General features: G+C 47.2%; 88 protein-coding genes and 1 pseudogene (2 of these 89 running past the window's edge). 64 read left to right on the forward strand and 25 right to left on the reverse strand.

Annotated elements, in window-relative coordinates; translation table 11 throughout:
- Nucleotides 1–195, reverse strand: the beginning of a protein-coding gene (locus tag ACFTRD_RS01000) for an AraC family transcriptional regulator (RefSeq protein WP_379377157.1). Its footprint begins 780 nt before the window's first position; the window shows 195 of its 975 coding nt (coding positions 1–195); it begins with the start codon at nucleotides 193–195; its stop codon lies beyond the left edge, outside the window.
- Nucleotides 196–313: 118 nt separating this feature from the next.
- Between ACFTRD_RS01000 and ACFTRD_RS01005 the strand changes: the two genes are divergently transcribed.
- The 7 genes from ACFTRD_RS01005 to ACFTRD_RS01035 all read left to right on the forward strand — a co-directional run bounded on the left by ACFTRD_RS01005 (nucleotide 314) and on the right by ACFTRD_RS01035 (nucleotide 9,375).
- A complete protein-coding gene (locus tag ACFTRD_RS01005) occupies nucleotides 314–955 on the forward strand; it encodes a carbohydrate-binding family 9-like protein (RefSeq protein ID WP_379377159.1) in 642 nt (213 codons plus the stop codon).
- A 52-nt stretch (nucleotides 956–1,007) separates the two neighbouring features.
- On the forward strand, nucleotides 1,008–1,856 hold the full coding sequence (locus ACFTRD_RS01010; RefSeq protein ID WP_379377161.1) for a sugar phosphate isomerase/epimerase family protein: 849 nt from the start codon (nucleotides 1,008–1,010) through the stop codon (nucleotides 1,854–1,856).
- Between the two features lie 61 nt (nucleotides 1,857–1,917).
- Nucleotides 1,918–2,961 (forward strand): Gfo/Idh/MocA family protein, encoded by a 1,044-nt coding sequence (locus ACFTRD_RS01015; RefSeq protein ID WP_379377163.1) that lies wholly within the window; start codon nucleotides 1,918–1,920, stop codon nucleotides 2,959–2,961.
- A 632-nt stretch (nucleotides 2,962–3,593) separates the two neighbouring features.
- Nucleotides 3,594–4,973: a PapB family radical SAM/SPASM ranthipeptide maturase gene (papB, locus tag ACFTRD_RS01020; protein WP_379377165.1), complete on the forward strand. Its 1,380-nt coding sequence runs from the start codon at nucleotides 3,594–3,596 to the stop codon at nucleotides 4,971–4,973.
- Nucleotides 4,974–5,006: 33 nt separating this feature from the next.
- Entirely contained in the window at nucleotides 5,007–6,653 is a 1,647-nt protein-coding gene (locus ACFTRD_RS01025; protein ID WP_379377167.1) for an ABC transporter transmembrane domain-containing protein, read from the forward strand.
- Nucleotides 6,654–6,697: 44 nt separating this feature from the next.
- A complete protein-coding gene (locus ACFTRD_RS01030) occupies nucleotides 6,698–7,558 on the forward strand; it encodes an ATP-binding cassette domain-containing protein (protein ID WP_379377169.1) in 861 nt (286 codons plus the stop codon).
- A 686-nt stretch (nucleotides 7,559–8,244) separates the two neighbouring features.
- Complete coding sequence (locus ACFTRD_RS01035) at nucleotides 8,245–9,375, forward strand: hypothetical protein (RefSeq protein ID WP_379377171.1); 1,131 nt, start codon at nucleotides 8,245–8,247, stop codon at nucleotides 9,373–9,375.
- Nucleotides 9,376–9,543: 168 nt separating this feature from the next.
- On the opposite strand, the gene ACFTRD_RS01040 is transcribed toward ACFTRD_RS01035, so the two are convergent.
- Nucleotides 9,544–11,292 (reverse strand): bifunctional metallophosphatase/5'-nucleotidase, encoded by a 1,749-nt coding sequence (locus tag ACFTRD_RS01040; protein WP_379377173.1) that lies wholly within the window; start codon nucleotides 11,290–11,292, stop codon nucleotides 9,544–9,546.
- A 238-nt stretch (nucleotides 11,293–11,530) separates the two neighbouring features.
- On the opposite strand from ACFTRD_RS01040, the gene ACFTRD_RS01045 reads away from it, so the two are divergent.
- From ACFTRD_RS01045 to phnE (ACFTRD_RS01060), 4 genes are all read left to right on the forward strand, one after another.
- Entirely contained in the window at nucleotides 11,531–12,529 is a 999-nt protein-coding gene (locus tag ACFTRD_RS01045; RefSeq protein WP_379381088.1) for a phosphate/phosphite/phosphonate ABC transporter substrate-binding protein, read from the forward strand.
- Nucleotides 12,530–12,702: 173 nt separating this feature from the next.
- Nucleotides 12,703–13,503, forward strand: coding sequence for a phosphonate ABC transporter ATP-binding protein (gene phnC / locus ACFTRD_RS01050; protein ID WP_379377175.1), 801 nt, complete (start codon nucleotides 12,703–12,705; stop codon nucleotides 13,501–13,503).
- Nucleotides 13,500–14,363 carry a phosphonate ABC transporter, permease protein PhnE gene (gene phnE, locus ACFTRD_RS01055; RefSeq protein WP_379377177.1) on the forward strand — a complete coding sequence of 288 codons (864 nt, stop codon included), beginning with the start codon at nucleotides 13,500–13,502 and terminating at the stop codon, nucleotides 14,361–14,363. Before phnC ends, phnE (ACFTRD_RS01055) begins: the two co-directional genes overlap by 4 nt.
- Nucleotides 14,360–15,166 (forward strand): phosphonate ABC transporter, permease protein PhnE, encoded by an 807-nt coding sequence (gene phnE, locus ACFTRD_RS01060; RefSeq protein WP_379377179.1) that lies wholly within the window; start codon nucleotides 14,360–14,362, stop codon nucleotides 15,164–15,166. Before phnE (ACFTRD_RS01055) ends, phnE (ACFTRD_RS01060) begins: the two co-directional genes overlap by 4 nt.
- A 209-nt stretch (nucleotides 15,167–15,375) precedes the next feature.
- Here the strand turns inward: phnE (ACFTRD_RS01060) and ACFTRD_RS01065 are convergent, their stop codons facing one another.
- Nucleotides 15,376–18,153 carry a chitinase N-terminal domain-containing protein gene (locus tag ACFTRD_RS01065; RefSeq protein ID WP_379381090.1) on the reverse strand — a complete coding sequence of 926 codons (2,778 nt, stop codon included), beginning with the start codon at nucleotides 18,151–18,153 and terminating at the stop codon, nucleotides 15,376–15,378.
- Nucleotides 18,154–18,364: 211 nt separating this feature from the next.
- The gene (locus tag ACFTRD_RS01070; protein ID WP_379377181.1) at nucleotides 18,365–18,841 is read right to left on the reverse strand and encodes an RNA polymerase sigma factor; all 477 of its coding nucleotides are present in this window, start codon (nucleotides 18,839–18,841) and stop codon (nucleotides 18,365–18,367) included.
- A gap of 205 nt (nucleotides 18,842–19,046) precedes the next feature.
- On the opposite strand from ACFTRD_RS01070, the gene ACFTRD_RS01075 reads away from it, so the two are divergent.
- The 8 genes from ACFTRD_RS01075 to ACFTRD_RS01110 all read left to right on the forward strand — a co-directional run bounded on the left by ACFTRD_RS01075 (nucleotide 19,047) and on the right by ACFTRD_RS01110 (nucleotide 32,116).
- On the forward strand, nucleotides 19,047–19,760 hold the full coding sequence (locus ACFTRD_RS01075) for a response regulator transcription factor (protein WP_379377184.1): 714 nt from the start codon (nucleotides 19,047–19,049) through the stop codon (nucleotides 19,758–19,760).
- Complete coding sequence (locus ACFTRD_RS01080) at nucleotides 19,757–21,226, forward strand: sensor histidine kinase (RefSeq protein ID WP_379377186.1); 1,470 nt, start codon at nucleotides 19,757–19,759, stop codon at nucleotides 21,224–21,226. The genes ACFTRD_RS01075 and ACFTRD_RS01080 overlap by 4 nt, the downstream gene beginning before the upstream one ends.
- Nucleotides 21,223–22,380, forward strand: a complete 1,158-nt coding sequence (locus ACFTRD_RS01085) for a hypothetical protein (RefSeq protein WP_379377188.1) — start codon at nucleotides 21,223–21,225, stop codon at nucleotides 22,378–22,380. Before ACFTRD_RS01080 ends, ACFTRD_RS01085 begins: the two co-directional genes overlap by 4 nt.
- 225 nt (nucleotides 22,381–22,605) lie before the next feature.
- Nucleotides 22,606–23,289, forward strand: a complete 684-nt coding sequence (locus ACFTRD_RS01090; RefSeq protein WP_192264030.1) for an ABC transporter ATP-binding protein — start codon at nucleotides 22,606–22,608, stop codon at nucleotides 23,287–23,289.
- Between the two features lie 18 nt (nucleotides 23,290–23,307).
- Nucleotides 23,308–24,681 carry an ABC transporter permease gene (locus ACFTRD_RS01095; protein WP_379377190.1) on the forward strand — a complete coding sequence of 458 codons (1,374 nt, stop codon included), beginning with the start codon at nucleotides 23,308–23,310 and terminating at the stop codon, nucleotides 24,679–24,681.
- Nucleotides 24,682–24,709: 28 nt separating this feature from the next.
- Entirely contained in the window at nucleotides 24,710–25,789 is a 1,080-nt protein-coding gene (locus ACFTRD_RS01100) for an efflux RND transporter periplasmic adaptor subunit (RefSeq protein ID WP_379377192.1), read from the forward strand.
- A gap of 643 nt (nucleotides 25,790–26,432) precedes the next feature.
- Nucleotides 26,433–28,874, forward strand: a complete 2,442-nt coding sequence (locus tag ACFTRD_RS01105; protein WP_379377194.1) for a glycoside hydrolase family 6 protein — start codon at nucleotides 26,433–26,435, stop codon at nucleotides 28,872–28,874.
- 899 nt (nucleotides 28,875–29,773) lie between these two features.
- Entirely contained in the window at nucleotides 29,774–32,116 is a 2,343-nt protein-coding gene (locus ACFTRD_RS01110; RefSeq protein ID WP_379381092.1) for a rhamnogalacturonan lyase, read from the forward strand.
- 307 nt (nucleotides 32,117–32,423) lie between these two features.
- Here ACFTRD_RS01110 and ACFTRD_RS01115 read toward each other — a convergent pair whose 3' ends face one another.
- Nucleotides 32,424–33,026 (reverse strand): histidine phosphatase family protein, encoded by a 603-nt coding sequence (locus tag ACFTRD_RS01115; RefSeq protein WP_379377196.1) that lies wholly within the window; start codon nucleotides 33,024–33,026, stop codon nucleotides 32,424–32,426.
- A 228-nt stretch (nucleotides 33,027–33,254) separates the two neighbouring features.
- Here ACFTRD_RS01115 and ACFTRD_RS01120 point away from each other — a divergent pair, with 228 nt between their 5' ends.
- Entirely contained in the window at nucleotides 33,255–34,217 is a 963-nt protein-coding gene (locus tag ACFTRD_RS01120; protein WP_379381094.1) for a helix-turn-helix domain-containing protein, read from the forward strand.
- Nucleotides 34,218–34,447: 230 nt separating this feature from the next.
- The gene (gene melA, locus ACFTRD_RS01125) at nucleotides 34,448–35,953 is read left to right on the forward strand and encodes an alpha-glucosidase/alpha-galactosidase (RefSeq protein WP_379377198.1); all 1,506 of its coding nucleotides are present in this window, start codon (nucleotides 34,448–34,450) and stop codon (nucleotides 35,951–35,953) included.
- Nucleotides 35,954–36,087: 134 nt separating this feature from the next.
- Here melA and ACFTRD_RS01130 read toward each other — a convergent pair whose 3' ends face one another.
- Entirely contained in the window at nucleotides 36,088–36,867 is a 780-nt protein-coding gene (locus ACFTRD_RS01130; protein WP_379377200.1) for a hypothetical protein, read from the reverse strand.
- Nucleotides 36,868–36,971: 104 nt separating this feature from the next.
- Here ACFTRD_RS01130 and ACFTRD_RS01135 point away from each other — a divergent pair, with 104 nt between their 5' ends.
- The 3 genes from ACFTRD_RS01135 to ACFTRD_RS01145 all read left to right on the forward strand — a co-directional run bounded on the left by ACFTRD_RS01135 (nucleotide 36,972) and on the right by ACFTRD_RS01145 (nucleotide 39,326).
- Complete coding sequence (locus ACFTRD_RS01135; RefSeq protein ID WP_379377202.1) at nucleotides 36,972–37,742, forward strand: amino acid ABC transporter substrate-binding protein; 771 nt, start codon at nucleotides 36,972–36,974, stop codon at nucleotides 37,740–37,742.
- 106 nt (nucleotides 37,743–37,848) lie between these two features.
- Nucleotides 37,849–38,508 (forward strand): amino acid ABC transporter permease, encoded by a 660-nt coding sequence (locus ACFTRD_RS01140; RefSeq protein ID WP_379377204.1) that lies wholly within the window; start codon nucleotides 37,849–37,851, stop codon nucleotides 38,506–38,508.
- Nucleotides 38,509–38,570: 62 nt separating this feature from the next.
- On the forward strand, nucleotides 38,571–39,326 hold the full coding sequence (locus ACFTRD_RS01145; RefSeq protein WP_379377206.1) for an amino acid ABC transporter ATP-binding protein: 756 nt from the start codon (nucleotides 38,571–38,573) through the stop codon (nucleotides 39,324–39,326).
- A gap of 72 nt (nucleotides 39,327–39,398) precedes the next feature.
- On the opposite strand, the gene ACFTRD_RS01150 is transcribed toward ACFTRD_RS01145, so the two are convergent.
- Nucleotides 39,399–39,950 (reverse strand): mediator of RNA polymerase II transcription subunit 4, encoded by a 552-nt coding sequence (locus ACFTRD_RS01150; RefSeq protein ID WP_379377208.1) that lies wholly within the window; start codon nucleotides 39,948–39,950, stop codon nucleotides 39,399–39,401.
- Between the two features lie 179 nt (nucleotides 39,951–40,129).
- On the opposite strand from ACFTRD_RS01150, the gene ACFTRD_RS01155 reads away from it, so the two are divergent.
- The gene (locus ACFTRD_RS01155) at nucleotides 40,130–40,468 is read left to right on the forward strand and encodes a DUF4190 domain-containing protein (protein ID WP_024628854.1); all 339 of its coding nucleotides are present in this window, start codon (nucleotides 40,130–40,132) and stop codon (nucleotides 40,466–40,468) included.
- A gap of 134 nt (nucleotides 40,469–40,602) precedes the next feature.
- On the opposite strand, the gene ACFTRD_RS01160 is transcribed toward ACFTRD_RS01155, so the two are convergent.
- Both ACFTRD_RS01160 and ACFTRD_RS01165 read right to left on the reverse strand, forming a co-directional pair.
- On the reverse strand, nucleotides 40,603–42,789 hold the full coding sequence (locus tag ACFTRD_RS01160; RefSeq protein WP_379381096.1) for a YhgE/Pip family protein: 2,187 nt from the start codon (nucleotides 42,787–42,789) through the stop codon (nucleotides 40,603–40,605).
- Nucleotides 42,790–42,867: 78 nt separating this feature from the next.
- Entirely contained in the window at nucleotides 42,868–43,446 is a 579-nt protein-coding gene (locus ACFTRD_RS01165) for a TetR/AcrR family transcriptional regulator (RefSeq protein WP_090893784.1), read from the reverse strand.
- A 659-nt stretch (nucleotides 43,447–44,105) separates the two neighbouring features.
- On the opposite strand from ACFTRD_RS01165, the gene ACFTRD_RS01170 reads away from it, so the two are divergent.
- Nucleotides 44,106–44,462: a winged helix-turn-helix transcriptional regulator gene (locus ACFTRD_RS01170; protein ID WP_379377211.1), complete on the forward strand. Its 357-nt coding sequence runs from the start codon at nucleotides 44,106–44,108 to the stop codon at nucleotides 44,460–44,462.
- Nucleotides 44,463–44,549: 87 nt separating this feature from the next.
- On the opposite strand, the pseudogene ACFTRD_RS01175 reads toward ACFTRD_RS01170, so the two are convergent.
- From ACFTRD_RS01175 to ACFTRD_RS01185, 3 genes and pseudogenes are all read right to left on the reverse strand, one after another.
- Nucleotides 44,550–44,957 (reverse strand): annotated as a pseudogene (locus ACFTRD_RS01175) (NAD(P)H-dependent oxidoreductase); the annotation flags it as partial.
- The gene (locus tag ACFTRD_RS01180) at nucleotides 44,861–45,202 is read right to left on the reverse strand and encodes a hypothetical protein (RefSeq protein ID WP_379381368.1); all 342 of its coding nucleotides are present in this window, start codon (nucleotides 45,200–45,202) and stop codon (nucleotides 44,861–44,863) included. The gene ACFTRD_RS01180 and the pseudogene ACFTRD_RS01175, both read right to left, overlap by 97 nt.
- 259 nt (nucleotides 45,203–45,461) lie before the next feature.
- On the reverse strand, nucleotides 45,462–46,655 hold the full coding sequence (locus tag ACFTRD_RS01185) for an MFS transporter (RefSeq protein WP_090893789.1): 1,194 nt from the start codon (nucleotides 46,653–46,655) through the stop codon (nucleotides 45,462–45,464).
- A gap of 657 nt (nucleotides 46,656–47,312) precedes the next feature.
- Between ACFTRD_RS01185 and ACFTRD_RS01190 the strand changes: the two genes are divergently transcribed.
- The 12 genes from ACFTRD_RS01190 to ACFTRD_RS01245 all read left to right on the forward strand — a co-directional run bounded on the left by ACFTRD_RS01190 (nucleotide 47,313) and on the right by ACFTRD_RS01245 (nucleotide 65,960).
- On the forward strand, nucleotides 47,313–47,942 hold the full coding sequence (locus ACFTRD_RS01190; protein ID WP_379377214.1) for a TetR/AcrR family transcriptional regulator: 630 nt from the start codon (nucleotides 47,313–47,315) through the stop codon (nucleotides 47,940–47,942).
- Nucleotides 47,939–48,904, forward strand: coding sequence for an alpha/beta hydrolase (locus ACFTRD_RS01195; protein ID WP_379377216.1), 966 nt, complete (start codon nucleotides 47,939–47,941; stop codon nucleotides 48,902–48,904). Before ACFTRD_RS01190 ends, ACFTRD_RS01195 begins: the two co-directional genes overlap by 4 nt.
- Nucleotides 48,905–49,183: 279 nt before the next feature.
- A complete protein-coding gene (locus ACFTRD_RS01200; RefSeq protein ID WP_379377218.1) occupies nucleotides 49,184–49,393 on the forward strand; it encodes a tautomerase family protein in 210 nt (69 codons plus the stop codon).
- 41 nt (nucleotides 49,394–49,434) lie between these two features.
- On the forward strand, nucleotides 49,435–50,370 hold the full coding sequence (locus tag ACFTRD_RS01205) for an ABC transporter permease (RefSeq protein ID WP_379381098.1): 936 nt from the start codon (nucleotides 49,435–49,437) through the stop codon (nucleotides 50,368–50,370).
- A 12-nt stretch (nucleotides 50,371–50,382) separates the two neighbouring features.
- Nucleotides 50,383–51,261, forward strand: a complete 879-nt coding sequence (locus ACFTRD_RS01210) for a carbohydrate ABC transporter permease (RefSeq protein ID WP_379377221.1) — start codon at nucleotides 50,383–50,385, stop codon at nucleotides 51,259–51,261.
- Between the two features lie 42 nt (nucleotides 51,262–51,303).
- Complete coding sequence (locus ACFTRD_RS01215) at nucleotides 51,304–52,341, forward strand: response regulator transcription factor (RefSeq protein ID WP_379377223.1); 1,038 nt, start codon at nucleotides 51,304–51,306, stop codon at nucleotides 52,339–52,341.
- Nucleotides 52,338–54,176, forward strand: a complete 1,839-nt coding sequence (locus ACFTRD_RS01220; protein ID WP_379377225.1) for a cache domain-containing sensor histidine kinase — start codon at nucleotides 52,338–52,340, stop codon at nucleotides 54,174–54,176. The genes ACFTRD_RS01215 and ACFTRD_RS01220 overlap by 4 nt, the downstream gene beginning before the upstream one ends.
- 31 nt (nucleotides 54,177–54,207) lie before the next feature.
- The gene (locus tag ACFTRD_RS01225) at nucleotides 54,208–54,975 is read left to right on the forward strand and encodes an SDR family NAD(P)-dependent oxidoreductase (RefSeq protein WP_379377227.1); all 768 of its coding nucleotides are present in this window, start codon (nucleotides 54,208–54,210) and stop codon (nucleotides 54,973–54,975) included.
- 34 nt (nucleotides 54,976–55,009) lie between these two features.
- Entirely contained in the window at nucleotides 55,010–57,379 is a 2,370-nt protein-coding gene (locus ACFTRD_RS01230; protein ID WP_379377229.1) for a DUF4962 domain-containing protein, read from the forward strand.
- Between the two features lie 359 nt (nucleotides 57,380–57,738).
- Nucleotides 57,739–59,289, forward strand: a complete 1,551-nt coding sequence (locus tag ACFTRD_RS01235; RefSeq protein ID WP_379377231.1) for an extracellular solute-binding protein — start codon at nucleotides 57,739–57,741, stop codon at nucleotides 59,287–59,289.
- 204 nt (nucleotides 59,290–59,493) lie between these two features.
- Complete coding sequence (locus tag ACFTRD_RS01240; protein ID WP_379377233.1) at nucleotides 59,494–63,855, forward strand: alpha/beta hydrolase fold domain-containing protein; 4,362 nt, start codon at nucleotides 59,494–59,496, stop codon at nucleotides 63,853–63,855.
- A 134-nt stretch (nucleotides 63,856–63,989) separates the two neighbouring features.
- Nucleotides 63,990–65,960 (forward strand): CotH kinase family protein, encoded by a 1,971-nt coding sequence (locus tag ACFTRD_RS01245; protein ID WP_379377235.1) that lies wholly within the window; start codon nucleotides 63,990–63,992, stop codon nucleotides 65,958–65,960.
- Nucleotides 65,961–66,071: 111 nt separating this feature from the next.
- On the opposite strand, the gene ACFTRD_RS01250 is transcribed toward ACFTRD_RS01245, so the two are convergent.
- The 4 genes from ACFTRD_RS01250 to ACFTRD_RS01265 form a co-directional block, all read right to left on the reverse strand.
- Nucleotides 66,072–67,028, reverse strand: a complete 957-nt coding sequence (locus ACFTRD_RS01250; RefSeq protein ID WP_379377237.1) for an ABC transporter permease subunit — start codon at nucleotides 67,026–67,028, stop codon at nucleotides 66,072–66,074.
- On the reverse strand, nucleotides 67,000–67,674 hold the full coding sequence (locus ACFTRD_RS01255) for an ATP-binding cassette domain-containing protein (protein WP_379377239.1): 675 nt from the start codon (nucleotides 67,672–67,674) through the stop codon (nucleotides 67,000–67,002). Before ACFTRD_RS01255 ends, ACFTRD_RS01250 begins: the two co-directional genes overlap by 29 nt.
- Nucleotides 67,675–67,745: 71 nt before the next feature.
- On the reverse strand, nucleotides 67,746–68,282 hold the full coding sequence (locus ACFTRD_RS01260) for a hypothetical protein (RefSeq protein ID WP_379377241.1): 537 nt from the start codon (nucleotides 68,280–68,282) through the stop codon (nucleotides 67,746–67,748).
- 269 nt (nucleotides 68,283–68,551) lie between these two features.
- Nucleotides 68,552–69,466, reverse strand: coding sequence for a helix-turn-helix domain-containing protein (locus ACFTRD_RS01265; RefSeq protein ID WP_192264166.1), 915 nt, complete (start codon nucleotides 69,464–69,466; stop codon nucleotides 68,552–68,554).
- Nucleotides 69,467–69,651: 185 nt separating this feature from the next.
- On the opposite strand from ACFTRD_RS01265, the gene ACFTRD_RS01270 reads away from it, so the two are divergent.
- From ACFTRD_RS01270 to ACFTRD_RS01335, 14 genes are all read left to right on the forward strand, one after another.
- Entirely contained in the window at nucleotides 69,652–70,527 is an 876-nt protein-coding gene (locus ACFTRD_RS01270; RefSeq protein WP_379377243.1) for a fumarylacetoacetate hydrolase family protein, read from the forward strand.
- A 21-nt stretch (nucleotides 70,528–70,548) separates the two neighbouring features.
- A complete protein-coding gene (gene gucD / locus ACFTRD_RS01275; protein ID WP_379377245.1) occupies nucleotides 70,549–72,015 on the forward strand; it encodes an alpha-ketoglutaric semialdehyde dehydrogenase GucD in 1,467 nt (488 codons plus the stop codon).
- A gap of 16 nt (nucleotides 72,016–72,031) precedes the next feature.
- Nucleotides 72,032–74,008 carry a YjhG/YagF family D-xylonate dehydratase gene (locus ACFTRD_RS01280; RefSeq protein WP_379377248.1) on the forward strand — a complete coding sequence of 659 codons (1,977 nt, stop codon included), beginning with the start codon at nucleotides 72,032–72,034 and terminating at the stop codon, nucleotides 74,006–74,008.
- A 62-nt stretch (nucleotides 74,009–74,070) separates the two neighbouring features.
- Nucleotides 74,071–75,675: a glycoside hydrolase family 43 protein gene (locus ACFTRD_RS01285; protein ID WP_379377250.1), complete on the forward strand. Its 1,605-nt coding sequence runs from the start codon at nucleotides 74,071–74,073 to the stop codon at nucleotides 75,673–75,675.
- 87 nt (nucleotides 75,676–75,762) lie between these two features.
- The gene (locus tag ACFTRD_RS01290; RefSeq protein WP_379377252.1) at nucleotides 75,763–76,407 is read left to right on the forward strand and encodes a Vat family streptogramin A O-acetyltransferase; all 645 of its coding nucleotides are present in this window, start codon (nucleotides 75,763–75,765) and stop codon (nucleotides 76,405–76,407) included.
- Nucleotides 76,408–76,687: 280 nt separating this feature from the next.
- Nucleotides 76,688–77,656: a LacI family DNA-binding transcriptional regulator gene (locus tag ACFTRD_RS01295; RefSeq protein WP_379377254.1), complete on the forward strand. Its 969-nt coding sequence runs from the start codon at nucleotides 76,688–76,690 to the stop codon at nucleotides 77,654–77,656.
- Nucleotides 77,657–77,854: 198 nt separating this feature from the next.
- A complete protein-coding gene (locus ACFTRD_RS01300; protein WP_192264214.1) occupies nucleotides 77,855–78,811 on the forward strand; it encodes an ABC transporter permease in 957 nt (318 codons plus the stop codon).
- Between the two features lie 12 nt (nucleotides 78,812–78,823).
- A complete protein-coding gene (locus tag ACFTRD_RS01305; RefSeq protein WP_090898601.1) occupies nucleotides 78,824–79,720 on the forward strand; it encodes a carbohydrate ABC transporter permease in 897 nt (298 codons plus the stop codon).
- A 125-nt stretch (nucleotides 79,721–79,845) separates the two neighbouring features.
- Nucleotides 79,846–81,456, forward strand: coding sequence for an ABC transporter substrate-binding protein (locus tag ACFTRD_RS01310; protein WP_379377257.1), 1,611 nt, complete (start codon nucleotides 79,846–79,848; stop codon nucleotides 81,454–81,456).
- A 105-nt stretch (nucleotides 81,457–81,561) separates the two neighbouring features.
- Nucleotides 81,562–83,064, forward strand: a complete 1,503-nt coding sequence (locus ACFTRD_RS01315) for a glycoside hydrolase family 32 protein (protein WP_379381100.1) — start codon at nucleotides 81,562–81,564, stop codon at nucleotides 83,062–83,064.
- A gap of 26 nt (nucleotides 83,065–83,090) precedes the next feature.
- Nucleotides 83,091–85,340 carry a GH32 C-terminal domain-containing protein gene (locus tag ACFTRD_RS01320; protein ID WP_379381102.1) on the forward strand — a complete coding sequence of 750 codons (2,250 nt, stop codon included), beginning with the start codon at nucleotides 83,091–83,093 and terminating at the stop codon, nucleotides 85,338–85,340.
- A gap of 203 nt (nucleotides 85,341–85,543) precedes the next feature.
- Nucleotides 85,544–90,025, forward strand: a complete 4,482-nt coding sequence (locus ACFTRD_RS01325; RefSeq protein WP_379377259.1) for a GH32 C-terminal domain-containing protein — start codon at nucleotides 85,544–85,546, stop codon at nucleotides 90,023–90,025.
- A gap of 37 nt (nucleotides 90,026–90,062) precedes the next feature.
- Nucleotides 90,063–91,727: a glycoside hydrolase family 172 protein gene (locus tag ACFTRD_RS01330; RefSeq protein ID WP_379377261.1), complete on the forward strand. Its 1,665-nt coding sequence runs from the start codon at nucleotides 90,063–90,065 to the stop codon at nucleotides 91,725–91,727.
- Complete coding sequence (locus ACFTRD_RS01335) at nucleotides 91,724–93,148, forward strand: GH32 C-terminal domain-containing protein (protein WP_379377263.1); 1,425 nt, start codon at nucleotides 91,724–91,726, stop codon at nucleotides 93,146–93,148. The genes ACFTRD_RS01330 and ACFTRD_RS01335 overlap by 4 nt, the downstream gene beginning before the upstream one ends.
- A 153-nt stretch (nucleotides 93,149–93,301) precedes the next feature.
- Here ACFTRD_RS01335 and ACFTRD_RS01340 read toward each other — a convergent pair whose 3' ends face one another.
- The 6 genes from ACFTRD_RS01340 to ACFTRD_RS01365 all read right to left on the reverse strand — a co-directional run bounded on the left by ACFTRD_RS01340 (nucleotide 93,302) and on the right by ACFTRD_RS01365 (nucleotide 100,102).
- On the reverse strand, nucleotides 93,302–94,294 hold the full coding sequence (locus ACFTRD_RS01340; protein ID WP_379377265.1) for a LacI family DNA-binding transcriptional regulator: 993 nt from the start codon (nucleotides 94,292–94,294) through the stop codon (nucleotides 93,302–93,304).
- Nucleotides 94,295–94,335: 41 nt separating this feature from the next.
- Nucleotides 94,336–95,424, reverse strand: coding sequence for a glycoside hydrolase family 172 protein (locus ACFTRD_RS01345; RefSeq protein ID WP_379377267.1), 1,089 nt, complete (start codon nucleotides 95,422–95,424; stop codon nucleotides 94,336–94,338).
- A 21-nt stretch (nucleotides 95,425–95,445) separates the two neighbouring features.
- Nucleotides 95,446–96,279, reverse strand: a complete 834-nt coding sequence (locus ACFTRD_RS01350; protein WP_247901047.1) for a carbohydrate ABC transporter permease — start codon at nucleotides 96,277–96,279, stop codon at nucleotides 95,446–95,448.
- Nucleotide 96,280: 1 nt separating this feature from the next.
- Complete coding sequence (locus tag ACFTRD_RS01355) at nucleotides 96,281–97,156, reverse strand: carbohydrate ABC transporter permease (RefSeq protein WP_379377270.1); 876 nt, start codon at nucleotides 97,154–97,156, stop codon at nucleotides 96,281–96,283.
- A 90-nt stretch (nucleotides 97,157–97,246) separates the two neighbouring features.
- Nucleotides 97,247–98,569, reverse strand: a complete 1,323-nt coding sequence (locus ACFTRD_RS01360) for an ABC transporter substrate-binding protein (protein WP_379377272.1) — start codon at nucleotides 98,567–98,569, stop codon at nucleotides 97,247–97,249.
- A 69-nt stretch (nucleotides 98,570–98,638) separates the two neighbouring features.
- Nucleotides 98,639–100,102 carry a GH32 C-terminal domain-containing protein gene (locus ACFTRD_RS01365; RefSeq protein ID WP_379377274.1) on the reverse strand — a complete coding sequence of 488 codons (1,464 nt, stop codon included), beginning with the start codon at nucleotides 100,100–100,102 and terminating at the stop codon, nucleotides 98,639–98,641.
- A 329-nt stretch (nucleotides 100,103–100,431) separates the two neighbouring features.
- Here ACFTRD_RS01365 and ACFTRD_RS01370 point away from each other — a divergent pair, with 329 nt between their 5' ends.
- The 8 genes from ACFTRD_RS01370 (at nucleotide 100,432) to ACFTRD_RS01405 (ending at nucleotide 108,790) form a co-directional block, all read left to right on the forward strand.
- A complete protein-coding gene (locus ACFTRD_RS01370; protein WP_379377276.1) occupies nucleotides 100,432–100,878 on the forward strand; it encodes a hypothetical protein in 447 nt (148 codons plus the stop codon).
- A gap of 32 nt (nucleotides 100,879–100,910) precedes the next feature.
- On the forward strand, nucleotides 100,911–102,149 hold the full coding sequence (locus ACFTRD_RS01375; protein WP_379377278.1) for a sensor histidine kinase: 1,239 nt from the start codon (nucleotides 100,911–100,913) through the stop codon (nucleotides 102,147–102,149).
- Nucleotides 102,146–102,826 carry a response regulator gene (locus ACFTRD_RS01380; RefSeq protein ID WP_379381104.1) on the forward strand — a complete coding sequence of 227 codons (681 nt, stop codon included), beginning with the start codon at nucleotides 102,146–102,148 and terminating at the stop codon, nucleotides 102,824–102,826. Before ACFTRD_RS01375 ends, ACFTRD_RS01380 begins: the two co-directional genes overlap by 4 nt.
- Before the next feature lie 205 nt (nucleotides 102,827–103,031).
- Nucleotides 103,032–104,843, forward strand: a complete 1,812-nt coding sequence (locus ACFTRD_RS01385; RefSeq protein ID WP_379377280.1) for an ABC transporter substrate-binding protein — start codon at nucleotides 103,032–103,034, stop codon at nucleotides 104,841–104,843.
- A gap of 90 nt (nucleotides 104,844–104,933) precedes the next feature.
- Entirely contained in the window at nucleotides 104,934–105,944 is a 1,011-nt protein-coding gene (locus ACFTRD_RS01390; RefSeq protein WP_079349874.1) for an ABC transporter permease, read from the forward strand.
- A gap of 1 nt (nucleotide 105,945) precedes the next feature.
- Nucleotides 105,946–106,782 (forward strand): ABC transporter permease, encoded by an 837-nt coding sequence (locus ACFTRD_RS01395; RefSeq protein WP_379377283.1) that lies wholly within the window; start codon nucleotides 105,946–105,948, stop codon nucleotides 106,780–106,782.
- Nucleotides 106,783–106,786: 4 nt separating this feature from the next.
- Nucleotides 106,787–107,929, forward strand: coding sequence for an ABC transporter ATP-binding protein (locus ACFTRD_RS01400; RefSeq protein ID WP_379377285.1), 1,143 nt, complete (start codon nucleotides 106,787–106,789; stop codon nucleotides 107,927–107,929).
- Nucleotides 107,930–107,989: 60 nt separating this feature from the next.
- Entirely contained in the window at nucleotides 107,990–108,790 is an 801-nt protein-coding gene (locus tag ACFTRD_RS01405) for an ABC transporter ATP-binding protein (RefSeq protein ID WP_379377287.1), read from the forward strand.
- A gap of 280 nt (nucleotides 108,791–109,070) precedes the next feature.
- Here the strand turns inward: ACFTRD_RS01405 and ACFTRD_RS01410 are convergent, their stop codons facing one another.
- Complete coding sequence (locus tag ACFTRD_RS01410; RefSeq protein WP_053783990.1) at nucleotides 109,071–109,343, reverse strand: HU family DNA-binding protein; 273 nt, start codon at nucleotides 109,341–109,343, stop codon at nucleotides 109,071–109,073.
- 74 nt (nucleotides 109,344–109,417) lie between these two features.
- A complete protein-coding gene (locus ACFTRD_RS01415; protein WP_062320808.1) occupies nucleotides 109,418–109,618 on the reverse strand; it encodes a cold-shock protein in 201 nt (66 codons plus the stop codon).
- A gap of 169 nt (nucleotides 109,619–109,787) precedes the next feature.
- On the opposite strand from ACFTRD_RS01415, the gene ACFTRD_RS01420 reads away from it, so the two are divergent.
- Nucleotides 109,788–110,711 carry a tyrosine-type recombinase/integrase gene (locus tag ACFTRD_RS01420; RefSeq protein WP_379377291.1) on the forward strand — a complete coding sequence of 308 codons (924 nt, stop codon included), beginning with the start codon at nucleotides 109,788–109,790 and terminating at the stop codon, nucleotides 110,709–110,711.
- A gap of 74 nt (nucleotides 110,712–110,785) precedes the next feature.
- Here the strand turns inward: ACFTRD_RS01420 and ACFTRD_RS01425 are convergent, their stop codons facing one another.
- On the reverse strand, nucleotides 110,786–111,307 hold the full coding sequence (locus ACFTRD_RS01425) for a hypothetical protein (protein ID WP_379377293.1): 522 nt from the start codon (nucleotides 111,305–111,307) through the stop codon (nucleotides 110,786–110,788).
- Between the two features lie 219 nt (nucleotides 111,308–111,526).
- On the opposite strand from ACFTRD_RS01425, the gene ACFTRD_RS01430 reads away from it, so the two are divergent.
- The 3 genes in view from ACFTRD_RS01430 to ACFTRD_RS01440 are tightly spaced (each overlapping or abutting the next) and all read left to right on the forward strand, a layout consistent with a single transcriptional unit that may run on beyond the window.
- Entirely contained in the window at nucleotides 111,527–113,293 is a 1,767-nt protein-coding gene (locus ACFTRD_RS01430; protein ID WP_379377295.1) for a response regulator transcription factor, read from the forward strand.
- Complete coding sequence (locus ACFTRD_RS01435) at nucleotides 113,290–115,107, forward strand: cache domain-containing sensor histidine kinase (protein ID WP_379377297.1); 1,818 nt, start codon at nucleotides 113,290–113,292, stop codon at nucleotides 115,105–115,107. Before ACFTRD_RS01430 ends, ACFTRD_RS01435 begins: the two co-directional genes overlap by 4 nt.
- On the forward strand, nucleotides 115,094–115,343 hold the beginning of the coding sequence (locus ACFTRD_RS01440; protein WP_379377299.1) for a substrate-binding domain-containing protein. 977 nt of this gene lie beyond the right edge of the window; the window shows 250 of its 1,227 coding nt (coding positions 1–250); its start codon is at nucleotides 115,094–115,096; the stop codon falls past the right edge of the window. The genes ACFTRD_RS01435 and ACFTRD_RS01440 overlap by 14 nt, the downstream gene beginning before the upstream one ends.

The raw sequence follows: 115,343 nt of genomic DNA on the forward strand, positions 1-115,343 counted from the left end.
ATACAGACGCCGCTTTGCGAGCTTCCCGGGAGAAAGGCTCTGGAACTGTGCATAGTGCACGCTGGGAGACCATTCAGTGTAATTGGCGGTTCGTTGCAGAGGATATACCGTTTGCTGGAGGGACATGGAAATCATCGCCTTTTCCAATGAGATTGGTTGAAATAGATCAGGTGTAAACTGAACGGATTTGTGCAAATAATCTCTTTATCTCCTAAATAAATGATCGGATGAATTATTTATAATATATGTATTATCACATGTTCTTACGAGAGAGACAACATCACGGATTATGCTAAAAAGGAGATGGATTAAAATGCGCTCTCTCCCTGTGGAACGGAGCACAAGTTATTGCTGCGAACCACTCCGTTCAGTTGCACGGAATGGATTTCCTTCTGCTGTGGATTGGGAAAGGTGTGTTCCAGTGGAATTGGTGGATACGGTGACAGGCAGACCACCTCATCAATCCACTGAAGTCCGTTTTGGCTGGAGTCCCGAATTCCTGCATATTCGATTTGTATGCCAGGATGATCACGTCGTATCTGATTTCACAGAAAGGGATCAGCCATTATATGAGCAAGATGTGGTTGAACTGTTCATTGATGAACAAGGCGATGGCAGGAACTACATGGAACTGGAGGTCAGCCCGCACAACGTGGTATTTGATGCACTCATTCACAATAACGGCGAAGGTTCCGAATTGAAAGCAGATGTAACTTGGCAGGTGGAGGGGTTACAAACGGCTGTTGAAGTGGATCGGCAGGGCAATAGGGTGTATTTGATCCATATTCCCGCCAGTAACTTTAGGTCTCCCCTGGCTAAAGGGGTATGTTGGAGGGTTAATGTTTACCGTATTGATGAGAATGTGCACGGAGATCGGGAATATCAGGCATGGCAGCCTACGGGGGCTGTAAACTTTCATTTGCCTGCCCGTTTTGGTCATTTTCGTTTGGGATAGCCAAATGCACCGCAGAGGAACAGAGTTCCATATTTTGAAGGAGGGGTTTGACATGAAAAAAGGGATTAACATATGGTCGTTTCCAGGAGATGCCTCCATTTCGGATTGTATTCAGACGGCGAAGCAGGCTGGTTTTGAGGGGATTGAACTATCGCTTAATGGAGAAGGCGAGCTGAGTCTGTCTGCCACGGATCAGGAGGTCCGTGATATTCAGGGACGTCTCGAAGAGGCCGGGATTGAGATCGCGGGACTTGCAACCGGATTGTACTGGGATTACCCGATGACGAGTGCCCGTCCAGAGATCCGCACGAAAGCACTGGATGTATGTAAGAAGCAGCTCGAGCTTGCCGCGGCATTTGGTGTGGATACCATTCTGGTCATTCCAGGTGCTGTTGGTGTGGATTTTATTCCTGACAGCGAAGTGACGGATTATGAAGTCGCCTACGAGCGGGCGCAGGAAGCGATTGCGCACCTGCTGCCTTATGCGGAAAGTACCGGCGTATCCATTGGTATTGAGAACGTATGGAACAAATTCCTGGTGTCACCGCTAGAACTGCGTTCCTTCATTGACTCGTTTAATTCAGAATATATAGGTTCGTATTTCGATGTGGGCAATGTCGTACAGAACGGTTATCCGGAGCAGTGGGTGCGCATTCTTGGTCATCGGATCAAAAAAGTGCATTTCAAGGATTACCGCCGTCAAGCGGGAGGACTTCACGGGTTTGTGGATCTGCTGGCTGGAGATGTGAATTATCCAGCGGTGATGGAGGCATTACAGGCCATTGATTACGACAACTACGTGACTGCCGAGATGATTCCGCCGTACACTCATCATTCGAAGCAGATCATATTTAATACATCGAAAGCGATGGATGCCATTCTTGGACGTTCTTTGGAATAGAAGATACATCTAACAACGGGAATTAGAATGAAAAATTTTATTTTATTCGGGAGGTAGAAGCATGTTAAAAGTAGGATTGATCGGTTTTGGGTTTATGGGACGTATGCATTTTGATAACTATGTACGCCTTGCTTCAGAAGGGGAACCTGTGGAATTGGTTGCCATCTGCGACCTGAGAATAGAGGAACTGAAGCATGGTAAAGCAGCCGGCAATATGGCGACAGAACAAGAAGTATATGATCTATCGCCTTATCGTTTGTACGACAACATCGACACGATGCTGGAGCAAGAAGAACTGGATATCATCGATATTACGCTGCCTACACCACTGCACGCTGAACTAACTTGTTCCCTGCTGGAGAAAGGCATGCATGTGCTGTGTGAGAAGCCGGTTGCGCGCCATTCAGCGGAAGGTTGGAAGATGGCAGAGACGTCCAAAGCGACCGGGAAAACACTGATGATTGGGCAGTGTCTACGCTTCTGGCCAGCCTATGCCTATCTGAAATCTGTTGTGGAAGACGGTCGTTATGGAGCGGTAAATGCAGGTTATTTCTTCCGTGGTTCAGGTTTGCCTCAAGAGTGGTTCCTGGATGGCGAGAAAAGCGGCGGCTGCATACTGGATATGCACATTCATGATGCAGATATCATTCACTGGCTATTTGGTAAACCGGATCAAGTCTCCACACTTGCCCGTAACGTAATTCCGGGAAGCGGTTATGATACCGTGTCCACAAACTATGTGTATCCTGATGGGAAAGTGCTGAATGCCCAAGCAGACTGGACGCTGGGGGGAGACTATGGTTTCTCCATGACGTATAGAGTTAATTTCGAACAGGGGAATCTGGTCTTTGAGAATGGTGAGCTGAAAGTAAATCCGAACAACGCTCCCGGTTTTGTTGCGGAGCTGTCACCCGACTCGGGATACTATCACCAGCTCAAATATTTTATCCAGTCTGTTCAAGCAGGTACGCCTGTATCTGTATGTACGCCGGAGAGCGCAACAGGCACCCTTGAATTGATCGAAGCCGAGATTCGTTCGGCGGACGAACGGGGCGCATTGATTTCGGTGGGGGAAAAGGCAGATCAAATGACAGCAGAGGCATAATTAATGCGATCAATTTAATTACACTGGTAGCTTATAGCTTATCCTTATATGCTGCTCGTCAGCTTTTATATGTTTGCCAGCAGCAATACGAATGATTATGTACTGGAGTATATTGCCGCACTTGCCTCTACTCTGGTTTAGATCGAAACGAAATGGAAAGAGCAGAATCTTCGTACATGAAGGTTCTGCTCTTTTTACAATAATACTCCTTTTAATATTCGAACATGAAGAAATGTAAATGATATTTATTACTGTTTAATTAATGAATTTGCAGGATAATTTCTCTTGCAAATACAATTTAATTTATATTTGTTTGTTAATCTAATTGAAGGGAGGTAGAGATATGCTTAAACAAATCAATAAGGGATTTGCTAAGGGTTCTTCTGACTCAAAGTTATGTTGGACATGTGATACAAAGGACTACTGTGTAAAATGTGATGCACTTGACTGGGGATGTTCAGGTGGATGGGAAACCTGCATTACCAAAGATTCTGATGGTTAGATTGTGAGAAGTGACTTTTTACTAGACACACTCCTCAGCAAAGAACCCAGATTTTCTAAGAAATAATCTGGGTTTTTTGAGCGTTATTTTATCAAGAATAACTTACAACGTATAGAATGGAGCAGAGGAAATGAACGAATTAACAAATGTTTGGGAAGAACGCATCACACCAGGAGATGTTATGCTTCTAAAGCATAATTCTACTAAATATGCATACGTTCCAGAGAGTAATGCATTATATGAAATTGATAACAATTTAGAGATGATTCTCAAGTCAGAAAATGAAACAGTATCGGTGTTATACAATAAATTACCATCGCCATTAGAGAAAGGAGAGTTTCTCGAAGTCATTGATTCTCTGATCGAGAATGAAATGATCAATCAAGAAAGAAAAACTAAAGAAATAGAGACAGCCCATTTTCAAACAATCAGCGCTCTAACACTTATGATGGTACAAGAATGCAATCTAAAGTGTACCTATTGTTATGCTGGAGATGGCGAGTACAATGAAAAAGGAAAAATGAATTTCGAAACTGCGAAAAGATCTGTGGATTTTTTAATTCAGAATTCAGGAAATATTGAAGAATTGACTCTTGTTTTCTTTGGCGGGGAACCTTTATTAAATTTTGAAACGATCGAGCAAGTTGTACAATATGCTAATAAACTAGCTGAGACACATCATAAAAAAATTAAATATAGTATGACTTGTAATGGAACCCTCATTACTCCGAAAATCATTAACTTTATTCGGGCTCATGATATCTATGTTCAAATTAGTGTTGATGGCCAGAAGTCTGCTCATGATCAGAACAGGTTTTATGGTAACCAAAAAGGCAGTTACGAAATAATCATGAATCGTACGGAAGAGCTCAGAAACAAAAATCAGTTGGGGGTGCGTTCTACACTTACTCCCGCAAATACGAACTATACAGAAATATACCAACACTTATTTTCTTTGAAATTTCGAAGTGCTTTTTTAGCACCTGCTATGCAAATGTTTAACAGAGAGAGTTTTGAAGATTTGGGTGTAGAATTTGAGGTTCTAACACAGTATTTTCTAAAACTTATAGAAGCGAAGGAATATAGTAAGGCTAAAAAGATAAATAATGTAATGAAATTTTTACAGAGATTACATAGTGGTTTCGAGTCGACCTATTCATGTGGAGCCGAGGTTAACTTTTATGCTGTTGATATTCATGGTGATCTCTATCCGTGTCATCGCTTCGTTAACAATAAAAATTACAAACAGGGCAACGTATACTCTGATATTGATCATTATAAGAAAAATGAATTTCTTCTAGAAGCACATACATCCAATCGGCAAAATTGTAATTATTGTTGGGCTAGAAATTTGTGTGGCGGTGGCTGTCATCATGAGAACTATGAGCTATCTGGAGCTGTAACATCACCACCGGTGGATTATTGTAGGCTTACAAAAACACAATTACAGTCCATTTTTCATCTTTACTTAACTTTGACAGAAGAAGAAAAAGAGATATTGCTAGGTTAACTTTTAAAAGGGTACTACTAAGGAGATTCAATTATGAAAGGTCTTGCTTTTATATATAAAAGATTGCTCCCTTATAATCGTGAGATTGTGACCATTTTGTTATTCATGGGGCTACCTCTGTGTTTTGGAATAATACAGCCTATCCTGTTTGGAAAATTCGTTGATTTGATTAGTTCTAACCAGATTAAGGATGCTTTTTTTATCGTTTTTTTGATTTTTATTGTTTGTTTGATGAGTCTTCTTTTTAACTTGGTGTGCAAATATAAAGTAGCGAGTATCTCTTATAAAATTCAATTCAGTTTAAAGACGGATCTAATTAAACGTATCTTCTTTCTTCCTATGAACATCTTCGAATCGCTCCCCAAGGGAGAGATAATTAACAAAGTTGAAAATGATACAAAAGCATTCTCAATTGCCGTAACGGACTTAGCTAAGTTTCTCGTAGATAGTATCAGTTTCATCTTTATTATTATTATACTCATTAAAATCAATCTGAAACTTTCATTAATTTTAGTTCTTCTTGGGCCGATATTACTTATATCATTCTTGATATTTGGAAAAAAAATAAAATTTTGGGACGCGATTGTTAAACGGAAATTAGATAGTTATCTTAATTTATTGAATGAGATCTTGGAGAAATTCACGCTATTTAGAGTTTTTCATGCAGAAGGTGTGATCTTTCGAAAGTTTGAAGGGGAATTGAGTAGTTATCAATCGTCATCATTAAAAAAGAACAGGATAACCATTCTTTCTAGTGGTACAGTAGAAGGCCTAAACTTTATTTCATATATAGCAATTCTCTTGGGTGGACTTTATTATATTGGAAACCACAACCTTACTCTGGGGGAACTTGTAGCATTCACAACGTATTCCAGCAATTTCAATTACTCTCTATTAAGGTTTTCTCAATTTAACGTCCTGGTACAGGAAACCGTGGTCTCTATAAATCGAATGGACAATATTCCGGTTGCAGCATTAAAAAATAGCAATGAGAAAGGTAAATATGATCCGAAAATTTTGACTAATTTTACTGGAACTATCATGGAAATATCAAATATCTCCTATAGCTATGCTGAAGTCGGTATTAGGTGTATTAATGAATTAACCGTGTCTGTTTCTCGATCAAAAATTCTTCAAATTACTGGGGCAAACGGAAGCGGGAAATCAACCTTGTTAAAAATTCTAGCAGGTTTTTACCGGAACTATACAGGTGAGATTCGTTATAAGGGATCAGATATTAATGATATCCCGCGTTCTGTATATTGTAATGAGGTATGTTTCGTTACTCAAGAACCTCAAGTCATTTCTGGCTCAATCCGGGAGAATCTTTTACTGGGGAACGCTCAAGCAACTTCGGGAGAAGTACGCAAGGTGTGTGAAATGGTTGGTATTGCTTCGTTTATTGATTCACTAGATCATCATTATAATACTTTAATCGGTATTAATGGAATTGAACTATCTGTTGGTCAAAAACAGAAGTTATCCATGGCTAGAGGACTACTAGCAAATGCAGAATTATACTTGTTTGACGAAGTCACTTCTGCACTTGATGCGATGCATAAACAAACTTTTTTTGAATTGATGCACTCTTTGAAAGAGAACAATAAGGCGATTATTCTCATCTCTCATGATCCACTTCCACCTGGCTTGGTTGATGAAAAAATTGAATTATGTATCTAAGGGCTGAGATGTCAAAATAAAAATAAGGTAGCAGGTGAGTATTTATGAAATTGAGCGTTAAAAATCTTTCGAAACATTACGATAAGCCTATTCTCCAGAATGTATCTTTTGAAATGAATACTGGAATACTTGGTTTGCTAGGCGAAAATGGAGCAGGAAAAACGACATTGCTCGAAATCATCTCCACGCTCATTGCCCCCCATACAGGTCAAGTAGACTATGAAGGCATGGATGTCGTTCAGCATTTACATACGATTCGAAAACAGATTGGCTACTTGCCACAGAAGTTTGATTTTTTTCCCCACTTGACCGTGCAGGAGATTCTTGAATATGTTTGTCGTTTGAAAAATATTCACGGGAAGCAGCGGATAGCAGAAATTGAAGAAAAACTCGAGCAGGTTGGATTGCTGGAGCATAGGAACAAAAAATTCATTGCTTTGTCTGGAGGTATGAAGCAGCGCTTAGGTATTGCCCAGGCTATTGTTGGAAGCCCCAGGTTACTTTTGATTGATGAACCTACCGTGGGACTTGATCCTCATGAGCGTGTATCGTTTAGACAACTGCTAACAACTCTTGCAACAGACCGGTCTATTATTATTTCCACTCATATTGTCGAAGATGTTGCACTTACAACAGATTTTGTTCTGGTGCTGCACCAAGGGATTGTTAACTACTTTGGAGATATCCCTGCTTTCATCAAATCGGTGGAGGGGAAGGTATGGCTTCATAGCGGAGAGAATGTGACTGAGAAGCTTCAAAAGCAAGGTGCACTAATCATCTCAACACAGGTCACTGCAAGTGGTGTACATGTTCGCTATCTATCGGATACCCCGTTGGAAGGCAGCCTTTTATTAGAGCCTACTTTGGAGCACGCCTATATTTATACGAATAGAAAGAAGGTATAACCATTGAATGAATTTATGGTACAACTTCATTTTTCGTTTAAATCTTTGCTAAAACATCGCATGCTGCTTATCATTGTTTTTTTTCTCACAACGATAATCCCACTTGTTTTGGCACAAATGAGTGGAGAGACCCGATTTGAAAATCGTTGGCTTTCTATGCTTCAACTCCAAATGATTATTGTGACGCCTCTAGTCCCAGTTCTCGTAAATGCTGTTTGGGGCGGAAAACTAAGAGACTTCGAACTGAAAACGATCATGTTTTATCTAATTATCCCATCAAATTATTTAATCTCTAAGCTTGTAGCGGTTGGGGCCGGAATAAGCATGAGTTTGATACTGATCGATTCTATTTATTGGTTTGCATTATCAAACCAAGGTCCTAATCTCTTATGGTTAGTTACACTCTTGCAAATCATCTTAACCGTATCTTTTGTTGTCTCGTTAACTGGACTATGCTCTCTTATTTTTAAGAGGACGATATACAGTACTATTTTAGTTTTTATTTACTTGATTATCAGTATTCAATATGTCCGACAACCAATGTTTGCGATCTGGTTTAATCCAGATTATGTATCGGAAATGATACTACAGCCTAATTTTATGCTTCAACGGTATGTCTTAGTCTTGTGGGTAATCCTCATGCTTTTGATCAGCTCAATGTTGTTCAGAAAGCAGGTTGTACGCACATGATACGGTTATGGTTTTTAAAACTAAAGGTCCTATGGCGCAGTGAACATATCTGGGCTTTCTACATGGGACTGTTCATTTTGTATTTGAGCAAATTTGTGTTTTTCATAGATGAATTGCCTGTCACCATACCTTTATATGGACTTTTCATGTCCACCATGACGCTTGTTATATTGAATTCACCTAAGCGTTACCATATGGTTCATATGATAAGACTTACCAACTGGAATCCTATACGGAGAACTTTGCAGTCATGGTTATTTAGTTTTTTTTGTACGCTTCCAGCCTCAACTCTCTTATTTTTCACTATTCGTGAAATCTTTAAAGATACTCCTGTTTATCTGCTTGTGTTTGTTATTTTCGGACTATCTTACTTCGCAATCAGCTTTGCGTTTGTAGTTTCTTTATTACCTTTTAAAATGGCTATTCTATGCAGTGTATCTGTGTACATGCTCCTCACTTTAATGCATGGTTATAAACTGGAGAGTATTCGGTACGTTGCACCAACTCTGAATTTTATGTATCCAGATTACCCTGATATGATTAATATGCTGTCGATATTTTTTCTTGGTATACTGATGCTGGCCATCTATTGTTGGAGAGGAATCGATTGGCCTCGCCGACAAAAAAAAATATTGCTTTTCATTCTCATGATTATCGCTGCGACATACATCGCAGTTCCCCTTGGACAAATATGGAATGGAAGGCATTTAGCAAATGAACCTTATCAAAAGGTTCAAGTGAACAACATCGTTGTGCAATATAAAGGCATCCCTCATACTATTGCAACAAGATATGGTCAGGTAGTCTCTGATATTATTGATGAGTTGAACGAACATAAGATTAATCCTGATATTACCCAAATTATAATTACTCGATTAGATCATGTCCCCAAAGGTACTCAACTGGAGCATATTTTGAAGTTAGAAGAGAAGACGCTATACATTGAACCCTATTCGAATAAGTTTTATGAGTTTAATTATGGGTATAATATCATTCGGGATATGCTTGAACTTTCCGAAACTGATCATCAGATTGGACTACAAATAACCCAAAGTTTGATTAGTAAGAACAAACATCACTTTTTCGATTCACTTCAACGTAGGGGACTTAGTGAAACCTATGAATAAAAGATATGGTTTCATAAGAGTAACTATCCGTAAGTTAATAGAGTTGGAGTGAATTAAAATGATTAATAGTATACTAAACCGCTACTTGTAGTTAGGGCGTGTCTTCAAACTGTTTGAAGACACGCCCCGGAACATTATCATTTGCGAGTAAATTTATCTAAATGAAACTTAAATTACCTTCCAATTATTCGCCTGCTCCACTGTAAGTGGTTGATGTCTGCGAATATAATCCTCCACCAGTGCCGCCATATCCGTTGCACCTTCGTGAAGTACCTTTTTGCCTGGATACATCGCATAATCACCGCCACCTGCTGCGCGATAACTGTTCATCACTACAGAGTACGTTGCGTCCATTGCAACAGGTATACCCTCACGTTCCAGCTTCACCACACGACTTCCCACAGGTTTGGAGACATCCAGCTCATATTCAATGCCCGCCCACATGTCATAATTATAATGCTGTGGTTTCGGCTGCATATAAGCAGGATTGACGACAACTTCGCCTGATGCGACTTCAAAGTAACGCGCCGTTTGCTCTAATGCATCCCGAATGTCCTGACCACGAAGCTCCAGCACCGTCAGTGTATTGGGATAGATAAAGTTGGACAACACATCCCGAACGGTAATGAGGGAACCGAACCCTCGGGCTTCTTCACTGAGCAATGCCGTATTGGAAAGCTGTGCACCCGTTGCTTCCATCTGTACCTGATGTACAAAAGCAATGAAGGGATGCGCAGCAAGCCGCAGTGCGGCAGGATCTGCGATGGACAGGTCTCCGGCGACTTCGCCAATCGGCTGGTCCAGCCATGCCTGTGCTTTTGCTTCCAGCTCGTCTGTCAGTTTCATAACAGCCGCATCGGGCTGTCCGTCCGTATGTTTATCCAAAAGCAACAAGCGAGCCTGTTTTCCGGCAATCTTCCACTTTCCATCCGATAAACGCTCCAACTGGACGGATACCTGACCTGCACCGTTTCCACTAAACCCGGGCTGGATGACGGTCACCCCATGTATTTCAGCCGTAAGCTGACGATGTTGATGCCCGGTAAGAAGAACGTCAATCCCTTCAATGTCCCGACAGATAGCGTACGCCTGATTTTCCCCGGTTAAACGCTCGGCAGGCTCGCCTGTCTCCAGATCACTCTCGAATCCACCATGATAACTAACCACGAGCACATCCGGTTGTTCATGCTCACGAATATGGTTAACCCATGCACGAATGGTATCCATGGCATCAAGGAATTGTAAACCTTCAATATTTTTCGGATGTTCCCAGTTCGGGATATAATGGGTCGTTGCACCCAGCAAAGCAATTTTGACGCCCGAAGACAAGGTTTTAATCAGATAAGGAGGCCCAAAGGCGGGTATACCTGCTCCAGAGGGTGCAATGGGCCGTGTTTCTTTCTCGGGATTCCCTCCATATGAATGGATCACAATCGTGTCGTCCTGATACGTTTTGTACGACGGCTGTTCACCGGTACTGTGTTGTGACGCTAACCTTTCATCCTCTCGTTCCTGGTCTTCCTTATGACGATCCATAACAATATTGGCGGATAACCAAGGAAAATGAGAGTCTTCAACGGCTTTACGCAGCAATTTCTGTCCGTAGTTAAATTCATGATTGCCCATCACGGCAGCATCATAGCCTAGTTCATTCAGAACGTGAATGAAGGGATGCACTTCATGATCTGATACAAAGGAAGCAGCATATGATGCCAAAGGAGAGCCCTGCAGCAGATCACCGTTATCCACGAGCAGTAATTCAGGTGAGCGTTCCCGTTCCTGCCGAATTAGCGAAGCCAGCATAGCAAGTCCGGCTGGGCGATAAGCATTGGTGTTGTAATGTATGGGGCGAATGGCTCCATGAAGGTCACTGGTTACCATGATGTCGAAGCTTGCCGTAGATGTTATGGATGTCATTTTACAATCTCCTCTAGCTATATAAGTTTAAACATATGAAATCATAGGTCATTCTGTCGGCGGAGTACAGAGTGAATTCACCGTTTCTACTTGTATCATCAACCGTAATGAGCCTATTCTACCAGATGAAAGTCGCTCTGACAGCCTGACAGGAAACTTTACAAAACTCCAAATTTCGTTTCACATCGCGCAAATATTCGACGACTATAGTAGACAAGTATTGAAAAATAGAAACTCTTTGGAGGGTGTTCGCTTGAAGAAGTCTGCTTTATTTTTACCATTGTTGATTTTGGTTCTGTTTCTAAGTGCTTGTGGGTCTAACAGTAGTACAACAGGTTCAGCTAACGGAGCTGATACGAGCTCGAATGCATCCGGTACGGAAACGGCAGAGACAGACAAAGCCGCTGAAGGTTATGTGCCAACTGAACTGACTGTACAATTCGTTCCATCACAAAATGCAGATACACTCGAAGCCAAAGCGAAACCGCTTGAGAAGCTGCTGGGTGACAAATTGGGCATCCCGGTGAAGGTTAGCGTATCCACAGACTACAACACAATTATTGAAGCAATGGCTTCCAATAAAGTGGACGTAGGTTTCTTGCCTCCGACGGCTTATGTACTTGCCAAAGAAAAAGGCGCAGCTGAAGTTATTCTTCAGGCACAACGTTTTGGCGTAAATGATGAGACTGGCGCTCCAACCGAGCAACTGGCAGATTCGTATAAATCCATGATTATCGTGAAAAAAGATTCGCCGATCCAATCCATTGAGGATCTGAAAGGCAAAAAAATCGCCTATCAGAACGTAACTTCTTCCGCAGGTTATGTATGGCCGGCAGCCCTGTTGCTGGACAGAGGCATTGATCCGTTGAAAGATGTAACACCTGTAACGGTAAAAGGTCATGACCAAGGCGTTATCGCTGTACTGAACGGTGATGTTGATGCAGCAGCGATTTTCCAGGATGCTCGTAACACAGTATCCAAAGACTACCCAACTGTATTCGAAGACACCCGTGTACTGGCGTTCACAGAGCCAATCCCTAATGACACCATTGCTGTTCGCACAGACATGAATGCAGAGTGGTCTGCGAAGATCAAACAAGCGTTCATCGACATCGGTAAAGATCCTGCAGGTCACGAGATCGTTAAGGAAATCTACACACACGAAGGTTACGTAGAGTCGGATGACAGCAAATTTGATATCGTTCGTGAGTACGGCGAAAAAGTGAAAACAGAGTAGTTTTCTGTTAAAAGAAAGATAGTTAATGATCGCATTGCATTGCTTATCTTTTCATTGGAGAACTTCATCGGTTCAGCGGGCAGGCCAGTTCAGCGTGACATACGCTGCGCTGGCTTGTCCCATTACAGCGTGACTCTACGAAATACCATATTAATGAAAGAAGGATTAACGCCATGATTGAGCTTCACAATGTAACGAAAACTTATGCTAACGGCACGAAAGGCCTGAATAATATTAATTTGAAATTTAAGCAGGGGGAGTTCATTGCCGTAGTAGGTTTGTCTGGTGCAGGGAAATCAACGCTCCTGCGTTCCATTAACCGACTGCATGATATCAGCGAAGGCGAGATTTTGATTAGTGGCAAGTCGATTACGAAAGCCCATGGCAAGTCACTTCGCATGATTCGCCGGGATATCGGCATGATTTTCCAGAGCTTCAATCTCGTAAAACGTTCCAGTGTTCTTCGCAACGTGCTTGCTGGGCGTGTTGGATATCATTCCACCATGCGTACCATTCTGGGCCGTTTTCCCAAAGAAGATACAGAACTCGCATTTGGAGCACTGGAGCGGGTGAATATTGCGGAGAAAGCCTATTCCCGCGCGGATCAATTGTCCGGTGGTCAACAGCAACGGGTAGCCATAGCTCGCGTACTTGCACAGGAAGCAAAAATCATTCTGGCAGACGAGCCTGTCGCTTCACTCGATCCGCTGACAACGAAGCAGGTTATGGATGACCTGAAACGCATCAATCAGGATCTCGGCATTACAACCATTGTTAACCTTCACTTTATTGACTTGGCGAGAGAGTATGCGACCCGTATTGTGGGATTGCGTGCAGGTGAAGTGGTGTTTGATGGTCCGGTATCCGAGGCAACGGACGAGCGCTTTGCAGAAATTTATGGCAGACCTATTCTGGCAGACGAGCTGCTGGATAAACAGGCTGTACAGGAACAGCGGGGAGAAGTTCTGGTATGAAGCAGCCCGTGAATGTATCGATAGATGGATCATTGCAGAACGATTCGAGGAAGGGCAAGCTTCCTGGCACAGGATCAGGTTCGACGATCCACCGTCCCAAACCACCGGGGCGCACCAAACATCTGCTCACGTTGGTCATCATTCTTCTGCTTTTGTGGGCAAGTGCCAAACAGACTGATGCCAGCTTCAGCGAACTGATCGAAGGTTTTCCGAACATGCTGGACCTACTGCGGGAGATGTTCCCACCGCGATGGACCTATTTTGACAATATCGTTCAGGGCATGCTGGAGACGATTCGTATGGCTCTCATCGGTACAACGATTGGTGCAATCATCGCGATTCCCGTCTCCATTATCTGTGCAGGCAATTTGATGCCCAGCCGCTGGATCTACTATCCGGCCCGCTTTGTACTGAACCTGATTCGTACCGTGCCAGATTTGTTGCTGGCGGCACTATTTGTTGCTGTGTTTGGACTGGGACCGATTCCTGGTATCTTGGCACTTGCTGTCTTCTCGGTGGGATTGATTGCCAAGCTGACTTACGAAACGCTGGAGACGATTGATCAGGGCCCGCTTGAAGCGATGACCGCTGTCGGCATGAACCGGATTCAGCTCATTATCTATGGCGTGGTGCCGCAACTGGCTGCCCAGTTTACTTCCTATGTCCTGTATGCCTTTGAGATTAATGTGCGCGCCGCCGCGATTCTCGGATTGGTGGGTGCAGGGGGCATTGGGCTGTATTATGAAGCGACACTTGGTTTCCTGGAATATGACAAAACGAGTGTAATCATTCTGTTTACTCTTGTCATTGTCCTCATCATTGATTATGTAAGTACTAAGCTGCGGGAGAAATTGTTATGATGAAAAATGAAACGAGCGTAATCCGGCGCAAACCACGGAAGAACCCGCTTCGCTGGGTAATTATACTCTTGCTTATCTTGATGTACGCCTGGGCACTTGCCGGTGTACCGTTCACCGGTTTCAAGGAAACCGCCGGGCAGATCATGAAGGCGATTGTCGCCGGAATTTTCTCTCCGGATTGGGACTTTGTCTATCTGCCTGAGGGTGAGGATCTGCTGCGAGGGCTGCTGGATACACTGGCGATCTCGGTGCTGGGTACGGTCATTTCTGCAGTGTTGTGCATTCCGTTTGCATTCTGGTCTGCCCGGAATATGAGCCGATTCCGCGCTGTCTCGGGTGCGGGCAAAATGGTCCTCAGCTTCATTCGTACGTTTCCCGAGATTATAATGGCCCTTTTGTTCATCAAGGCGGTAGGACCGGGTTCTTTTGCGGGTGTACTCGCCCTTGGCCTGCATTCCATCGGGATGCTAGGTAAACTGTTCGCTGATGAAGTGGAAAATATTGATTATGGTCCTTCTGAAGCTTTGCTCGCTTCCGGAGCGACTCGCATGCAGCAGCTGTGGTTTGCTGTACTGCCACAGGTTTTGCCAGGATTCCTGAATTACACGTTGTATCGGTTTGAGATTAATGTGCGCTCCGCAACCATACTGGGTGTGATCGGGGCAGGGGGGATCGGTACACCGCTGATCTTTGCACTCAGCACACGGAACTGGCCGCGAGTGGGAATCATTTTGCTAGGTATTATTGTGATGATTACCATCATTGATTTGATTTCGGGATACATTCGCAAGAAGCTGGTATAGGGTTGAAGATATATTGAATTATGGATATCAAAGGGCTATTCAGTGCCAAGATACATGGCATGGATAGTTTTTTTTTATGTATCTGTAACTGCCCTGTAACGCTTGAATAAATGTATCCTGTTACATCTGAACTTGTGATTTAATCAAAAAAACCGAAACTACGCAGCCCCGTATATCAGGCTATGTGAGTCTCGGTTTTCTTCATCTTCTTAGCTTGCTGCTGGCAGAGATACGGACTTTGTCACCTGAACCGTAATCGTTTCAGTGCTTGTCACACCCGCTGCATTGATCAGCTCGGCGCGATACGTGTACGTTCCATTCGCGTGACCGGATACATCTGTCACAGCGCTTTGTGCATTAGGTGTTACTGCGTTCAGTGCTTTGGTATCGATTAGTTGACCATTCTCATAGAGACGGTATTCTGTTGCATTCGTTCCCCACCAGAGATTCATCGTTACTTTGTAGTTACCATCCCCATCCCAGTTGTCTTGGGAGAGAACGGCTTTGCCAGGGGCAGCATTCGCCACTTGTACCGTGAGTACCTCACTGCGAGTAGTGCCCTTGGAGTTCGTCAGCTCGGCTACATAGGTATACGTACCGTTAGCTTTGCCACTAATCGTTGTTTGGGCCGATTGCGCTGCTGGTGTAGCGTCTGTCAGCTTTTGTGTGTCAATCAGCACGCCATCTTCATACAGCTTATAGCTGGTACCATTGTTACCCCACCAGAGGTTCATGCTGACGGTGTAAGATCCTTCGGACAGACCGTTGCTATAACCATTGTTGGAGGTAAGCGCCGGTTTACCCGGTGCGCCAACAGCTGGTGTAGAAGGTACTTCCTCAACTGCTGCAAAATCGTTCAAGCTTCTTGGTTTCAGTTGAAATACATCTTTGAAAATAGCGGCAACACCTGTCACGTTGATTTTATCGCCTGCCGCATAAGGGAAGGACGTTTGTGTTACACCTGTACGTGTATCCACACGGACATGGGTGCTTGTTCCATCTGCTGCAATCGCATCGAATTCGAATGAGCCTACGGGTGTTGCGCTAATGATATTTTGAACAGTTACTTCTTTCAATTGAACAAGTTGACCCTGATTTTCAGCCGTTACAGCTTGAACTTCAACGGCAGCAGGGATGGAGGCTGTACCTGTTTTCTCGATTGCTACGATATCCGTAAGTTCGAATTCGCTATTGTACAGCGCCGTTGCTGCGGTTACTTTAACTACATCACCCGCGTGGAAGCCGCCAGTGCTTTGAAAAACATAAAGGCCGCCAGTGGTATCCTGAAGATAGAAGGATTGTCCGCCAAATGCACCCGGTTCTGTTGTAACTACACCTTCAACTGTTACGGTTGACCCAGCTGCTTTGGTGCGTGCATCAGCAATGCTGATCATTGCCGGGATGGGTCCTTCTTCCTCTGGAAGCTGCTCAGCTGGAACATTACCGACCGTAACTGCATTGGTAATCAGGTTGCTGCCATTCAGGCGCAGACGCAAGCTGGCAGCTCCAGTTGTACCCGGTTTGATGCGTACATTCAAGTCTTTAATTGCACGACCTTTACTATCTGAGGTTACGCTAAACGTAGAGCTGTAACCGTACGAAGTCGGCCATGTGCCACCTTCATTCTGAATCATGGCTACCTGTGTTCCGCCAGTCAGATAGATCCCTGCACTGTAGCCGGAAACGGTTGTGTTCGCAGGCATGTTCTCTACAACAACGCGGATCTGGAAATCCTCCGCATTAGGCAGGGTTTCCTGCTTCACAAAGCTGTAGGAAGCGTTCGCGCTTGAAGCTGGCCCACCATAAGAACCTGCTTTGAACGTGGAACGATCATACCACTTATATCCCGCAGCGGGTGCCGCCCAAGGTTCAGCCTGTGGTTCTGTGGAAGCAGCAGGTTGTTCGAACGGGAGCAATGCTGTCGGATTATCCAGTTGAAGCCCGTTCACTTGGCTCAGGCTTGTGTAATTTTCCTGAGTAGCGAGCCAGTTAACCGTATTGACCAGCAATTTGCCGTCATCGACTTCTTTGAAGCCGTCATAGGTTGTTTTGCGAGCGCCATTCTCTTCGCGCAGATACTTCGGTGAAGCATCCTCAACCGGAGAGGAGTCCCCGATAAAAGCAGCCTTACCTGCACCCAGCTTGGAAACAGCTACGTAAGGGCCTTCTTCGACTCCGCCGCCATTGTACACGCCTTGGTCAACTGCATTGGGCCAGGCTGCATTCGTTTTTGGCAGGTATACAATACCTTTGGCTTTGGTTGGGTCAGTAATTGCGAGGGTGGAGCCTGCATGCATTGCTACAGCAGATACGCCTTCTGTAATGCCAAATGCCTGTCCAGCAGGCACGATGTTAGTGGCGTTAATATCACCTAGTGCGTTGTACCGGAAGCGTATACCAAAATTGTCGGACAACCAGTCGCTGCTGGTTACATTCTGCATGGCTTCGGAGTTACGCTCCTCTGTGCTCATGCCTTTGGCTGGATCTTCATAAGCACCGCGACGGTAGCCATTGATTGCTTCGGAACCGTCCCAGCGGTTTTTGTTACGGTCCGCATTGTAGTGATCTCCAATGAAGAAAATGCTGCCGCCTTTTTCCACATATTCTTTCATGGCTGCCTGCTCTGTCGTTTTGAATGGAACGTTGGGCTCAGCAATTACAAAAACACTATAATCTTTCAGATCCTCATACGTAAAAGGGGTGGTTTTGCGAAGTTCTTTGACGTCATATCCGTCATTTGCGAGTGCATTTCCGAAGTCCGAGAAACCTCCGTCAATGACCCAGTCAGCCGCTCCGGCTGTCTGTGCATGAGTATTGTCGAACAGTACTTTCTTGCCTGCATTGCCATTAACCACTTTGGCCTGGATGAACGGTGCCGGGTCTGTCGGCCCTTCCGCATGAACCGAAGCATTTCCATTCCATAATCCGATCTGAAGCGGTAACGCCATGGACAATGCCAGGAGTGATTTTAACCATACTCCTCGCATATGTGTCAATTTACCCAACCAAATCCCTCCCAAATATTAGTTGATTCATGAGTTCGTCCATATTTTATCACACCAAAATCTCACATAGTCATAACAATTTGTAAAAATATCCTCGATATTTGTAAAATTGAGTCATTAGTCGTAGTTTAAAGCGGATTTTTTCGATGTTATCTTACATTAGATGTCTCTTCCCATAACAAAAAGCCATCTCCTATGAGATGACTTTGGCCCGAATTCGATTGACGGCATGAAATACCGAGGATTTGATCATGCCTTCACTGCGATTGACGAGCTGTGCGGTTTCTTTGATGCTGTAGCCGTGAATCACGCGTAATTCAAGAATTTTGCGATGTTCCGTATTGGGGATGTGGCTAACCAGGTCGTTGACCCCTTCATCGATCTCCAGTTTGGATGTATCACAGTGATATGTTGGCATCTCCAGCTTGCTGTCTCGCTTCACTGTACGGGTTTGCCTGCGGAAGGTATCCATGGCAAGGTTACGGGCAATTGTTTTGAGATAGTAGAGAAGACGTTCTTCCGATATGTCTGCCGATACATTCATCAGCCGAATGAAGCAATCCTGTGCAAGATCCTCTGCATCCTGTGGATGTTTGACAATTTGAGATAGATACCGTGTCACTTCTGATTTATAGTTTACATAAGCCTCATGAATGGTTGTTTTGTTCACGTGATGTTGTCCCCTTTGGATACCGATCTGGCCTTGTCCGGTCTGGTTTGTTCTCTATGGTCCAAGTATATCGGGATGATGTTTCCAAAGACGCCAGACTTGTATCGGAGTTGTAACATTTCCCGTGAACCTCTGTTCATTCATGGATCAGGGATACAAAATATAGGCAGATGAAATTCATAGAGCAGGGAGATTAAGATTCATCATGAGACCGAAACAGATTTTGATAATAGAAGATGAAGAGTCCATTCGCGACATCCTTTCCTATTCGTTGCGCAAGGAAGGATTTGAGATGACAGAAGCGGCAACAGGCAGAGAGGGATTGGAACTGCTGAGGGATTCCAGACCGGATTTGATCCTGCTTGATCTGATGCTGCCTGACATGAGCGGGTTCGATGTGTGCAGACAGCTATCTGTGAATTCGAAGATTCCCGTGATTATGATTACGGCGAAATCCGATATGTTAGATAAAGTGCTTGGCATGGAGCTGGGGGCTGATGACTATATAACGAAGCCCTTTGACATTCGTGAGGTGATTGCCCGCATTCGTGCCATTTTTCGTCGTATTGATCTGATCAGTGAGACATTGGAGAATCAGTCCTATGAAGTGGTGCGGCTTGGCAGACACATTGAGATCCGGAAGGATGAGCGTGAAGTCTGGAAGGATGGGGAACGGGCCGGACTCACCAACAAGGAGTATGAACTGTTACTGTATCTGGTGGAACACCACCGCAAAGTACATACTCGCTCCGAGCTGCTCGACAAGGTATGGGGTTTTGATTTCCCGGGGGATACCCGTACAGTTGATATTCATGTGCAGCGCATTCGCAAAAAACTGGATAGCAGTGTGCATGGAATTTCACTCATTGAAACCGTGTTCGGCGTGGGTTACAAGCTGAATATACAGGTTCAGACATGAAGTGGACCATTCAGTTCAAAATGGTGGTGCTATTCTCGGTGATCATCTTCATTGGTTTCTCTGCCCTGCTGATCATCTCCAACAAGGTAGGCGAGGAGAACATGTACCGGGAAGTCCATGAGGACATGGTTCAATCGAAAAAAAATCTGGATATTGCGCTCAATCAGTATTTCCTGATTCATAACAAACGTATGACAACCGTCTCGCTTGAGGCCGGGAATCGTGAACTCGCCGATCAGATCGGTTCCGCAGTGGGAGGGGTCGTCACCATCTACCGTCCAGATGCTACGACATACAACTCAACTGGCAGAGGCGGGGATGGCGTTGATCTATATTCGGATTACCCTGATGTGAAGGCTGCCATGGACTCCAGAATCGCTTACTCCACACAGACGAAGCAGGGACGGGTCAGGGCAAGTCTTTCCTTCCCTCTTCAGGCCCATCAGCAATTGCTCGGCATTGTTCAACTGGAGAAGGATTATACGGAGCTGTTCAAACGCAATCTTCGTTTTCAGAATACGATCAAGTTATTTGCAGCGATCATCTTTGTGTTTGTGTTTATAGCTTCCATCTTGATCTCCCGGAAAATTACGAAACCGATTCGTGTGCTCACAAAACGTTCAGCGGAAGTGGCTCAGGGCAGTCTGAGTGCGGATATCCAGATTGCGACAAAGGATGAGATTGGAGAACTGGCCTCAAGCTTCACCATCATGATTGATCGGGTACGGGAGCAGATTGACGTGATTGAGCAGGAGCGGGACGAAGTGAAGCAGGTACAGGCAAGAAGCAAAGTTTTCTTTGACAATGTGACCCACGAATTGAAGACACCGCTGACGACCATTCTGGGATACGCCCAGATTTTACGTGACAATGGATTTACGGATCAGGCTTTCTTTGATAAAGGGTTGAATTATATTATTAATGAGAGCCGCCGCCTGAACACGATGGTCGCTGATATTCTGGAGGTGTCCGTATCTTCTACGGTTATTCAGTCCTATCGGTTTGAATGGATTGATGCTGCGGAGATCATTCGTGAAGCTTGTGAGGATATGTCCATCAAGGCAAGTAAATACAATATAGGCATTCATTATGAGCTTGAGGAGCAGTTATATTTGCAGGGGGATCGAGTAAAGCTCAAGGAAGTCTTTCTCAATTTATTGGACAACTCGGTTAAATACGCCTATGTCAACTCGATAATTGAGGTTCAGTCGTTCCGATTGGGAGATCAGATCGCTATCCTTGTTCGCGATCAGGGAGAAGGTATTGGTCCAGAAGCGTTGGAGCATGTTTTTGAACCCTTTTATCGGGATAAAGACCTCAACAGAACCGAGAAAGGAAGTGCCGGCCTGGGCTTGTCTATTGTGAAGAATATCATTGAACAACATGGGGGGACTGTAGAAATCAAGAGTATTATGCATCAAGGGACACAAGTAAATATCAGTCTGCCGGGGGAAAGCAAAGCATGAAACATCCTGGATTTTGGCGTAAAAACCGCGATATCTTTATGCTGTCAGGCCTGTTGATCGTATTTGTCGGAGGCATCTTCGGTATTGGCAGCCTGTTCAGTATCAGCAGTCTCAAGCCTCGAACTGTGATTTTACCGAGTGAACAGTTCAATAGCCGCTTGGCTCCGCCACAGAGCAATGTCATCCAGATCGAGTCAGCAACCAAACTGACAACTGATTTTGCCATCTATGACTTTGATATGGTTGACCGGAATACCATGATATTGAATCGCCCGGAACGTTCCTATTCAGGGCTCCGCTTGTCTCTGCTGCATCTGGATGACAACCAGGTCAAGGATATCGCCGGCAACACCGATTATGGCATTTCGCTGAGTCCGAATCTGGATAAGCTGATCTACTCCCAGTATCGTTCGGGGCTGAATCAGAAGACCACATATGAATACGATATTCAGAGCGAAAAACGCAGCAAGTTGCCCAATGACAATTCATACTACAGAACTTTTATGGGGAACGACACCTATATAGGCCAGGATGATCTCGCCCTTAATTTGGTCGATGTGAAGTCGGGCCACAAACGGGATATATACAGTTATGACGAGTTGAAGGCCCTGATTACGGAGATGAGACATATCAACAATCAGGATAAAACCTTCTTTATTTTGGATTATTTTGAGGCCAGTCAGCAACTGAAGCAGGTCTATATCCTGGTGATGCTGAACGATAAATACGCCATTTACTCCATTTCACTTGCGCCTGAGGCTGACGTCAAGCTATATGCGGAAATGAAAGAAATCCAGCAATACAAGCTGCTGAAAAATGGCGATATGCTCATTCAGGGGAACTTGAACAATGTGGTGGGCTTGTACCGGTATCGGGCGGAACAGAAGCAGTTTGATCTGCTGGTTAAGGGATCAATCTGGAATTTTGATCTGGATGCGGACGAATCCCGTATTGCCTATTTCCGTTCTCTGGAGGGTCAGAAGTATGAGGTGCATACTGCATTCCTGAATGGAAGCAAGCTGTCATCCGACACCGTGATCTATCGAAATATCGATAATTTTGTCAAACTGAAATGGAACAAGGATGAACTTTTTGTCGTAGGCAGTTCCGTGGATAAAAGCGAGCTGTACCGTTTTAGCTTCAAAGCATGGTAGATAACTCTTTACTGCCTAATCTATACTCCCCTCACCCTTCAAAAAGGTAATTGCCCCTGTTGGCCGAAGCAGAGCTTCGTGACTGACAGGGGTTTTTTGTGAGCAAATTTACAACTTGGATACATCCTTGGGCGGTTAGGATACAACTTCACCCTATACTGAAAAGGTGATGAAGCTCTATGAGTCTTATACATATTCAGCAAATAGAAAGGAAGACATACAGGAATGCTTCAAGTTGAACAGTTATCCCACTCGTTCCGAAATGCACAGGGACCTGTACCGGTGCTGCAAGATATCAATTTGACTATTGGTAAAGGCCAGATGGTCGCCCTGCTTGGCAGCTCAGGTTCGGGCAAATCAACGCTGCTGAATCTGATGGCTGGGCTCATGAAGCCGGATCAGGGCAGGATTTTAATAGCCGGACAGGATATCGTACGTTTCAGCGAAAATCGTCTGGCAGAGTTCAGGCGCAGCCATATCGGCTTTATTTTTCAATCCTATGAACTGCTGTCGAATCTTACGATTCGGGAAAATGTAGAGCTGCCGCTGGTGTTTATGGGGGTAAGCCCCTCGAAGCGAAAGTCCAAAGCGTTGCAATTGCTGGAACAGGTCGGTCTGGGTGATAAAGTGAACTTGTTCCCTTCCCAGCTGTCCGGCGGTCAACAACAGCGGGTGAGTATTGCGCGTTCGCTCATTACAGAGCCTTCGGTTATTTTCGCAGACGAGCCTACAGGGAACCTGGATACAGAGACCGAGGAGGAAATTATTGCGATTCTGCAGCAGCTTAATCGAGATATGAATACTACGTTTGTTATTGTGACACATGAAGCAGAGGTTGCGGAGCAAATGCAGGCGGTGCTTACACTGCAACATGGAATGCTGGTTGAAGAGGGCGTAAGGGAAGTTTGAGGCAAAAGGAGAGGAATTGTGAGAATACGGGATGTAATACGTATGGCCTGGGGACAGATCATTCGCAGGAAAATGGTGACGTTGCTGTGTATGATAGGTCTGTCCATCGGCTCTGCCGCCATGATCATTGCACTTAGTATAGGGCAGTCCGTACAGACATATAGCGAGAAAACATTGAATGACAATTACAAGATGGATGAAATTACGATTACGCCCAATGAAGGCATTCGTACTGGCAACGGAAACAGCGGCAGCGGTCAGACCTCGAAGTTTGAACGCGGTGCGCTGACCTTGGAAAAGATTCGGATTATCCAGAGACTTCCTCATGTTGTTGCTGTGGCGCCCATGTTGAAGCTGGATGCACTCGATATGGTGCTTCCCGACGGACGCAGTTCCTATGTGGAAGTTGTCGGTACTGAGCTGGATACGCTAAGCGGATTCGGATACCGTTATGCACAAGGAAGTGGTGCCGGAGACGGGCGGATTGCGGTGGCGAATTACGGGGCAACGTTCGGATTTATGGACCCCAAAGTCACCCAGAAGTTATTCGAGCAGCTGAATGCTGATCCCTATAACAATGAGCTTTTGCAGCAGTATACAGACATGTCGTCTATACAGGAGCAGCTTATGCAGCAGCGTGTTCAATTTCGCTATGAAGACTACTCGGATGGAAGGAAAACCAAAATGAGTGGATCGGTTCGGGTGTCTGGTGAACTGATGAAGCCTTCCAACATGGATGATATGAGTGCCCAGGGCGAAAAGAGGGTATACGTACCGCTTGATACGGCGCGTGCCTTGCAGAATGAACTGGGGTTACAACAGACGGACGGTACTGCGACCAAGCATCTCAACTCGGCACTGGTCAAGGTAAAGGATAAACGCTATGTGTCCCGTGTTGAAGAACAGATTAAAAAGCTCACGTTAAACACACAGAGCAATCTGTTCCAGGAGGAAGCGATGGCAGGCCAGCTGGCTATGTACCAAAAGGCAGCATTGGGCATAGGTGGCTTTATCATGCTGCTGGCCTCGCTGTCCATTATTGTGGCTATGATCATGTCTACACATCAGCGGCGCAAGCAGATTGGTGTCATGAAGGTGCTGGGAGCGAATCTGTGGCAGATTCGCCAGATGTTTATTACAGAAGCAGCAATGCTTGGATTCATGGGCGGCGTGGCTGGTGTGGGGATTGCGTTTGCAGCCCTTGGAGGGGTAAACCAATTGCTGGCGGGCCAGATGGCAGATCAGCAAAATGGGCCGCTCACTGTAGTCATTCAGCAATCGGCTTTGCCGCTCGGCATCATGTTTGCTGTTCTGGTAGGCATTGTATCGGGTATCTATCCGGCGATCAGCGCATCCAGAACCAATGCTCTGAGTGTCATCAAGTCGATGTGAATTTTATCAGTGAAAGGAAAATGGCTGCATGAAGAAATGGATCAAAATAATCATTACCGTTGTGCTCATATTAGGTGCGAGTTACTGGCTATATGAGAAGTATAAACCTAAGCCTGCCGAACCTGTGGAGGCTCCACCGCAGATTACCTTTGATGTAACACAGGAAACCATGACACAAACGATTCAGGTTAAGGGCAAATCAGTATACACCGATCAGACAGATATCATCGCGCCATATGCCTCCAACATTCAGAAATGGAACGTGAAAAATGGAGAGCAGGTAAAGAAGGGAGATGTCCTGTTCACACTCGATACTTCAGCCCTGCAATCCGAAATAGATCAATTGGAGAGCGATCTGGCAAAGGCTCGAATTGAATTGGAGGTCAATGAGGTCAACCTGGATCAGGCAGATATGAGCGCTCCGCTTGGCGTAACGGAGGAGGAACGTAAAAAGGCTTTTGCAGATCGGGAGAGCAGGATTTTGACTAACGAGCTGAGTAAAAAGACGTTGGCAATCAAGGAAAAGGAGTTACAGAAGAAGCAGGACATCATGAGCAAGGGCGTGGTCTATGCTCCCGCTTCCGGTATTTTTCAAATGAATGATCCAGACAGCAAAACACGGATGGTGACCGAAGGACAGTTAGTCGGGAACATTATCAATATGGGCAAACTGAAATTTATGACCATCGTCGGAGAAGATGAAATGTTCAAGCTTAAGGTAGGTATGCCTGTCCAAGTGCGAATGACAGCACAGAAGGAGACCCCTTTTACTGGAAAGGTGAGTATTGTATCCAAATTTGCACGTAAAGGTGCGTCGGAAACGAACCTCAAGGAGGCTTCTCAGTTTGATGTTGTTATTGATCTGAAGCCTGACCTCAGAATGTATGGGGGCGTTAGTCTGGAAGGGGACATTGAAACGGCACGCAAGGACAAGGCTATTGTCGTATCCAGCTTGGCCATTATGCGAGATCAAGGAGAACCTTATGTTTTATTGAGCAAAGGGAACGGAGAGACGGAGCAAAAGACAATCCAAACAGGCATGGAGTCAGGAGACAAGACGGAAGTGCTTAAAGGATTAAAGCCGGGGGACATTGTGGTTCTTCCCTAAACGTTCGGGCGCCTTCATTTCAAGGGCATTCATTCACTTCAAAGTAGAATTGGACTCAGCGACGTTCTTCATTAGATGAGGTTCATTGTGGCAAATAGCCATAATGAGCCTTTTTGCCCGCATGGGAAGGGGACTCTCTACATTCCTGCTTGGATTATGGAATTTTATATAAATTATTTTAAATAATTCAATTTACAGTAATATATTCATAACGTATAATCAAGTGAAAAGGAGGTGGACATGCGATGTACATGTAATATCGAGGGTAAGCTTTTTTTTAAAACGCAAAAAGAAAGCGCTTCCCTTGAAAAGCCCAGCATAACTGCTTGAAGCTTATGCACCCATGATCACCCTCACATCCCTACACACGCAGTACCCCTCACAAGGAAATGATCCGCATATTCAGTCATCCATCTTTAGGTTTAAACTCTTGATGTTCTGCTCTCAACGCAAGTTAGCATACAAGTCTTTAACGCAAGTTATTCGTGCTGCCGTTCCTTATATTGCAAACCAAATCCATTCCAGCTGGAGGTGAGGCGTTCACCACTCATCCATATGTTCTCTACTGTGCATAGCATCTTGCCGACACAGAGGATCAGACATGAGTATATACCAATCCAACCACAGGAAAGGTGGAACCCTAATGACAAAATCGAAAACCTTATCGAGAAGTGGAAAGGTCCTTCGCAGAAGTGTAAAACAAATGCTGGCAGCCACGCTACTTGCGGCAGGCATTTTCCCAGGCATGGCTCCAGGCGTGACTCAGGCGGCAGAAGCACATGTGGATAATCCATTTGTCGGAGCTACAGCGTATTTAAATCAGGATTATTCAGCCCTCGTGGATACGTCCATTGCGCTCACCAGTGATGCTTCGTTAAAGGCCAAGATGCAAACGGTCAAATCTTACCCTACAGCAGTCTGGATTGACCGTATTGATGCTATAAATGGCGGGACGAGCAATGCTGGACGCAAGAGTATTGAGGAGCATCTGGATGCTGCGCTTGCTCAAAAGAAAGCCGGCACACCGATTACTGCTTCATTTGTTATTTACAATTTGCCCGGGCGGGACTGTCACGCACTCGCGTCCAACGGTGAATTGCCGCTGACACAAGCTGCTCTTCAGACGTATAAAACGGATTATATTGATGTGATCGCAGACATCTTTGCAGATCCGAAGTATCAGGATATTCGCATTGTGGCGATTATTGAGCCGGACAGTCTGCCTAACCTTGTGACCAACCTGAGTACGCCAGCTTGTGGTCAAGCCAGTTCAACAGGCATCTATGAAGCGGGTGTGAAGTATGCATTGGACAAGCTGCATGCCATTCCGAATGTGTACAATTATCTGGATATCGGTCACTCGGGCTGGCTCGGATGGGATAACAACCGTGCAGGTGCAGTCGCGCTGTACACAAGCGTTGTGCAAGGAACAGCCGCGGGTCTGAACAGTGCGGATGGTTTCATTACGAATACAGCGAACACCACACCGCTGGGAGAACCGAATTTGCCTAACCCGGATCTGAATATCGGTGGACAACCGATTAAGTCCGCCAAGTTTTATGAGTGGAATCCTTACTTTGACGAAACCGATTTCACAGCTGCGCTGTATGCCGACTTTGTGCAGGCAGGCTGGCCAATCAGCACTGGCTTCCTGATCGATACGAGCCGAAATGGCTGGGGAGGCGTCAATCGACCAACGACTGCAACGGGCAGTGATATCAATGCCTACGTGAATTCCGGGCGCGTCGATCGCCGGGAGCATCGGGGGAACTGGTGTAACGCCAGTGGAGCTGGCATAGGTGAAGCCCCTAAGGCAGCACCGGGACCTGCCCATCTGGACGCATATGTATGGGTCAAGCCCCCAGGTGAGTCTGATGGATCAAGCTCCGAAATTCCGAACAACGAAGGCAAAGGCTTTGACCGGATGTGTGATCCAACGTTCACGACTCGTGATGGGGTATTGACGGGGGCACTGCCTAACGCACCCGTGTCAGGTCACTGGTTCCATGATCAATTCGTCATGCTGGTGCAAAACGCATTCCCTGTTCTTCCTGCCAGCAATGGCGGAGGGGATCCAGGCGAGGGAACAACGGCTCCAGCTGCTCCGTCAACACTGACTGCGACAGCGGGCAATGCACAGGTTTCCCTGAGTTGGACAGCCTCCACAGGAGCGACCAGTTATAACGTGAAGCGTGCGTTGAGTGCGTCGGGTCCATTTACTACGATTGCTGCGGGCGTGAGCGGCACATCGTATGCCAACACAGGATTGACCAACGGAACAACCTACTATTATGTGGTTAGTGCCGTGAATGCCGCAGGTGAAAGTACTAACTCGACTGTAAAAAGTGCTGTACCGGTTGCAGGTGCGACTGCTCCTGCCGCACCAACCGCGCTGACAGCTACAGCTGGAAACGCACAGGTTTCCTTGAGCTGGACAGCCTCCACAGGAGCGACTAGTTATAATGTGAAGCGGGCAACGACGGTCGCCGGACCATTCACAACCGTTGCTGCGGGCGTGAATGGTACCTCTTATACGAACACAGGTCTGACCAACGGAACGACCTATCATTATGTCGTTAGTGCCGTGAACGCTGCCGGGGAAAGTGCCAATTCTGCCGCAGCCTCCGCTACACCGCAAAGCGTCGTTGTTCCGACCAGTGATCTGGTCCTACAGTATCGGGCGGGTGATACCAATGCGACAGATAGCCAGATCAAGCCGTATTTCAATATCAAAAATGTGGGCAATACAGCGGTAAACTTGAGTGATCTGAAGATTCGTTATTACTTCTCCAAAGAAGGCACGGCAGCGATGGACTCTGCAATTGACTGGGCTCAGGTGGGCGGTGCCAACATTCAGCGGACGTTCACCGATACGTATGTGGAGCTGAGCTTCACTTCTGGAGCAGGTGCGATTCAGGCGGGTGGACAATCCGGGGATATCCAGCTTCGTATGTACAAAACGGACTGGAGCAACTTTGATGAATCCAATGATTATTCCTACGATCCAACCAAAACATCCTATCAGGACTGGAGCAAGGTGACCCTCTATCAAGGAGGTAATCTGGTCTGGGGAATTGAGCCTTAAAAATTACTTCATGTAATTTAAGGTAGATAAGTTTACTTGATGTAATGGAGACCATAAGGGCGTTTGCATGCGATGATCATGAAGTAGGGGCGTGTCGAGGTCATGATAATGAAGTAAGGCCGTTTCCAGCCCATCACATGAAGCAGGGGCGTTTCCAAGTCATGTCTATGACCTGGGAACGTCCCTGTTCTCATTTTAACGAATTGAGCGCATCTTATTTAGTGGAATTGAGCAGGTGCGGCGGTTTAACGAATCGTAGACAAGTTGTTACCATGTTTTCACTCTATGTTCGCTGAGTTTTACCGAGATAACGTTACTGGAGTTCGTTAGATTTTCCATTGCCCACTTATCTTCAGAATAAGGTGTAACCGCTTCGTTAGAGCGTCTAACTTAAACATATTATGCGTGAACAATCAGTGCATGAGCAATCATACATCCGGAGATCAGGGAGGGAAATAACGAATCAGTTGTAACCGGAACGGCTGCTCCGCAGAACCGCAAGCACAAATTTTCCCATCGAGCCTTCCAGAACAACACTGAATATTGATCGTTTTGGACGGATATTTGCCTATGTCGCAGCAGGCAGGATGACTATAATAATACCCGATGGGCAGGATGAAGCTGCTCAGATGGAGAGGGAATGGAAGGGGGACGGAGTCGAAGAAGTCTGATAGGTCTGTTCACATGGATTATTCTTTTGAAATTTTGTAAGCGCATTCAGTTAAATTTGAAGAATATGAACGTCGGTATGGATTGACAGAGGTCGCAGCGATTCAAACGCATCTATAAGCATCACCATTCTGTCTCAAGGAGTGTGAAGGTGGATGAAATTCCAAACAACAGCGCCGATACATAAGAGATCGGTTTCAGGTATGCGCTCCAATCGGAGGAAGGTTCGTATGCCACTTGCAGCCAAGGTGCTGTCGTCGGCACTAAGCGTGGCCCTGCTCGTTGCGGGAACCGCAGGTACGAGCGGAGCAGCGGCTTCCAATGGAAATAATGGGGCGGAGGCCAGCCTGCAGTCACATAAGGGAGGCGGACCTTTGAAGGACATTCAGTTGGAGTATCTCGATCGAGGTCTGGTCGCGGCCTCTACTTCCGAGGGTGTTTTTCTCAGTTGGAGATTGCTTGCTGATGAGGCTACAGGGTATAGCGATAAAGGTCTGACCGGTACGGATTTTAACGTGTATCGGGATGGCAAGAAGATTGCTACGGTCACCGATAGCACTAACTATGTTGATGCGGCAGGCCAGTCGTCATCGCGTTATGAAGTGGCAGCGGTAAGCAAGAAGGGCAAGGAGAGTAAGCGCAGTGCATCTGTCCAACCTTGGGCGAACGGCTATGTTGATATTCCTTTGCAAAAACCGGCCGATGGTGTGACGCCAGTGGGAGAAGCCTACTCGTATTCTGCGAATGACATGAGTGTGGGAGATGTGGACGGGGACGGTCAGTATGAGTTTTTTGTAAAATGGGACCCTTCTAACTCCAAGGATGTCTCGCAAAAAGGCTACACTGGTAAAACGTACGTGGATTGTTACACCCTGAACGGTCAATTGTTGTACCGGATCGACCTCGGGGTCAACATCCGTTCGGGTGCTCATTATACACAGATGCTCGTTTATGATTTTGATGGGGATGGCAAGGCTGAGATGATGTTCAAGACCGCTCCGGGAACCAAGATAATCAAATATAACAAAAAAGGGAAAGTGACGTCCGAGAAATACATCACCCTTCCGAAGCAGGATCGCAAGGCAGGATACTCCAACGAAGATGATTACCGTCTAAGTGCAGATGGCTACTATGATCATGTCGTGGATATGTTCAAGAACTGGCATAAACATGAAGAGGTCGTGAAGGGCAACTGGCCTGCTACGCTGGAAGAAGCTTTTGGAATTGAGAAAAAGTATACCTATCCATTATCTCAGCAGGACGCCGAAAGTCTGGCCGATTACTTCATCGATGTGTATGCACCGAGCCGCAGTGACAAGAATGAGCTGCGCAAGTTCGAAGGCTTTATCGTGGATGGGCCTGAGTATGTAACGGTGTTCGAAGGAGAGTCAGGCAAAGAGCTGGAGACGATTCCTTATGAGCCGGGACGGCAGGATGATGGGCTGATGTGGGGCGATTACGCGATGGCTCGCATCGAACCGGGCAACCGGGTAGACCGTTTCCTGGCAGGCGTGGCCTATCTGGACGGGAGGCAACCGTCTGCGATCTTTGCACGCGGCTACTACACACGTTCCACCATGGTCGCCTACAACTGGAATGGCAAAAAGCTCAAGCGTGAATGGAAAGTGGACAGTGGCTGGACACCGATGAAGAACCCGTTCAATGACGGTCCGCATGGAGTGGATGGTACAGATCCGGAGTATGGTTCCATCACAACGCAAGGCGCGCACTATTTCAGTGTCGCTGATGTGGATGGAGACGGCAAACAGGAGATTGTATACGGCTCGGCCACGATTGATCATGATGGCAGTGTGCTGTACAGCTCCAAAGATATAATGCCTGCACAGAGTGCTGCACCGGGAACGATCGCTCGTCTGGGGCATGGTGACGCACTTCATGTAGCCGATATTGATCCGGACCGTCCGGGACTGGAGATCTTCATGGTGCATGAGGGCGGCCCTTGGGCTCCATACGGATATTCCCTGCGGGATGCGAAGACCGGGAAAGTGATCTATGGTGGGTACACGGGCAAAGATACCGGACGCGGCATGATTGGTGATGTGGATCCGACCCGCCGTGGGTTGGAGACATGGGCTGTGGGATTGTGGACAGCCAGCGGTGAGAAGATAAACGATAAAGCCCCTGGTACTAATATGAACATTCGCTGGGCGGCCGATATGACAACTCAGATCGTGGACGGGGCCATCGATGTCACACCTACGATCAAGGATTGGAATCGGGGTACGCTGTTAACCGCAACCGGAACGTTGACCAACAATTATACCAAAGGAACGCCATCACTCGTAGCGGATATCTTTGGGGATTGGCGGGAAGAGATGCTGGTGAGAACCGAGGACAGCTCGGCAATCCGCATCTACCTGAGCACCGAGAAGACCGACCGTAAACTGTATACGCTGATGCATGACGCGATGTATCGTGTCGGCATTGCCGGACAGAACAGTGGATACAATCAACCGTCCTACCCATCCTTCTATATGGCCTCGGATATCGATTGGTCGAAGGTTACACTGCCCAAGTTCCACACGCCCAAGTCGGGTAAGGGTGGGAAGTAAGAAGTAAGAAGTAAGAAGTAAGAAGTAATAGGTGATAGGTGAGAAGTAGTTCAACACGCAGAGCATTGGCAGGTTGGGCTTGAGAACGCAATACCAACATGGTGATTCATCGTGATACTGGGGGATGCCATTTGGAAACGTAAATTCAAAAGCGTAATTCCGAGGGCGTAATTCCAAAAGTACTATTTTGTTATAGAGTTGTTTACTATAGTAATACAGCGAAGCTCTGGAGTAACCTTGCGTTTAGGCGTATGGAGGGTTACCCGGGGCTTTTTTTGATATATCTAAACCGAAACAGACAGCATCATCATTTCAAATGTTCTACAGATGCAAAATCTTGAATGATGTATATCCCGTTCTCATGGATCAATGTGGTGATGGAGCATTCGGGAATCAGTTGACTTTGCACGGCTATAAAATCAGGATGCCAGACGTTAAGCTCATGCTCTGGAAATGTGTTTACCAGAAAATCCGTAATTAACCCGCCATGAGTAACGATAACGATATAGCTATCTGGTGGCTCTGAATTCGCCAATTCGGTTAGGAAAGAGGCTAAACGTTCCCCTGCCTGCTTGGCTGAATCACCTACGGGTGGGAGGAAGTCAGGATCAATTGTGGTTCGGTCCCACATGGCAATGAATTCTTCTATTGTTTGTTCAGGCAGGTCACCCCAGTTGGCGCGTTCCCGCAGACGCGGGTCTTCTGTCACTGTAACGTTTGTTTGAAGAGCAATATGCGCCGCAGTATCGATCGCTCTTCGAAGTGGGCTTGCAATGATTTTGGTGACAGGTACATTAGCCAAATGAAGTGCCGTTGACTCAGCCTGTACTGCTCCTTCGGATGTAATGGGAACATCACCAATACGCTTCTCTTTGACCCCATGCCTCACTAGAAAAAATGTAGTTTTCATGCCCTCAAAACCTCCTGCGGATAGATTGGATAGGAACCAGATCGATTAGACTTAAAACTAATTATATAACTATCTAATTTAATATCGCAATGAATTTCCTTTTGCGCGGGTGAAATACATCGCCAAGACTTGTTACAATGGAGAAAAGTGAGGATCATTGCAGCAACGGAGGTGCAGGCATTGGAAGCAAAACATTGGACAGGCAGTCTGTTTCAGGAAAAACTGCTCATGGAGGACTATGGACCGCGTTTCTACGCGTACTATTACAAGCAATGGGATAACTACCAAATGTCCTATCACGATCATGATTCCACGGAGATCATGTATATTATCTCGGGAATGTGCCGGGTCGACGTACAGATGCCGGATGGGAGCTCGGAACAGGCTGTATTGAAAAAAGGGCAATTCATTCTGTTGGACGCCGGGGTCCCACACCGACTGCTGGTACAGGATGGTGTCCCGTGCCGTATGCTGAATGTGGAATTTGGAGTTGCCAGGTTGGAGCCAGGACAGCCTTCCATTCGCCAGCTCGCGCTGGAAGAGGATGAGGTCCATGCTTTTCTAACTCAAGCCTCGCCTTATCTGGTACTGCCTGACCCGGAAGAAGTGTACCACATTATGAAAAGCCTGGTGTTGGAACTGGATCAGCGTGGTCTGATGGAGCAGGGAAGATCTTCTAAACCCATGCGGATTATTCCGCCGGAGGAACGCTCGCATCATCGCGAATCCCGTGATCTGAAGTCTCCTGAGCAAGGTACGCTGGTACGTACGTTGTTTATCCAACTGCTGGTTCGGGTCGCACGACTTCGCGGGGAAATCAACCGAAGTGCGCTGGATCAGACGGAGCTGTACGTGAAACGGACGGTTGAATTCATGCATCACAATATGGATCGCAATATTCAGATGAAAGATATCGCGGCGGCGGTGAATCTGCATCCGGGCTATTTGCACCGTATTTTTCGCCAGCACACGAAGCGCACGCCTACCGATTATCTAACGATGCTTCGAATGGAAAAGGCCAAGATGTTGCTGCAACAGACGGATATCCCCATCTCCGAAATCTCCGATTATGTGGGCGTAGGGAGCAGGCAATATTTTCATATGTTATTCAAGAAATATACAGGACACACTCCGGTTGAATTCCGTTCCTCGATGGAGCGACATGTCAGTCATTATCCCTCGGATGAATAAGGGCGGATAGATCGTCTGGTTTGTTCCGAGTAGGATAAGTGCCAATAAGCTGGGACACAGAAGTTAGGATTTTTGACAACCTTTGCGTGAACAGGTCATGATTTTGATAACGCTTACGTATTCTCCGTTGATACAATGACTTCATCAGGAAATTGTAATTCCAAGTCCAATATTACTGAATGAAATCATTAACCGAAACAAATCATTTTGGATTACGGGGGGAACTGTGCATGTCGTTTAAAGTGGCATTTATCGGGGCGGGCAGTATCGGATTTACACGGGGGCTGCTGCGGGATTTGCTGGCGGTACCGGAGTTTAGGGATATTGAAATTGCGTTCTGTGATATTAATCAGCATAATCTGGACATGGTTACCGAGCTGTGTCAGCGGGATATCCGCGAGAATGGACTGAATATTCAGATTCAGCCGACGACGGACCGGAGAGAAGCGCTTAAGGATGCGAAGTATGTACTGTGTACAATTCGTGTAGGCGGGTTGGAAGCTTTTGCAACCGATGTGGACATTCCGCTCAAGTATGGGGTGGATCAATGTGTCGGCGATACATTGTGTGCTGGTGGGATTATGTATGGACAGCGCGGGATTGCCGAGATGCTGGACATCTGTAAAGATATTCGTGAGCAAAGTGCACCGGATGTGCTGCTCCTCAATTATTCCAACCCAATGGCCATGCTGACCTGGGCCTGCAACAAGTATGGCGGCGTGCGCACGATTGGACTATGCCACGGAGTACAGCACGGGCATCACCAGATCGCGGAAGCGTTTGGACTGAAAATGAATGAAGTGGATATCGTGTGTGCCGGCATTAATCATCAGACCTGGTACATCAAGGCATCCCATGAAGGCAAAGATCTTACAGGCGATTTGCTCGAAGCTTTTGAGAAACATCCAGAGTATAGTCGTACCGAGAAAGTGCGGATTGATATGCTGCGCCGATTTGGTTACTACAGTACGGAATCGAATGGTCACCTTAGCGAATACGTACCTTGGTACCGCAAACGTCCTGAAGAGATCAAGGATTGGATCGATCTGGACAGCTGGATTAACGGCGAGACGGGCGGATATTTGCGTGTGTGTACAGAAGGAAGAAATTGGTTTGAGACCGACTTCCCGAACTGGATGAAAGATGAGCCGATGCAATTTGCCCAGGAAAAACGGGGCGGAGAACATGGTTCCTACATTATAGAAGGATTGGAGACGGGACGTGTATACCGCGGACACTTCAATACCGTCAATAACGGTGTAATCTCCAATCTGCCGGATGATGCGATTATTGAAGCACCTGGATATGTGGACCGCAACGGCATTTCGATGCCGCATGTAGGAGATCTGCCGCTCGGTCCGGCTGCCGTGTGTAACGTAAGCATTTCCGTACAACGGCTTGCGGTTGAAGCTGCTGTACATGGTGACGACAAACTATTGCGTCAGGCGTTCATGATGGACCCACTCGTGGGTGCGGTATGTAATCCAAAAGAGATCTGGCAAATGGTCGATGAAATGCTGGTCGCCCAAGCTCAGTGGTTGCCGCAATATGGGGATGCCATTGCCGCGGCAGAAGCAAGACTCGCTGCGGGAAACTTGATTCCTACGAAGGACTATGAAGGCGCTGCACGTCTCAAAGTGAAAACTGTTGAGGAGATGCAGCAGGACCGCGATGCCGCCAACAAAAATGCGGGTGAATCGGATAAAGGCAAAGATCGCGAGAAAGTGCAGCAATAGATAGAGGCAGGATGTACAACAACGAAATATGAATAAGAATATGATCGCAAGAAATAACCAAATGAATATGAATATGAATATGAATATAAACAGTAAAACAGGGCCCTCTCATTATTGAGGGCCCTTATTTGTTTCTATTTTTTCTCCACAACACGAACCGCAAACGCAAAAGAAGTACTTCCCAAGCTGACCAGTGAATCTTGACTTGAAGTCCAACGGACAGATGCTCCGTAATAATGTGTTCCTGGTTCCTTAGGAAGTTGGAAGCTCCCATCCGTGGAAGCGATAGGCTCGATTTTCTCCTCTATATATTCAAACAGATCCCATTCATCAGGCGGAATATCAGTGCCCATATGTATGGATACTTCTTCGCCAACTAGGACAGGCACAAGTGTATGCCCTTTTAGCAAGTCCATACCTCCCACATAATCAGCGCAGGTGCCACTCCAACAATAACTGCTTTGTTCTGCCGGAATGGAGATGCCGCTTTCGGTCTGAATAGTTGGCGTAGGCAGTTCCTGGGGTAAGTTGGGCTCCGGTTCCTGAGCCTGTTTTGATCCCATATCTGCTTCCTTTGGATTGGTCGTTGGGGGCGAGCCGGATTCGTTTGTACCGTTACTTGGAGCAGGACTACAGCCGGATAATATCAGCAAAGTTGTAAGGAACACGAGTGAAGACAATGTTCTCATTGTATTGATGAATTTTATTTCATCCACCTCCCTAATATCTTCCAGACGAGAAGCCAGAGAAGAATGTTGCTCAGCAATGGGCGGGAACGGAACTGAAGAAGCTTCAGGAGAAGGGAAAATGGGATTCGCTTGTGCATGAGAAGCTGGTGGAACCGGCGCAAGTGAAAGAAGCTTTTTCACAAATTGTTGACAATTAAGTAGATTCAAATAGATGGAAAAGGACACGAGGCTCGACTCTTCTTCCATGCTATGTTATTATAAGACTCTGATAACGTGGTAACGAACTAAAGCGTTTGGGTTTTGGTTATAGACATGGAGGGGTTAGAGAGATGAGAAAACAAGCAATATTTCTATTATTGATCAGCATATGCATGATTGTTGTTGCGGGATGCTCCAGCTCGGGAAGCAAAGATGATAATGCCATTATTGTGGGGATAGATGATAAATTTGCGCCAATGGGCTTCCGGGATGACAAGAATGAAATTGTTGGTTTTGATATTGATTATGCCAGAGCGGCAGCGGAGAAAATGGGGAAAGAGATTACGTTCCAGCCCATTGACTGGTCTTCCAAAGAATCGGAGCTGAACAGTGGCCGCATCGACCTGATCTGGAACGGTTACACAATTACGGATGAGCGGAAAGATAAAGTGCTGTTCACGAAGCCGTATCTGGAGAACAGTCAGGTTGCAGTCACACTCGCGGATTCACCGATCACGAAACTGGATGAGCTGGATGGCAAAAATGTCGGCTTACAGGCCCTATCCTCTGCGGCTGATGCACTTGCGGCAAGTCCTCTGAACGATAAAGTGAAAGCTTCCGAATTCCCGGACAACGTACTGGCGTTGACTGATCTCAAGACTAAACGTTTGGATGCTGTCATCATCGACGAAGTGGTCGCGAGATATTACATGTCCAAGGAAGAGGGGACGTTCAAATTGCTGGATGAATCCCTTGCTCCGGAACAGTACGGCATTGGTGTGAAAAAAGGCAATGAGGAACTGCTGAATCAGCTGCAAAAAGCATTGGATGAGCTGAAAGCGGATGGCAAAGCAGCCGAGATATCCACCAAATGGTTTGGTGAAGATAAAGTTTTGAAATAGGATCAGGCCACTCGCCTGACATATGTAAACAACATGACCCCGGATTCCAAAATGGAGCAAGTCTCCTGCGGAATGCGGGGTTAACAGATTAGAGGAGCCGATTGCGATGAGTTGGGATTATTTATTGGGCATCATGAAGCCCATGCTTGAAGGGGCACAGACCACGATCTTTTTATTTTTACTGGCGATTGTGTTGTCTGTACCGCTTGGATTTGGAGTAACCTTATTGATGAAAAGCCGATTCAAGCCGTTGGCGTGGATTGCTCATACGTACGTATATGTGATGCGGGGAACGCCGCTGATGCTTCAGCTGTTGTTCTTCTGCTTCGGTCTGCCGCTGCTTCCAGGCGTTGGGGAGTATCTTGTATTTGACCGCTTCACGGCGGCAGCATTGGCTTTTATTTTGAATTATGGTGCCTATTTTGCCGAGATTTTCAGAGGTGGATTACTCTCCATTGATAAAGGACAACACGAAGCTGCACAGGTACTGGGCCTAAGCAAATGGCAGACGATGACGAAAGTCATCATCCCGCAGATGTTTCGGGTAGCATTACCTGCCACTGCAAATGAATCCATAAGCCTTATTAAAGATACGGCGTTGCTGTATGCAGTTGCTGTACCTGAGTTGCTGCATTACGCACAGGCCGCAGTAAACCGGGATTTTCGTCTTACTCCGTTCCTGATTGCAGCTATTATGTATTTGCTGATGACCATGGTACTCACCTTGTTCTTCAAGGCACTGGAGAAACGTTATACATTTGAGTAAACACGCACGGAACTGTATTTTATATAGTTATCCAATCTGATCAATTAAAGGACTGTCTGCATATGACCCATATTATAGAAGTGAATCAGTTGAGAAAATCATTCGGTACACTCGATGTGCTGAAGCAGGTATCGTTTAACGTGGAGCCGGGCGAAGTCATTGCCGTGATCGGACCTTCGGGTTCGGGGAAAAGCACGATGCTGCGCAGCCTGATTCATCTGGAGGATATTTCAGGTGGATCGATTCGCATTCAAGGACAGACGCTGGCTGAGAACGGATCGTACGCGGGTGGCGCGGATATTCGGAAGATTACAGATCGCATGGGCATGGTCTTTCAGCATTTTAACCTGTTTCCGCATCTGACGGTACAGGCGAATCTGGAACTGGCACCGAAGACGTTGAAAAAAGAAAGTTCAGCGATCATTCGGCAGCGCAGTCTGGAATTGCTCGGTAAAGTAGGGCTTTCCGACAAGGCGGATGCCTATCCCGCCAACCTGTCGGGTGGACAGAAACAGCGCGTAGCCATTGCTCGCGCACTCATGATGCAGCCGGATATTCTGCTGTTCGACGAACCGACCTCGGCACTCGATCCTGAGCTGACGGGAGAAGTGCTGCGTGTCATCAAGCAGCTCGCACAGGAGAATATGACGATGATGATCGTCACCCATGAGATGAGCTTTGCCCGCGATGTCGCGGATCGCGTCTTCTTCATGGACAACGGCGAAATCGCCGAGGCGGGTCCGCCGGAGCAGATCTTCGGCAATGCCAAGTTGGAGCGCACGCGCACGTTTTTGCAGCGAGTGGAAGTGGAAGGGTAGAAATTAGAATGTTGAAAATACGTGAGGTTGCATTTAAATGTAACCTCACGTATTTTTTTAACTAAGTTTCATTCAAGAGATGAAGCCGTCAAAAAGCCAATGGCCTTCTGGGGAACGGACAAAAGAGAGCTCATACGCGATATTTCCTTCCAAACCTTTAGTCGTGATGTATTGTGCTATGAATAGCATGAAATGGTCCGTATCTTTTTGATTGTAACCTCTGAATTCAAATTCATCCCACTGGATACCTTTAATGAAATTGACTTCATAAGAGTGGCCGGTATTATGAATAATCATGGTATTGTCGTTTGTGGATATATCCACATTAGGGGAGGATACGGATTCAATATACGCAGTATCTCCAGACTCCATGGCAGCGATCAGCTTAAACGTCATATTCAGAGTTTCTCTTAAATTGTTTCTGAGCTCCTCGTTATGTACGTTCTCTTGAATTTGAGCGATCTGTTCCTGAAGGCGAGCGTTATCTTCACGTAATTCCTTGATGGTTTGCATATTTTCCTGATTAAGTTCCATCGACTTCAAAGCTTCGACAGACGTATCCGATCCACTGCAGCCTGTCATCAAAAAAGTAACCAACAATAGTAAAGGTGCAAACTTATACATAATAAACCTCCTTATCCTTAAATTAGAATATCATAATTTCTGTGTTCGTAGGTGCTCCGTGTTTCCGGTCAAATAAGTAAATATATTTAATATAATCGGAATATTTACAAATAATGGGGCATATTTTCCCAGCTAATCAAGTATAATGAGAATACTTAATAAACAGGGAGGATTTACCTTTGGACCAACGTCAGCATGATGCAGATCGTTATTATAGCGATCCGCTTCCGCCACCACCTTATGTAGTACCCAAAACCAATGGCAAGTCTATCGCAGCGCTTGTCATGGGAATTTTGTCAATCATGATTCCATACTTGGGGTTTCTGATTGGAATTGTTGCTATCATATTTGCATCTATTTCTCTTAAAGAAATCAAGCTTCGCATGGAACAAGGAAGAGGACTCGCGATTGCCGGTCTCGTCTGTGGCATCATTGGCACGGCAATTTATGCGATTATCTTTTTGTTCCTGCTGGTTGCATTTCTCGCATTCTCCAGCGGCGAAATTTCTTCATATTAGAATATGAGGAATGAGGAAGGGCGATCTGCATTTGTCTCCTCACTAAAAAAGCAAGGCCATGTATAAGCAAACACCCGCTGTGTTCCAGACGTGGGCCTTGCTTATACACATGCCTTGCTTTTTATTTTCCCATTTTATACGTGAAGCGCTGCCTCACCACTAACGTCCTCGACCTCACTCGTGCGATGCATCATGAAATACGTAAAAGTAGCCGCCAGACCAATTACCGCAAAGATGCACAAAATTCCGATCTGATCCCATGCCACACTGAACTGTCCACTAGAAATAACAGCTTTATACCCGGTTACCGAATAGGTCATCGGCAACCATGGGTTGAAACCTTTCAGCCAATTCGGAATAAGTTCCAACGGGAACGTACCCGCGCTGGTTGTCAGTTGGAAGATTAACATCAGGATCGCCAGGAAGCGTCCGGGATTTTCCAACCAAGTAACCAGGGCTTGAATGATGTACATGAAGCTTAGGCTGGTAACAAAGCTGAATAAAAGGAACAAAGGTATGCTTTGAACTTCCAGGCCCAATCCAGACAAGACAAGCCAGGAAGCGAGCAGGGACTGCACAGCACTCATGATCGTGAAGGCCAATGTTCTGCTCACAAAACGATTCCAGCTGCTCGCATCGGCAACCGAGCTGCCGCGTGTGGGTACCACCAGCGTTGCAATCAGTGCCCCAACAAATAGCCCCAATGACAGGAAGTATGGTGAGAATCCTGTACCATAGTTGGGCACTTCGTTATGTTTATGTTCATCCACCTGAACGGGCTCGGCATACATCGTTACAAGTTCATCCGTTTTTTTCACACTGCCCGTTTGATCGGCGGCATCATTTAGTTTGGTGGCAAGCTCACCAGAGCCATCGGTTAACTTGGCGGTACCTTCTTTTAACTCACCTGCACCATCATCCAGCTTCCGGGAACCATCGGCAATGGTGGTAATTCCGTCTGAAAGTTGGCTCAACCCATCAACCAGTTTCCCTGCACCTGTGTTTAATTGACTCGAACCCTCTGCAAGTTTGGCTCCGCCAGTAGCAGCCTCAGATAATTTGGAGTTGAACTGTTGGAGACCTGTCGCAAGCTGTTCCTGTCCAGCAGACAACTGCGTTGCTCCTGCTACAAGCTGCTGTTGTCCCTGCACTAACTGGCTGCTGCCTTGATGCAGTTGTTGCTGCGCAGCTTGCAGGCGTTTGCTGCCTTCGACCAATTGCTGTCCGCCTTGATACACCTGTTCGCTACCAGCAGCCACAGCCTGACTTGCTGCCAGCAACTGTTGTATAGCGGGGTTATCAGCTAGCTCCGGACTGGCTTTGGCTAATTGGGTAAGACCTTGCGCAACAGCCTTGGCACCTTCACTTACTTTGCCACTGCCTTCGACTGAAGTCTGCAATCCTGTGGTCAGCTTGGCGCTGCCTTCCTCGGATGCCGCCAGTCCTGCATCTAATTGGGCTGCTCCTTTCTGAGCAGATTGAATCCCGGCCTGCAACTGTTTACCGCCAGCTTCAGCTTGGGCTGCTCCATCACCGAGCTTCGTACCTGCCGCCGCCAATTGGGACAAACCATTGGAAAGGGAGCTGGCTCCCGTATGAAGCTCGCCAATACCTTGAGCCAAGGTGCTCGTGCCTTCTTTTAACGGGGTCATGCCTGTTTCGAGTTTGTTGGTTCCATCCGCCAGTTTGGAGAGGTTTTCTTTCAGTTTGAAGACACCTTCATCCAGCTTGACCGCACCCTCGTTAATCTGACCTGCGCCATCTCCGGCATCCGCCAAACCGCTAGAGATTTTCTCCACCTGATCCAGCAACGTTTCAGTATACGATTCCGTCACTTTGGCGGAGACTTTGGATTTGATCTGTTTGACAGCAGTCCCGCCAATCTGACCCGCAAGGAAGTTGTATCCTTCATTGGGTTCATAGAGCAGCTCTGCCGGCTGGGGATGGTCATCCATCAGAGTGGTTGCTTTGGCAGAAAAATCCTCCGGAATAACAATCGTCATATAATACGTGTTGTCTTCCATGCCTTGCTCCGCTTGTTCCCGAGTTACGAATTGCCAGTTGAAGTCGTCACTCTTTTTCAATTCATCGACCAGATTCTGTCCGACTTCCAGCGATTTATCGTTGTAGGTTGCCCCCTGATCCGTGTTGACCACGGCCACAGGCAATTCATTCATTTTGCCGTAAGGGTCCCAGAATGCATTAAGGAACAGACCGCTATATAGCACCGGAATGAACAGCACCACGAGAATCGGAATAAAAACTTTTGGTTTCTTGAAGGCGGATTTCACATCCTGCCCAAATACAGTGAATGATTTCATCATGTTCTCTCCCTATCATCAGCTACTCCGTTATATATCTATCTCTAATTTTAAATGGATTCAGCCACAAATCTTCCTCTATGTTGGGGATAATCCACTTTTGAGAAAGAGGCCCACGAAATCCTTGATCTGATCCTTGTGCAGCGAAGGATGCGCTTTGTTCCAATCGGATGTTAAGGTGACATACAGCTTCAATAGGACAAAAGAGACCAGCCTGGGATCGTCTTCACGAATCTGCTGTAGTTCCATGGCGCGCTGAACTTGGCGTTCCAGATATTCGAGAATCGCTGTTTCTACTTTCTGTAGACCTTCTTTGGCCTGAGGCGTGCCGAACTCGTTCACTTCCTGAAACAGTTTGATCAACAGTTCATGTTCTTCCCTGTACTCCAGCAAAGAGTCCATGCTAAGGTGTACGTTATCCAGAAACGAATTCTCTTCCTTCACCGTTTGCTCCGTAATCTGTTTCATATCGGTAATGATCGAGTGGAGAATCTCGTCGAACAGTTCTTCCTTGTTTTCGAAAAAAGTATAGATTGTTCCCTTGCCTACATTGGCAAGTCTGGCAACCTGCTCCATGGTTGTTGCTTTGTAACCAAACAACGCGAACGATTTTTCAGCCGAGTCAATGACCTGTTGCCTTCGATCAATGGTTCTCATGGTATATGCACCTCCTTGTTGTATGGAATGTTAAAGGGTAAACTCGGAATTGACTGGATTACTTATTTGGTCAATTGGTCGTTTATAACTGTAGCACTCGAACGGGTAGAGTGGATGTGATCTTTGTCATGGTGTGGATGGGGGGATGAGGAAGGTTATTAGGGGAATCGGTATGAGACTCACGCAGGTGCGAATGTGATGCTCACATGAAAACCCGGGGGGATTCATCGCAATAGCGCAGGCTACCTCAACGACTTAGAGCAAAAATGGAATTCACTTATGAGCTAGTTAATTATGCTGTCATAGTTAAAAAACTATTTAGTTATGGGAAGGTCGCTTATTTGAAAATGGAAAGGACAGTTAAACCCAGTTCAGACATTGTCATAGAGGGTTATTTAGATTCTCCATTGTGAATCGAATATCGAAGAAGTAACAAAAAGGTTATCTTTACTCAACTAACCGTTTCCTATTTTGGTCAACACTCGCCCTCCGCGTTCGCGCTGCCATCGTTCGGGTCCCATTCCGTTTCTGAAATTTTTTCAAATTTAGGATATATCAAATTTTATAGCGATTTACATCCTTTCAATAAGATTGCATAATGATTTATTATAAAGTATGTATATTTATATCATATACTTACCAAAAGGAGAGTGTAGCTTGTGCACGAAACTATTCCAACTGGCGTGAAACTAAACGAAACTGGCTTTGGATACACGTTGTCCTTAATAGGCGGTAAATATAAAATGATCATTATGTATTGGCTGTCTGAAAATAAGGTAATGCGGTTTAATGAGCTGAAGCGATGTATCGGTACCATCTCCTTTAAAACGCAAAGCATCATGTTAAAAGAGCTGGAGGCAGATGGGCTTATCATACGCAAGGAATTTCCCCAAATACCTCCAAAAGTTGAATATTCATTATCTGAAAGTGGTCTTTCTCTCATTCCATTGTTAAATATGATGTGCGAGTGGGGAGAGAAAAACATTTCGCCAGCTCTGGAGGCTGTACAGCGGTAGGCATAGTTGTTTTGTTTATATTACAAAGAAGTATCTCCTGAACAGGGAGATACTTCTTTTTTATAGCAGTCTTAATAAAGCTAACTATTACAGATTGTCAAGAAAACTCAAATAATTTAGTGTGTATTTTCCAATTCGCTTACAGACGGCTCATTTTCTGTATCAGGCACATTTTCACCAGGCTCGTTTTCCGTACCATAATACGCAAAGAACGAAACGATAATTTGCATTGCAGTATAGGAAGGTAGTTTCAAAAGGAGATAATAAATAATTAAGTACATAGTGATATCTTCCATCTTCACTATAATCTTCTTTTTTACTTCCGGCAGATACAGCTAAAGCAGCTTTGCGATTCTTTAATTTATCTCCTCCATTTGAACCATGAGCCCACCCATAAGTTAAAACATCGTCAAGCCATTTTTTAAGGAGAGGCGGACAATTAAACCAATATATAGGGAACCGCAAAACATGATTACTAGGTGATTCAACCAATTTAATTCTCGCAACGTTTTACCTTGGACACGGTAGAAAAAATGCTCCTTGATGCTGCTCACGATGCAGGGGCTATCTATGATCTTTTGAAGCATCAAGGGATTTAACCGTTCTTTGATCTCAATGAGCGTGGCACCAAAAATCTGGAAACTGAAAGCGATATGAAGATTTCTCCCAGGGGAGTCCCAATCTGCCTTGTAGGCAAGGAAATGAAACCCTACGGCTTCGATCATGCCCAGAAGCGGCATAAGTGGATCTGCCCAATGATGCAAAACAGAATGACCAACACTTGCTCTACACCTTGTTCTGATGCCTAATACGGCCGAACCTTCCATACCTGCAGCAAGGATAACCCCCGGTTGTTTCCCGATGTGGCCAGAAGCTCATGTGTACGGACTTTGCAAGCTGCTTGATCACGAGCGGACGGTAGTATTGCCGGTTAATCAACTGGATCGCTTGAGCAATTTTGTGCGCGTTGGCTTTTGCAACTGGTTAAGCACCAACCTTTTAGATATTAGTTTCTTTTATATCTTTCCTAATTTCTGGTGGAGCTTTGGAGCGGGTTACTCGTAAATATACCATAACGGTTGTTGCAGCGATGGCAACAACCGCTGCTCCAATCCAGCTAATCGAAGCTAAGGAAGTTTGTTCCACGACAACGCCTCCAATTCCTGCACCAGCACCCATAGCAAGCTGTAAAACTGAACTATTCATACTCACCATAATGCCTGAAGCCGCCGGAGCAAGCGTCATTAAGTGATATTGCTGAGTTGGACTTGTTGACCAAGCGGATAGAGCCCAAAATATGAGCACAAGGAAAACGATAGCAGGCGATTGGGCTGATAATGACAGTAGAACTAAGGCTACTACATGCAGTACCATACTAACAAATAAAGTACGAGGGAATCCCCATTTATCTGTACTATAGCCGCCAAGCTTTGAGCCGAATAAGCTGGCAATCCCGAAAGCGAATAAAGCAATGATAACTGTTTTACTGTTCATCCCTGTAATCGACAGTAGGAAGGGAGAAATGTAGGTGTAGACAGTAGAATAACCAGAAATCCATAAGAAAGTGATCATTAGGGCTGCAATTATTTTCGGTTGCTTAATTAAAGCAAGCTGTTTGCGCAAGGGAACCGACTCATCGCCATTTGAGCGTGGGATGACTAAGAGTATAACGATCATCGCAAGAATACTAAGTGTACCGATTCCTCCGAAGATCAATCTCCAATCATAAGCGGAAGCAATAACTCTGCCTAGCGGAACACCGATAATCAACGAGGTGCTAAAGCCCATAAGGATTGTTGCAATTGCACTTCCTTGTTTATCAGGTGGAGTCATCTTGGTAGCGACAGTAAAGGAGGTTACAACGAATACTCCCATGCTTAGTGCAAGAATAACGCGTGAAACTAAAAGAAATTCAAAGCCAGGTAAAACTACGGCGATAATATTTCCAATCACAAATACGCCAAGTGAATAAACTAAAAGCTTGCGCTGCTCCATTCGTGCTGTAAATGCGATGAGGAAAGGTGTTCCAAAAGCATAGGCGAGTGAAAAAACAGTAATGAGCTGACCAGCAGCAGCGACGGAGACATTAACGTCTCTTGCAACTGTGTCGAGAATCCCTGCTATGATATACTCGGATGTTCCAAGCAAGAAGCTAACAGCGGCTAATAAGTAAACTTTCCAAGCATTAGACATATAATTATCCCTCTTTCTTAAGTTTCTATATTCCGGGTATATAGAAATTTATTTATTTATTTCCTTCATTGAGTATAAAGATTGTACTATAAATATGTAAGTACGCACATTTAGTACAGGTACTGTCATAAAGGTGAGTGTTACTCTGAGCAGATACACTACATTTTGTTAACACCGTATTATGAGTATTAAACTCCCAGGGGGAACTATAGTTCAACATCGAAAGGGCTGCCGCGTGGAGCCCTTCGCTCAGCTAAAGGGCAGCATAGTTTATTAATCTAAGATTGTTGTTAAAGTGATAGAAGTTCTTACCTAAGCACTGACGGTTGCTGTCCCGGCATACCGAAAGATCTTGCAGATCCTCTGCAAGGACTTCTGTTGTGCAATCCATTTTCTACGACAACATGGAGTTATCGTTCCACTATCACCACATTAAAGGAAGGCAGAAACGTAAACTCATCATCCAAGTAACCTGATACAAACAAGCTGGAGGCCATACTGGGCCGCACTCCGGCTTATTTGTATTTGTAGAGATTCATCCTGCTTGGAAGTAAGCTAAATTTGCTCTTGCAATCATCCATCATTAAAGATATATTATTAATTAATTAACTGATCAATTAATTAATTAAAGTTTAGCTTAGAGAGAGGGGAATACATTTGGCAAGACCCATCAATGAAGAAAAAAGGCTGGAGCGTCGTAAACGAATCCTAAAAGAAGCTGTTGTCCTGTTTGCAGAAAGTGGATATTCGAATACCACAACGGCGATCATTGCGAAGAATGTGGGAGTGACTCCCGGAACCATTTTTCAATATTTCCCTAGCAAAGAAGCTTTATTCTACGCCGCTGTCCTGGAGCCGCTTGCTGATATTCAGGTGAAATCGCTTGCTTGTCTACAACAAGAGGGGACGCCGGGCGCATTGATTAAGAACATGGTGGCAGAACAATTCAACCATATCTACTTCTATACCAATGAATTGCGGCTTGCTCAATCTGTCTTAGGGCAACGAATCAGGTTCCCTGAACTTACACAGAAGGTCCTTGAAAGTATAAAGGTAATGACCGATGAGATCGAAAGCGTCTATGCCAAGGGACAATTAATGGGAGAGTTCAACAAAAATTTTTCTCCCGCAATGATCTCCCGTGCCTATATCTCTTTCTTAAATGGAGTGGCCTTAACTCTTGGAGAAAGTATTCTTCATCATCCCGAGTGGGAAAATCTGAAGGGGCATGCCTTTTATTTGTTCGCACCCATATCACCTATAGAAAAACTGGAGGAGTCTGAATGAGTCAAACATCATTAGAGCCCAATCATAACGTTCGTGTAAAAAAACGGAACAAAATTTTATGGAGCTTGGGAATCGTGCTTTTGCTCGTGGTGGCCCTTGTGTTTTTTATATCGTATAAAGTAGTAGACACTTTGTTGCATCATCCTAGAGACACGAATGTCAGCTACGAATTGAATATCGATAAAACCCCCTATGAAGAGGTCGAGTTCAAGAGTTTGAAAAATGATAATACGATTAGAGGTACCTTCTTTCCTGCAAATGCTGGTGTTAAATCAAGCGATAAGACGATTATTATCGTCCATGGATATACGAGCAATCGTTTAGTCAAAGGGAGGACGCCAAAGTTAGTAGAGCACTTTGTTCCAAAAGGCTACAATGTATTGGCATTTGACCTCAGCTCGCAAGGTAAGTCCGATGGTGATTTGATTACACTGGGCCTCAATGAAAAATACGATTTGCTGGGAGCAGTAGATTATTTAAAATCCAGAGACCATACGGGTGATAACATTGGCGTGATCGGCTTTTCAATGGGTGCTGCTACGTCTTTGCTAGCCACAAGTGAAAGTGATGATATCCAAGCTGTAATCGCGGATAGTCCATTTCGTAATGCTGGGCTATTTCTGAGAGAGGGTCTACCTTTCTTTTCAGGTCTACCTGCGTTCCCATTCAGTTATACATCGACATGGATGGCAAATTGGGTCTTTGATGTTGATCTGGATTCCATATCACCTATGGATGCGGTAAAAAAGATGCAAGACAAGCCAGTTATGCTCATTCATGGTACTGGAGATCAGCAAATTAGTTATAAAAATACAGAAATGATTTATGAGTCCTTAAAAGATAATCCAAGCGCAGAAGTATGGTATCCGAAAAACACGGAGCACATCGATGCGATCAACCATTACCCCACTGAATATTTCCAAAGAGTAGATCGTTTTTTGGATGAGTATGTAGGAAAATAAATGTAGTCCTAGAGAGATGACTAGTAGAAGGGTTTTCTGACGAGGTAAAAAAAGCATAATATCAAGCATTTTCAGCCTATAGCGTGCAAAACCGCTATGGGCTTAATTTACATAAAAGAACAGGTATTTTAAAGCCGGAAACGGCGGACGGAAGGGTTGCTCCAACCTAAAGAAAACACAAGTGAACGAAAAGACAGTCCATTGTTGCCCTCTCACAGGAACGCTAAGATGAAGTTGTTAAAGCGTTTACATTACGTGGTGAAAGGGAGCTGAACTCGGATGCCGGAAATTTCAATCAGGCTGTATGAAGGCAGGACGGATGAGCAAAAGCAGGAGATCGTGGAGGTGTTTACACGCGAGCTTTCACGTATTATTGATCGTGAGCCGGAGTACATTTCCGTTGAATTCAACGAAATCCCATGGGACGAGAACGTTCCTGATAATTTGAGAAACAGGCAGTCACAGAAGCAGGGAGGGGAGAAGACGTGAAGCCGGCGGATATCGCATCGTCAAGCGGGGGTCCAACTCGACTGCACAACTCATCCAATCTCGGCACGAGGCTTGGTGATGCAGGCCGCTACTTATGGCGATACCGGATACTATATCTGCTCTCGTTACCGGGCATCTTGTATTTTTTCCTCTTCAAATATGTGCCTCTGTTCGGCTCGGTCATTGCTTTTCAGAACTACAATATTTTCAAAGGCATCACCGGAAGTGATTGGGTCGGCTTGGAGCATTTCCAGAAGATGTTCAGCCATTATGACTTTTTGCGAATTCTCAACAATACACTTCTGCTCGGACTATATGATCTGGTGATTGCATTCCCGGTACCGATCTTACTGGCCATTCTGCTGAATGAAGTACGGATGATTGTGTTCAAGCGGTTGCTGCAAACGATTGTATACATGCCTCACTTTCTGTCCTGGGTCGTCATTAGCGGTATCTTCATGGGTATTTTCTCGATGGACGCCGGAGTGGTGAACAAGGTACTTGGATTTCTGGGCATGCAACCGATCTACTTTCTTGGAGAAGACTCGTACATTCGTTCCATTCTGATCGGTTCCGGAATCTGGCGGGATTCGGGCTACGGCACGATTATTTTCCTGGCTGCCATTGCGGGGATCAATCCCGACCTGTATGAAGCGGCAGAGGTGGATGGTGCCGGACGTTTGAAGCAAATATGGTCGATTACCCTGCCATCCTTGCTGCCGACAATTATGATTTTGCTGCTGCTGCACATCGGAAAGTTCCTGGATCTGGGCTTTGAGCGTGTGTTTGTATTCCTGAATCCGCTCAATCTGGAATCGGGTGAAATTCTGGATACGTATATCTACAAAGCCGGGCTTCTCTCACAGCAATATAGCTATACAACAGCCATCGGGTTGTTCAAATCGGTCGTGGGTTTGATGCTTATTCTACTCGGTAATTTCTTCAGCAAAAAAACAACCGGCGAAAGCCTGTATTAGGAGGCGAGTTCTATGCGTACCCCCAGTGTCCGTTACCGTATATTCCGCATTGGAAATCTCGTTTTTCTAACGCTGCTCTCGTTGACGATGATTCTGCCTTTCATTAATGTGCTGGCCCAATCACTCAGCAGCTCGGAAGCGATCATGGGCGGAAAGGTCAGCTTCTGGCCTGTTGCTTTTACCTGGATCAATTATGAATATGTATTCGGGGATGCTTCGTTCTGGCGGGCATTTGCGGTATCGGTTGGGGTGACGGTGTTTGGAACGCTGGTCAATCTCGCTGCAACGGCATCGCTGGCCTATCCCGTATCCCGTCCTGAGTACAAGGGGCGCTCTCTGGTCGTCATGTTTGTCCTGGTGACCGTTGTATTCTCGGCCCCGCTCATTCCGAATTTTATCCTGATGAAAGAACTGCATCTGGTCAACAATCCACTGGTTCTAATTGTGCCGGGAGCGATTAATGCCTTTAATTTCTTCGTTATGCGCTCGTTCTTCGCACAGCTGCCGGGTGAACTGATCGACGCTGCCCGCATCGATGGCTGTGGGGAATTTGGCATCATCTGGCGTATCGTCATTCCATTGTCCAAACCGGCCATGGCATCACTCGGCATTTTCTATGCAGTAGGCCACTGGAATGCCTATTCCACCGCCCTGTATTATCTGAATGATCCAGCCTGGTGGCCAATCCAGGTTACACTCAAAAAGTTATTTGAAAGTGATGATATTTCCGTCGATCCGGGGTCTGCCGTCTATAGCACTCTTGCACATACATCGCCGGAAGGCATCAAAATGGCAACCATCATCATCGCCACCTTACCGATTATTATCATTTACCCTTTCCTGCAAAAGCATTTTGTAAAAGGAATCATGGTCGGCTCCGTCAAATCTTAAGTACAAGCAGCATACAGATCTGACGGAAACGGGGGAATGGCGATGTTCAGAATCTTGATTGCGGATGATGAACCAATGATTCGAATGGGTCTGGCCAAAATGATCGAGCAAGCGGGGCTGTTCGACTGTGAGATTCGGCAGGCAGCACAGGGGGAAGAAGCTCTCCAGGTGGTGGAGGAATTTCGGCCTCACATCCTGTTTACGGATATCCGCATGCCAACGATGGATGGTATTGAGCTGTGCCGACGTTTATCTGAGCAGGGCAGTACGATGCGCATTATTGTGGTCTCCGGTTATTCGGACTTTGAATATGCAAGAGCCTGTATGGATTATGGGGTAAAGCGATATCTGCTAAAACCTGTGGGGCGACAGGAGCTTCATGAGCTGCTGCTCAAATTGATGGCGTCTGAAGAGGATAAGCCCACTGCATCTCTTGTACCTGTGAGGGAGCTGAATGACTGGGCCATGCGTCTGGAAGAGGCCATATGGGAGCTACGGCAGACCGATGTGACGGAACTGCTCGCAGCATGGTCAGGTCGGTATCCGGCATATTCCCTGATGCCTGAGCAGACAGCGGAGCTTTTTCAGGAATTGCTCGAATTGATTGTGGCCCGAATGAATGCACGAGGCAACGGAACGATGAGTACGTCTTGCGAGATAAATGTAAGCGCTTCCTCAAAAGAGTGCTTCGAGGCTCTGGGCAACGAAATTCACAGGTTGATGAAGACGATCAAGGAAAAGCGCAGCGGCAAGCGCAAGCATCCGGTGGAAGAAGCAAAAGCCTATCTGGAGAAGCATTTGCGCCGCGAGGTGTCACTGGAAGAGATTGCGGCCAAGCTGGGACTTAACCCGTCCTACTTCAGCCAACTGTTCAAACAGACGACAGGCCAGACCTTTATCCAATACCGGATACGCAGCAAAATGGAACTGGCCAAACGCATGCTGGAACAGCCGGGCAACCGGATTACGGATATTTCCTACGAAGTGGGATATGCGGATCATCCCCATTTTACGAAGACGTTCAAGAAGATTACCGGACTGACACCGTCGGAATACCGCAATAAGTTGGGCATTGAATGATGAAGCGCAGCCTGTCGATCCGCCTGTTCTTTCATTTTGCCATCGTGATTACGTTGTCCCTGTCCGCCATCGGTTTGTTTACCTACACCTATGCCTCGACTGAAATGAACGACCAACTTGCGGACAACATCGCGCAGACGATGCGCAATACGGCGTACCAGACCGATCTGTATTTGCAAAATTATGATCGTGCAACCTACTCCATCCTCTCGAATGGAAGTGTGAAGCACTTCCTCGATATGAATTCGGAGGACAGTTATGCCAATTACGAGTATAGCCGTCAGATTAAAACGAACGTGTTCCCGCCTGTTTTTATGTTATATCCACAGATCAAGTTCCTGTATGTTATCGGGGAAAATGGGCGTGTTGTGATTGATGACAATCAGAATTCAGCTGGCATACCAGATATCAACGCGGCAGAGCAGTACAAGGAGTTGCTGGCTGCAACCCCTGCAAATGGGGAATCGATTTTGCTTACCCGGAGTATTCGCAGTGGACAGAGTGCCAATGTCATTACGATTGCGCGCCGGATCAGAGGCGTGTCCTCGTATACGCCAAACGGCGTGTTGGCGATGGAAGTGAATGTGCTGGAGCTTGACAAAATATGGGGAGAACTCGACCTCGGTCAGGGTGGCTATCAGTATGTGATGGATCAGAATGGAACGGTCATCTACACACCCGGGGACGAAGAGGCGCAGACGGCGATGCTGGCCAGCACCGTAAACAGGCTTATGCACATGGAGGAAGGGTCGCTGGAACAGAATGCGGATGGCATCAAACGACTGTTCATATCGGAGCTTTCTGAGTATTCGGGCTGGCGCTTTGTCGCTTCTGTGCCGCTGTCGGAGCTGCAAAGACCGATTGCAACGATTCGCTCGACCACCTTGTGGGTTGGTGCAGGAACGCTGCTGGCTGCACTGGTCGTGGCCTATCGAATCGGCGCTTCTCAGGTGGAACCTATTCGTGTGCTGATGAACGGAATGAGACAGACGGAGAAGGGAATCTGGAACAAGGTGGAGATGAAGGAAAGGCGCGATGAAATCGGCGTGTTGATCCGCAGCTATAATCTGATGGTCAGCCGCTTGTCGGACATGATTGAGAGTGTATACGAGTCGGAGCTGCGCCGCCAGAAGTCGGAGATCGAGCTTCAGCAGGAGGCGCTGGAGCGGCACCGTGCGGAATTTCAGGCGCTTCAGTTGCAGATCAATCCGCATTTTCTCTACAACACCCTGGAGACGATCAAATGTTATGCCGTTGTACAGGACTCCGAAGAAATTGCACAGATGGTGGAATCGATGGCCCATATGCTCCGTTATTCCATTCAGACCAATCTGGAGGAAATCACGGTTGCGAATGAACTGAAACATGTGCTGGCCTACCTTTCCATCATGAAACATCGCATGGATCGGGAGCTTGAAGTGGAGGTCATCATTGCACCGGATCTGTTACTGGAAAAAATGGTTCGACTCACCCTTCAGCCGCTGGTGGAAAATGTGTTACAACACGCGTTTCCGCGGGGCATGGAGCCCGGTCATTATATCCGCATCGATGCTCGGCGCCTGGAAGATCGCTTTCTTGTCATCGTCCAGGATAATGGTATGGGCATGAGCGAGGAACGCCTGGAGAAGCTGCGTCGCCGTCTGGAACTAAACCGTCTGGCAGGTGAAGACTCTGATGATGTCTATCATCGCGGAGGCATTGGACTCATGAATGTCCATCGTCGGATTCAACTGGTATTTGGAGAAACGTACGGCTTAATGATGGAGAGTGAGCAAGGGTTGGGAACGACGATTACGATGGCACTTCCGGCGGATCAGCATAGTAAGCGGATTTAATTGAAACCAATATGAAGGAGGAAGATCAAATATGAATATCAATTTACAGAACAAAATTGCACTTGTAACAGGTTCTAGCGGAGGGATCGGCGCTGCCATTGCCGGGGCATTGGCTCGCTGCGGGGCAAAGGTGGCTGTGAATGGTCTGCATAATATGGAGCGGGCTGAAGAGGTTGTAGCTGCGATCCGGGATGCTGGCGGTGAAGCAGCGGCATTTCAGGCCAATGTGACGAATACGGATGCGATTGAATCCATGGTTGGGGATATTACGCTCCGCTTTGGGGGGCCGATTAACCTGTTGGTTAATAATGCGGGACATTTGGTGGAGCGGAGCCCTATTGAAACGATGAGTGAGGAGCTTTACAGCCGGATTATGGATGTCAATCTGAAGAGCGCCGTATTTGTCTCCAAAGCGGTCATTCCTGGCATGAAGGCAGCTGGAGGCGGCCGAATTATTAATTTGACCTCGGTAGCGGCTCATAACGGGGGCGGTCCGGGTGCAGCTATTTACGCAGCCTCCAAGGCGGCTGTCATTGCGTTAACCAAAGGACTTGCCAAAGAACTGGCTCCTGGCGGGATTACGGTCAATGCCCTTTCACCGGGCTTCATCGGACAGACGGCGTTCCATGCTACGTTCACCTCGGCGGAAGGCCGAAATTCTGCGGTGAGCAGCATTCCGCTTGGACGGGAAGGCAATCCCGATGATGTCGCAGGTGCGGCGCTGTACCTGTGTTCGGAGCTGGGTTCTTTTATAACCGGAGAAACGCTTGAAATCAATGGCGGAATGTATATGCGTTGATGCTGCACCATTTGCGATAAGGAGGGGATTAACGATGGAAGTGAAGCGGAAGCCTGCAGAAAGACCGTTGTACCAACCCATTAGCGGGCCGTTCCATGTGGACTATGCACCTGACGAACATACCGTTTTAACAGAGAACCCGCCGAGATTTACCTGGATGGCGGCACAGCAGGAGGATGAGAATGCCTATGTGCTGCAGGTGTCGGTGGAGCCTTCTTTTCAAGAAGAAGGGACGATGACGTTTGCGCCGCTCCCCTATAACTTTTTCACGCCGGACCGGGTGTTTGAACCTGGTGAATATTACTGGCGTTATGCACTGCTTGTGAACCATCCCGTGCAGCAAGGAAGCGAAGCCGAAACGGATGCCGTACAGGAGAAACAGCAGGAAATGTCGGCATGGAGTGAGGTGCGGAGGTTCACCGTGCCAGAGGGGTTACCCGAGACACCGATACCGTCTCGGGCACAGCGTTACCTTTCCACGGACACGTCTCACCCTCGGCTGTGGCTCGGAGAAAGTGGGCTACAGGCACTGGCGGATGGCATTGCGTCCGATTCCACATATTGCGGCTGGGATACGTTTATGGCAAATTCTGTGGAGCCGTGGGCAAATCGTGAGCCGATCCGTGAGCCGCTGCCTTATCCTGACAACAAACGTATTGCAGCGCTCTGGAGGCAAATGTATATTGACTGTCAGGAAGTGTTATATGCGATTCGTCATCTGAGCATTGCTGGTCGGGTGCTTCATGACGAACGGCTGCTTGAAGCTGCAAAAACCTGGCTGTTACATGTGGCGGCTTGGGATACGGAGGGAACGACATCCCGCGATTATAACGACGAGGCAGCCTTTCGGGTCGCCGCCGCGCTCGCTTGGGGTTATGACTGGCTGCATGATGAGTTGAACAGTGAAGAGCAGGATGTGGTGAGGCGCAGCTTGCTGCGACGGACAGAGCAGGTGGCCCAGCATGTGATGGTCCGCTCGAAGATCCATCATGTGCCTTACGACAGCCATGCGGTGCGTTCATTATCCTCTGTGCTTGTACCCTGCTGTATGGCTTTGTTGCATGAGGAGCAGCAAGCTGCAGCGTGGCTGGATTACGCCATCGATTATTATGCCTGTCTGTACTCCCCTTGGGGTGGCAGTGATGGGGGTTGGGCCGAAGGTCCGATGTACTGGACAACAGGCATGGCCTATGTGACCGAAGCGATGAATCTGCTGCGAAACTATGCGGGCATCGACTTCTTCCGTCGGCCGTTCTTCCAGCGTACCGGGGATTTTCCACTCTACGTGTACCCTCCTGATGCTCGGCGCGCCAGCTTCGGAGATCAGTCTACGCTAGGTGACCCGGTAAACTTGAAAACAGGCTATCTTGTCCGCCAGCTGGCGGGTGTTACAGGCAACCACTGGTACCAGTGGTACTTTGAGCGTGTACGCCAATCCGATCCGGGGACAGAGGGAGCCTTTTATAACTACGGCTGGTGGGATTTTAACTTTGACGACTTGGTTTACCGCCACGATTATCCGCAGGTGGAGGAAGAGTCACCTGTGAACATCGAGCCGCTCAAATGGTTCCGGGATGTAGGGTGGGTAGCCATGCATCACCGGATGGACGATCCGGATGAGCATATGATGCTGCTGCTCAAGTCAAGCCGTTACGGCTCCATCAGCCACAGCCATGCGGATCAGAACAGCTTCACTCTGCATGCATTCGGTGAGCCGCTTGCGGCGGATACGGGCTACTATATCGCGCACGGCAGTTCCTTTCATCGGGAATGGCGCAGGCAGACGCTCTCCAAAAATAACCTGCTGATTGGCGGAGCAGGGCAGTACGCCGAGAACAACAAGGTGCTGAATATGGCCGCAACCGGACAGATTGAAGAAGCCTATTGGCGAGACGGCGATGGTTATGTGCGCGCGGTAGCGACCGATGCCTACGCCAGCACCGTACCGCATGTGAAGCGTGTTGTGCGGGAAATTCATTTTCTGCAGTCATCGTACTTCGTTATTGTGGACCACATTGATCTGGAGAAGCCGGACAGCGTTCAATGGCTGTTCCATGCCCTACACCCGCTACAGCTGAAAGGGCAGAACTTCCGTCTGAACGGGAATAAGGCAGGGTTAGAAGGGACGTTTGTCTACGCTTCCTCCGGTGAGCTGTCGCTCAGCCAGACGGATCAATTCGCAGAGGTGGACCCGGCAGAGTACGAAGGGCTGGACAGACATTATCATCTAAGCGCGGAAACGCGGCCTGCTTCAAGCCATAGAATTGTAACGCTGCTTGTGCCGTATAAGATCGATGAGCCGAAGTATGTCCCTTATTTCATCGATGACCAGGATCACGGCATTCATCTCTATTTTACCGACAACGGTGTAACGAAGAAGATCGAGGTATCCAAAGCGTACTAGATAAGATGAACTGAATATTTACACAAGAACGAAGAGTGCAGAACCCATCTGAAGAAGCGAAGCGTTCGCCTTTATCACCGGATTTTCCCCTTTGGAAAGGGAATCAAAAAAATCTGGGGATAACAGCGATCGGAAGAGGGTACTGCAATCGGAGTGGCTGAGTGTAAAGTTTGTACGTTCAATTTATATAGTGCTATATGACTGGATGCTGTGGAACTTTAAGTATGACCTAAAGAAAACGCAATCTCATCTAAAACATCCCCATTGTTGCAGGCGGTGGGGATGTTTTAACATCTATATGAAAGCGCTTCACCAATGATTGGTACCTAAATCTAAATCAGGATGAAAAGAGGGGTAGCATGAAAAAGTGGATGGTCTCAGGCATCGCGCTATTGCTGGCGGCATCGGTCATCGCGGGATGCAGCAAGGGAAGCGGGGCAGAATCCGGTGAAAATGGGGGAGACGGCAAGACGAGGTTCTCCATGTCACTTCGTACGCTGGCGTATACGTATGTGGAGAAGTCGCCGGACATCAATCAGGATAAATGGGTGAAAAAGCTGGAGGATCTGACCAATACGGATCTCAAAATTGTCCTGGTACCCCATAAGGAATATGAGCAGAAAATGGTCCAGATGTTTGCCACCAACGATATTCCTGATGTGGTGCAGGGTGATGGCGGCGTCAACGGCAAAGAGATGGCCGGCTCGGTCGAAGCCGGGGTATTTCAGCCGCTGGATGAACTGTTGCAGCAGTACGGGCAAGATTTGCTCAAAGCCGTACCGAAGGAAGCCTGGGACCAGGTAACTCATGACGGCCATATCTATGCCATCCCCGAATATTTATCCAATCCATCCCGCCGGGCAACCTGGATTCGCAAGGATCTGCTGGATCAAACGGGACTGCAGGTGCCTACTACGGTTGAGGAGACAATGGATGTTTTGCGGGCCTTTAAGAAGCTCGGCGTGGAGAACCCATATATGGGGCGTGAGGATTTCAAATATGCAGATACCTTTTTCGGTGCCTATGATGTACAGCAATTCCTGTCCATGATGGAGCAGCAGGGCGACCAGGTTGTACCGAAGTTCATGGATAACGAGAATATGCAGCAAGCCCTCACTGTCTATAAGACGATGTACGAAGAAGGGCTGATCAACAAAGAGTTCGCGACCATCAATTCCACCGTATTCAAAAACACGATTCTCTCTGGCAAGGCGGGCATGTGGTCCATGAACGCCAACGAACTGATCCAATGGGAGAAGCAGATTAAAGCGTCGGTTCCCGATGCGAAAATCGAGATTATTCCTTCCCCTGTCGGTCCTGACGGAAAGGGCGGTTATTATTTGTACGGTCCGGTGACACGTGCCTACTTTATTAATAAGGATGCGGCTGATCCGGCTTCCATTATCCGTTTCTTTAACTGGATGGTGTCTGACGAAGCCGAGAAGTTTTTCACATACGGCACAGAAGGAGAGACCTATACAGAGGATAATGGCGTGATTTCATACACAGCGCCAACAGACTCTGCTGGTGTGGACGAAGAGCGTTACCGTCAGTCGTTCTTATGGTTCGTACAGGACACAACGTACAATAAAGGCTCGTTATCGCTGACAGAGGAAGGAAAAAAGCTGATGAATATTTACGATACCATTTTAGCCAAAGAAGGCCGGGATGGCATCAACTTTGATCCGCGTTTGGAAGCCTTTGTACAGAATCCCGATATTGCTCCCAATTCGGATACACCTCCTCAAGTATTGCTCACACACATGATCAAAATGGTTTATGGGAAGGAGCCGATCTCCGATTGGCCGAAAGTGGTAGAGGAATGGAAATCCAAAGGCGGCGATCAGGCGATCAAGGAAGCCACGGAGAAGTTCAAGAACGGTGAAGGCGTGACGGCGCCGCGTCGTTAACTATATAAGTTGAACTATACATTTTACACGATAACGGAGAGGACAGAAATAACCTGAAGAAGCGGAGCGTTCGCCTTTATCCTCGGATTTTCCCCTTTGAAAAGAGGAATCAAAAAATCTGGGGATAACAGTGATCGGAAGGTTGTTCTGTCATCGGAGTGGCAAGTGTAAATATCCTTTGGTTCAACTTATGGAACCAGTGTAGTGAGTCAGGTGAATACGGAGGGGATACAAGTGAATGACGTGTTCAAAACGTGGAAAAAGCGTGTTGTACTTGTTGCCATGTCTGTCATACTTATTAGCGGTTTTGCCGTTCCCGTGCATGAAGTCCGGGCGATGGAAGACGCTGTTCCTCATTCTATTTTAAATGCTGCGCAGGAAGAAAGAGGAAATATCCCGGAACCGGAGGGCCCCGAGCTGGAGATTTACGCGGAAAACTTTGATGACCCGGACAATTTTGGCTCTACAGGTGGAATTGCATTGAGAGCTCCCTGGTCGCAGGAAGGGGCAGGTGGAAGCAAGGCCAAAACGTCATCCTCCACCACCGCACCCTCGCTGCCCAACATGATCAAGATGGACGGAACCGATGCGCTTGCACTGCCTCTAAACTTGACCGGATACGGAAATATTCGGCTGAGCTACTACACGCGTGCTTCCTCCTATATAAGTGGAAGTGTGATTATCGAATGGTCGAAGGATGATGGTACATCCTGGGCAACGCTGGAGACGTTCGAACTTCCCCCGGGCACCCCGGACCTGAAGAACAAGGAAGGCAATACGCTAAAAAGCTGGACGCTGGGTTCGGATGCGAACAATAACAGCACGGTGAAAATTCGTTTTCGGACAGGAGATGCCATGCAGGCCAACATGTATATCGACAATGTTGCCATTTACGGTCAGGCTATTCCCGGAATAACGCCTGCCCCCTCCCCAGTGCCACCTGGAGAGGGGAATACTGAATTTACGCCACCACAAGGAGTGACTTTGTACGAAGATGTGGAAATAGGTACGGCTGGTGGGCGGGCGATGTATTCATCCATTGCTGTTCCCGAGACAGCGGCAGCTGAGCCGATGCCGGTCATGGTCTATATCCATGGAGGTGGATGGAATCACGGTGATCGGAAGCAGGCATTGAACTCCATATGCAATTATGTACTCAAACGTGGTTACATCGGTGTATCTCTGGACTACCGACTGACGCCTGAGGCGCCTTTCCCTGCCCAGATTCAGGATGTGAAGCTCGCTATCCGATACTTGCGTGCCCATGCAGCCCAGTACAATCTGGACCCGAGTCGGATCGGCGTCTGGGGATCGTCTGCGGGCGGCCATCTGGCTGCATTGCTTGGCACAACAGGGGACATGGTTGCTGGTGATACCGTAGTGCTGGATACAGGAGCGACGGTAGAAATACCTGATCTCGAAGGTTCTGGCGGATGGCCTGAGTATTCCGACAAAGTTCAGGCGGTCGCCGACTGGTACGGACCTGCTGATTTTACGACGACATTTGCCAATAACTATAGCTCGGTCACGGCCCTGCTTGGCGGGCATCGCGCATTGGATGTACCGGAACAGGCCAGACTTGCCATGCCTGGCACGTATGCTTCACCGGATGATCCACCGTTCTGGATTCGGCACGGCGATGCTGATGCCACCATTCCCTACACGGACAGTGTTACTTTTGCGGGACAGCTTCAATCTGCGGGTGTCCCAATTGTGGATCTGAAGATCGTACCCGGTCAGGGCCATGGATTTACAGGTACGGCTTCCGAGATTGCCAATGCGGAGGCGTGGGCCTTTCTTGATGAGCATGTGAAGAACCGGGTCGTTACGGAGCCAATCATATTCAAAAGCAATCGGGAAGACACTTCACCTGGCGAGAAAGAGGATGAAGAAGAGCCGCAATGGATTGAAAAGGTTATATCCAGCAAGCTGCCCAGCGACGATGCGGCGATAGACAGCGGCAAGCCTGACCTGAATTTCAATCAGGCTACGGGCTCCAGTACCGGATTGCTCAGCATTTCTTCCACTTTGTCAACCAAGAAGTATGTGTATTTCAAGTTTGACATGACCGGAAATGAGTCTGAGGGAGCTCGGTATCGATTACGGATTGCTGCAAAGAAAGGCACGTCGAATACGGATACGGAATTGTCTGTGTACGGTTTGGATGCAACAGACTGGAGCGAATCATCACTTACCTGGTCGAATGCTCCTGTCCAAAGTCTCAACGAAAGTTCGCTGCTTGGCACATTCCAGGTCACGGCAGATCGGAATGGAAGCCCGGCAGTCTACGAAGTCGATGTAACCGATTATGTGAAGAGTCGATCAGCGGAGGGGCAGGTGGCGTTTCTGCTCGGGGATGCCGGATCAACAGGCGTTTCTGTGAACGTGTACACCAAGGAAGCCAATGGAACGATCAATCCGCGTCCACAGTTATCTGTTATCTCATTAATTGAAGATGGAAGCGACACACACGCGCCAGAATGGGAGCAGGGAGCTGAGCTGGAGATTCGCAACTGGGGAACGGAGTTTGCAGAACTAAGATGGCCAGCGGCCAGCGATGATACGGCTGTATCTGCCTACCGGATCTATCGGGATGGAGTTCTGCTGGCCGAACAAGGCAAGCAGTCATTCCGGGACAGCGGACTTGCAGCTGAGACATCGTACACATTTCAAGTAAGGGCAATTGACGAGGCCGGCAACGTAAGCAGCGCTTTATCAACCGATATGATCACCCTTGCGGTTCCGGTATTGCCCCTGTCTGTTGATTCCGTCTCGGCAAGCGGCAGCGACGGCAACCTGGCGACCAATACCATCGACAATAACAGCTATACACGCTGGTCTGTTGCAGGAGAGAGGCAATGGATAACATTTGATCTGGGGCAGGCACAGCAAGCGGGCTATGTCGGGATTGGTTTTTACAAAGGGGATGTCAGGAAGACCTCCTTTGAGATAGAAACGTCTGTTGACGGTAATCATTGGACCCAGGTATTCAACGGCGAAAGCAGTGGGGATACAACAGAAATGCAGGCATTTGATATCCCGGACACGTCTGCACGTTATGTACGAATCACCGGGCATGGCAATTCCGATTCAAGTATTTATACGAGTCTCACCGATGTTCATCTGTATGCCCCATTTGCAGGGGGAGGAACGCCTGTCGCCCTGATCCCGTACATTGAGCCGCAACCACCAGAGGGAACGGTGCCTTTTATCGCTCCAGGACTGACGGAGACAGATGGAACACCGCATACTATCCATTCTCCTAATGCTGTAACTGGACGTACGATTGATGTACGGGATTACGGAGCAGATCTGGCTGACAATACGAGTGATGACCGACCTGCAATACAGGCCGCCATTGATGAGGCTAACGTCGGCGATGAAGTTTTTTTGCCTGATGGCGTGTACAATTTGTTGTCCGGGCCGGATACATCCACCAACCTGATGCTCAAATCCGGGGTGAACCTGAGAGGAGAGAGCAGTGGAGGAACCGTGCTCAAGACATCGCTGGATCAGGTGACGGGCAGCGCGGTCCTGAAAGCATCGGCTCAGCACAGCATTCTCGTATCCAATATGACCATAACATCATCCTGGTCTGGTAGCTACACGACCGATCACAAATCCAACAATCCCTCCGCAGGGGGGCCAGATAGCATGATCCACATCGCCAACTATGGTGAGGCACCATCGTATGACATTACGATCGACGGCGTAATTGTGGAGAAATTCAAACGAATGGCTATCCGCATCGAACACAGCCGAGATGTCGTTGTGAAGCATGCAACATTCCGTAATGCAACAGATCTGGGCCCTGGGGGTTCAGGCTACGGAGTTTCCATTCAGGGAACGGCCAAGACCGATCGGCTTGGCTTTGACAATGATACGATATGGAATGTGGTGGAGGATAGTACGTTTGAGGGACCTTATCTTAGACATGGAGCGTTGATCCAGTTTGTCGCCCATAACAACGTGCTGCGTAGCAATACATTTAACGGAACCAAGCTCGATGCTATTGATCTTCATGGTGAACTGGAGTATTTCAATGAAATCTCCGGCAATGTGATTACGGATGTGCTGACAGGCGCAGGGATCGGACTTGGCAATACAGGGGGTTCAGCACCCAGCAACCACAGCAAGTCGGGCAAAGGAAACTACATTCATGACAACACGATCACGAACAGCCAGATCGGCATTTCGGTAACCATGGGCACCCCTGATACAATAATTGAGGATAATCACCTCAAGAATACAACCACAATTGCAGATGCGGCAGGAATCAAAGTGCTAAACGGACCGGGTACGGTAATACGCGGCAATGTGATCGGGAGCAATACCGCCAGCGGTTACTGGGGCGTGCGGCTTGAACGTGATAATGGCGATGCCGGAGCAGGCAATATTGGCGAAGGGAATCCCGAAAATGTGGTGATTGAAAATAACCGAATTGAAGGTAACACGAACGGAATCGGTCTTTTTGCCGGAGTCGGCATTTTGCTGAAGGCCAACATTCTAAACAATGTGAATGAGGACTACTACAAAGCAGCAGGTGTTACAGTTACCGAGCTATAAATGATCAGAACAAGTAGCCTGCGGGCTACTTTTTGTTGTGAATCATTTATTTAAGATTCATTAAAGGTTTGTCCTCTACCATGGTTTCATAAGCCTAAGTTGCTTAACAGAAACCAAGAAGGAGGATTCATCATTTGAATAGTTTACTACGTAAAGTTGCAGTAACGGCCTTGTCCGTGACGATGGTAACATCATCTTCTTTAGTTTTGGTAGGAAGCCCGAACGCAGCGTTTGCCGCAGAGGATACGAGCACCAGCACAGGCATCACGCAAGCCTATGAATCGTTGTTCCAAACGGACAACGTCATTGATGTGAATGTTACGATTGATGATGCAGACTGGAAGAGCATGCTCGAAAGCCCGCTGGATAAGGAATATAAGAAGGTAAGTGTGGAAGTGGACGGCAACAAGCTGGATAACGTTGGTTTCTCCACCAAGGGTAATCTGACTTTGAAAGCCGTAGCATCCATGCAAGATTCCGACCGTTACAGCTTCAGACTAAAGTTCGATAAATACGACAAAACACAAACGCTGCTCGGTCTGGACAAAATGGTTCTGAATAACAACTACGCCGATCCATCGTATATGCGTGAAGTTCTTCACTATGAGGCGCTGCGCAGTATTGGCATGGATGTACCGATGACAAACTACGTTAATTTGTATGTAAACGGCGAACTGGTTGGTTTCTATACCGGGGTCGAAGCAGTAGATGACAGCTATCTGGAACGTAATTACGGGGAAGATTATGAGGACGGTGTCCTCTATGATACAGATGAGAAGAGTTACCTGCAATATGCAGAAGGCAGCGACTATACTACGATCACCGAAGATTTGGGTACGGACGAGAACAAAACCAAGCTCAAAAACTTCATTAAAACGCTGAACGACATGCCTAAAGGTGAAAAAGGTGATATTGAAAGTGTGCTGGACGTAGATTCCGCGCTTCAATATATCGCGGGTAACATGGTCTTTGGCAACTATGACAGCTATAGCGGAGACAAAGGACATAACTACATGCTCTACGGCGATGCGGATGGCAAATTCACGGTTGTACCTTGGGACTTTAACATGTCCTTCAATGGATACTCGGGTGGAGGTGGACGTGGAACAACGACGAACGGATCAACCACGACCAACACCAACGCAACGAATGTATCCGTGGATGAGCCAGTACTGGGCATTAGCATGGAAAATGTACCGATGATCAATAACCTGCTGGCCGTGCCGGAGTATAAGGAAAGATACTTGAGCTACGTCAATGCGTTGACGGATTATATGGAAGGCATCCAGGACCGCATCACAGGTCTGGCCGATATTATTCGTCCATATGTAGAAGCAGATCCAACGAAGTTCTACACAACAGAGCAGTTTGAATCCAACATCGCATACTCTGCCAACGCTGATGCAACAGGCGGTATGGCTGGTATGGGTGGTACACCACCAGAGGGCATGGAAGGCATGACGCCTCCGGAAGGTTTTGAAGCCATGACACCACCCGATGGTATGACACCTCCGGATGGCACAACAGGAACAACAGACAGCACTGGCAATACCCAGACACGTCCGGGCGGTAACTTTGGTGGAGGCGGTGGCATGGGCATGGGCTCCATGGCAGCGGGATCGCTGACGACGTTTGCCCTGAACCGACTTGCCAATCTGCAAGAGCAGCTTGGACGTGAAGTAACACCTTTGCCTGAGACTTCGGAAGATACAGGCACGACAGGCGCGGATAATGGAACAGGAACGACGAACAAAACAATTACCGTAACCCTGGATGGCGAATCGATTATGTTCCCCGATCAAGCTCCGCTAGAGCAAAGTGGCCGAGTAATGGTACCTGTGAACGCGATCCTTGAAGCTTTGGGTGCAGAAGTGACGTGGGACAAAACAGCGAAAACCGTAACAACCGTTCTGAATGACCAGACGCTGGTGCTCCAGATCGGAAGCAGCACAGCAACGGTTAATGGGGAGACGATTGAAATTGATACACCGGCCATTATTAAGAACAGTCGCACGCTTGTGCCGGTACGCTTCATTTCGGAAGGACTCGGATTAACAGTGAATTGGGATCAAACAGTAGCACGAGTAACACTAGCATCCAAATAGGAGAATTTCTCCGGTAGAGTAACGTTGTTCTACGGAGAACAAGAAAAGGGATTCGATGGTCAGATCGAATCCCTTTTTGCTCTACTTTTTCTCCAGAAGGAATAATAAATTTTACATGTTGTACTTACTTTGCCTAGAAAAGCATACGTAGGATAACAGAATGGATAATACGAAGACAGCAATTAGAATACTAAAAGAGGTCATTTCAGAAACAGGGGTTGGTTTGAATAATTGGAATCTTCCTTTAAATTCAAAAATATTGTGAGCTACTACAGAAATAATGTTTCGTATATCATATTTTCCAAGCACGGGAACTATAAAATCGTATACAAAAAATATAATGACAGGTAAAAGTGCTGATTTAAATAAAATCCCCAGTAGAAAACCGATTGATGCAAAGAGAAGACTTATCAGTAAACTGAATAAAATTTGAACAACTAGGTTGTTATGATCCAGGCTAGTATTAAATCTTGCTGAAATGTCATTTGGAATTTCATTGATGATTTGTTGGTGGAACAAATATCCTGCTATGAATGAAACAAGAGTTGTCGTAACAAAAATAATTAAAACTCCTAAATATAAGGAGAGTAATTTTGATGTGATTAATTGTGATGAAGCCACTTGAGTTGCTTTTATTCTAATCGTTTTATATTTATAATCATAAGAGGCCAGATATATAGAATAGATTACAAAAATAATTGGAAAAAAAACAAATGTCATCCATTCTAATGTATTTGTGATAATTGACCTATTATTGAGTAATCCTATAGCTTCACCTGCTTCAGCTAAACGAAAACGTACAGGATTATCTACAACTTGTTCGGAACCAGTTCCGGTGATATTTATTGGCATGTCCAGCATTTTATCAACATCCATACCTTCTTCTTTATACAAATTATAAGTTTTAACATATAAATCATAGGAACTCGTAGCCTTTGATTTTAAGCCGTATATATTGAGTAAAGAAATGAAGACAGAAATAATTACAGTGATCCATATTATGTGAGAATACCACTGATATTTCAGTTCTTTTTTTGCACTATTTAATGTAACGTTCGTAGATGTCATTCAATCCTTCCCCCTCTTGAAGTTTGAAATCTTTGATTTGGATCGCAGATTGATCATGAATTAAGATTAGATCATCAATGATGGAAGTGTAATACTCAAAATGATGCCCTATTGCAACAATGGTTGTGTCGATTGACAATTTTTCTAATATGATCTTGAGATCCATCAGAGTATCATGATCTAATCCATTGGAAGCTTCATCAAGAAATAAGTATTTGGGCTTAGTTACCAAAGCTATCATAAGACTTAATTTTTTTCTTTGTCCCAAAGAATAAGATTTAACTTTGTTTTTGAGAATTTCTGGTTTAAGAAAATGTGGCATTAATATATTATGATTTTTTTCATTTATACTTGATGTTTGATTAGATAACAATTCTAAATTTTGAAGTCCCGTTAAATTGTGATAAAGGGGACTGTTATCATAAACAACCAATACCTTTTCTCTAACTTCTTCTAAAGGTTGATCATTATATTTAATCTCCCCATAGTAATTTTCGAGATTTAAAAGACATTTTAGTAAAGTGCTTTTTCCAGAACCATTTGGCCCCGAAATAAATGTAATTTTATTTTCGGGAATTTGTAATTCGATATTATTGAAAATAACTTGTTTTTTATATTCTTTTGATAGTTTTGATATAGTTATCATAGTTGTCACCTCTCATAACTGAAAACAACGACCATTGTAAATGGTCGTTGTTTTCAGTTGTTATAAGTATTTTAGTAGTTAGTAGCTGTTCCATCTTTGAAAACTTTAATGTAATCAGAAAAGTCAGACTCGTAGACGTTTACATCTCCCCAAGGAGTGACTACTCCGGCTCCAATGGTTGTTTTGGAAAGATAGATATGGTAAGAAGCAGCAGAAGAGCTTTGCTTCGTGATACCACCTTTTCTCACTGTGTTCGGAAATACAAATCCTGAATCTTGGCTACCACTACTCGTTGTAATTTGAGTTGCGTTTGCAGTCCAATCTACCACCGCATCGGACCAGGCTAGAAAACTACCTCTAGATAATTTTACTGAATAAGAGGAAGTAGCTGCCGCTAATGAGCTGACATTGTCTTCACTAATATTCTCCTTGTTCACCTGACTAAGTGTAGCATTGTTTGCTGCTTCAATTACTTCAAGTTGATAAGGAGTGAGGTCCTGAACACCCGAAGCGAAAATTGGAGAAACAGAGAATAATAAACTTAAAGCTAAAGCACCTGACGCAAATTTCGGTAAAATACGCGATAATTTCAGTTGAAAACCTCCCATATAATTAGAATACTTTTAAATATTACCAGTAAAAGTTACAGAAGTATACATTTATTTGTAAAAAAATATGTTTTTTCTTCATTTTTACATATTTTTTAAGTTATCTTACCTTATATAGCATTTTGCATTAATCTAAGCCCTTGTTACACCATTGACAGCGCAGCCATTCACGCCTACATGTCTCCGCTAATTTATTTGAACAGTGATGAGAATTTCATTTCCGATGACCAGACGTTACGTTAGGTCGTGACCGTAAGAAAAAGGATTCCTCAATCATCAGGATGATCGGCTGCCGAAGCCTGCTGGGAATGACTGCGAAATTCGCTTGGTGCGATACCTGTCCACCGCTTGAACTGGCGGCTGAAATGCGCAAGGGTCTTATACCCCAGCATCATCGCAATATGGTCAATGTTCAGGTCTGTTTGCTTTAACAGCCGCTGGGCTTCGTTCAGTAGGGTTTCGGATAAAAACTTGCGCGGTGCTGTGCCGTACACATGCTGAAAGATCCGATTGACCTGCGACGGACTGATGTTCAGCGACTTGGCGATGTCCTGGATCCAGGTTCGCTCGTTCTCCCGAGTTTCACCATGAAGGTGGATATATCTTACGGAATCCTCAATATGCTCAGCAATTTGATGGGCGATGGCTTCTTTTCTGGATAGGGTAACAGATGCATTCTGAGATAACTGGCCGACCAGGGAGCCGAGCAGTTCGAATACGGCGGCATGAACCTTCATTTGTTTGGAAGAAGACAGCGAGATGGACAAGTGCTCTGTGGCCAAATCATACAGTGTAGACAGTGAGGAGGACAGTCCCAGAGCTAAATCCGAATCTGCCGGATAATAGATGTCCTTGTAGCGATTGAGTTCTCTGCAAAAGGACGTATCGTGTATGCTGAAATGAACGGAAAAGTAAGTGAAACCCTGCGGTCCGGCACCGGTACAGGAATGGGTCATGCCAGGGCGGATGAACAGTAGATCTCCAACAGACTGACTATATAACTGTCCGTTGACCACCATGTTCATCTGACCGTCCATCATCCAGTGGATTTCATACATCGAATGCTCATGGGACGGATAAGTCCAGCTGGAATCTACTTTTCTTGCATGCAGTCCCATTAATTGAAACGACATGCGAACATCGGGCAGACGGCCTAAATACACGGCTTCTGAAAGCTTGGTCACAGCAACCTAACCCCCTTGTAATGTTCTATATTCCAAATATGGATCGATTCGTATAGATTCATCTTAACAGAAAAACAATGCGTGAAAAGGGTAAATCGTCGGAGAGATTAGAACATCGTCATCAAGCATGGCTGGTGCTAAGGTAGAATAATCAACCCGATGGGGTAGAATGGGGGCAAGCTTGAATGAGAATTATTCGATTTCTGGAGGGACAACAGAAGTGGCTGGCAGCCGTTACGGATGATGAAAAAGCCTATCGTTTGCCGCAAGCCGATTTTATGACTTTGATCTATCAAGCGAGGGAGCAGGGAATTCATCCGGTTCAATTGGTTGAAAGCGCTTTTAAGCCGTTGAACGAGCTGACAGACGATTGGACTTCCCTGCACCTGATCACTCCATTGGAAGCTCCGGAAGTATGGGCGGCAGGTGTTACGTATCAACGGAGCCGGGAAGCGCGAAATTATGAAGCCACGGATGGCAAGCTGGATGTGAAGACTTTTTACGATAAGGTTTATGATGCAGAAAGACCGGAGATCTTTTTTAAATCCACAGCTGCCCGCACCGTTGGACCGAATGAGGCTGTCACGCTGCGTAGCGACTCCACTTGGCAGATCCCGGAGCCTGAACTTGGATTGGTGCTTGCCGCTGATGGCAGCATTGTAGGATACATCGTTGGTAATGACATGAGCTGCCGCGATATCGAAGGAGAAAACCCGCTGTACCTGCCACAAGCAAAAATGTGGCGTAACTCCTGCTCGATAGGTCCGGCTATTCGACTGGCAGAAACGGTGCAGAATCCCTATGCGTTCAGCATCGTCTGCGAAATATATCGCGAAGGCGAGATGGTTGTCAAAAGTGAGGCGAGCACGAGCGAATTAAACCGAAAGCTGGATGAGCTGGTCTCCTTTCTGGCAAGGGACAATGATTTGTTTGACGGTACGGTACTTTTGACAGGCACAAGCATCGTGCCACCCAATGAATTTACGCTTGAACCCGGGGACCGCATTGAGATATCCATTAGCGATATCGGGACACTCGTTAATCCTGTCATTTCAAACTAGTATATAAGGAGGATGAATGCTATGACCGCATTTCAGGTAGAGCAGACATACAGAAATTATATTAATGGAGAATGGGTGCAGGCTGTGTCCGGAGAAACCGAACCCAGCATAAATCCGGCGAATCGGAATGAGGTTGTGGGATATGTACCAAACTCCGACGTAGAGGATCTGAACCAGGCTGTTGCAGCGGCGAAGGCAGCAGCGAGGGATTGGCGGAGGTTAACTGGTGCGGAGCGTGGTAACTATCTATTTCAGGCCGCAAACGTGCTGGAACGCCGGGCCGATGAGGTTGCAGAGGCGATGACAAGGGAAATGGGCAAAACACTCCCTGAAGCCAAAGGAGAGACGATGCGCGGAGTCGCGATTTTAAGGTATTATGCTGGTGAAGGCATGCGGAAAACAGGCGATGTTATTCCTTCGACGGATAGCGAAGCGCTGATGTTTACCACACGCGTACCGCTAGGCGTGGTAGGCGTTATTGCTCCATGGAACTTCCCCGTAGCTATTCCCATGTGGAAGACGGCTCCGGCTTTGATTTATGGCAATACGGTTGTATTAAAGCCGGCACAGGAAACCGCGGTCACTGCGGCTAAAATTATGGAATGTTTTGAGGAGGCGGGCATTCCGGCTGGCGTTCTCAATCTTATATGCGGCAGAGGATCGGTGATTGGATCTGCCCTTGCTGAGCATCCGGATGTGAGCGGGATTACATTCACAGGCTCCAATGAAGTTGGAAAGCGGGTCGGTGCCGCAGCTCTGGGACGAGGGGCTAAGTATCAGCTTGAAATGGGCGGAAAAAACCCGATTATCATCGCGGCAGACGCTGACCTGGATTTGGCAGTTGAAGCTACGATCAGCGGTGGCTTGAAATCGACCGGCCAAAAATGCACAGCCACCAGCCGGGTCATTATTGAACGAAAAGTATATGACGCCTTTAAAGAGAAGCTCCTTTCACAAATTCAGGAAATCCGACTGGGCGATGGCATGGCTTCCGGCAGCTGGATGGGTCCATGTGCAAACGAAGGACAGCTCAACACCGTGCTGAGCTATATTCAAAAAGGACAGGATGAAGGTGCCGTTCTGTTAGCAGGTGGGAAAAGACCGGACGACCCGGGGCTTGCAGAGGGATTTTATATCCAGCCGACCGTATTTGAAGGTGTCCAATCGCACATGTCCATCGCCCGGGAAGAAATCTTCGGCCCGGTACTTGCATTAATGCCAGTGGATTCCCTGGAAGAAGCTATAGAGGTGGCTAATGACACCGATTATGGTTTAAGTGCTTCCATTTATACTCAAAATGTTGGAGCTATGCTGTCTTTCATCCGGGATATGGATGCAGGATTGGTCAGAATCAATGCGGAAACGGCCGGCGTAGAGCTGCAGGCTCCGTTCGGTGGAATGAAGATGTCTAGCTCGCATTCCAGGGAGCAGGGCCAAGCGGCCATCGAGTTTTTCACAGCCATCAAAACCGTCTTTGTGAAGTCATAAAATGTGGGAGGGTCTCATGTACGAACAGATTATGTCGATTATGGGGGAGAAGGAGTCCGACTGCTTCGATATCATAGCACATGCTCCAGGGGCAGCAGGACGTCTGCCTTTAACGGATGATTTGCTGCGGAATGCTCCAAGCGGCGACTTGTTCGGCATGTCCCAGAATGTTGGAATGGGCTGGAAGCCCGGGGAATTGAATGGTAAACAGTATCTGATCTTAAGTACTCAAGGTGGTATCCGTAATGAGGACGGCAGTCCCGCAGCTCTCGGTTATCATACAGGTCACTGGGAAGTCGGTCTGCTAATGAAAGCTGCCGCAGAAGAAATATCAAGCCGCGGAGGAATCCCGTTTGCCGGGTACGTTAGCGACCCTTGTGATGGTAGATCACAGGGAACGACCGGTATGTTCGACTCGCTCCCCTACCGGAACGATGCCGCTATGGTGTTTCGCAGACTGATTCGCTCGCTGCCGACGCGTAAAGGCGTGATCGGCGTCGCAACGTGTGACAAAGGTCTGCCAGCAATGATGCTCGCGCTTGCGGGCATGCCGCAGCTGCCGGGAGTGATCGTTCCTGGTGGCGTCACGCTTCCGCCTATCGATGGAGAGGACGCAGGTAAAATTCAGACCATCGGCGCACGATACGTCAACGGAGAAATTTCTCTGGAAATGGCATCGGATTTAGGATGTCGGGCTTGCGCTACACCTGGAGGAGGCTGTCAGTTTCTAGGTACTGCGGCAACAGCCCAGGTCGTAGCTGAGGCCATGGGCATGACGGTGCCGCATGCTGCGCTTGCACCTTCCGGGCAGCCCATCTGGATCGAGATGGCGCGCCAATCCGCACGTGCACTGATCAGCATGGAGTCCCAGGGAATGAAGATGGCGGACATTGTCACAGATGCGTCGATTCGCAATGCCATGACCGTTCATGCCGCGTTTGGCGGATCGACCAATCTGCTTCTTCACATACCAGCTATTGCCCATGCCGCCGGTTTAACCGTGCCCTCGGTACAGGATTGGATACAGGTCAACAAGAATGTTCCGAGACTGGTGAGTGCCTTGCCGAACGGACCGATCTTCTATCCGACCATTCGGGTTTTTCAGGCCGGAGGTGTGCCCGAGGTCATGCTTCACCTCAGACAGCTTGGTCTGCTGGATGAGTCTGTACCTACCGTGACAGGTACATCCTTGGGACAGGTGCTGGATTGGTGGGAATCGTCGGAACGTCGGCATCTTATGCGCAAACAACTGAAAGAAAAGGACGGCATTGATCCGGACAGTGTCATCATGAGCATGGAGCACTCGCAGCGTCTTGGGATTTCTTCGACCGTGACATTTCCAACCGGGAATATCGCTCCGGAAGGCTCTGTCATCAAATCCACATCCATCGATCCTGCTGTGCTCGATGAGCATGGCGTGTATCGTCATCGTGGGAAGGCAAAGGTGTTCACAACCGAACGTGAGGCGATTCGTGCGATTAAAACCGGCGGTGTTCTGGCAGGCGACGTTGTTGTACTGCTCGGGCGTGGACCCTCAGGGACCGGGATGGAGGAAACGTATCAGCTTACGTCTGCACTCAAGCATTTACCTTTTGGCAAATATGTGTCGCTCATCACGGATGCCCGGTTCTCCGGTGTGTCCACCGGAGCGTGTATTGGCCATGTTGGCCCCGAAGCACTTGCAGGCGGGCCGATTGGCAAGCTGCGGAACGGAGACTTGATTGACATTGTTGTGGATCGGGGCACGCTGGAAGGCAGCGTTAATTTTGTCGGAGAAGGCGGGATGGAGGTTTCGCCGGAAGAAGGAGCACTCATTCTGGCCCAAAGGCCTTTTCATCCCGATATGCGGCCTGATAAGGCTCTGCCGGATGATACCAGGCTGTGGGCAGCGCTGCAATCCGTCAGCGGTGGGACATGGAGAGGAAATGTGTACGATGTAGAGCGGATTATCACCGCCCTGGAAGCCGGCAAAAAAGCGCTAGGCTGGCAATGAGATCACCTTTTTTGTACCTCTTTTGAGTACAGATCATTACTTTCTTACCGGAGGTTTCTTCAATGAATATGATCAATCAAATGATCACGAATCCCATTCTTCCCGGTTTTCATCCTGATCCGTCCATATGCCGAGCGGGGGAAGATTATTATATCACCACATCCACCTTTGAATGGTTCCCGGGTGTACGGATTCACCATTCCCGGGATCTGGTTCAATGGCGGCCGATAGCTTCTCCGCTGACCCGCATCACACAGTTGAACATAGAAGGAAACATAAACTCTGGAGGCGTATGGGCTCCCTGCCTTAGTTATGACAACGGCGTGTTTTACCTGATCTACACCGATGTGAAAAGCCGGGTAGGCGCTTTTAAAGATACCCACAATTACCTTGTGACAGCAACGGATATTGAAGGGCCCTGGTCCGAACCGGTGTATCTGAACAGCAGCGGCTTTGATCCTTCCTTGTTTCATGATGAAGATGGACGCAAGTGGCTGGTCAATATGATTTGGGATCACCGTAAGGGCAAAAACCGGTTTGCAGGCATTGTTCTCCAGGAATATTCGGTCCGGGATCAAAAGCTGGTCGGGCCAGCAGTTAACATATTTAAGGGAACTGAACTAGGACTAACCGAAGCACCGCATCTGTATAAGCGCAAGGACTATTATTATCTAGTAACGGCTGAAGGGGGAACCGGTTATGAGCATGCGGTTACGGTAGCACGTTCCCGTACGTTACAAGGTCCTTATGAGGTTGACCCTGCCAATCCGATCCTGACTTCATACGGTAGGCCGGATTTAGCCCTGCAAAAGGCTGGTCACGGCAGTCTTGTCGAGACCCACACCGGCGAATGGTACATGGCCCATCTCGTCGGCAGGCCTGTTAATGAGAAATTTTGCATCCTTGGTCGTGAGACTGCTCTTCAACAGTGTACCTGGAGCGAGGAAGGCTGGCTGAGGCTTGCGAGCGGTGACCGGTATCCCGAGGTCCAGGTGATTGCACCGAAGATTACGGCACATCCATTTGAACTGGCAGCGGACATGGACCACTTTGATCATTTCGAGCTTCAGAACGATTGGAATACACTTCGTATCCCACCCGATCCGACTTGGCTCAGCCTGACGGAACGTCCAGGTTACTTGCGCTTGCGCGGAATGGAATCCATGAGCTCAACGCACAGGCAAAGCATGGTCGCCCGGAGACTGCAGGCTTTTGAGTGCGAAGCGGAAACTTGTCTGGAATTTGCGCCGGACCATCCACAGCAAATGGCAGGATTGATTCTGTACTACGATACCCAAGACTATCTCTATTTGCGGGTAACTTATCATGAAGAGAAGGGGCTGTGCTTGGGAATTATACAGTCCAAGTACGGGATATACGACGAACTGCTGGAGGATATCCCATTAAAACCAGAGAACAGGATCCGGTTAAAGGTTGTGGCGGATCACGATCGTGCCTGCTTTTACTACGCGTTAGATGATGATCCATCCTGGTATCCGGCAGGCGGGTGGTTTGATATCACACATCTGTCCGATGAATCACCGGAATATATTCGGTTTACGGGAACCTATATCGGTCTTTGTGTTCAGGATCTTGGCGGGACCCGAAAGCATGCTGATTTTGATTATTTTGTATATAAAGAAACGAACAACCAAACGGCTTTATAAATTTCGAATAGCAGCATTCTCCTTGATACCTATAAGAACGTTTTATTTATTATTTCTGGTACAATGAGGGAAAAGGAGGGAACACATATGGCTCCCGATAAAACAAAACTTTTCCCCAACGAGAACATTCGCACCGTTTGTTACATTCAGAATTTGCCGCCGCGCCCCAATGTGGACATCGGTGACTATACGTATTATAGCGACAACAGTAATCCCCCCGAGCAATTTTATGACCGCATTCAGCATCATTATGATTTCCTGGGTGATCGTCTGGTGATCGGTAAGTTCTGTGCAATTGCCGAAGGCGTGACATTCATTATGAATGGTGCCAATCATCGGATGGAGGGCATGACGACCTATCCTTTCAATATTTTCGGTGGTGGTTGGGAGAGAGTGACCCCTACGCTGGATCAGCTGCCCTTTAAGGGAGACACTGTATTGGGGAACGACGTCTGGCTTGGGCAAAATGTAACGATCATGCCGGGTGTTACCATTGGAGATGGTGCCATCGTCGCTTCCAACGCCACGGTGACCAAAGACATCGAGCCCTACACCATTGTAGGGGGCAACCCGGCCAAGCCAATCAAACAGCGCTTCGATGATGAAATCATTACTTTGCTGCTGGAACTGAAATGGTGGGATCAGGATGAGGCGTGGCTGGACGCACATTTGGAACAACTGGTCTCTACATATGATCCGCAGACATTGCGCGAGCTTCTGAAGAGCAAGTAGAGACGACGTATGTGAATGGATTTGCAAAAAAAACAAGGCTATAGCTGGTTCCTGACGGAGCCAGCTTGTTTTATTTTGGACTCCATATGCTCATCATCACTATTATACTTCATGGAACCTTGCATACCCACGCTAAGCCCCTGAACGCCTTTCTAGAAGCTTTGGGTGCGAAAGTGTGTGAGATATAAAATTGTTGATTTAATGTTTCCGAAAAAATATTGAAACGTTTCCAATTAGGTGTTATTATGAATTCCATCAGAGAGATAGGCGGGGGGGTTAGATGTCAAGTATTAAAGATGTAGCCAGCTTAGCTGGTGTAGCTGTGGGGACCGTGTCCCGTGTTATTAACAATTCGGGCGCCGTTAAACCCGCAACACGCAGAAAAGTCGAGAAGGCCATTCAAGAGTTGAATTATATCCCTAATGAGATTGCCCGAAACTTCAAAATGCGGAAGTCCAAGATGGTAGCCCTGCTGCTCCCGAGTATCTGGCATCCTTTTTTTTCCGAACTGGCTTATTACATTGAAGATGAGCTGGATCAGGAAGGATTCAAGCTCATGCTGTGCAATAGCGGTGGCAAACCTGAAAAGGAATTATATTATCTTGATATGCTGCAGCAAAACAAAGTGGCGGGTATTGTCGGCATTACGTACAATGATATCGAAAATTACGTCAGCAATGACATTCCGATTGTCAGTATCGACAGACACTTCAACAAGAAAATCACATGTGTTACGTCGGACAATTATGAAGGAGGGCGTCTGGCGTTAAGGGAACTTGTCAAAGCAGGAGCCAAAAAACCGGCTTTTATGGGGAGTGTCACTTCTGTTTTCAGTGAAACCATGAATCGGAGAGAAGGTTTCATTCAGGAAGCCAGAACCATGGGGGTTGACTACGTTGTATACGAGAAGCCAGACCCGGTTTTGGACGATGATGCCTATTATGGTGAGTTTCTAAAAGAGCATGGGGATGTGGATGGTATTTTTGCCATTACGGATATGTTCGCCGCCAAATATATAGAAAGAGCCGGCAGGCAGGGCATTAGTGTTCCGGAGGATGTAAAGGTCATCGGATATGATGGCATTCAGGATCATCCTTATTTCCATCCAATATTGTCAACAATCAGACAACCTGTGGAGGAGATGGCACGTACGGCGATCAGGCTGCTCTATCAAAAGATCGATGGGGAAACATTGGACCGGGAAGTTTATCGTCTTCCAGTCATATTTAGACAAGGTGAAACGACTTGATCGTTCCTGAGAACAAAAAGCTTCACCCTTTTAATTAGTTTAGAAAAACATCAGCAGCCACGGCCGCTTCACCGGGTGGATTAGCCGGGTGACGTTTTTCTCATGTTAAATTGGAAACGTTTCAATTAATATGGAAGCGCTTCATGTTGAATTGGAAACGTTTCAATAACAAATAGTAATTTTACGAAGAAAGGGAGTATGACGGTGATTTCACGAGATTCCGGAGGAGAACAAACCCTGATCAAAGAAAATCGCAAAACTTGGAGTCGAATTAAACGCAACTATGAACTGTACCTGTTCCTGCTGCCGATCATTCTGGTTTACCTCCTGTTCAAGTACTACCCGATGTACGGGGTACAAATTGCATTTAAGGATTTTTCACCAAGCCAGGGCATTTGGGGCAGCGAATGGGTGGGGTTCCGGCATTTTATTGATTTTTTCAATTCCTATAACTTCTGGACGATCATGAAAAATACGCTAACACTCAGTTTTCTATCGCTTGTGTTCAGCTTCCCGGCTCCTATTATTATCGCGATTATGCTGAATCAGATGCTGGGCAAGGGATACAAGAAATTTATCCAGACCGTCATTTATGCGCCACACTTTATTTCTACCGTTGTACTCGTCGGTATGCTCCATGTTTTTTTATCGCCAAACAGCGGAATCGTGAACCTCATCATTTCCTGGTTCGGTGGAGAACCGATTCTATTCATGGCTGACGAAGGCTGGTTTCGTCCTTTGTACATTTTGTCAGGGGTATGGCAAGAGACCGGTTTCGCCACCATTATTTACCTGGCTGCGCTTGCCGGGGTTAATCCCGAATTGCATGAAGCCGCGATTATGGATGGAGCAAGCAAATGGAAGCGTGTATGGTATGTGGACATTCCGTCCATCTTGCCGACAATTGTCATCCTGCTCATTCTCGCACTCGGGAACGTCATGAGCATCGGTTTCGAGAAAGCATTTCTAATGCAGAGTGACCTGAATTATGCCACCTCCAATATTATTCCGACCTATGTATATGAATTGGGGATTCAGAAGGCGCAGTACAGCTTTTCTACAGCGGTCGGACTGTTTAACTCCGTCATCAATATCATCCTGATTGTCACCGTTAACCGAATTGCCAAAAAATTAACCGAAACCAGTTTGTGGTAGGGGGGATTGACTTTGAACCAATTTTTGAAGAGAAAAAGCAGAGGAGACGCATGGTTTGACGCTATTAACTATTTCTTCTTGACCGTCGTTATGCTGCTTGTATTATTTCCGCTGTATTTTGTGCTGATTGCTTCATTCAGTGATCCCAATCTAATTTATTCAGGGGAAGTATGGTTATTACCAAAGGGATTCACGCTCGACGGCTATGAACGAATATTCAATGACTCCTCCATATGGATCGGGTATGCCAACTCCATATTATATGCTGGCGTAGGAACCTTGATCGGAGTAGCGGTTACCGTATTTGCAGCTTATCCGTTAGCACGGAAGGATCTGGTTGGAAGGTCGGTCATCATGTGGTTTTTACTAATCACCATGTTTTTTAGCGGCGGGTTGATTCCGACGTATTTGTTAATCAAGGATCTTCACATGCTGAATACGATCTGGGCGCTTGTAATCCCGGGTGCCGGTGGCATAATGAACGTCATTATCGTAAGGACCTTCTTTCAGTCCTCCATCCCGGATGAAATGAGGGAAGCAGCGTCGATCGACGGATGTTCCAACACCAGATTTTTCTGGAGTATTGTGTTGCCTTTATCCAAGTCCATTTTAGCTGTCATGGTGCTGTATCACGTCGTCGGCTTCTGGAATGGTTTCTTTGACGCTTTGATCTATTTGAACGACGAAAGCAAATATCCGCTTCAACTGGTGCTTCGCAATATTCTCGTCCAGAACCAAGTAAACTCCGGCATGATGGTGGATGTCGAATCCTACGCAGCGAAGATGCGCGTAACGGAACTGATTAAATATGGAGTCATCATGGTATCCAGTCTGCCGCTGCTGATTTTGTATCCTTTCCTGCAAAAGTACTTTGTCAAAGGCGTAATGATCGGCTCGATCAAGGGATGATGTTGTCATGGTACTTGAAAGGGGGGATGTGCAGCAGAATCGATATATCTGCATCCAGACCACTATAGAGTAAGACCAGGTAAGATATTCAACTTGTGGAATGATCTTGAGGGAGGTTATGCACGATGAAATCTGTATTCAAAAGAGCGGGAATTCTTATGATGGCTGGTGCTTTTGCGCTGAGTGGATGTTCAGGAGACTCCAAGAATCAGGCGGAAAATTCCGCTGCGAGTTTTAACAAAACGGGTCTTCCGATTGTGAATGAACCGGTATCGTTAAAGATGGTATCCCCGAAAGCTGCTTTGGCACCGGAGTATTCTCAAATGGAAATTTTCAAGAAGCTGGAAGAGCAAACCAACGTTAAGATCGAGTGGGAGAACATTCCGGATACCGACTTTACCGAGAAGAAAAATTTGTTGCTGGCCAGCGGAGATTTGCCTGACGCTTTTTACGGAGCAGGATTCTCGGATTACGAACTGGTCAAATACGGTGATGACGGGACCATTCTTCCATTGGAGGATTTAATCGATCAATATGCGCCTAACCTGAAAGCGCTTTTAGAACGCAGGCCTGACATCAAATCCTCGATCACGGCACCGGATGAGCATATTTACGGACTGCCTTCTTGGGAAGAGAACAATCTTGGGACAAACCCCTTCTTTCACGTTATCAATAAAAAATGGCTCGACAAGCTGGGGCTGAAAATGCCGCAGACACTGGATGAATATACGGAAGCATTAGTTGCCTTTAAAACACAGGATCCAAACGGTAACGGCAAGGCCGACGAAATTCCGCTGAGCTTTATGCATATGCAGTGGTGTATGGACATTGCTGGGATATTCGGAGCATTCGGACTTCCGGATAACATGGAACATCGGGTCGTCCGGGACGGAAAAGTGATCTTTACTGCTACGCAGCCTGAATATAAGGAAGCATTGAAATATTTTAATGAAAAATGGTATAAGCAGGGCTTGATTGATCCTGAATCGTTCACCCAGGACGCTGCTCAGTATCTGGCCAAAGGGAAAACAACAATCGAAACGCTCGGCTCCTATATCTGGTGGGAAGTCGATGAGGTGGTCGGAACGGAGCGAAGCGAAGATTATGCTTTGCTGTCCCCGCTCAAAGGACCGGACGGGGATCAATCGATCGGTCGGGGCAACGGTGGCGGCCCAGGACGCGGTGCTTTCGTGATTACTAAAGAGAACCAGAATCCGGAAATCACAATGCGTTGGATCGACCAGCAGTATGAACCGTACATGGCTGCTCAAATCCACTGGGGTCCGCTGGATGTCGTATTCAAGAAGGACGAAAATGGGAAATTGGTGAACCTGCCAATTCCTGAGGGCACTTCCGCGGGCGAATTCCGTCAAAAAGTGGCTCCAGGGGCAGGCGGCCCTGGCATCATTACCATCGAAGATTTGGGAAAAGTAGTTGATCTGGAGCCTAGAGCCCAGCAGCGCGTTAAAGACTTGGAGAAATATTACGATCCCTATATGGAAGAGGAAAACTACCCGAGTATCTTCTTTGAGCCGGAGGAGCTGGACAAAATCAATCGAATCGAGCCCGAATTGATTAAATATGTAAATACCCAGCGAGGAAAATTCATTGTTGATGGCGGCGTGGATGAGCAGTGGGACAGCTATGTGAAGAACCTGGAAAAGATGGGATTGAACGAATTGATGGAGATCTATCAAAAGGGGCTGGATCGTTATAACGCAAGTTTAAACAAATAATTAATCAAATCGATGATCATGGAATTAACAAGACGGGAAGGGGCTCTTCAATCTATGCCGAAGACTGAGGAAATTAATAAGATAATGGAGTCAAATAAACAGCTTATGGATGAGAGATGTAGACCGGGATATCATTTTTCGCCTCCATCCCATTGGATGAACGATCCGAACGGATTAGTCTATTATGAGGGAGAATATCATCTGTTTTATCAACATCATCCCTATAGTAATAAATGGGGGCCGATGCACTGGGGCCATGCCGTAAGCCATGATCTGATTCATTGGCAGCATGAACCTATCGCTCTGTTCCCTGACGAGCATGGAGCCATTTTTTCTGGTTGCTGTGTGGTTGACTTTAATAACAGCAGCGGACTGTTCGCGGGCTCTCATGGATTGATTGCGATCTTTACCCATGCGGATACTTGTCCAGAGACCGGGCAGCCGCGCCAGCGGCAAAGCTTGGCTTACAGCAGCGATAAAGGCAGAACCTGGCATAAATATGAGGGGAATCCGGTTCTTGCCGAAATTGATCTGGTAGACTTCCGGGACCCGAAAGTGTTCTGGCATGCACAAAGTGAGCGGTGGGTTATGACCATTGTAGCGGGAGATCATGCTCGGTTTTATGGGTCGGAAAATTTGCGTGAATGGACATTGACAGGGGAATTCGGGCAAGAGGAAGGCTCGCATGACGGCGTTTGGGAATGCCCGGATCTCTTTGAATTGCCAATCGATGACAGTGGACGTTCCAAATGGGTACTTATCATTAGCATTGGGGATAACCCTGCCTTTCCGGAAGGATCACGCACGCAATATTTTATCGGAGAGTTCGACGGGAATACATTCATCAACGACAATTCGGCTGATCATATCATGTGGTTGGATCACGGTCGGGACAACTATGCAGGGGTCACCTGGTCGGATATGCATGAACAAGACGGACGACGTGTGATCATCGGTTGGATGAGCAACTGGAAATATGCCAACGAGACGCCAACCGGAGACTGGAGAGGCGCAATGACTCTGCCTCGCGCCCTGTCACTGACCAGTCGGGACGAGGGCATCGTGCTAACCCAAATGCCTGTCCGGGAAATAGAACAGCTGCGGCAAGAGTCGATAAGCTGGTCTGATGTCACGGTTACGCAGGAGGTCCCTTTTATAATAAAGACAAAGGATGATCTACTGGAAATTGAAGCGGACATCGATATTCGAACTGCGGGCGAGGTTCATATCAAAATGCAATCGTCCGGGCAGAGTGAGACAATCATCGGCTATGACCCTGTGCGCCAATGGCTATTCATCGACCGTTTCAAATCGGGCATGACTGATTTTCATCCATCATTCGCATGCCAGCATGGGGTCATGCTGGTTCCGGAAAATGAGAAAATCAAGCTGCATATCTGGCTGGATCGCAATGCGGTTGAAGTGTATGCGAATCAAGGCCTGGTTGTACTGACGGATCAAATTTTCCCGGATGCAACGATGAATAGGATTTCAATAGGAACGAATTCAGGGCAGGTTGTATTGAGCTCGCTTCATATCCATGCTCTTCAGTCTATTCATATCCCCACTGGCACCACAGAGCAGACATTAGGGGGGGATGAAGCGTGAGTCAAACATCAGACAGTCAGCGGCTGATGATGTATTGGGCCTTTGATGAGGGAACCGGAGCCAGCGCTGTGGAGAACATATCTCAAGTACAGGATGATATTCAGTACGTATTTAATCAAGCCGAGTTTACGGAATCCTGCGATCCGCAGTGGAGACAGGGAGTTATGGGGGGCGGGCTCCTCTTCGATGGTTACTCGACTTATATTGCCCATTCGGTCAATGAGGGGGAACCGAAAGGCAAGCAAATGTATCGATCAGCGCTAAGTGTTGGAGTATGGGTAGCACCGCGCTCTTATGAATGGGGCTCTGAAGGCAAGTTGTCTGCCATTGTGAACCACCACAACATGGATCGCAAGCAGGGGTATCTGCTTGGGATGTACCGTCATGGCTCCTGGTCCTTTCAAGTCGGGCTGGAAGGAGGGGACTGGAAGGAAGTTTGGTCGCCGGACGGTCATGAACTGCCCAAGAATGAATGGTCTTACGTGAATGCAGTATTCGATGGAATCCAAGGAGAAATGAAGCTGTATTTAAACGGCAGGGAAATCGCTTCGGCTGATCTGCCCCCCGGTTCTCGCCTGGCCGAGGCGGTGGACACGGAGTTGCTCATCGGCAAAAACAATCACAGCAGCCTGCTGGCGGAAGTATTCAGCCTTCACATGTTTAGCGGTATCCTTGATGAACTCAAGGTTTATAATCGGGCCCTGAGCGAGGAAGAGGTGGTCGCTTCCTATCGGCACGTGTTGGATACCGCCTATGGAGGAGCCCATCCGCCATTAACGTATGATGAGATCAAGCTGGATCGGACGCCACTGCTGCCGGATCGGCATAGACCCCAGTATCATGTCAGCCCGCCAGCTCATTGGATGAACGAGCCCCATGCGCCGATCTATTTTGACGGGCAGTATCATTTATTCTATCAGCATAACCCCCTAGGGCCGTTTTTTCATCAGATCCATTGGGGACATTGGGTAAGTAAGGATTTGGTGCATTGGCGTGATCTTCCTGTGGCATTAGCCCCTGAAAATGATCAGCTCGCACCGGACGGGATCTGGTCGGGAAGCGCGACATATGATGCAGACGGCCTGCCTGTCTTATTCTTTACGGCGGGCAATGACAGTGCTTCGCCCAATCAGAGCGTGGCGCTTGCCCGAAGCACCTATTCCCGGGATGGAGATCCGGATTTGGTTCACTGGGTCAAACACGCGGAGCCGTTGATCGTGCAGAAGAAGGGCATGGGTGTATTCGGAGATTTCCGGGATCCGTTCGTGTGGAAGGACGATGACGAATGGTTTGCCTTGGTCGGCTCCGGGATCGAAGGCGAAGGTGGAGCAGCGCTCGCATTTGCATCACAGGATATGCTGAATTGGACGTACAAAGGGTCATTATTTAAAGCTAATATCCAGAAGTTTCCTTATCTTGGACCCATCTGGGAGCTTCCTGTGCTTCTTCCCCTTGGCAGCGACAAGCAGGGAGTGAACAAGCATCTTCTATTGGTGAGTCCAGTGGGACAGGGAGCGGATGTCGAGGTATTCTATTGGATAGGGAAGCTTGACAAACAAAATCTATCATTCATTCCCGATCAAGAGGAGCCGCAATTGATTGACGTCGGTGATTTCCATTTTACCGGTCCGAGCGGAATGGTTGATCCGAAGACCGGCCGAAAAATTGTGTTTACGATAGCGCAAGGTGACCGGACGTCCGAGCTGGAATATCAATCGGGCTGGGCTCATAATGGCGGCTTGCCGTTAAGCGTGTATTTGAGGGATGACGGACGGCTGGGAATTGAGCCGATTGAAGAGCTCCAATCCTTGCGTGGTTCCAAGCGGTTATCGCTCCGGGACAAATCATTGGCTGAGGTTAATATGCTGCTGGGGGATGTACAAGGAGACATGCTTGAGATTCAACTGGAGATGGAGCCTGACAGTGCCAAACAACTTGGCATCAAGGTCCGGTGTACGCCGGATAACGAAGAAGAAACCCTGCTGTATTATGATTGGAACCAATCGATGCTCTTGGTTGATCGAACGAAAACGACGCTTCATCCGGGAGAAAAGTGCCGAGGGATCCAAGGCGGTAAGCTGGAACTGCTAGGGGAGAATTTAAAGCTTCATATTTATTTGGACCGCTCCATGGTCGAAGCCTATGCAAACGGATTGAAAAGTCTGACGACCCGGGTGTATCCAAGCCGTAAAGATGCTTTGGGGCTTGAGATCTGGGGAGATGGGGAATTGTTGGTTAAATCGATCGATATATGGGAGATGAAATCCATTTGGTAAAAAGAGCGCTTAGGCGCTCCTTACACCCTTTGGGTAAAGGGACCAAAGATCAAAAATTTGTACTCTGCAGTTTGGAAGCGCTCCATATATACGTTTATCTTTTCTCTCCTTCCTTCATGACCATTCATCCTTGTTACAGGGAGAGCATGTCGAAATGCGGTATCGATGTTTTCTGAATATGAAATCATGGAGGAGGATCTTGAATGAGGAAAGTAATAACAAGGGAAACCTGGATCTCAAGAATGGTCATATGGGTATTGGTTCTCCAGCTTGTTGCTCCAGGAATATCGGCTGCAGCCGAAGTTGGAGTGGATGCTCGGGAGGCGTTAACCCCTAAGGCTGACGAGGGGTTATCAGTTACGGATACAGTCTATCAAATCCAGAATCCAAGCTTCGAAACCGGGGATATGTCAGGCTGGACGGTTGTAAGAGGCCAAGCGTTTGGTCAGGACAGCGTATCAGACGAAACCACTTGGTGGGCGGAACAAATTCCGTACAATCAGGAAGGTACTTATCATTTAAATGGCTGGAAGCATGACGAGGCTGCAACCGGCGTTCTCCGTTCCAGCACCTTCGAGCTGGGTGGCAGCGGCTGGATCAGCTTCAAGCTTGGCGGTGCCAAAAATCCAAACAAGGCATATGTAAATATCGTGGAAGCCCAGACGGGGCAAGTCATTGCCCGGTATGGCAATAGCGCCTTCGCTGACGTTGGCTTCCCAAATCCCGATCAGGGCTTGCGGCTTGCCAATATGGAGCAATATAAGGCGGATCTTTCCGAATATTTGGGCAAAAAGCTGTATGTGGAGATCGTTGACAATGCAACCTCGAATTGGGGTGTGATCTTTGCGGACGCCTTCTTCATGTACCATGAAGCCGAGCCGGCCGGAGGAATTGCCGCCATGGATATCAAGCCGGATTTCAAACGCTATCAAATCGAAAATCCCGGCTTTGAAACAGGGAATTTAACAGGCTGGACGATTGTAGAAGGCGAGGCGTTTGGTCCGAACAGCGTGTCGGACGAAACAACCTATTGGGTTGAAGAAATCCCGTATAACCAGGAAGGCACTTATCATTTAAACGGATTGAAGTATAACGAGGCTGCGACAGGTAAGCTTCGTTCAAGCACCTTCGAGCTGGGCGGAACAGGCTGGATTACCTTCAGATTGGGCGGAGGCAAGCATACGGATCAAGTGTATGTGAGCGTCATCGATGCGGACACAGGTGAACTGATTGCCAGGTACGGTAACACCGAATTTAACGAGTCGGAGTTCCCGGATCCGGCACAGGGCCTGAGGCTCGCGAATATGGAACAATATAAAGCCGATCTCTCCAAGTATATCGGCAAGAAGCTGTATGTGGAGATCGTTGATAATGGGCACTCGGATTGGGGAGTAATCTTTGCGGACGCCTTCAACACCTTCAATGAACTCGTACCGGAAGAAGGAGTTATGGCAGATAACATTATGCCGACTGAAATCCAGAATCCCAGCTTTGAAACCGGAAATTTAGAGAACTGGACCGTTGAAAGCAACGCTTTTCAAGTGAACAATGAAGCTCAAGCGGGTAAAGAAGGCAGCTATTTTGCCAAATCCTCCTTGGAAGGACAGGGCTCGATTATCTCTAGCACCTTCACGCTTCAGGGAACCGGGACTATTAACTTCACTGTTTTGGACATCGTCAATCCGCAGCATGCCTACGTCGCATTATATGATGCCAGTACTGACACGTTGCTTGAGAAGACCGGGGATGTCAGTACGAATGAGAAGATTTCCTGGAAAATGCAGCAGTACTATAACAAGCGGCTTTATATCAAGGTTATCGATCAATCCAATCAAGCTCGTATTTCCGTTGATGCTTTTCAAGCTCATGGTACGGGTACCATTTTTCACATGAGTCTTGATGAAGACGCAGGAAAAAAGGCGCTTGAGAAAGTAAGCAATATTGAACACGATGTGAACTATGTATTTAACAACGCCAGATACATGGACTCCAAGGAACCGAGATGGACTCCGCGCGGAGTAAAAGGCGGCGCCCTGCTGTTCGATGGATACTCAAATAATATCGAGGTCAATGCAAAGAATGCCGTTCCTGTAAGTGACGCGTTAACGCTTGAAACTTGGGTCGCGCCGCGCAGCTACGAATGGGGAGATGGAAACAAGCTGTCTGCAATAGTGAACCAGTCCGACCAGGATAAGGCGGAAGGCTTCGCGCTTGGCATGTACCGGCACGGTACATGGTCCATGCAGGTCGGGATTGGCGGCCAGTGGATTCAGGTATGGGTAAAAGATCATCCACTCGAAAAGTACAAATGGAATTATGTGGCGGCTACGTTCGACAAAAAGGATGGAATGATCAAGTTGTACCTGAACGGTGAGGAAGTGGCTTCCCAAGCGACCCCTGTCAACGTTCCGATCACACCCTCTACCGAGAACCTGATCATTGGTAAACATAATAAACCGGTAGAGTTGGCGGGGTTGTTCTCTTACAATATGTTCTCTGGACTCATTGATGAAGTGAAGCTGCAAAACAAAGTCCTCACTGATCAGGAGATCCTTGCTGAGTATGAGAATGTGAAGTCACTTCACGGCGGTTCGGTCCCGGAAATTCCGAATGGCGATATTGATGAGGATCCAAGTGTGTTTGATGGCGATCAGCATCGTCCTCAGTACCATGCGATGCCTCCACAAAACTGGATGAATGAAGCGCATGCGCCGATTTATTATAACGGCAAATACCATTTGTTTTATCAGCATAACCCGCAAGGTCCATACTGGCATCAAATCCATTGGGGACATTGGGTGAGTGACGATATGGTACATTGGGAAAATGTGAGGCCTGCTCTTGCTCCCGAAGCGGGCACCCTTGATCCGGACGGCGCATGGTCAGGCAGTGCAGCGTATGATCGAGACGGTAATCCCGTTCTGTTCTATACTGCCGGCAATGACTCCCTGTCGCCGAATCAAAGAACAGGGCTGGCGACTCCGACAGATTTGTCCGACCCCAATCTGGAACAATGGGTGAAATATCCTGATCCGGTGACGGAGCAGAACGGGAACGGCATCCATAACGAGTTCCGCGATCCGTTCGTCTGGTATGACGAAGAGGTGGATAAGTGGTATCAGTTAGTGACATCCGGTCTTCAAGACTTCAGCAGCGGCACAGCTTTGGTGTATGTGTCCGACGACATGTACAACTGGGAGTATAAGGGGCCTTTATTCGTTAGCGACAGAAGCCTGTATCCGGAGCTGGGTACGGTATGGGAACTGCCGGTATTGCTGCCGTTAGGCAAGGATAGCGCAGGCAAGCAAAAGTATATTTTCATGATCAATCCCCATGAGAAACCGGAGCAAGTGCCTCCAGCGAACGATGTGCAAAGAGATGTTGAGGTCTTTTATTGGATAGGCACCTGGGACCGGGATCACTTCAAATTTATTCCCGACCAGGAGGCACCCTCCAAAATGGATGTGGGCGATGGTTATTTAACCGCAGAGAGCGGTATGGTCACACCTGACGGAAGAACGGTCGTTTACTCCATGGTGCAAAATGTAAGAACGCCGCAAGCTGAATACCAAGCCGGATGGGCGCATAATTTGGCATTGCCAGTTTCACTGAGCCTGGATGAGCATGATCAATTGCGTATTGAACCGATTCAAGAATTGCAGAGTCTCCGGGGAGATAAGGTGGTTGATTTCTCGGACAAAAATTTGGCTGCCGCCAATCAATTGATCCGGAATGTGAAAGGCGACATGTTGGAGATTGTGATGGAAGTTGATCCGGGCGAAGCCCAGAAATTTGGGCTCAAGGTGCGGCGCTCCGATAATGGCCAAGAAGAAACGCTGATTTACTATGACAAGACAAACGGGACCTTTAATGTAGATCGGACAAAAAGCAGCATGGATCCGGATGTACGCGTGGATGGCATTCAAGGCGGATACGTGGATTTGGACGGAGAGAACCTGAAGCTCCATATTTTCCTTGACCGTTCGGTTGTTGAAGCCTTTGCCAATGACAAAAAAAAGCTGACAACCCGCGTCTACGTAGGCCGATATGACTCCTTGGGCATGCAGATTTGGGCCGACAACGATATTACGGTCAAGTCGATGGAAGTATGGGAGATGAACGCTTTAACGGGTGAGCCGGCTGCTCCGGTCGATGTGCCTGACAACTGGGACAACTCCGTGTATACCAATATTACGGAACTGCCTAACCATGATTTTGCTACAGGCGATTTAACAGGCTGGATTACGGAAGGAAACGCTTTCCAGGATGTCCATGTAACCGATGCCCAGTTTTTCTGGGATACGATTTATTTCAATCCGTCGCATAAAATTCCGGGTGGCCATCACTTATGGGGCTTTAATGAGGAAGCCGGCGGTGACAGCTTGACGGGAACGCTAAAAACACAAAACTTCGTCCTTGGCGGGAATGGCAAAATCAACTTCCTTGTCAGCGGCGGCCGTGATATAGATAAGCTCTATGTTGCGCTGGTTCGGGCGTCAGACGGCAAAACGTTATTTAAAGAGACAGCAACCAATTATGAGGAGTATCAACGGAAGATTTGGGATGCGTCGGAGTATATCGGCCAGGAGCTTTACATTAAGGTGGTTGATCAATCCACAGGCGGCTTTGGACATATTAACGTTGATGATTTCAATGTACCGGTTAAGGTGCAGAATCCGACTTGAAAAGATTAACAAATAACTGGTAAGAGGAGAGCCTGACATGAATCGAACGGAGCAGCAGTTCCATACCTATCAAGACCTCGTGAAGCGATTATATGATCTTGAGTCGCTAGCGGTACCGCCGCAGGCTGGAGAAAAATCGGGGTGCTTCTCAAGTTTTGACCGAAACTCTATTTATAATGCCGAGACGGGCTTATACGAGAATTGGGGAGCCAATGATGATGGAGGAGGCTTCATTCGTAAGGAAGGAGAAAGCATCGTCGCCATGGAACTAGACGGTCCTGGCGTGATCTGGAGATTCTGGTCTGCACTTCCTGAGGACGGGCATATCCGGATTTATATTGATCACGCCGATACCCCCGTGATCGATCAGCCCTTCCGGGATTATTTCGATAAATTCAATCAGGAAGGGCCGCCATCCAATTTTCCGAATCTGTCTCCTATTTTGTCCCGCGGAAGAAACTGTTTTATCCCAATCCCCTTCCAAAAACATTGCAAGGTGTTGCTGGATAAAGGTTGGGGAGCCTATTATCACATAACGTATACCTCGTTCCCTTCCGAAGTCCAACTGCCCTCTTTTGACGGCAGTATCTACAAAGAGAGTGCTATAGCACTGGCCGAAGCAGACCGGTTTTTACAGCAAAGGGGAACGTACTCTTTTATGAAAAAGGAAGGGTCCTCCGCCGAGAGCGTTACGGTATCCGTACCGGCAGGCGGCAAAGCGTTGCTTTTGAATAAAAAGGGGGCTGGCGCTATTTCCATGATTCGGATTAGGACAGACCTTGGACGAAAGAGCGAGGAAAAGCAGCGGATCTTGACCAGGCAGTTGGTCATCTCGATGAGATGGGACAATGAAGAAGCTCCTTCCGTATGGGCTCCACTGGGTGATTTTTTTGGAAGCGCACCCGGGATCAAGCCGTACCGAGCCCTGCCTCTGGGCATGAATGAACATGAAATGTACAGTTATTGGTACATGCCGTTCTCGGAAGGCGCCAGGATCGAAATTGAAAATGATGGAGTCGAACCGTGCGAGATAGCGGCTGATATCCAGTATACTCCCTTAACGACATCTCATACGGACGATCTCCTACGTTTTCATGCAAAATGGCACCGGGATGATTATCTGTATCTGGATACGGGCCGATTCAAGGAAGGCGGGGATCGTTGGCCGGATTGGCCTCTGCTGCTAACGAAAGGCCGGGGAAGGTTCTGCGGCGTTCATCTGCATGTGTACAATACCTGGGAGAAACCAGATGAGGAAGCCGAAACATGGTGGTACGGGCGATGGGATCGAAAAACGATTGATTGGTGGTGGGGAGAAGGAGACGAGAAATTTTTCGTGGATGGCGAATCCTTTCCGTCCACGTTCGGAACGGGTAGCGAGGACTATATTGGCTATGCTTGGGCAGCCGAGCCGCCTTTCCCGATGTTTGACAGTGCTTTCGCCAGTCAGCCGTTTATCGAGTTGGATGCAAACGGACATACCTCGGTTAACCGATTTCATATTTGTGACAATGTTCCCTTCATGGACTCCTTCGAAGGATTTATTGAGAAATATAAAGGGAATCAATGGGGCCCAAATAATCAATGTTTGTATGCCGCCACTGTTTATTGGTATCAGGAACGAGGCACAAGCGATGCGTACATGCCTGTTCCGGTGAATGAGCGCTTAGCTACTTTAACCATTAGGAGAGATGAAGGATGAGGGAGTTTTTCTACCGGCCGGCTAACGCCTGGGTCGGAGACGTTATTCCATATTATGAAGACGGGGAGTTTAAGTTATTTTATCTTCACGGATGGAGGGATAACTATCGTGAGGGCCTTGACCACGGCTGGCATCTTGTCGGAACAAAGGATTTCGTAAATTATCGGGAAGAAGGAGCTTGCAAGATCGAAGGCGGCACCGGTCATATACTGAAAGTGGACGGAATCTACCATATGTTCTACTGCATATTTCCAGAAGGCAAGCAGCTGGTATGTCACGCGATCAGCAGAGACTTCAAGACTTGGGAAGCGATCCCTGAGGATACCTTTGCGGCTGATGACCACATCTATGAACTGTCTGATTGGCGTGACCCCTTCGTATTCTGGAATGAGGAGGAAGGTCAATACTGGATGCTGCTCGCAGCGATGGCGAAAGGGCCAACCAATCGAAAAGGATGTACTGCACTGCTGTCATCCAAAGATCTTCAAGCCTGGGAGTACCGCGAGCCCCTGTACGCACCGAATCTGCACGTAGGGGCTCACGAATGTCCCGATTTGTTTCGGATCGGGGAGTGGTGGTATTTGATCTACTCCTCTTATACCGGGCGATTTGCCACCTTTTACCGGATGAGCCGTTCCCTGGATGGCCCATGGATTACCCCAAAGGAGGATACTTTCGACGGACGGGCTTTCTATGCGGCCAAATCCGTGGATGACGGGCAGAAACGCTACCTGTTCGGTTGGAATCCAACGAAAAATGACGATTTATTCGGCTGGAATCCGCCGAAATCCCTTGGCAAGGATTACGATACTTGGGACTGGGGCGGGAATCTGATCGTGCATGAAATCGTTCAGCGTCCCGATGGCAACCTCAGCGTAAAGGTACCTGAAACGGTCGATGCCGCATTTACGGATGGGTTTCCTATACATCTCAATGGAATTGCAGGAGATTGGATCCAGTTGGATAGCTCGCTTTCCTGCGAGTCTCCGTATGGGTTTGCCGGCTGCACCAGCCAGGAGGATTTGCCTGATCAATGCAAGATATCTGCACACGTCTCATTTTCCGGGGAAACGCAAGGTGTTGGGTTCATGTTACGAACAGAAGACACTTTGGATGCAGCCTATTATCTCACATTGGAACCGCAACGAAACCGTATTACCTTCCGGGGGGCGATAATGCAGTCGGAAGAGGGCGGGAAAACGTTTCCTTATGAGGTTGAACTGGAACGTCCCGTTCAGCTTGTTCCCAATCATCCTTATGAAATCAAAGTGTTTATTGACGGAACGATCTGCGAAATGTATGTAGATGATCAAATTGCAATGAGCGCCAGAATGTATGATATTCAACGAGGGAAGCTTGGCTTGTTCGTTAGCCAAGGTAGTGCCCAATTCAACAGTGTAAAAATCACAATCAGAGTATAGGATTCCCGGTGGTATAGACCGATAAATTGGTCGACGAGATATTTCAAAGTCTAGCTGATGAACGTTCAATATAGAAAAACGGGGCTGTCCCAGCCATGTTTATGACTTATGGGACAGCCCTGTCTTGTATGCAGTATTTGGAAAATATCGATATTAGCTCGTTCGTCGAACCATTAATTCTGTCGGGAACACTTCTTCGACATGCGCGATGGGCTGTCCGTCGGACTCAATGGATTCGATCATCAACTTGGAGGCAGCCACGGCCAATTCGCTGATGGGATGCCGGATCGTCGATAAGCTCAGCAGTTCGGAGATGGTCGGCATATCGTCCACACCCAAAACGGCAAGGTCTTCAGGAAGTGACAGGCCTAAGTCTTTGCATGCCTTTAAGGCCCCGATGGCGCAAATGTCACTTAAACAAAATAGCGCTTGCGGCAACTGGTTGGTCTTGGCAAGTTTTATCACGGTATCATAACCAAAATTCTCAGTCATATCTCCTGTAATCACGGTCGTTAGTTTTCCGTTTTGCTGCAAGGCCTCGCTGGCGCCGTTTAGTCTGTCGTCAAATCCGGGTACGTGACCGTGCGGATAAGTCAATACCAACAGATTGTGATAACCACGGGATAATAGGTGATTCACTCCAATTTGGCCGCTTTGGTAGTCGTTGACACGAAGTACGTGCGCTCCGTAGGATGAATTGTGGCGTCCAACGGTAATTACCGGCACGTTAAGGTCCATTAGCTTGGGCATGAATTTTTCCGTATCTATGGTTGCTTTAACGATAATTCCGTCGACCATCTGGATGTTCATGAAGATTTCTTCAAAGTCCAATAGGATTATTTTATATCCGAGTGCCTTCAACTGCTGCTTAATCACTTGGGCAAAATGGAGGAAATATAAGTCCTCAAAATAACCGTCGGAGGTATTGTCGGATAAGACAAGCCCAATCGTGTGCATTCTGCCGGTAATAAGGCTTTTCGCAATAGGGTTCACTTGGTAACCCAACTTCATTATCGAGAGACTGATTTTTTCCTTCGTCTCCAAGCTCATTTTCTGAAAGTTGCCGTTTAGAAAATGGGAGATTGTTGCGGGCGATACACCTGCGTCTTTTGCGACTTGAACCAAGGTGACCCTTTTCTTAGCCATTTTTGTACCTCTACTTATGTGTATTGCGAATTCTCCTCTAATTAGCGCGGGCGTCTTTCCAATACGCCCGGCAGTTCGGGAAACGCTTGATGTGGTTCGGTTTGGTACCAGTAGCACACGGAACTCACGTCGTCGCTTCTTTCGAATAACGCTTTTCCATCATGCCCGATCTGTTGGACAGTGACACGTAAATCCTCTTCAAACAAAATGGGATCAAGGATATGCCAACGATAGAAACCCCGCATCGGACAAGCAGCTCCATCGTAAATATGCGATCTTGTATTGTCTTTCACCTGGAAATGCGGGAAACCCATGAAGGGAGTCGAATACGTCTGTTCCTGCACCGGGTTTCCATTGTCGTATTTCACGAAGCCCCAAGCGCCGCCGAAGTAATCCTCGGTCCCCGTCCCGCAGATGGTCGGCCAATCCCGGTCACCGTCGAGATAAAATTTCACTTCCCCTTCGCCATACCAGTATCGGGACAGGGAAGTCCAGGCCATATAGGTACCGATATATTTGCCTCTTCCTTTAATTCCATCAATAATCGTATAATCCTGCTTGAGTCTGGTAGGATTTTCCCGGCGGAATTGGGCGTGAAAATACTCCGTATCCCCAGGAAGCTCATCAACCAGCATGTAATCAAACTGGTAGAAAAACGCCTCGATCTCCTGAGGATGTTCATTTGTTACGGTTACTTTGGCGGCTTTTTTGAATGGCATCGCAAAGTAACTGTTCATGCCACCGACCGGATTAACGACAACTGGTAAGGAATTGACGATCGCTCTGGTGCCGAAGCCGTTGCAGAAGAAGTCGCCTAGTGGGACTTCCACGGAAGGAGTATCTTCATCGTCCCAATACATCCGTAATACTAGATCGCGCAGCACGAACCAGCCGGTTTCGGTTTGGTCGGTAACGGTCATCCAAATGTGCTGGATAATTCCTGGGCCTTCAATATCAACAAGTGTGGCGGATTCGCCTTGTGCCAGTGAGATAAAGGCTTTGCCTTTCCGGGCAGTTCCCAAGGGACCCGTAGCCTTTCCGCCTTCTCCTTTCAAGCCACGGGGATTTTCCGCCGTGATTGCTCTGCTTTTTCCTTTCATTCTGCCAAAAAGTTGATTCATGGACTGCATGGCTCATCTCTCCTTATTTTCTTATCCTTTAACTGCTCCGTCAGAAACGCCAGCCATCAAGTATTTGTTTAGAAATAAATAGATGATAATGATGGGGATGATGCTGATGCTGATGGCGGCAAACGTCTGTCCCCAATCCGTCGCCCCGAAGGCTCCGATGAACTCCTGAAGCCCAACGGAGATTGTTTTGTACTGCTTGTCGTTTGTAAACGTGTTGGAAAAAATAAAATCATTCCAAATGAGAACAAAATTGATCGATGCGACCGTGATCGTCGTGTTGACGGTAAGCGGAGAAATGATTTTATAGAACACCTGATAAATATTGCACCCGTCGATGACGGCGGCTTCGATCAGTTCATTAGGTACGTAACTGTAAAAGCTGGTGAAGACTAAAATCGATAAAGGCAAGGCAAATCCGACTTGTGGAAGGATTAGCGCCAGATATGAGTTCAACAGTCCGAAGTCCTTGTACATAATAAATAACGGAATTAAGGTGACTTGAATTGGAATCATGATACCGACTGTAAAGAACAGCAGCAGCTTTGAATTTAGCTTGAAATTCATTTTGACGAGGGCGAACCCCGCTGTTGAGCTTAAAAAGACGATTAACAGCAGGCAGCTGAATGTAACGATAGCAGTATTTTTGATATAAAGCAGCAGGGCGCTATCCCGGAATACGGCGCCATAGTTATCTAACGACCATGACGTCGGCATGGAAAAGGGCTTTGTTGTCAGTTCGATGCTTGATTTGAAGCTGGACAGCATCAGCCAGACAACCGGGTAGATCTGCACGATCAGGATTGCGATCACGATAAAATACAACAGGAAGGACAAAGCCTTTTTTTTGGATGGCATGTTATGCTTCTCCTTTCCTGGAATTGAATATGGCCCGGATAATAAGAACGGCAATAAGGCTCTCAATCACAATAAATACGGCGATCGAGCTTCCATATCCGAATTGGTTGGTAGCAAATGCTTTTTTGTACATATACGTTGTAACCAGTTCGGTCGTCGAACCTGGCACACCGATGATATAAGGGATATCGAAACCTCTCAGCGCACCAGTAGTGCACATGATGAGAGCCAAACTCAGCACATGCTTGATGCTCGGCAATTTGATATGTCGGATCAACTGCCAGCCATTAACGCCGTCTATCGTTGCAGCCTCCTCGATTTCTTTCGGAATCGCAATCAATGCCGCATAGAAAATGACCATGTACATCCCCGTAAATCTCCAGCCTTCGGGGAGGGATACTGCAATCAATGCGGTGTGCGGATCGGATAACCAGGCGGTTTGCAAATAGCCCAGTCCGATCCAATCCAAGAACATGTTCAGCAACCCCAACGGCTGCAGGGAATAGAAGTTACGGAACATCTGCGCAATGGCGACGGTGACCACAACGGCCGGCAAATAATACAGGGTTCTGAAAATGCCGGCTCCTTTTTTGACGTACGAGAGCAGCAATGCGAAAAACAAACCGATAAACACCTGCATGAGCACAACGATCACAACATACACCAAGTTATTTTGAACAGAATTCCAGAAGTAGGGATCTTGAAACATCCTGGTATAGTTGCCCAGCCCAATATATTCGGCGTCCTTTATTCCGTTCCAATCTTGGAAGCCATAGTTCAGCGACTGAATGATCGGGACAAAGACGGTTCCTAAATAAAATAGCAAGGCTGGCGCAATGAAAATGAACCATGCCTTCTTGTCCTTGAGCACATTCATATGGAATCTCCCCATAAAAGTTTATTTTGAGACGCTTCGTGACAGGCCCCCTCGGACCTTCCCGGGTGGGTGGCTGTCTGAGCGTAACAACTAGTTGGTGGCGTTTTGAGCGATGGTATCGTCGATTTGATTGGCGAACTCTTCCGGTGTCATGGCCCCCATCATCAATTTGATGACTAAATCGCTCATGACCGAGTTCGTATCAGGGTCCAGCAAGGTATCCCATGGCTTGGCAAATTCTGAACCATAGTTATCCATATCTTTTTTAACCCGTAGGAATAGTTCGGAGAACTGGGTTTCGTCTTTAATCGTAAATTTGAGCGGAGACATCTGCTGCTTGGCAACATAGACGTCACTGTAATTTTTCAAGACATAACTCAGGAAGTCCTTGGTGGTTGCGTCGAATTTGTCGGCCGTGGCGGCTAGGCCGATTCCACTGTTTCCGAAAAATTCATTATTCGGCGTTTTGGCGTTGGCGATGGTTGGCAAGTAGAAATAGTCCACGTTGCCTTTTAGGTTTTCCGGCAGGTTGTCCTCTGTAAAGGACGGGATTTCCCAGGTACCCATGGTATACATGGCAGCTTCACCATTGAGGAACATGTTCTTGGCTGTTGTATAATCCGTCGTGGCAAACCCTTCCTGGAAGTATTGACCGATCTCCTTCGCGAAATTCGCCGCTTGCATTCCGACTTCGTCGCTCATTTTGGACTTTCCTTGGCTCAGATTCCGGGCAAATTCATTTCCGGTGGCCCGGAATGGAATCATGGCCGCGTAGCGCAGCAATGGCCAAACGTCAACGCCGTCAACGGCAATCGGGGTAATGCCCTTGTCCCTAATCGCCTTGCTAACCGTGATCATATCCTCGATGGTTTTTGGAACGGCAAGGTTATTCTCCGCGAATATTTTCTTGTTGTACCAAGTCATTTCCAGATGGTATTCCATGGGAAGAAGGTACAGGCTTCCATCGGGTAGTTCCTGGTATTTTAGCGCAGGTTCGTAGAACTGATCGTACAAGCTTTGTTCGTCTAGGAACTGCTTCATGTCAACCAGCATTCCGGCATCCGCGAGCTGTTGGGCGTACGGATCGGCATCCATATCGATAAATTCAGGCGCTTCGCCGGAAGCGACAAGTGTTCTTAGTTTGGTCAAATAGGAAGGTCTGTCAGACGTAACTTGAATATCCAACTTGAACCCAGGATGATCTTTCGCATACCGGTCTGCCAATTCGCGCATTGTCTGCACGATGGCTCCGTCTGACGGACGGGCCGACAGCCATGTAATGGTTTTGCCGTTGGAGGCATCAGACGAGTTACCCTGCTTGCCGGCGTCATTTTTCGACGATCCGCCGCAACCCGCGAGAGCGGTTGCAACTAATGAGAAGATCGCGAGAAGGGAGATGATCTTAGACATCATTCTCTTTTTTGCCATTTTAAAGCCCTCCATGTTTTATTATTTTCATTAAAATCACTTTTGAGATTCCGTTTACCGCTTAGCTGCTGTCTTGAGCTTGATGTCATGAACTTTAACGGAACCCTCGTTCGCAAAAAAGCCGACATGGCCAGTTTTGAAATGGTAGACTCGCGTAGTCATCGCGATGGAATCGTTGACATATAGACACAAGATGTCATCTTCCAAAATCAGTTTTATCGTAATGCGGTCGTGCAGGGCGAACTGAAACGGTCTCTCCAGTTCGATCATTTGTGGTTTATCCCCGGCAATTTGCCATTGGAAAAAACCGGGCTCGGTTCTTGGCCACATGTCGAATACGACTCGATTGTGAAATGGATCGAATTTAATGAAATATCCGGTGTCGAGAGTTTTGTCGGTTCGCAGCGCAATGCCGAAATCCTTCGCCTCTTTCCAGTCTGTAAACGATGCTTCGATCAGGACTTGGGAAGGCAATTCATTCAATACACAGTAAGCCAGTCCATCAGGAGACTCCAGTTCGAATTGGCTTCCAGCATGGCTACAGTTGTTCTCCGCTACAAGATTGAAGTCTGATTCTTTATTAAAATGCTCATAGATCGACTGAGGTATCCTTACGAGCAAGTCGCCGTTATCGTTTGGATAAACTTCATGAACGACCAGGGTTCCGGCCCATTCCCAGTCACCGTAATCGCTTTCATCCTGTTTGGAAGGAACCCATCCGAAGGCGTATCTTTGTTGGCCGTCCGAGGCTGTTTTCGCGGCATAAAATCCTCTGCCGTCAAAAGTGTCCGGAATCGGAGAAGTATATACGCCTGTGATGCTTTTGCTTTTTTTGTAATGCGTCACAAACTTTTCACTAAACGTTGAGTAGACCAGATAGTGCCAGTCTCCCATTTTGAAATAATCCGGACATTCCATAGTGATATATTTGTCCGGGCTGTAGAATGGTTCCCGATGTTTCCAATGCACGAGATCATCTGAAGTGAGAAGAGCAATGCACCCGCCTCGCTTTTCGGAAGAGTTCATTTGTCTCGAAGTAACAAGCATCCAGTACTCTTGCTGTTCTTCGTTAAAAAACACAAACGGATCTCGCCAATCGAAGAGTTCGTAAAAAGTTCCGTCTCCATAAAGCTTGAAATGTACATCTTTCGTCCAATGGATTCCGTCGGTGCCGGTGGCTTTCAAAATGACTTGTAATGGCTTTCCGTCAATGCAAAAGTCGGCGTTGGGATTATGCCCGGTGTAGAAGAGGTGATACATGCCGTTCGGATCCTTAATTACCGAACCGGTATATGCGTTCCGGTCGGGATCGGATTCGCTTCCATTGGGGAGAGCTACTCCGTAATTTTCAAAATCCAAGCCGTTTTTGGTTGTGAGAAGGTTCCACGTCGTATGATTTCCGTAATCTCCACCGATTCTTTGGTCATGGAGATAATAGAGCTTGTACTCTCCATTGTCGTAGAACGGGATCACATCTCCGACCCAGCCGTTTTTTGGTTTGTAAAATACTTTCTTCATCGCATCATCTCCAATTGGTAAATCGTTTTACAAACAAATAATAACACAAGTTTTTTCAATGTCAACGTTTACATTTGCTGATTTGTGCTGATTTAACAGATTGTTTTATATTTATTTTACAAAAAAATAAAAATAGTAGTGAAACGTTTTTCCAATAATTTTACCAATTCGTCTGAACAAGAACTTGCATTCTTATCCGATAAAACGGCTAAGCCCCTGGATGGAAGAGGTCAAGAGAGCCAATCCATCTGTAGGTGGACTTAACTCCCGCTGAATTGGGCTACACTGAATGCAGTCGAAGAACTTATGGAGAAAGTGAGGAAAAGCATATGATCAATATTGTGATTATCGCCGTCATTGTTCTATTGTTATCGCTAAGAGAAAAAGAAGTGAAGACCTCCCGTTTATGGATACTGCCAGCAATCCTTGCGTATTGGGTGCTTTCGAGCGTAATAAAGACTCCGCTAACGGTAGGCAGCATCCTGTTATATATTGTTTTTCTCATCATAGGTTGCGGGATTGGCGCGTGGCGTGTACATCTGGAACAGCTTCGAATCCATCCAACCACGGGCAAATTGGTGTCCAAGGGATCGTTAGCCAGCAGCTTGCTCCTGATCGTGGTTATGGTACTGCGACAACTCGCCAGCCAATGGGATGTGCATCATGCCGTGGTTTCATTAAGCAGTGCACTGTTGTTTCTGCCTTTGGGAAGTATCGCTGCCCGGCGTTATTTTCTGTATGCCAAAGTTCAGCGTTTTCAAGGCAAAAGTGTATAATGGTCCTAACTTCGTGACTGGAAAGGATAGCTATGCAGAACAAGCCAATATATACGCAGATTCAAAAGGTTGTGCTGGATCATACAGCAGATATCATTTTAACGTTGTTGCTGCTATACAGTCTGATGGAGCCCTTCAAAGAACTGGCGTGGATCGATGTGGGTGCAGGACTGATTGTTAGGCTGCCATACCTTATGTTGGTTTGGGTTCCACAATCACTTAGAAATGAGCGGATGCGGACGTTAGGGGTATTGGTGATCTGGATAGTGACGCTGCTCTATGCCCAGTTCTTCCAGGCCGAGGATCGCATATTTGAATTAAGCTTTTATCTCATCGGATATACTGCGTTGAAGCTGCCCATCCATCGTTCTTCGTTGCTTGGCATTATGATCCTCATTGGGAATGCGGCACTGCTCTATATGGATGAATACGACCCAAATCAGATTTTGGTGTACTCAATGGCTCACGCTGTAACCTATATTCTGTGCTGGGCTGCGAGAATCAGGCGTGAAAGCAGACAGGACAGCAAACGGCATTATGAGGAATTGCAGAAGGTGCACGCTGAATTGACACAAGCCCATGAGGAGCTTCAGGATACACATCAGGAATTGGAGCAGGCTACCGTGCGGTTGATGCAGTATGCCGTACTTGAAGAGCGGAGCCGGATCTCGATGGACTTGCACGACAGTGTGGGCAACCGATTGACTTCCATTATTGTTCAGCTCCAGGCTTTGCCTTATATGGTGAAGATGGATGCAGCGGAAGCGGACAAAGCAATGGGGACGGTGCTCGAGGTGGTCAGACAATGTCTTCAGGAAGTTCGAACCGTTGCTCATCAGATGGGTAGCAATGAAGCCGGTCTTGGGCTGGTCGCTTTAACGAGTCTGGTGAATGAAATACGAGAGATGGCCAGTTTCACAATCAAACTCACTCCCCAAGAGCAGACGAGTCATTGGACACCGGAAACGTCTGAATTATTGTACCGTGTACTTCAGGAAGCGTTAACGAATATCATTCGTCATGCCCAGGCTTCGCAAGTGAAGGTGGACATATTGGAGAAGGAGCAGCAGCTTTACATGATTGTGGAGGACAATGGAATATATCGAAAAGAAAGTCCGATCTCGCCCGGTTTCGGGCTGGCAAGTATGAGAGCAAGGTGCGAAAGGGCAGGCGGTTCCTTGTCCATTGATACGGTCGACCCACAAGGAATGAGACTAACCCTTGCCATCCCTCAAGTTATGAAGGAATTTACGGGAGGTGAAGAACAATAATGGAACAGGACATACGTGTATTACTCGTGGACGATCAGCATCTGGTCCGGCATGGTTTACGTTTTATTATAAATGCACAGCAGGATATGGAAGTCGTTGGTGAAGCTGGTGGGGGACATGAAGCAGTCCGTCTGGCAGCTGAGGTTCGTCCGCATGTCGTATTGATGGATGTGCAGATGGAAGCAGGAGACGGACTGGAAGCGACAGCGGGATTGCTGAAGATGCTGCCTGACTGCAAGGTGGTCATCCTGACCACGTTCGATCATGAGGATTATGTGTACAAAGGAATACGTGCTGGCGCCGTGGGTTATCTGCTTAAGGATGCGGCGCCAGACGAATTGGTTGATGCGGTTCGGGCTGCGTACCGGGGAGAAGCGATATACCGAACAGCTGTGGCAGCCAAGGTGATTGGTCTTGCCATTCGTTCAACTTCGAGTCATTTGGATTCGGTGAAGGAAACGAGGGTTAACGAACAACTGCCGGAACCGTTTACCGGGCGGGAATTGGAGGTTTTGCAGCAGATGGCCTACGGATTACGGAATGAGGAGATTGCTCGCAAGCTTTTTATCGGAGAGAGTACGGTCAAGACTCATGTACATCGTATTTTGCAAAAGATTCAGGTGGAAGACCGCACACAGGCGGTCGTCTTTGCCATTCGTAATGGATTCGTCAAGTAAATCGTTCTTCATGCTGTCTGGAGCAACAATCCAAATTCACCAATAACCAGCTGCCCCCTTACGGTGCTGGTTATTTGGCATGTCCCCATAAACAATGTCTCTAAATTGAGAAAAGAGATGGAATGTTTGGTGTGAGATAAGTCATAGAATAACTTTAAGTAAGCGCTTCCAATAATATCAATATGAATTCACGGAGGGGTTCAGAATGCGATTTAAGAGAGCTGCCACACCGCTCGTCGCTCTGTTCATGTCGGTCACATTGTTTGCCGGATGCCAAAGTGTTCAGCCACCATCAGTAAGTGAACCACAAGGGACGGTGGATACACCGACTACGACAACCCAGAATGAACCTGCACCACAGACCAACAAGGAGACACCACGTAATGAGACCTTGTATATCAACGGGCTGCAATGGGGACCACCAACCAACTTTAATCTGCTGAGCGGAAATCCTGCATTTCCTGTGAATTACGGCAACTCCAGGGAGTTGGTGTACGAGACGCTGTTCATGGTGAATCAGCTGGATGGCGGCCTTGAACCGCTCTTGGGCAAGTCGTATGAATGGACGGATGAAACCACACTGCGCATTGAGCTGAATGCAGATGCGAAGTGGAGCGACGGGACGGCTTTTACAGCAGATGATGTTGCATACACCTATGAACTGGGCAAAAAATACGATATCAACTGGAGCAGCTTCTGGACCTACATCAGTGAAGTGAAAGCGGATGGAGCTCAGGCCGTGGAAATTAAGCTGAACCCTGATAACCCTAACAAGCTGACCGTACTGGACAGCATTGAACTGATCCCGATGCTGCCGAAGCATATCTGGGAAGAGATCGAGAAGAAGAACAATAATGATCTGACCGCGATTCGTAAAGAGGTTAATGACAATCCGGTGGGTACCGGTGCGTATAAGCTTCATTTTTACAATGATCAGAAAATCACAATCATCCGTGACGATAACTACTGGGGGCAAAAGTTGTTCGGCAAGCTGCCTGCACCGAAGTACATCACCCATGTGATCTACAAGGATAATGCCGCGGGTGATCTGGCATTCAAGAGTGGGCAAGTGGACGTCTCCCAGCAGTTTATCCCTCAGGTGTGGAAGATGTGGGAAGGCGGGGCCGCCGTCAAAACGTATCTGAAGGATGCGCCGTATTATCTGCCCGGTTCGATGCCAAGCATTTTCTTCAATCTGTCCAAAGCCGGACTGGATAATGCTGACGTTCGCCGTGCGATAGCCATGAGCATCAACTATGAAAAAATCTCAGAGCTGGCCATGAGCGGATATTCCGCACCAATGCAGCCTTCTCTGACCTTGAACTCGGACGCCGAGTCCAAATATATTGACCAGGATGCCATCAAGTCGTTGCAATGGACGATGGATATTGAAGGAGCCAACGCCTTGCTCGACAAGATTGGAGCGACCAAAGGCAAAGACGGTATCCGTGTCCTTAACGGCACACGTCTTGGACCTTTCGAGATTGAATGTCCTTACGGCTGGTCTGATTGGAACGCTGCCCTGGAGATCGTAGCGCAGAGTGCCAAGGCCATAGGGATTGAGATTCGCACCAAATTTCCGGAATCGCCGGTATGGACCAATGATCTGCAAACTGGCAAATTTGATATCATCATGAACACACCTGCGGGCGGGGTCAGCCCAAGCCAGCCGTGGAATCGTGCAATGACGATCATGTATTCCAAAGGGGTTGCCCCAATGGGCGAGATGGCATTCTGGAACTGGGGACGTTACCAGAATGACCGCGCAGACGCCATCATCGAAGAGATTCCATCCGTGTCCGACGAGGCAAAGCTGAAGTCACTGTACACTGAACTGAATACCATCTGGCTGAAAGACATCCCTTCCATTCCGCTGATGTACAGACCATGGGTGTTTGACACCGTGAACGAATCGGTCTGGAAAGGCTTCCCAACCGCAGGCGATGGCACCAACATTCCGCCGCAAATCTCGATGGACGGCGCAGGTATTAAGGCATTGTATCAGATCCACAATTAAGGAACTCATATTGAATCAGGACACGATGAAGTAACACGCCACTTCAGACATAAGGCCCTTATCCGCTAAACTTGGGGGGTGCTAAATCCTATGAATGCCTATTCCAGATATGTCGCCAAAAAAGTATTCTGGTACGGCCTGACCCTGGTCATCGCCATCGGACTGAATTTTATTTTGCCAAGATTGATTGAAGGTAACCCGGTGAGCATGATCGCTTCCAAAATGACGTCAGGGATGACCGACTCGGATTCCATCAAGCGGGTGTATGAGACGTTTACGGTTGAATTCGGCATTGATCAGCCGCTATGGACCCAATTCGGCATTTATTTAAAAAATCTGTTCACAGGCAATCTGGGTACGTCTTTCGGATTGTACCCGAAGCCTGTGACGGACATTCTGGCCTCCGCCGTCCCCTGGACGGTGGGGCTTCAACTTCCGGCCATCCTGGTCGGCTGGCTGATTGGCAATTTGCTCGGCGCCATTGCGGCGTACCGAAAGGGTGTTTTTGATAAAGTGCTGTTCCCGGTCGCGCTGTTTATCAATTCCATTCCTTTTTTTACTCTGGCTATTATTATGCTGTATGTCTTTGCGTTATCACTAAAATGGTTTCCGTTGTCCGGGGGATATGACTTCCAGATGGTGCCGCAGCTAAGCTTCGACTTTATCATGTCCGTGGTTCGCCACCATACCTTGCCGTTCCTCTCCATCGTGCTTGTGACCATTGGTGGTCAGGCCATTGGCATGCGGGAGATGTCCATCTATGAGCTGAATTCAGACTATGTGTTATACAGCAAACTGCTGGGTATTCGCGACGGCCGAATTGCACGTTATGTGTTCCGTAACGCCATGCTGCCGCAAATTACGGGGCTTGCGCTCTCCATCGGTACGATGGTCGGAGGTTCACTCATCTGTGAGATTGTCTTCAGTTATCCGGGCATCGGCACATGGTTGTTCACGGCCATAAGGCAACTGGATTACCCACTAATCTCGGGGTGTACGCTGTTGATTGCCATTGCTGTATTACTTGCCAATTTTACCATTGATGTTATCTATGGCTTCATTGACCCGCGCATCAAGGCCGCTCAAATGGAGGAACAATGATATGAAGCATTCGATCTCTATTTTGCTGAAGTCACCCAAATTCATGATCGGTGCGGTGACTTTTGTCGGCATGCTGCTCTTGGTTACGATCTATCCGCTTATCAATCGCAGCGATCCTCTGGAGATGATTGCGATGGCATTCCAGCCGCCGGGTGATGGCTTGCTGCTGGGATCGGACAATTTTGGACGGGACATTTTCCTTGAATTGATGTATGGCATCCAAACCTCCATACGAGTGGGACTGATTGCGGGTGTGTTTGCGACTGTTATTGGTCTCGTTATGGGCCTGGTGTCTGGTTATATCGGAGGGATGCTGGATAACTTTCTGACGGCAATCACCAATATTTTCATCGTCATTCCTTCGTTTATCATCCTGATCCTGATCTCGGTCAGCATTGATTCACGCAGCTCTTTGGTGACGGCAATTATTATCGGGATAACCAGCTGGCCCTGGACGGCCCGGGCTGTGCGGGCTCAAACGACATCTCTACGCAGCCGGGATCATGTGCATATTGCGAAAATTTCGGGACACAGTACGCCGCGTATCATTATCCATGAGATTTTGCCGTATATCGCGTCTTATGTAGTGATGGCTTTTGTGCTCCAGACGGCATCGGGCATTCTGTCCGAAGCATCCATCTCCATGCTGGGCCTTGGACCGTATAATACGATCTCACTCGGCATTCTGATGAACTGGGCACTCGTTTTTGAAGCTCCGGTGGCAGGAGCGTGGTGGGCTTTCATTCCAGCAGCGCTGGCGATTGCCATCATTACCTTCTCGCTTTATCTGATGAATACGGGCATGGACGAAATTTTCAATCCGAAAATAAGGAGCTAAGACCATGAACCAACCTATACTTCAGGTTAGCGGTCTCAAAACCTATTACCGTACCCGGCTCAAGGAGAACGTCTTTGCTGTCGACGGGGTGGAGTTTGGACTGAAAGAGGGGCAGACGTTGGGCATTGCAGGGGAATCGGGCTGTGGCAAATCAACGCTGGCACTCAGCCTGATGGGCTTTTATTTCCCGCCGCTTCATTATGGCAGTGGTTCGATCCGGATCAACGGTACCGATATTATGCAGCTGAACAAAGAGCAGCTTCGTTCGCGCATTTTGGGCAAGGAAATTGCCTATATTCCGCAGGCCGCCATGAATGCACTGAACCCAACGCTGCGGATTATCAGGTTTATTGAAGATATTATGAAGGAGCATCGTCCGGAGATGAAACGTCCGGATGTGCGGAAGATGGCTACCGAACGTTTCCAATCACTGAATCTGTCTCCGGATGTGCTGGATATGTATCCAAATGAATTGTCTGGCGGTATGAAGCAGCGAACGGTTATTGCCATCTCGACGATTCTGAATCCGAATGTGCTGATTGCGGATGAACCTACTTCGGCACTGGACGTCACTTCTCAGAAGGCAGTCATTCGTTTGTTGAAAGATTTGCTCAAGCGCAAGGTCATCAAGTCACTGGTGTTCATCACCCATGAGCTGCCGCTGCTGTACCATGTCACGGATGAGATTATGGTGATGTATGCCGGGGAGATTGTGGAACGAGGCACGGCAGAGCAGATGATATTCAATCCACTTCATCCGTACACCCGCAAGCTGATGGGCTCGATCATTGTGCCGGAAGAGGGCATGAAGGAGCACAAGCTGGCTGCCATTCCCGGTGCACCACCGAATCTGAAGAATGTCCCGGAAGGCTGTCGCTTTGCAGAGCGCTGCACGCTGGTGACTGACGAGTGCCGCCAAGGCAAAATCGAGAACATTCATGTCGATGGGCGTATATATCGCTGTCTCCTGACACCGGAGATGCTGGAGCAGATCAGGGAGCAGGAACAGGAACAGGACGGTCAATTAGAACAGAAGCCCGTGAACGAAGAGTCACAGGAAAAGGAACAAAACCAGGAGGAAAACAGCTCACATAAAGAAGAAGTTCGGGATGCTCGAACTGCCACAGACGATATTGCAGATCAATGAAATGATTCCTTCTGGGCGTAATGGGCTCGGAACAAGGCTCCCCGAAAGGAGTGAGGTAGTATGGCAATGGGCAAGGTGCTGATCAGCGGTCGCCATCTGACCAAAGAGTACGGTTCAGGTCACCGAAAAAAGGCAGCGGTGGACGATGTCAGCTTTGATTTTCATGAAGGGGAGATTATCTCCATCGTTGGAGAGAGTGGCAGCGGCAAGACGACACTTGCGAAAATGATTATGGGTTTGCTGAAGGAAACAGGCGGGACAATTGAATACGATGGCAAGCCAAGACAGTTGAAGCGGTATCGTGAACGCAAAGCCTATTGGAAGGACATCCAGGCCATTTTCCAGGACCCGTTCTCTTCGTTCAACGTATTTCACCGGGTGGAAAAGCTGCTGGTGGATTGTATCAAACTTCAGGGACTGAAGCTGAACAAGGACGAAGAATATGCCAAAATGAAGGAAGCCTGTTCCTTCGTCAACCTGAAGTTTGAGGAATTATACAATAAATATCCGTTTGAGCTGTCCGGTGGACAGATGCAGCGGCTCATGATTGCCCGCATTTTCATGCTGCATCCAAAGGTGTTAATTGCCGACGAACCGACGTCTATGGTGGACGCATGCTCTCGTTCAACCATTTTGGATATGCTGCTGAAGCTTCGGGACGAGAACCGTATGACCATTGTGTTTATTACGCACGACGTGGGTCTGGCTTATTATGTGAGCGACACAATCTGTATTATGGAGCATGGACGAATGGTGGAGGCAGGAAGAGCCGAGGAAGTCATTCACCATGCGGAGCATCCCTATACCAAACAATTAATCAATGACGTACCCAAAATTCATTCTCCCTGGGTGCTCGATTGACTCAAATGACACAAATCAAGCCCTGGACCGTTTTGAGCGGAACAGGGCTTCTTATTGTCCAAGATGAAAGGTTCGTTTTAGCGAGTGGGTGGTTGTGGCGTCTGTGCAGACTCTGCTGATGGGGGTGTTGAATGGGTGTGATCTTCCGTGTTATTCTGGTTTGTCTGCTTGCCGGAATAAAAGTTAATGATATCATCAACCGTAGAAAACACGACATCTACATCAAAATGTTCGTTGTGTGTTTGAATAAAAACCTCTTTTCCAATCGTGTTGTTGCTGTTTAGTTCAAAGCTTCTTTCATCGTTAATCCTGCTGTAAATACAGGTACCTTACCTGCGGGAAGTTGAATTTCTTTACCGGTTCTCCGGCTTTTGCCCATACGTGCTTCACGATTACGCACTTCGAATTTTCCGAATCCAACCAGTTGAACTTCTTTGCCTTCTTTCAAAGCTTCCAAAATGGAATCCAGTACAACGGTTACTGCTTTTTCAGCGTTCTTTTTGGAGAATCCGCCGTTTTTGGCTACTTCTGTGATCAATTGTTCTTTATCCATTTGTCATACCTCGCTTTTCGTTATTGGATGTAATAAAACAAAAAGCTGCCTTGTACAAGGCAGCCTTAATATAATTAAACTTTAGTAACGTTCTCAGCCTGTGGACCACGGTTACCTTGAGTTACTTCAAATTGAACGCGTTGTCCTTCGTCCAATGTTTTGAAACCGTCGCCTTGAATTGCACTGAAATGAACGAATACGTCTGTTCCTTCTTCAGTTTCGATAAAGCCAAATCCTTTGTCCGCGTTAAACCATTTCACTGTACCTGTTTGCATGTAGTTCCTCCAAAAAATAAGTTTTTAAACGACCATTTTGAAAAGGGTTAATTAGAAATTAACGCTTATCAGGTATATTCTAACCACAGACTTGATGTCCGCTAATGTATCGATTAATATGATAATACCATGTCCGCTAATATAAGTCAAGATTTGGAGGTTTTTTCTATTGGATAAGGGATCTGGTACTTCGCTACAAGGGGAAATGGTTGTTCAGGAATTCATATATATACTTACGATTCAGGGAGAATTGACTCCCAAAACCTTGAAGGAATACGCGAGTGATTTGAAACATTTCACTGAATGGTACAAGGGAAAAGATATTCGAAGTGAAGAAATTTCATTTCGAATCGAAGACGTGGATACATCGACTTTGGTCAATTACCGGGAAGAATCAGAAAAGGTATTGCAATTGAAACCATCTACCATTAATCGCAGATTGATTACACTCAAGCGTTTTTTCAAGTGGGCGGTATCCGAATCCAAAATCAATCTGGATCCTTCCAAACCTCTGAAATTCATTCCGGAAGACAAGGTCAGCCCCCGCAGGATGACAACTGCTGAGGAACAATCATTCATCTTGGCGGTTGAAAACGGCAACTCGCTTCGAGACCGAACCATCCTTACCCTCATGTTTCATACGGGTTTGCGGACGATGGAGGTATGCAACCTCATGCCAAGTGATATTGAATTGGGCAAACGAAGCGGAGAACTTACAGTGCGGGCCGATAAACGAAACAGTCAACGGAAAATTCCGCTGAACATGACATGTATTGCTTTGTTGAAAATGTACATGGAGGGTCTCTCGCCGGACAGCCCTTACCTGTTTCCTTCCGAGAAAACCAGTGATCGCTTAACAGAGAGGGCGCTGCGCCATTTGATTAAAAAGGTGATGACTACAGCCGGGCTTGAGGGGCTAAGTTCCCATGATCTGCGTCATCGGTTTGGATACGCTATGGCCGAGCATACACCACTTCATCGCTTGGCAGAAATGATGGGACACATCAACCCGGATACTACGATGATTTATGTAAAAGGGTTAAATGCCAATCTGTCTTCGTCAGCAGAAGATGGAGAATCGGAACCGCATTAAAGTACATGTAGCAATCTGTATGATAAACCCTCTGTGATTGTCTGATTTTTAGGATGAGTGAAGCCCTGACCACTTCAAGTGGATGAGGGCTGTTTGGTTATCCAAGAATGACTTACAAACCATTCAGGCTTATTGTTTTCATTGATCTGCAATTCTAACCTCATAATGGCATAGGTTCCATCATGCTTTTCCCAAAACTGAATCGCCTTTGTATGATCGGGATGTAAAAGCAAGGCAGGCATGATATCTCCGTTTTCCAGCATGGTTCTTCGTTCGTTACTATAATAGGCGGTGATAAAGGAAGATTGCTCTTTATGGGAGAGGGTGTTTAATGCATCTTCCAAGCTGTAGAACAGTTTCCATTCAGTTATATTCTCTTTCTCACCATCCTCATTCAACGTATTACGTATCGCCTCTATTCCTCCTCTCCATGATTTTGATAACTTCTCCTGAAGTTCTTGAGGTTGGTCCTCCCAGTGCGAAGACTCAGTGGATGCCGCAAATCGATCGGTTCGAATCGTCTCTGTGATTGCACCACTACAGATTAATATTGCAGCAATACCAGTCGTTATCATTCCGGATTTCAAGTAACTCATCAGATAATAGACTCCTTTCCTATTTCATCGTTAATTCCTTTCAATAATTTACCATATATTTCGTTTGTAAGCGCTCATTATATCAATCTTACAGCCCTAAAAGTAAGCGATTACATAATCGGATTTATATTGTATATTATGATGGCAACCTTGGATCATATCGACATATACATTATTGCTTGGGCAAGTAGCCCGTTAAATAAAAGGAGGAATCCGCACGTGTACCGGGTATTGCTGGTGGATGATGAAGAGGATGTACGCGAAGGGTTGGTCGTAGAGGTAGATTGGGAAGCACTCGATCTCTGCATTGTTGGTCTTGCAGAGAATGGCCGGGAAGCATTGGAAATGGCCGAAAGGGTGGAGCCGGATATTGTGGTAACGGATATCAGCATGCCATTTATGGATGGTCTTGAACTTGCGAAAAGGTTGCGGGAGCGCAATCCGCTTGTGAAAGTGGTGATTTTGACTGGATATGATGAATTCGATTACGCCCGGCAAGCGGTCTCGCTGAGTGTGGATGAATATTTACTGAAGCCTTTCTCAGCGGCACATCTGACAGAACTGCTTACCAGATTGCGTGCGCAGATGGCGGCTGAAGTGGCCGAGCGAGAGGACGTGCAACAGCTGCGCGACCATTATTATACAAGTCTGCCCCTGTTACAAGCGGACCTGATGGCAACTTTGCTGCACCGGCAAAAATCACCGGAATATATTCATGGCAAAGCAAAGCAATGCGGACTGGATCTGCACGGTGAACGCTATGGTGTATCCGTATTGACCCTGCATATGGACGGGGACGGAAAAAGAATGCTGTCGCGGGAGCAAGCGGAAACGGTGCGGGGACGGAGTGCAGAAAAGGGGCAGCAAGGAGTGGATAGCCGACGGTCTGGTGCTGATCTTGAAGATACGTCTGAACATGGACAAGAAGCCGGACAATCCTTGCGCCAATCCGAGGATGCGGAGTTGAAACAGTTCGCTGCCCTGAACATTGCCGCAGAGGTTTGGACGGAACACGGGGCCGGACATGCCTTTATGCACCAGGAGGCGATTGTGCTGCTCTATGTGGACCGATGGGGTGGAGAAGATGGGGAGAAGCGACAGCAGCAGGCGCTGGAAAATGTAATGCGCAGCATCCATCACTACTTGCGCATCCCGGCAACAGTGGGATCAGGACAGATTGTGGACACATTGGCGGATGTGAAGCATGCCTATGAAGATGCCCTGCTGGCGCTTGATTATCGGCTTGTGCCGGGTACTGATTCGCTCATTTACATTGCGGATGTGGAGCGCCAGACGGCGGGCAAGCTGCGTTTTGACGAATTGAAGCAGCAGACGCTGACCCGTTGTCTGAAAGCGGGTACGCAGGCTGAGCTGGAGGAAGCGCTGGGGATCATTTTCCGGGAAATTACAGTAGAGCATGGGCGAAGTGACATTCAGTTGTATCTAATTGAAGTATTAACGAACGTCTGGAAGGCAGCACAGGCATCAGGTGAGGCGATGGAGGATATCTTCGGTGCAGGATTTCAGTTGTACGCCGATCTGTTCCGGTTGCCTGGCTTGTCCGAGGCACAAGGTAAGGTGCGGGAGGTCTGTCTGCTTGTACAGCATCGCATCGCCAGCGGACGGCAGCATGTGTACAAGGATATTGTGGAGCAAGCCTTGTCCTTTACCAAAGAACACTATGCTGATCCCGACCTGTCCATACAGAAGGTATGCGGGCATTTGCATATCAGCTCCGGTTATTTTTGTGGCATTTTCAAAAAAGAAGTACAGCTAACCTTCCTGCAATATCTGATGCAGATCCGGATGGAGGCGGCCAAGGAGCTGCTTCGCTCCACGGAGATGAAGTCTTTTGAGATTGCAGGGAAGGTAGGCTTCGCGGAACCGAATTATTTCAGTTTTTGCTTCAAAAAACATATCGGTGTCTCGCCCAAAGAATATCGTAAACAGGTTGTACTGAATGCAAACGAAGGTTCACTCCGATGAAAATGTCTGCCGGATGGATAAAATCCCTTTGGCTCAAGCTTCGGTCGAGGCTGGGGTCATCCAGAGTCAGCAGTATTCGCTTTATTATCACGTGGTCCTTCTCCGTCTTCATTGTATTGGTGCTGACTATCATGGCGATGCTGCTGCATGACAAATTCACGCAGGCTGCGGAGCGAAGTGCGGAGCTGACGACGAGACAGATCGTGGATCAGGTCAGTTACAATCTGGAGGATTATGTCCGCAGCATGTCCCATCTGTATCGAGCCATCGAAGAGCATATGCTGCGGGACGGGACTTGGGAAGGGGAGCAGGTAGACAAACAGCTTGACACACTGCTTAGTAGCCGTGAAGATATCATCTCTATTACTTTGCTGGATTCCTCAGGGCAATTACTCAAGAACAGACCCTCCGCCGAATTAAAATCGAGTGCCCATGTGACACAGCAAGGGTGGTTTCAATCTGCGCTCCGCGTGCCGGATCACCTTAGTTTCTCTCTGCCTCATATCCAGAACATGTACACAGGCCCATACAAATGGGTCGTTTCCATGAGCAAAGGCATTACCGTACGGCAAGATGGTCAGGATCGACAAGTAATTCTGCTGGTCGATATCAACTTCAAACAGATGGACGAACTGAGTCGCCGAGTCAGTCTGGGTCAAAGGGGATACGTCTATATTATCGACGAAAGTGCAGGCAATATCGTGTACCATCCGCAGCAGCAATTAATGTATATGGGGCTCAAAAGTGAAAATATCGAACAGGCGCTGGTGGCAACCGGCAGTTATGAAGATGAGGCGGATGGGCAGAAGAGGCTGAATACCGTCAAGTCAGTCGCCAATATTGGTTGGAAAATCGTTGGTGTGGCCTATCTGGATGAGATCATGACAACCCGCCAGGAAGTCAATGGATACCTGATTCGGGTACTGCTGGTTGTATTGGTATTGGTCATCCTTGTCTCGCTGTTTCTCTCTTCCAGTCTGACACGTCCGATCCGGCGGATGGAACGGAAGATGAAGGCGGTGGAGCGAGGGGATTTTAACGTGGAGCTGCCCATCGAGGGGCCGATGGAAGTGGAACGTTTATCTCGCCGCTTTAACCTGATGGTCTATAAGATCCGTACCTTGATGAGTGAAATCATTCATGAACAGGAACAGAAACGACGTCTCGAACTGGAGGCTTTGCAGGCTCAGATCAATCCGCATTTCCTGTACAACACGTTGAATTCGGTCGTGCGCATGGTGGGCATGAGTCGGAATGAAGAAGTCATTACGATGATCACTTCATTATCCCGCTTGTTTCGTATCAGTCTCAGTCAAGGCAAAACGATTATTACAGTCAGGGAAGAACTGGAGCACGCCCATCATTACCTGACGATTCAGCAGATGAGGTTCAAGCGGAAATTCAATTTTAGCATGGATGCGGATGAGGATACGCTGGACTGCCTGACACTTAAGCTGGTGCTTCAACCGCTCATTGAAAATGCCATTGTGCATGGCATTGAGTATCAGATGGACGAGGGGTGTATTGAGATTCGTGTATACCGGGAGGACGACAAGCTGGTATTTCGTATTACGGATAATGGGGTTGGCATGACGGAAGAACAGATGTTGAGACTCCTGGTGGGCAGTCCTATCGTGAAAAGTGGAGCAGGATCAGGTGTAGCTGTACGCAATGTGCATGATCGGATTCAGCTCTATTATGGCGAGGCTTACGGTCTTGAATTTGATAGTGAGCTGGAAGAAGGCACAACCGTCTGGATTCGGATTCCGATTCAATGGGAACGAGAGGAGGATGATGCTCATGATGAACCCTAAAGATAACAGCACGTGCGCCAAGCGAACCAACATGGTGACGACGACCAACAGAACGGATTGGATCGGGTATGTGGGAAAGAGAATGAAAATCCTCTTCCGCTCGGAAGTCGATCAAGGGGGAGTCCGAGTTCCTATGCTTCGTTTAATGGCAATGACAGCAGTAATGTGCTGCTTGTTATTATGTATGGCGTGCAGTATGTCGAGTACGGATTCAGCTGGATCGTCGCCGCGTATTG

Origin of the sequence: Paenibacillus sp. NPDC056933, assembly GCF_042674385.1 — a bacterium.
Classification (GTDB): domain Bacteria; phylum Bacillota; class Bacilli; order Paenibacillales; family Paenibacillaceae; genus Paenibacillus.

What these genes read in the sequence shown, in the direction of transcription:
- ACFTRD_RS01005 (WP_379377159.1), top strand. Translation starts at nt 314, where the DNA reads ATGCGCTCTCTCCCTGTGGAACGGAGCACAAGTTATTGCTGCGAACCA.
- ACFTRD_RS01010 (WP_379377161.1), top strand. Translation starts at nt 1,008, where the DNA reads ATGAAAAAAGGGATTAACATATGGTCGTTTCCAGGAGATGCCTCCATT.
- ACFTRD_RS01015 (WP_379377163.1), top strand. Translation starts at nt 1,918, where the DNA reads ATGTTAAAAGTAGGATTGATCGGTTTTGGGTTTATGGGACGTATGCAT.
- papB (WP_379377165.1), top strand. Translation starts at nt 3,594, where the DNA reads ATGAACGAATTAACAAATGTTTGGGAAGAACGCATCACACCAGGAGAT.
- ACFTRD_RS01025 (WP_379377167.1), top strand. Translation starts at nt 5,007, where the DNA reads ATGAAAGGTCTTGCTTTTATATATAAAAGATTGCTCCCTTATAATCGT.
- ACFTRD_RS01030 (WP_379377169.1), top strand. Translation starts at nt 6,698, where the DNA reads ATGAAATTGAGCGTTAAAAATCTTTCGAAACATTACGATAAGCCTATT.
- ACFTRD_RS01035 (WP_379377171.1), top strand. Translation starts at nt 8,245, where the DNA reads ATGATACGGTTATGGTTTTTAAAACTAAAGGTCCTATGGCGCAGTGAA.
- ACFTRD_RS01040 (WP_379377173.1), bottom strand. Translation starts at nt 11,292, where the DNA reads ATGACATCCATAACATCTACGGCAAGCTTCGACATCATGGTAACCAGT.
- phnC (WP_379377175.1), top strand. Translation starts at nt 12,703, where the DNA reads ATGATTGAGCTTCACAATGTAACGAAAACTTATGCTAACGGCACGAAA.
- phnE (WP_379377177.1), top strand. Translation starts at nt 13,500, where the DNA reads ATGAAGCAGCCCGTGAATGTATCGATAGATGGATCATTGCAGAACGAT.
- phnE (WP_379377179.1), top strand. Translation starts at nt 14,360, where the DNA reads ATGATGAAAAATGAAACGAGCGTAATCCGGCGCAAACCACGGAAGAAC.
- ACFTRD_RS01065 (WP_379381090.1), bottom strand. Translation starts at nt 18,153, where the DNA reads ATGCGAGGAGTATGGTTAAAATCACTCCTGGCATTGTCCATGGCGTTA.
- ACFTRD_RS01075 (WP_379377184.1), top strand. Translation starts at nt 19,047, where the DNA reads ATGAGACCGAAACAGATTTTGATAATAGAAGATGAAGAGTCCATTCGC.
- ACFTRD_RS01080 (WP_379377186.1), top strand. Translation starts at nt 19,757, where the DNA reads ATGAAGTGGACCATTCAGTTCAAAATGGTGGTGCTATTCTCGGTGATC.
- ACFTRD_RS01085 (WP_379377188.1), top strand. Translation starts at nt 21,223, where the DNA reads ATGAAACATCCTGGATTTTGGCGTAAAAACCGCGATATCTTTATGCTG.
- ACFTRD_RS01090 (WP_192264030.1), top strand. Translation starts at nt 22,606, where the DNA reads ATGCTTCAAGTTGAACAGTTATCCCACTCGTTCCGAAATGCACAGGGA.
- ACFTRD_RS01100 (WP_379377192.1), top strand. Translation starts at nt 24,710, where the DNA reads ATGAAGAAATGGATCAAAATAATCATTACCGTTGTGCTCATATTAGGT.
- ACFTRD_RS01105 (WP_379377194.1), top strand. Translation starts at nt 26,433, where the DNA reads ATGACAAAATCGAAAACCTTATCGAGAAGTGGAAAGGTCCTTCGCAGA.
- ACFTRD_RS01110 (WP_379381092.1), top strand. Translation starts at nt 29,774, where the DNA reads ATGCCACTTGCAGCCAAGGTGCTGTCGTCGGCACTAAGCGTGGCCCTG.
- ACFTRD_RS01115 (WP_379377196.1), bottom strand. Translation starts at nt 33,026, where the DNA reads ATGAAAACTACATTTTTTCTAGTGAGGCATGGGGTCAAAGAGAAGCGT.
- ACFTRD_RS01120 (WP_379381094.1), top strand. Translation starts at nt 33,255, where the DNA reads ATGGAGGACTATGGACCGCGTTTCTACGCGTACTATTACAAGCAATGG.
- melA (WP_379377198.1), top strand. Translation starts at nt 34,448, where the DNA reads ATGTCGTTTAAAGTGGCATTTATCGGGGCGGGCAGTATCGGATTTACA.
- ACFTRD_RS01135 (WP_379377202.1), top strand. Translation starts at nt 36,972, where the DNA reads ATGAGAAAACAAGCAATATTTCTATTATTGATCAGCATATGCATGATT.
- ACFTRD_RS01140 (WP_379377204.1), top strand. Translation starts at nt 37,849, where the DNA reads ATGAGTTGGGATTATTTATTGGGCATCATGAAGCCCATGCTTGAAGGG.
- ACFTRD_RS01145 (WP_379377206.1), top strand. Translation starts at nt 38,571, where the DNA reads ATGACCCATATTATAGAAGTGAATCAGTTGAGAAAATCATTCGGTACA.
- ACFTRD_RS01150 (WP_379377208.1), bottom strand. Translation starts at nt 39,950, where the DNA reads ATGTATAAGTTTGCACCTTTACTATTGTTGGTTACTTTTTTGATGACA.
- ACFTRD_RS01160 (WP_379381096.1), bottom strand. Translation starts at nt 42,789, where the DNA reads ATGAAATCATTCACTGTATTTGGGCAGGATGTGAAATCCGCCTTCAAG.
- ACFTRD_RS01165 (WP_090893784.1), bottom strand. Translation starts at nt 43,446, where the DNA reads ATGAGAACCATTGATCGAAGGCAACAGGTCATTGACTCGGCTGAAAAA.
- ACFTRD_RS01180 (WP_379381368.1), bottom strand. Translation starts at nt 45,202, where the DNA reads ATGCCGCTTCTGGGCATGATCGAAGCCGTAGGGTTTCATTTCCTTGCC.
- ACFTRD_RS01185 (WP_090893789.1), bottom strand. Translation starts at nt 46,655, where the DNA reads ATGTCTAATGCTTGGAAAGTTTACTTATTAGCCGCTGTTAGCTTCTTG.
- ACFTRD_RS01195 (WP_379377216.1), top strand. Translation starts at nt 47,939, where the DNA reads ATGAGTCAAACATCATTAGAGCCCAATCATAACGTTCGTGTAAAAAAA.
- ACFTRD_RS01200 (WP_379377218.1), top strand. Translation starts at nt 49,184, where the DNA reads ATGCCGGAAATTTCAATCAGGCTGTATGAAGGCAGGACGGATGAGCAA.
- ACFTRD_RS01210 (WP_379377221.1), top strand. Translation starts at nt 50,383, where the DNA reads ATGCGTACCCCCAGTGTCCGTTACCGTATATTCCGCATTGGAAATCTC.
- ACFTRD_RS01215 (WP_379377223.1), top strand. Translation starts at nt 51,304, where the DNA reads ATGTTCAGAATCTTGATTGCGGATGATGAACCAATGATTCGAATGGGT.
- ACFTRD_RS01220 (WP_379377225.1), top strand. Translation starts at nt 52,338, where the DNA reads ATGATGAAGCGCAGCCTGTCGATCCGCCTGTTCTTTCATTTTGCCATC.
- ACFTRD_RS01225 (WP_379377227.1), top strand. Translation starts at nt 54,208, where the DNA reads ATGAATATCAATTTACAGAACAAAATTGCACTTGTAACAGGTTCTAGC.
- ACFTRD_RS01230 (WP_379377229.1), top strand. Translation starts at nt 55,010, where the DNA reads ATGGAAGTGAAGCGGAAGCCTGCAGAAAGACCGTTGTACCAACCCATT.
- ACFTRD_RS01235 (WP_379377231.1), top strand. Translation starts at nt 57,739, where the DNA reads ATGAAAAAGTGGATGGTCTCAGGCATCGCGCTATTGCTGGCGGCATCG.
- ACFTRD_RS01250 (WP_379377237.1), bottom strand. Translation starts at nt 67,028, where the DNA reads ATGACATCTACGAACGTTACATTAAATAGTGCAAAAAAAGAACTGAAA.
- ACFTRD_RS01255 (WP_379377239.1), bottom strand. Translation starts at nt 67,674, where the DNA reads ATGATAACTATATCAAAACTATCAAAAGAATATAAAAAACAAGTTATT.
- ACFTRD_RS01260 (WP_379377241.1), bottom strand. Translation starts at nt 68,282, where the DNA reads ATGGGAGGTTTTCAACTGAAATTATCGCGTATTTTACCGAAATTTGCG.
- ACFTRD_RS01270 (WP_379377243.1), top strand. Translation starts at nt 69,652, where the DNA reads ATGAGAATTATTCGATTTCTGGAGGGACAACAGAAGTGGCTGGCAGCC.
- gucD (WP_379377245.1), top strand. Translation starts at nt 70,549, where the DNA reads ATGACCGCATTTCAGGTAGAGCAGACATACAGAAATTATATTAATGGA.
- ACFTRD_RS01280 (WP_379377248.1), top strand. Translation starts at nt 72,032, where the DNA reads ATGTACGAACAGATTATGTCGATTATGGGGGAGAAGGAGTCCGACTGC.
- ACFTRD_RS01285 (WP_379377250.1), top strand. Translation starts at nt 74,071, where the DNA reads ATGAATATGATCAATCAAATGATCACGAATCCCATTCTTCCCGGTTTT.
- ACFTRD_RS01290 (WP_379377252.1), top strand. Translation starts at nt 75,763, where the DNA reads ATGGCTCCCGATAAAACAAAACTTTTCCCCAACGAGAACATTCGCACC.
- ACFTRD_RS01295 (WP_379377254.1), top strand. Translation starts at nt 76,688, where the DNA reads ATGTCAAGTATTAAAGATGTAGCCAGCTTAGCTGGTGTAGCTGTGGGG.
- ACFTRD_RS01300 (WP_192264214.1), top strand. Translation starts at nt 77,855, where the DNA reads ATGACGGTGATTTCACGAGATTCCGGAGGAGAACAAACCCTGATCAAA.
- ACFTRD_RS01310 (WP_379377257.1), top strand. Translation starts at nt 79,846, where the DNA reads ATGAAATCTGTATTCAAAAGAGCGGGAATTCTTATGATGGCTGGTGCT.
- ACFTRD_RS01315 (WP_379381100.1), top strand. Translation starts at nt 81,562, where the DNA reads ATGGATGAGAGATGTAGACCGGGATATCATTTTTCGCCTCCATCCCAT.
- ACFTRD_RS01320 (WP_379381102.1), top strand. Translation starts at nt 83,091, where the DNA reads ATGATGTATTGGGCCTTTGATGAGGGAACCGGAGCCAGCGCTGTGGAG.
- ACFTRD_RS01325 (WP_379377259.1), top strand. Translation starts at nt 85,544, where the DNA reads ATGAGGAAAGTAATAACAAGGGAAACCTGGATCTCAAGAATGGTCATA.
- ACFTRD_RS01330 (WP_379377261.1), top strand. Translation starts at nt 90,063, where the DNA reads ATGAATCGAACGGAGCAGCAGTTCCATACCTATCAAGACCTCGTGAAG.
- ACFTRD_RS01335 (WP_379377263.1), top strand. Translation starts at nt 91,724, where the DNA reads ATGAGGGAGTTTTTCTACCGGCCGGCTAACGCCTGGGTCGGAGACGTT.
- ACFTRD_RS01340 (WP_379377265.1), bottom strand. Translation starts at nt 94,294, where the DNA reads ATGGCTAAGAAAAGGGTCACCTTGGTTCAAGTCGCAAAAGACGCAGGT.
- ACFTRD_RS01345 (WP_379377267.1), bottom strand. Translation starts at nt 95,424, where the DNA reads ATGCAGTCCATGAATCAACTTTTTGGCAGAATGAAAGGAAAAAGCAGA.
- ACFTRD_RS01350 (WP_247901047.1), bottom strand. Translation starts at nt 96,279, where the DNA reads ATGCCATCCAAAAAAAAGGCTTTGTCCTTCCTGTTGTATTTTATCGTG.
- ACFTRD_RS01355 (WP_379377270.1), bottom strand. Translation starts at nt 97,156, where the DNA reads ATGAATGTGCTCAAGGACAAGAAGGCATGGTTCATTTTCATTGCGCCA.
- ACFTRD_RS01360 (WP_379377272.1), bottom strand. Translation starts at nt 98,569, where the DNA reads ATGATGTCTAAGATCATCTCCCTTCTCGCGATCTTCTCATTAGTTGCA.
- ACFTRD_RS01365 (WP_379377274.1), bottom strand. Translation starts at nt 100,102, where the DNA reads ATGAAGAAAGTATTTTACAAACCAAAAAACGGCTGGGTCGGAGATGTG.
- ACFTRD_RS01370 (WP_379377276.1), top strand. Translation starts at nt 100,432, where the DNA reads ATGATCAATATTGTGATTATCGCCGTCATTGTTCTATTGTTATCGCTA.
- ACFTRD_RS01375 (WP_379377278.1), top strand. Translation starts at nt 100,911, where the DNA reads ATGCAGAACAAGCCAATATATACGCAGATTCAAAAGGTTGTGCTGGAT.
- ACFTRD_RS01385 (WP_379377280.1), top strand. Translation starts at nt 103,032, where the DNA reads ATGCGATTTAAGAGAGCTGCCACACCGCTCGTCGCTCTGTTCATGTCG.
- ACFTRD_RS01390 (WP_079349874.1), top strand. Translation starts at nt 104,934, where the DNA reads ATGAATGCCTATTCCAGATATGTCGCCAAAAAAGTATTCTGGTACGGC.
- ACFTRD_RS01395 (WP_379377283.1), top strand. Translation starts at nt 105,946, where the DNA reads ATGAAGCATTCGATCTCTATTTTGCTGAAGTCACCCAAATTCATGATC.
- ACFTRD_RS01400 (WP_379377285.1), top strand. Translation starts at nt 106,787, where the DNA reads ATGAACCAACCTATACTTCAGGTTAGCGGTCTCAAAACCTATTACCGT.
- ACFTRD_RS01405 (WP_379377287.1), top strand. Translation starts at nt 107,990, where the DNA reads ATGGCAATGGGCAAGGTGCTGATCAGCGGTCGCCATCTGACCAAAGAG.
- ACFTRD_RS01410 (WP_053783990.1), bottom strand. Translation starts at nt 109,343, where the DNA reads ATGGATAAAGAACAATTGATCACAGAAGTAGCCAAAAACGGCGGATTC.
- ACFTRD_RS01415 (WP_062320808.1), bottom strand. Translation starts at nt 109,618, where the DNA reads ATGCAAACAGGTACAGTGAAATGGTTTAACGCGGACAAAGGATTTGGC.
- ACFTRD_RS01425 (WP_379377293.1), bottom strand. Translation starts at nt 111,307, where the DNA reads ATGAGTTACTTGAAATCCGGAATGATAACGACTGGTATTGCTGCAATA.
- ACFTRD_RS01435 (WP_379377297.1), top strand. Translation starts at nt 113,290, where the DNA reads ATGAAAATGTCTGCCGGATGGATAAAATCCCTTTGGCTCAAGCTTCGG.